Below are 115,343 nucleotides of genomic sequence, written 5' to 3' on the forward strand. Positions count from 1 at the left end.
TATAAAAGCGAATTATGAAATTAGCTCATCTAAGTAAAAGAAAGCGATTGTATCTAAAATTTTTCAATGCTGTTTCTTTTTTTAACTGACTAACAGTTTCCTTGTCCATTTTGAGTTCTCTCCTTATTCGTATTAAGGTATTGATTTTTTGTAAAAAAATCAGGTTTATTCTCATGCCGTATATCATTCTGCTAAAATCTTTGTACTTTGACTTGTTGAAATTTGTTGTCTGCGAATTGCACGTTTATTTACTGCGAAAAGCAGAACTGACATCCTTGTTCGTATTAAGGTATTGATTTTTTGTAAAAAAATCAGGTTTATTCTCATGCCGTATATCATTCTGCTAAAGTCTTTGTACTTTGACTTGTTGAAATTTGTTGTCTGCAAATTGCACGTTTATTTACTTCGAAAAGCAGAACTGACATCCTTATTCGTATTAAGGTATTGATTTTTTATAAAAAATCAGGTTTATTCTCATGCCGTATATCATTCTGCTAAAGTGTTTGTACTTTGACTTGTTGAAATTTGTTGTCTGCGAATTGCACGTTTATTTACTGCGAAAAGCAGAACTGACATCCTTGTTCGTATTAAGGTATTGATTTTTTGTAAAAAAATCAGGTTTATTCTCATGCCGTATATCATTCTGCTAAAGTCTTTGTACTTTGACTTGTTGAAATTTGTTGTCTGCAAATTGCACGTTTATTTACTTCGAAAAGCAGAACTGACATCCTTATTCGTATTAAGGTATTGATTTTTTATAAAAAATCAGGTTTATTCTCATGCCGTATATCATTCTGCTAAAGTGTTTGTACTTTGACTTGTTGAAATTTGTTGTCTGCGAATTGCACGTTTATTTACTGCGAAAAGCAGAACTGACATCCTTATTGGTAGTAAAAGACTGATCGCCTCTTATTGAGCGACTTTTTGATACAAAGACAGCATCTCGATTGCCACTTCTCGGAGTGTCATGGTGGTCATCAGGTGATCTTGTGCATGGACCATGATGATTTCCATTTCAATTTTTTCTCCGCTGGCATATTGCTGTAAGAGTTCAGTTTGTGCTTTGTGTGCTTTGACTAGTGAATCATTTGCTTCGTTCAAATGTACCTCAGCTTCTTCATAATTTCCTTCACGCATACTTTTGAAGCCTTCATGTACAAGAGTTCGAGCATCCCCACTACTCAAAATAATTTCAAATGCTGCTTCTTGTAATTTTTCTGAGTCCATTGTTTTCTCCTTTTATGATGTTTTTTCAAATTGATCAATAAATGCTTTGATAAAGTTATCAAAAGTATCACTGAAAGCTAAGGCTTTTCTGAAGCTATCATCTTCCATGATTTCTACCAACATTTGACTAACCTTGTCTATCTCGAACTTTCCTAACTTATCTGGTGACAGCAAGAAAACCAATTGAATCTTTTGATACTCTTCACTCCAGTCAATCCCCTCTGGCACTACAGCAACCGCCACATAACCTTCATTGGTCAGTGCTTCGATTGGATGAGGAACAGCCATAAATTCTGAAAATACTACCGAGCTGTAGGATTCTCTAAGCTTTAACTGGTTTAAAAAGCTTTCCTGCAAGTCATTTTGTTCAACTGCTTCAATTTTGCCAATCAATTCTTTTAGTACCGTTTCTTTTGTTAGCCTTTTATCAGCAAAATAGAACAGCTCTGATTGGAAACTTCGCTTAATTAATTCAACTTTTTCTTCCACCATTTCGACCTGCTTATTTTCCTCACAGGTATTGAAATGACCACCCTTAGTACTAGATATTTCATGATTGATCTTTTTAATGTCTTCTTCCCCTAAAAAAACACTGACATTAACAATCGGTGCGTTTAAAACAATATTTCCCAAATTAATGGATGAAATAACCAAATCAATCTGACTGAGGTCCTGCTCAGCGATCTCGTAGTAGCTGATGACCTTTTCAATCAGAATTCTGGAACCAAATTCTCGCTCTAAACGATTTTTGATCATCTGAGAACTGCCTAAGCCAGTCGCGCAAATGACTAAGACATGTGTTTTTTGATCATTGAAGTAGCGTTCAACCGCTGCTGTTATGTGGATAGCCAGATAAGCCCACTCTCCTTCGGTCATTCGATAGGAGCTAAATATCGGCATCTTGGAAAAGTAATTGACTGTCAGTTCATACAAATCTGGATATTGCGACTTGATTTCCTCCAGCAAGGGATTCTCAATACTGGAGTTGTTCTGCAGCCTTGTTAGCAATGGAATGAAGTGAATCATCAAACCATCAATTAAGATCGTATCATGTTCCAAGTCAAACGGTGTATCCTGGTCAATCGCCTTCAATGTTTCCAACAATTGCGATCGAATTTCAGCCTCTGTCGCATCCGCTTTTTGAAAAATCGTTTTAGCGGTAATTTTATTCTTCAAGTGAAGAGCAATAAAATCCGCTTCTTCAGAAGAAAACGTGAGCCCCATCGCCTGTTCGATCCTCGCTAATATTTTCAACGCGGTTTGATATTCAATCGAATCCTCGTCAAAAGCAATCGGCGCTTGGATATCCATCAAAAAACCGTTTTGAATCCGTTTGATCGCTAAGCCGATATGGAGGACTAAATTGTAAACGATGAAATCTGAAAGCTTTAATTGGGATTCCCGACATTCATCTAAAACAATAATGACAATTTCCTCGACACTGATTCCTTCTAATAAATTCGCGTACATGGAAAAGGCAAACAAATTGTCATGCAAACGATCCATAAAAAAGTAATTCATAATAAAGTGGCGGATATTCTGTTCATTCCCTACGACGAAGATCCCTTTATTACTTTTACTTTGAAGCTCGATTTGATACGGTGTGATCAGTTTTTTTATTTCAACTAGATCGTTCGATATGGTTGAGCGAGAAACGAATAGCTCATCTGCGATTGCATCAACGTAAACGGCACTTTGTTCAAAAAATAGGCGGTTTAAAATATAGTATTGTCGATCATTTGATTCCTGAATCGTCGTAATATCCTTTGAAGTAGACTGTTCCTTTACTTCATTCAGATAAAACACATCAAATTTTTTGCTATCTTCAATTTTCAACTGATAGCCATTTCCTTGCTTCGCGTCGATGGTTGCAACAGCTTCCTTTTTCAATGCATCCTCTAGCAGATGCAGATATTTTCTGGCTGTTCGATTGGAAACATCAATTCCCGAAGCAATTTCTTGGCTCGTCAAATACGTGTGCCTATGATCAAAAAGCAGTTTTAGGATTTGTGTTTCTCTTTTGCTCAACATAGCTCTCAACCTTTACTCAATATTTTCAAGAATCACTTTAGACAATTTATCGATCCCCATTGGAATTGGAACATAAGCCTGTGGCGGGATGTTGACAATCGGCTTATTAACTTTCTTCGCACTCTTTTCTAAGCTGTCAAAGTACATCTTCGTTTGCGGACTAACAAGGTATAAATCATATTCATCCTTCGCAATCGTACTTGCTCCTTGCGATTGAGACGTCGCATCTACTTGGATTTCTTCTCCTTTTCCTTGTAAGTTCTCTGTTGTTTTTTTAGCGATTACTGATGAAGACATTCCTCCGGCACAAATAATTAATGCTTTTTTCATCGTTTTTTTTCCTCCCTATTCGTTCTTATTTTTATCTCCCCTGTCACTAGGGAGCTTCTTTAGGCTAAATTCTCACCATTTGACGCAATGACTTGCTTGAACCAATCAAATGACTCTTTTTTGCTCCGTTCCAAGGTTCCATTGCCTTCGTTGTCCCGATCCACATAAATGAAGCCATAACGTTTTTTCATTTCGCCAGTTCCAGCGGAGATTAAATCAATACAGCCCCAAGGCGTGTACCCCATTAAATCAACACCATCTTCCACGACCGCTTTCTTCATTTCTTTGATATGATCGCGGAAATATTCGATTCGATAAGTGTCATGAACGCTGCCATCGGCTTCTTTTTCATCGATGGCGCCAAAACCATTTTCCACAATAAATAATGGGACATGGTAGTGGTCTGTGAACCAGTTTAATGAATAACGCAATCCTTCTGGATCGATTTGCCATCCCCAGTCTGAGATACCGATATATTCGTTTCTGACAAAATCCTCCTGCTCATGGTAATCGAAATAAACATTCTCCTCTTTATGCGTGATGGCAAAGGACATGTAGTAACTAAAGCCGATATAATCGACGGTCCCTTTTTTCAATTCTGCTAAATCTTCAGGTGTTACATCTAAATCATAACCTTTTCTATCGAAGTATGTCATCATGTAACCTGGATAAGTGCCGTGCACGTGAACATCCGTGAAGTAATAGCGTTTTTCCATCGCCTTCTGTGCCATCAGGACATCTGCTGGCTTACAGGTCGCAGGATAGATCGGACACATGGCGATCATACAGCCAATCTCAAAATCTGGATTGATTGCTTTACCGATTTGAACAGCCTTTGCACTGGCCACTAACTCGTAATGAGCGGCTTGGTACATAATTTGTTCGCGATCGTCACCTTCTTTGTAGGCAATTCCAGAGTTCGTAAATGGGAAAAATTGATCATTGTAATTGGCTTGGTTATTAATTTCATTAAAGGTCATCCAGTACTTCACTTTGTCTTTATAGCGGTTAAAACAAACCTCTGCGAACTTCACAAAGAAATCGATCAACTTGCGATTGGCAAATCCACCATACTCGGTCACTAAATGATACGGCAACTCAAAATGTGAAAGTGTCACAACAGGCTCGATCCCATATTTCAAACACTCATCAAAGAGATCATCGTAAAATTTCAGTCCTGCTTCGTTTGGTACTTCCTCGTCGCCCTTTGGAAAAATCCTCGTCCACGCAATGGAGGTGCGGAAGCATTTGAAGCCCATTTCAGCAAACAACGCGATGTCTTCTTTATAGCGATGATAAAAATCAATCCCTTCATGGTTGGGATAATACTCTCCTTCAAGAACCCCATCTGTGATCCTTCGAGAAATCCCAGGTCCGCCGACCGTCATTACATCTGCAACACTTATTCCTTTACCATCTTCTTGCCAGGCACCCTCAAGCTGATGAGCGGCTACTGCACCTCCCCACAAAAAATCTTTTGGAAATCCTGTCATACATTTACCTTCCTTTCCTTTTCTATCCTCATCATAGTCGGTAGCGTTTACATTTAGAACTTAGACTTTTGCCACAACGTTGTGGCAATTTATTGGCTGCGGCAGTTTCTATAGAAGAAAAACGGCTGATTGACGCAAAAAAACACCTAAGATAGAGAATTCTGTCTTAGGTGCTTTTATCAAATTGATTTATTTTTTATTTGTATTTTTTCTTCAAATAAATGTAGAAAGGAATTCCTAATGCTGTGATCAAGATACCGACCATTGCTAATGAGAATTGGTTGATTAAGGTCATCACTAGGATGAAGACACCACCGATAATTGCAACGATTGGAATGAATGGATACAGCGGTACTTTGTATGGACGAACCAAATCTGGTTCTGTTTTTCTTAATTTGATTACCGCGATAAATACTAATGTGTAGAAGATCCAAATAACGAATACCAGCATGTCTGTTAGCATATCGAATCCACCGACCATCATCATACCGATAGCGATCACTAATTCTAGGATACCCGCAATGTATGGCACATGGTTTTTGTTTAGTTTCACTAATTTATCAGAGAATGGCAATTGTTTTTCAAGTCCCATTGTATAAGGAAGACGCATACCAGTCATTGTGTAGCCGTTGATTGTTCCGTATACAGAAATCAAGATACCGATGGTTACTAGCTTACCACCCATGCCGCCGAATATTTTTCCAGCAACATCCATCGCCGCATTTTCGTTTCCTGCTAAAGCAGACATATCAATGGTGCGTAGGAAAGCAAATTGAACCAATAAGTAGACAACCATGATTCCTAAGATTCCGCCTGCGATAGCACGAGGCAAATCACGCGCAGGTTTTTTCAACTCACCAGCGATATTTCCGACGTGAATCCAGCCATCATAAGCGAACATTGTTGCTAATAGTCCGGCACCTAATGCTGGAGCGAATCCACCAACAGCCGGTCCCGCTTGAACTGGGAACAAGCTGACAGATACATCTCCTTGACGTAGCAAACCGAAGATTACGATCAATGCTAGGGGAACTAGCTTACAAACTAAAGTTACCGATTGGAACATTCCTCCGGCCTTTGAGCCTAAGAAATTGATTAACATGATTGACGCTGCAGCGACGATTGCGATCGGAATGATCGTTGCATCGCTCATACCGAATAAGTTCTTGAACTGAGTGGCAAAAATAATTGCTAAAGCAGCTACGTTTGCTGGGAAGTAGATAACTACTTGTGCCCAGCCAAGTAAAAAGCTCCAAAATTCTCCGTATGCGCGTTCAATATAGCGCAACATCCCACCGGTTTCGGGAATCGCTGCGGCTAATTCCGCACCTGTCAGTCCAGCACAGACACTGATTAATCCACCTAGGAACCAAGACAACATGTGTAAACTGGTTGACCCTGTTACTGCAGCAACACTGGCTGCTTTAAAGAATACCCCTGCACCAATTACAGTACCCATTACTGTCGAAAGGGCCGGGAAAAATGTCATTGTTCGTTTTAGTTCACCTTGTTGTGAACCAACGATTTCTTGTTGGTCGACTGCCATTATTTTTCCTCCTTATATCGAAGCGACTGTTTGTTCACTTCTTAACTTGAGCTTCAAATCAAATAATTGAAGTTATTACATAAAAGAAATAAAACAAAAAATTGCGCTATACCAAGTATTTAATAACTTCCTTCATTTGTTCGGACATTATTTTAACATGGAGAAAGAAAAAGGGAAACGTTATTTTAAACATTTCCTTTTTTCTTAGTCCCCCCTCATGTTCTATTAAGAAATTCCTGTCCTTTTATGAATTGACTTTATCAAAAGACACTTTTGTTTCGACACCTTCTGCCTTAAATTTCGCTGATAATCTTTCTAACATTTCATCAGTCATTTTATCTAAATCAAAGTTTGGACTGAAGTCCCACTCTTTACGTGCACAACTGTCGTCGATGGAGTTTGGCCAAGAATTCGCAATTCCTTGACGGGCTGGATCTACATCATAGTTTAATTCGAAGTCTGGAATACGACGGCGAATGGATGCGGCAATTTGTTCTGGCTCAAAGGACATCGCGGTAATATTGAATGAATTGCGGTGTTCTAAACGATTGGCATCTGCATTCATTAATTTCACGATTCCTTCGATCGCGTCATCCATGTACATCATGTCCATATAGGTACCTTTATCGATGAATGATGTGTAAGATTTGTTTTTTAATGCTTCATAATAAATATCTACTGCGTAATCTGTAGTACCGCCACCAGGTTCTACTTTGTAGGAGATCAAGCCTGGGAAACGAACGGAACGAGTGTCCACACCATATTTTGTATGATAGTAATTTTCTAATAATTCACCCGCTACTTTTGTCACCCCATACATGGTGGTAGGATGCATCACTGTATCTTGCGGTGTGTTGTCTGGTTCACAGTCTGGACCGTAGGCCGCAATAGATGATGGTGCGAAGAATTTAGTTTCAGGTCCAATTTCACGTGCCACTTCTAACGCATTCATTAACCCTGTCATATTTAAGTTCCAAGCAAATGCTGGACGTTTTTCAGCGGTTGCTGAGAGCAATGCGGCTAAATGAATGATTGTATCCACTTCATAACGTTTTGCAACATCTAAAAAGCTGTCGTAGTCTGTTACATCTAATTCTTCAAATTGACCATTTTCTACTACTGGGCTGCCTTCAACAGTACGGATATCTGTTGAGATAACATTTTTCTCCCCAAGATCGTTACGTAATCTTTCAGTTAATTCTGAACCAATTTGTCCTAATGCGCCTGTGATTAATACTTTTTTCATGGATGTGACTTCCTCTCTCTATTTGTATTAAATGTATTTTTTATTGAACGGTTTCTTTGATGATGCCTAATTCTTTACCGACTTTTTCATATACCTTGATTGCGTCATCTAGCATTTCTTTTGTATGACCTGCATTTGGCATATTCCGAACACGGCCAGTTCCCAGTGGAACAGTTGGGTAGACGATTGGTTTTACATAAACACCGTTTTCTAATAATTTTTTCGAGAATTCCTGTGCTAGTTTTTCATCCCCAACGATGACTGGTGTGATTGGTGTTTCTGATTTTCCGATGTCATAGCCGATACGTTCCAATTCTGATTTGAAATAATTGGCATTGTCCCAAAGTGTGTCCACATATTCTGGATGTTCCTCAATTAAATCGATGGCTTGGATACATGCTCCTGCAGCTCCTGGTGTTAATGAAGTAGAGAATAAGAATGGACGTGCTTGTGATTTCAACCAAGTAATCAATTGTTTCGTACCTGCGACATAACCGCCGACAACACCGATTCCTTTTGATAAAGTCCCCATTTGGAAATCAATATGGTCCTGCATGTCAAAATGTTTTACAGTACCGTGACCTTTACCCATGACACCTGTTCCATGAGCGTCATCAACATAAGTAATGACATTGTATTTTTCACAAATCTCAACAATCTCAGGGATCTTCGCTACATCGCCGTCCATTGAAAAGACGCCGTCTGTAATGTACATGACTTTGTTGTATTCGCCGCTTTCAGTCGCTGCTTTCGCTTTTGCTTCCAAATCTTCCATGTCTTGGTGGTTCACACGAATAATTTTTGCACCAGACAAACGACAGCCATCAATGATTGATGCGTGATTTAATTCATCAGATAGAATAGCATCACCTTTTTTCATAACCGCTGAAATAGCACCCATATTACAGTTGAAGCCAGATTGGAAAGCAATCGCTGCTTCGGTTCCTTTGAATTCCGCGATTTTTTCTTCTAATTTTTGGTGAATGTCTAAAGTTCCATTGATTGTCCGAACTGCTCCAGCACCTGCACCATAATGTTTCGTTGCTTCCACATCTGCTTCGATCAACTCAGGGCGAGTAGCAAATCCTAGATAGTTGTTAGAGGCAAGGTTGATCATTTTCTTACCATTAACAGTAATGATTGGACCATTGCTTCCTTCTAACACATCGATTGTGTTGAACAATCCTTTTTCTTTTAGATCTTCCAAGTTCGTTTCAAGAAATTGGTCAAGAACTTTTGAACTCATAACGATTCTCCTCCATAACGATTATTGCGCAATCAGAGTTGTTATTTTTACTCTTAGAACTTTGAACAACTCATGGTATTGTTTGCGCTTTCTTTGTTTACACTCTTAGTCTAGCCGCCTTTGATAACGTTTACAACTTTAACCCTCGACAATTCTTTGAATTATAATAAAAGTTAGAATCTTTCTAATTGATTCTATTTAATTATCGATTATTTAGTTTTTGGAGCGAGAAACTGAGACTATTTTATTTTTTTAACTATTCAAAATATAACGTGCTCTATTTCACAATGATTATTTGAAAATGATTTAAAAGAAGTTGGATTTTTATGTAAACGCTTATATAACGGTCTAATGTCCTGATTTTATTACGCGATTTTACTCACAATTTATGGGATGATTTCTAAATAAAAACAAAAAGACTGTTTTTTTACTATCTCTGCTTGTTTCTAATCGTTTACAAATAAAAGTCGTTATCATTTTCATATAAAACCGCGATTTCATAGTTTCTGATCGATTTTGGCAAAAAAAGAATGAATTTTTGCTAAAAAAAGAAAACACTCAGGAGAAAACGATTGTTTCACTTTGCCCCTAGCTTTTCTTCTTTTTGAAAAGAATATCCTGAGAGAGAATTTCGTTAGGATGTTATTTTCAAATGTTCTATCTATTGTCATCTCTTTGAAAAAAATTTTTGCGGGTAAAGTGGGAAATTTTTTTATTTTTTCGTTAAAAGTTGAATTCGTTTTTCTTCGTATTTAGCGGTATGATATTTTCAAACAGAAAAAAAGAAACCGGATACATCAGAGAGAGGATGAAGAGAACCATGAGAAAGATCGTACAGACTACCCCTTTAAGTCAACGTCAATTATTTTCAATGAAGAAGGAGACCCTTGAGGCTAAAATCATTGCCTATTACGAGCACTCACAGAATGCTGCGGACATCATACAATATGCTGTGGCGATCATGGTGAGAAATGCACTGGTTTGCGGCGATTACGCGACGATTTGCCAAGAGTTAATTCGACAATTATTTATGACAGCTGCGCCTTGTGATGCTATGCGAAAGTATTGTCTCTTATTTGAAGAATATTTTTCCAAGACTGAGTGGACGAACGTCGTTAAGCGAGTCTTTCTCAACCAACGGGAATACCAGCAGTATGCTGAAAAGGCTCGTATATATAAGAAGATTTTGGATATCCCTAACACTGGTTCTCGGAAAAATCTCGATCTCGACATCCGGCTAGTCTCTATATTTGAAGATGCGAATGGTAAAAAACATACACTGACGATACGAGATGCCGATGAAACAAAAACAAGAGCGCAAGCCGCGAGAACATTAAAAATTTTAACTACCTTAACTATCTTCAAAAAAGCAGATGGCACACGAAAATTTGTCAAGCTCGTCAAAAACAATCGTCCCGGTGAAAAAGATACTTACGACGAGGAAACTGAAATCGACGATCTGACTGAACTGGACCAAATTTTTGATGTTGAACCAGCAAAAGCTGAATCCATTGAACTCTTTGTTCCAGCCGACTTCGATCCAAACACGTTAACAGAGTCAGAACTGCTAACCGTTGTTCAAGCAGAGCATCCAGAAGTGAACAGTTTAGAAACTCTCCATTTGACCTTTTCTAAGAAGGAAACTGAAAAGTTTATATTAGCAAAACCAGCTGCGGGAGATACTATTGAAGTGCCTCCAAAAGCAACTAGCAACAGTCAGAAAACTTCTACATTAGTCAAGGATCATAATGCCGTCGAAGTCGCTAATCCGCCAGTTGAACCGACTAAGAAACCAAAATTAGTCCAGCCACGTACAAATAAGCAGGGCTATCGGTTTAATCTGATCAAAGATTGGCTAAAAAGGAATACTTAATACAGACGAAATCTCTGCTGTCAGGGTTGATTTCGTTTGGTCATTTCTACTGAGTAATAAAAAAGCTCCCTCGAATGCTAGAGAATCTCTAACATTCAAGAGAGGTAAATTCATTATACTCAGTCAATAATCAAGCAATTCAATGACTTGCTGTATTCCAATACGACAGTTTTGGCGATATCTTGGTCGATTTTTCCTTCTTCTTCTAATTGATTGATCAATTTCACGACCGTATCATTGTCTTTTCGTTCGTTCACTTGAATTTTTTGGATTAGCTTGTCCAGTTTTTTCCGGATGGTCGGATAACTGGTTGAGTAAGTCCCCGCTAACTCCTTAATTGAACCGGAAGATAAAATAAATTTTTTTACAAAATTGATTTCTTCCTCGTTTAATTCTGAGAACCAGCGAGGGATTTGTTCATTTTTCATTATAGACCTCTTTTCTTCGCTACATCATTTACGAGCGATAGTTGTTTTTTTAATTAATGTAATACTGCCGATGATTAGTGCTATACCACACCAAATCAGCAGATAATTTATCGTGTTTCCCGTCTTAGGAAGCTCCTTTTTCGTTGACTCGGTCGCGCCATTTATCGTTTGGTTTCGAACAGAGATATTCGCGAGCGCGTTCATACCTGTTTAAAAACGATTGAGCAACGCCTAGGCTCTTTGACTACGAGTCAAACAATTAAATTAAATACCGGAAACGAAATCACTTCCTTTATTCTTGATGACATTCTGTATTTTTCTTCCAATAAAGGACACGTTCTTTCTCTTCATACTAGAAACGATCAGTATCTGATCAATCAAACCACCTTGAACAATTTGGAAGAGCAGCTCTCAGAAAGTTTTTTACGCTGTCATCGCAGTTTCTTGATTCATAAAAAAGCGATTGTCTCTATTGCCAAAAATTTTTCCTCGGTTACTCTAGAAAACGGCGTAGAAATTCCTGTAGCTGTTCGAAAAAAAGGACAATTAAAATCGCTGCAATCCAAATTGCTTTATTGTTCCTAACAAAAAACCGCTGAAGGATTCTTGCGCCTTCAGCGGTTTTTCAACTTATTCTCTCTTCATTCTTTTTAGTTCCATCATTCCGATAAGCACGATGATTCCCATTCCTGTTAAAGTCAGAATTAGTGAGCCTGAGTGTTTTTCTCCAGTAGCGGGTAATTTCTTCGTACTTGTTTGGCGCTGCCCGGCAACAGGTAAAGTTCTTGCCGTTGCATATGTGGTTGTTCCCCCATCTGCAACTGGATTCCCTTGACCATTGCCCGGATTATTCCCTCCACTCACTGGCACCTCTTTCGATGCTGCTTTTACATAAACATAAGTAATGGTTTGTTCCTCTGCCTGATACGTTCCCTTCGCATTTTTTGGTGTTTCTTTAACCGTCCAGCCTTCAATGTCCTTAGCGGTTGTTTCATAGGCTTCATCGATGATGCCTGCTTTCTGTTCTGAAGGCGCTAACTCCTTGCCTGCCTCATCCACGTATTGAATCTTGATCGTACTTTTGTTTGTATAGATATAGGTAACAACTTGAGGTTCTAACGTGTATTTTCCGGCAGCTTGTCCAATCCTTTCTTTCAATCGGTACCCTTTGAATTTCTTTTCTTCGGTTTGATAAGACGAATCCACTTCGTCAGTCATTGAGAGCGGCTTCGCTAATTGTTTGCCCTCTTCAGTCAAATAATTGACAATGACGAGTGATTTTTGCTTCTTGTAAATAACCGTAATGACCTGATCTTCTTTTTTGTATCTTGCGTCACTGTCTAATCCCTTGACTTCCTTCCATTGGTAGCCAGCGATTTCTTTATTTAGTTTTTCAATAGGAAGCGGAGTACCAATCGGCTGTTTTCCAGTAAAACTTTCCGCTATCTCATCACCCGCTTCGTCTTGGTATTGAATCGTGACACTTCCTAATTCAATCGGTTCTGTAATCTTCTTATAGACATAAGTGACTTTGGTGATCCCATCAACGTACTCACCCTCTGTATTTCCTTTTACTTCACTGAATTCGTAACCATCGATCTCCTTTTGAACCGTTGTATATTTTTCCCCAACTTCAGCAATCGTCACTTCGCTATTCAGAAGCGGATGCCCTGTTTCATCCTGATATTCCACAATCAGAACACCCTTTTCAGTTCCAGAGCCCTTCTTCGCATAAATCAACGTCACTTCCTGATCTTGTGTAGTAAATGTTCCGCTGACTTGACCATCAATCCCTTTTAAAACATAGCCGTCAAAAGGTTTCACTTCCGCCGTATAAATTGTCTCTACATCCCCTGTTAATACGACATCTGCACTTAATGGATTCTGTTCTTCATCTTGATAATGAACCGTTACTTTCCCTTGAGCTGCTGGATTTTTCGTATAAACATAGATAACTTGAGTAACACCTGACGTATACTTGCCAGCTGCATTCCCCTTTATCTCCTTCAGCGTGTAGCCTTCAATATCTTTTTGGACAGTTGTATAATCACTGCCAATCTCTCCCGACGACAGCTCATCACCAGCCAACGGTTTTCCTGCCTCATCTTGATACTGTACCAGCACGATCCCTTTTTCCTTGGCAGCTTTCCCATAGATCAAGGTGATTTCCTTGGGCTCATCACTGAAGATACCCGTAATGGAATCTCCTTCCTTCACACCAGAAAAGACATAATCATCAATTTGTTTGATTTGAGCGTGGTAGGTTTCTCCCAACGCCCCCGTCAGCGTTTCATCTGGACTGATTTGAACCAGCTGCTTGTTTTCATCATAGGTCATATAATGAACGATCACCGGCTCCGATTTTTTCCAAACAGCATACAGCGTCTCATTCCCTTTTGGTATCGTAATAGATTGCCCGGCAGCTAAATCAGCATCTGGATCTTTTGCGTCCTTATCCTTTGACCACCCAGCAAATTGATACCCTTCTCGTGTTGCATGCAGATCCATACCCGCTGGGATCGTTTGAGTCAAATCCTTATAGCCTACTTGATAATAGGTCTCGGGCTGTGTTCCTTCGTAGTAAATCGTTCCTTCATATTTCGCAAGTGCCGTTCCCAAATCAAATATCCCGCCATTGCTGTCATATTTGATCCAATCAATCTCTACAGAACCAATATCTGCCTTTGCCGTTCGCGGCAAGCCACGCTGGTCTTCAGCGACATTGCGCAAATTCTCTACTTGATCATCTGCTAATTTCTCTGGCGCTATTGGTACCGTTGGCAGAATGATCGCATCGCTGGATGTCCCTGCTTTGATTTTATTGTAGTTCTCTACGAGGCCGACCGGCGCTGTGCCAAAAACATTTTCCATCGTGACTGACGTCGCTGTTCCATTATCATAGCCGAGGTTCGATTCAAGGTTTCCCGCGCCAGCCACTGTGCCATCAGCAATATTATTTTTACTTGCTGTTTTGGCTTTATTTCCAACAAATAAATTATTGGCGTATCGTCCAGCAGAAAGATTTGTAATATAGCCTGAACTGCCGATTGCTCCGCCATCGTATGCTGCTTCATTTTCAACAAAGCTATTGTTGATGTAATCAACAGCGGCTCTTCTTCCTTCAGTAATACCGCCATTTGCATAAATCTGTATCGCTCCGCCATTATTTAATGAAGTATCCTGCCCTAATGCTTTGTTTTGATAAAACGTATTATTAATGAATGTCGCAGCGCTGGCGATATTGTCATTGGTTTGAATCAGAATGGCCCCGCCATCGTCCCCAGCTACATTGCCAACAAAAGAATTGCCTTCAAATAAAATATCTGTCCCTGTAACAGTATTGAAGAAGGCAATCGCGCCACCGTCAGCAAGCTTTGCCTTGCCGCCGCCTGAAACATCTTCAACTGATTTATTGCCTTCAAAATAATTGTTCTTGAAGGTGAACTTCGCTGATGCACTTGGTTGGAAGAAGTAGATTGCTCCGCCTTCGCCGCCGACATTTCCTGTTCCCGCCTGCATGGTTTGATTGCCGATAAATTTCGAATTGTACGCCTTGAAATTCGCCGAGTAGCCTTTACAAGCAATCGCTCCGCCTGAGTAACCAGAAGCATTGTTCACATTATTAGAAAACGTACAATTTTGCAGCGTCGTATTTCCACTAGTGTAAAAGGCGCTGCCATCATCATAGCCTCGAAAATTATTGACGATCGTATTCTCTAAAATGAACTCACCTTTATACCCAGAGACTGTCAGTGCGCGGGTATTATTTCCTAACCCTTCAAAAGTAAAGTTTTTAAGCGTTAAGCTTGAAGCTGTACTACCAGTTCCTCCGGTATAAGTAAATAACTGTTTTACCGCTGTAGACTGCAAGGTCTTGCCGCCGCCATCTACTTCAACTTCATAAGCAGACTCTACTAAACCAATCGTTGCACTGATATCCGTTGGAAAACTATTGCTTAAAGTAACTCGGCGATTTTCCGGCGCATTCTTTACCGCATCCTGAAGTTCGACGATCGTATCCACCGCTACTTCGTCAGCTGCAGCACGTTCTCCAAACATAACTGATAAACAAATACCTGCAATCAAACTGGCTAAAACGATTCCTTTCTTTTTCATATGTATCCCCCTACCCCTTTTAAAAACATTTGTTATTTTTAGAAATGAAAATTACTAAAACCCAACTTTACATCAGGTAATAAACCAGTTATATCGAACTTTGCATAGATTATTTAATCCTTATTTTCTCCTTTACTGATTAATAATTTACTCAATATAATTCATTTTTTAAAGATTTTATATTAAATATTGATTATTTATAACCATTGTAATTTAAAAACTTTTTTTGTTCAATAGTTTTTAAAAAATAATTTATGTAGATTATTTTTTGCTTTATCACGCTGTTAAATACCTTTATTTATTAACAAAAGACAAAAAATATTCCGTTTCAAAAATAACAATTAATTAAAAAGGATTAAAAAAAGACTCATCCTAATGATGAGTCTCCTTTACTGCTGCTATTCAAAAATAATTAGAATCGTTTACTATTATGGTAGATCATTTCCCGCCGCAAAGTATATATCGTACCATTCTTGCTTCGTAAGAGTTACCTCTCCACCTGCGGCACTTTCTTTGATTCGCGTAGGATTCATGGTGCCTAAGATCACTTGCATATTTGCTGGATGACGCAAGATCCAAGCCGTCGCGATCGCATTTTTATTTGTATTGTATTTTTTCGCTAATTTTTCTAATAGTTCATTCAATTCTGGGAATTTGTCGTTATCAACAAAGACTCCTTCAAAGAACCCGTATTGGAATGGCGACCACGCTTGGATCGTCACACCCTTACGACGAGAGAATTCTAACACCCCGCCATCATGGTCGAAGGAACGTGTATCTGTCATATTCGTATGCATCCCGTAATCAATCATACCTGTATGCATAATCGAGAATTGCAATTGATTGATCAACAGCTTTTGATCCACATGTGCTTGCAACAGTTGGAATTGCTCTGGGTTAAAGTTTGATACACCAAAGTGACGAACTTTTCCACTTGCTTGCAGAATATCAAAGGCTTCCGCGATCTCTTCTGGTTCCATCAATGGATCTGGGCGGTGCAACAGATAACTATCTAAGTAATCGATCCCCATCCGTTCCAAAATACCATCTACAGAGTCTAATAGATGCTGTTTCGAAAAATCATAGCGTTTCTCATCGCCAGTCACGATGCCGCCTTTTGATTGAATGAAGAATTTGTCTCGAGAGATGTTGGCTTCTTTTAACGCTTCACCAAAAACCAATTCTGATTTTCCATCACCGTACATATCCGCCGAATCAATAAAATTAATACCACTTTCTAAAGCTGTCTCCAGAACTTCCGCTGCTTTTGTGGAAGTTAGCGCTGACATTCGCATGATTCCTAGTGCAATCGCTGAAGTTTCCCAATAGCTGCTGCCGATTTTTCGTTGTAACATGGTGTCCATCCTCTCTGATAAAACATTTTTTTCTTACTTATAAAAGTATAGACTATTTCCCTCATAAAAAAAATCCCTAGCACTCAGAATCTCATTCAAGAGGCTGTCGCTTGACCCGCAGTGCTTCTCTTTCGTATGCTTAGTTCCAAAGGAGGCTTCCTCTATGTACTCGATGCTGAAAAAAATTATTACCGAAAAAGATATACATCGTCAAATCTTACTCTTGGAGCAGCTTTTGAATCACCCGCAGCTGACCGCTAAAGAACTAGCAAAGAACATCGGAACCACTGAACGAACAATTTTCTCTGATTTACACCTGATTCGCCACTACCTGCCGGAGCATTGGACATTAGACTCTGATAACAGCGGGATTCGTTTGCTTTCACAGGAAAAGGCGTTGACCAATGATCTATGGGAAGCTTTTTTGCCCCATTCAGTCAGCTTGCAATTAATCAAAGAACTTTTTTTTACGAAGGAACTGAATATTCTTCGTTTTCTTGATGAAACGGGCGTCTCCTACGAAACGCTTAAGCGCCATCGAGCAAAAATCAATCGACAGCTGCAGTCCTTTAACATTAAAATTCGCCTAACCTCAACAAACGCCTATCTAATTGGCGAAGAAAGTGCTATTCGGATTTTTTATCATCGACTGCTGCTTCCCTTCACCCATAACAATTACTTCTTTGAGGATTATTCGATCCATGAAGAACATTATCTCTATTTTTTGACAAAGAGGATTACTGACGGCTTATCTGTTGAGACAGAACAGATTTTTGGCATCTGCTGGTTTTTTATCAACAGTATTCGCATCAAGGCTGGCTGCTCAATCAATGACTTCAGCTTTGAAGCCAACGATCCGCTTTTTAGTCTTTACGCACCACTACTAAAAGAGCTCTATGAAAAAGAAGGCGTCTATTTGCAAGAGGAGGAAATCTTTTTTGCCTTTTTCTGCTTTTTAGAAAGCTGGAACTACAACAATCCCTTGGGCAAGAATGTTTCAAAGGTGTTAACGCAGGAATACCCGTTGCTGCGAAAGAACGCTCAGGAAGCGGTTCAGGAAATTGCGGATGCCCTCCATTTACAAGCGTTGCTGCAAACAAACTTAGCAACAAACATCGTGCTTTTGTTGTTAAAATACGCTGAATCGCCAGTATTGTCGAAGCAATTTCAACTAGAATATCAGGAACTGCTGCTGCAAAGAAATGACCAATATGCTATTTTGGCCGAAGCCAGTACCAAGCTGTTTAAACGTTTGCCGCAATTTTCTACAATTGGAGATACTACCTATTTCGTCAACCTCTTTTCTCTTTTGGGTCAGCAAGCGATTTATACGATTCAGCCGCCTAGCAAAACCGTCTTTTTCATTTTCCAAAGCGAGCCGTCCTGGAAAGCCTTCTTGCAGCAGGAACTAGGAGACCTTTTAGGAAAACGGGTGAACCTCGTTCCGCTAGAAATTTCTCAATTGCCGGAAACGATGATGGGGGCCGGAGACCTGATTCTCTCTAATATTCCGCTAGATTCGATGCCCGTCCCTATACTCTATTTATCCACCATTCCAACTAAAAATGAGCTCAGTCAATTGACTGAACTCACTTCACATTCTTATTTATAAGTAAAACGGTTAGTCATTCTGGTAACGACTGACCGCTTTTTCTTTTCTCCGAAAAATCCCTTTGCTGATCCTCTTCTCGATTTCAACGACTAGGAACAGCAGCAATGCATTGGCTAAAATTACTAATTGCTGCGCCGGACTAAGTGCCGTTGTTCCAATTAGCTGCTGCGCCAAAGGAAGGAAGACCACACCTGCTTGGAGAATAAAGAGAATGCCTAATGAGAGAAACAAAAACTTATTCTCGAAGAACCGGCGATTGATCGCCGGATCGAACAGCTCACGACAATTGATCATGTATACTGCCTGCCCTAAAACAATGCTTTGTAAAAGAATGGTCTGCTGCAGCGCCGCTCCTTCAAAGCGCATAGATAAGAAGTAGGCTGGAATCATGATCAGCAGAGAGACATACAGAATCCGAAAGAAGCTATAGCCTGATAGTATCCCCAGCTTTGTATCTCTTGGCGGACGCGTCATCGTATCGCTACTTGCTTTTTCAAAGCCTAAAGCATAGGAGAGCGTGATTGTGGTCACCATATTCACCCACAATATTTGAATCGGTGTCAACGGTAGCGGACGGTTCATTAAGAGAGCCAATATCACGATCAACCCTTGTGCCAAAGCTGTAGGTAAAAAGAAATTAATCGTCTTTTGCAGATTATCAAAAATCCGACGCCCCTCTTTAACTGCTTTTACAATTGTATAGAAGTTATCGTCTGCTAACACCATATCAGCGGCCTGCTTGCTTACCTCGCTGCCTTTGATCCCCATCGCGATCCCAATATCTGCTTGCTTCAGAGCCGGCGCATCATTCACGCCATCGCCGGTCATCCCAACAACTTCTTCATTTTTCTGCAACGCAGTCACGATTCTCAGCTTATGATCAGGCGTCGTCCGAGCAAATACGTCCACCTGCCCAACGACTTCAGCCAATTCCTCATCTGACATTCCGTCAATGTCGGCCCCCTCTAGTAGTTTAGCCGTGTGCTTCAAGCCAATTTGTTCGCTGATCGCTTGTGCCGTTGCTTTATGATCTCCAGTAATCATTTTCACTGAGATTCCAGCCTGCTGCGCCTGAGCTACTGCACGAATCGCACTCTCTTTTGGCGGATCAATAATCCCCGCCAAGCCAGCAAAGGTTAAGCCATGTAAGGCGTCATGGGTTAATTCCGCAGAAGAAACCTTTTTATATCCGAATCCCAGAACACGCTGCCCTCTGCTAGCCAACGCTAAACCACGCTTTTCCCACTTACTTTTTTCCGTATTTTCTAACGCTGCTTTTTCTAATAATACTTCCGGTGCCCCCTTAATAAAAATCACGTACTCATCATCAACGGCATGTAGTGTTGCCATATACTTATAGCTAGAGCTGAAGGGAATCTTCCCTAACACTGGTTTTAGCTGCTGATTTTCCTCGTCTACATACTTCAATAGCGCCAGCTCTGTTGGATTGCCATGGATTTCTTCGATTTTTTGCTCATCTTTGGTTTTTAAATCCTGGCAGTTGTTCATGATTTCCTTCACTAACGTTGGTTTCTCCGTGACAACCTCCTGCACAGTCATCTCATTTTTCGTGAGCGTTCCTGTTTTATCTGAACAGATCACAGTCATCGATCCTAACGTCTCTACCGCTGGCATGCCTTTGATAATCGCATTCTCATCAGCCATCTCTTTGACACCCATGGATAAAATCATTGTTAAGACGGCTGGTAGTCCTTCAGGAATCATCGCAACAATCAACGCGATACTCGCCGAGAACATCAAGCTCCAATCCATTCCATACCTGAAACTCGTAAAGAAGAGTAAAAACACAATTAATGCTAAAATCCCTCTAAAGATTTGCTTGTTTAACTGGTGCATCTTTTTTACTAACGGTGTTGTCTGAGACTGAATCGACTGCAACGCATGATTGATTTTTCCGATTTCAGTGGCGTCTCCTGTTTCAATAACCACACCACGTGCTGAACCTGTTTGTACCAGCGTACCTGAAAAGGCCATATTTAGCTGATCCCCAGCTAGAGCCTCTTGCGCAATCGCATCAACCTTCTTTTCAACTGCCTCTGATTCACCAGTTAAGATCGATTCCTCTACCGTTAAGTCATGTACCTCGATCAAACGTAAATCTGCAGGAATCACATCGCCTGCCTTCAAGAGAACAATATCTCCTCGAACCAGCTCCTCTGAATTTACTTCAAGCGCTTGGCCTTCATTTAAAACCGTGGCTTCCTGCCCCATCATCTGCTTTAATCCGTCTAATGATTCCTCCGCTTTACGCTCTTGCCAATAGCCTACAAAGCCATTGACGATTACAACTAGGAAAATAATACTGCCTTCAACCATTTCACCTGTCACAAATTTCAATAGCGCTGCAACAATCAAAACCACCATCAATAAATCTGTAAAATGCTTGGCGATTTTACGCCACAATGGAACCTGCTCCTTTTCTTCCATCTTATTCGGTCCATTGTTTTTCAAACGTGTCTTCCGTTCTTCTTTTGTTAATCCAGCGACCTGTGAGTCTGTTTTATGTAAAACATCTTTTACTGATAATTGATACCATTTCATATGTATTCCTCCATCTCATTCATTTGATACCTTAAGTATACGGAGAAATCACAATTTTTAAGGTCGATAATTTCATGGAAGACTGAAATAATTGTGTTTTAGCAAACAAAAAAAGCGCCACTCCAAAATGAAGTGCCGCTATGCCACAATAAGACTAGTGTAAAAAGTTTTGCAGATCATCGCCGTATTCGTCGATCTTCTTCGTTGTCAAAATTGTCCCTGCAACTAAAACGCCGCCTACGATAAGTGTACTAGCAACCATAAACTTAAATAATGATTTCATGCTATTTCCCTCCTGCGTTTTTTTATTAATGAAAAACGAAACCGTTAAAACTCGCTTAACTGTCTCGACCATTTTATATATTAAACATAGCATAAGTGATTGAAAGTATCTTCTAATATGCTTAAACGCTTGGTGCAAGGTTTTTGAACAAATAAAAAATTTCTTGTCTAACATGGGTGGAATAATAATTTTCACATGGTCTATGTTTATTTGTGCTTCTAAGATCAATTTGATTAACCAGAGAACAGATAGTTGCAATTCATATGGTCATTCAGAACAATATTAATATTTTCGGTGTAATAACTACATGGTAGATATTATTCATTCTGAGCGATTATTCTTCTATAAAGTTACTTTACCAAATCAGCTAATGGTTTACCTCCCACTTCAGCTAATAAAATTAGCGTTCCAAACTTTACATTACTTCCATCTTTTGAATCCTCTAAAAATTCCAAAATACTACGAGTTATTCCAGTCTTTTTTGACAGGACATAACTTTTAAATTCAAAATCATTTTTATATTTGTCAAACCAATTCATAAAGCATCTACTTCAAAATAATGCCAGAACTAGATAAGATTATTATCTACGATATAACGTAAATTGGAGGGATTTATCATCCACGGCTCGCTTCTTGCACCTTGGCAATATCTCTTTATTTCATCCCTTTTTTTTTCATTTAAATCAGCGTAAATCTTTTTAGAAATCGCTACAGCTTGTTCTCTACCTGCATACATATCAATAAATTGCACACTTATATTATATTCACTAAATAAAGGCTCTTTAGCAAAATCATTTGCGGCAGTTGAAACATTTGTTTCAAATTTATTTAAAACAGGAATAACTTTACTCTTTATAATTTCACGTAAACATTTTAAAGTGTTTTCTAAATGAAAGTTGGTGGTTATATTCCACCAACTTTCATTTAATGGATTCAAACTAAAAAAACCAACAGCACTATTTACATTATATGATTTTCCAAATTTTTTACACCATAATCTGAACTCACATTGTATTTCAATGTTTTCGTAAGATTTATTCCATTTTGATGAAAAAAAAGTAATTTCAAAAACTAAATCCTCAACCACTTTTTTAAAAGTTTTTCGACTTTTAATAAACTTCCAATTTAGAGTTTTCTCAATTTCATCATACAAAATCTCCATTGCTTCATCAACTAGCATTGACTTCCTTACCCTTTCTATTTCCGTTCCCACCCCATTAAATTTTCCGACTGCATTGTAAATTTGACAAACATAGTATAGCATGGCTTGATGTAATGTGTATCTTTACTTCCCGTCTTTGAGAAAATATATAATAAAAAAAATCGTTCTTATTTCTATCTCCCCTTCAATACTACTCAGCAACCACATTTGTCACGACCTGATCTTTCTTATTCTCACAGATCATATAAACGATGAATCATCCACTGATCAAAAAACACGAAGAAAAAAACGCCGATTTTTAAGGACCTCATAAAAAATAGAAAAAGTCTGGGGCAAAAGAAAAACCCCACTCAATAAGAGCGGGGTATACGTTGAAACAACAACGTTTATAAGCTTATTTAGCTAATGAATCTTTTGCTTGGTCAGCTAGTGCAGTGAAAGCAGCTGCATCGTTAACTGCTAAGTCAGCTAACATTTTGCGGTTGATTTCGATACCGGCAACTTTAAGACCGTGCATTAATTTTGAGTAGCTCAAGCCGTTCATACGAGCTGCAGCGTTGATACGTGCAATCCACAATTTGCGGAAGTCGCGTTTCTTTTGACGACGATCGCGGTATGCGTAGTTGTATGAATTCATTACTTGTTCTTTAGCTGTTTTAAATAGAGTGTGTTTAGAACCGTAGTAACCTTTAGCTAGTTTTAATGTCTTTTTACGACGTTTACGAGTTACAGTTCCACCTTTAACACGTGCCATATTTAATTCCTCCTAATAAATAAATCATTGAATTTTTTAAGTTGTAAAGCGGGTTGCGCAATTATTTCATGCGTGCCAATTGTTGGCGGATACGTTTGTAATCGCCTTTTGATACCATCGACGCTTTACGTAGTTGACGACGTTGTTTTTTTGTTTTTCCGTGGAAACGGTGACTTGTGAACGCGCGGAAACGTTTCAAACCGCCTTTACCAGTGCGTTTTACGCGTTTTGCTAAACCGCGATGTGTTTTTTGTTTTGGCATGACTAAATTTCCTCCTACTTTTCATTTCGCATACTCTTTAACGAGAGTCAAAGATGCATTCTCAAAATTATTGCTAGTCTTTCTTCTCTTTCGGTGCAAGCACTAAGAACATGCTACGTCCGTCCATCTTCGCCTTTTGTTCCACTGTCGCGATATCGGCAGTTTCTTCAGCTAAGCGATCAAGAACTTTTTGACCAATATCTTTGTGGGTAATGGCACGGCCCTTGAAACGGATTGACGCTTTTACTTTGTCGCCTTTTTCCAAGAATTTACGTGCGTTACGAAGTTTTGTATTAAAATCGTTCACGTCGATTGTTGGGCTCAAACGAACTTCTTTAACGTTGATCACTTTTTGTTTCTTGCGAGCTTCACGTTCTTTTTTCTGTTGCTCGAAGCGATACTTCCCATAATCCATAATACGTGCTACAGGTGGTTTTGCACCAGGAGCGACTAGGACTACATCAAGGTTTGCTTGTTCAGCAATCTTTAAGGCTTCTACTTTCGATTTCACACCTAATTGTTCGCCGTCTTGTCCGATCAAACGTACTTCACGTGCACGAATGCCGTCGTTAACCATCATATCCTTTGCTATGGTCATTCACCTCCAAAATTTTTGAGAGAAAAAAAGCGAATAAAAAAACGAGTTCTTTACGAACCCGCACGTAGTTCGACTCATCGAAAAGATCAGTCATTAACTATCTAGCCCAGCGAGATGTTCGCGTAAGGCGAGAAGCGGGTGCTTCTGCTTTCATTTCTCAACTTTACCAGTATACAAGAGGCATCTTAAAATGTCAACCAGATAATTCCTCTTTCTGATTGTTTTCAGAAACTTTTGTTGAAATTTCTTTAATTTGTATGCTAACGTATAGAGGAAGGAAGTGATCGTATGGAGCATTCTTTTTTTAAAGAATTGATTCATTACAACAAACCCAAGGAATCCCCCTTACGCTTGATTGGCGCTGGTCTTTGCATGATTAGTATTCTTTTTACCGGCTACTTACTCCACCAACTAACAATTTCTAGTTTCGGCTCGTTAGGCATCTTCACCTTTCTCTATTATCAAAGACTCCCACTAAAACAATTGATGATCCGTTTAGCTATCGTCGGCAGCTTTTTAACTGTAGGAAACTTTCTCGGAATGCTTTCCACTCATGCTGCTTGGACGGCTCCGATCGTCGTTGCAATCGTTGGTTTTTTAGGAAGATTTTTCTTTAGATTATATGGTATCGCTAAACCCGGTCCCTTCTTTATTGTCATGGTTACGGCAATGGGAGCTAGTACAAAAATTCCGCTACATAGAATTCCCACAATGAGCAGCTTCTTGCTTCTCGGTGTTCTTTTTTCTTTAGGCTTCGCTTTCCTGCTACATCTTGTAGAAAAGGAACCCTCGCCAGCTGCTAGCGAACGTCTAAAAACAGTAAAGGAACGAATCAATGATGATCCAGCAGTAGTGATCGATAGTCTTTTATATAGCGGCTTTTTATTCTTCGCTGTTTATCTAAGTATGGGACTGCAATTGAAAAATCCTTATTGGTTGGTCGTTTCCTGCGCCTCCATTTTACAGGGAGACAATCTTCGAGCGATGGCTCATCGCAATGTCCAACGAATTTTCGGTACGATTATCGGACTGGCAATTGCAGCCTTCTTGCTGAATTTACCATTATCCGTTTTTGAAACCTTACTGATTATTACCGCCCTTTTTGTAACAGTCGAATATTTCGTGAAACGTAATTATGCCATCGCTCAGTTTTTCTCCACTCCAATGGCATTAATGCTTTCAATGCTGGCAAGACAGCAATATCTCAATTCCTTGATTCAATTTCGCTTTCTAGGAATCGTGATCGGTAGTTTATTGGGGCTGTTAGCTGGCTGGCTGATGAGCACCAGTTTGGAATTTTACAACCGTAAATTCCATTCTAATTAAATACAACCATTAAAAATCCGAGTGAGTCCACTCGGATTTTGCTATAATAAGGACAATAAAAATGAAGGAGGCTCCACTATGTATCGATTGATTGCTTGCGATCTCGATGAAACATTGTTAGATAAAAGCCGACATGTTTCAAAACGAACGCAAGAAACAATAAAAATGGCTGAAGCGCAAGGATTGGTCTTTGCACCAGCTACCGGACGCGGCTTTTATTCCATTAAACAAACGCTAGAAGAATTAGATGCGGCGAATAAGAAAAATCATTATATGATCGGTTTTAATGGCGGCGTAGTCGTAGAAAACCATGGACCAACAATCATCAAAGATTTTCCTATGCCTTTTGAGATTTTGGCTCAACTATTTGAATTTGGTTCGAACTATGATGTCGCGATCCATCTCTATACCTTCGATCAAACGTATGTCTATCACAGCAATCCGGAGGAAGACGCCTACTTAACGACAATCCCCCACGAAAAACGGCTGGATGATGAGATAAGCTTTCTAAAAGATCAAGTCTGCTACAAAGCCTTGTTCCAAAATTTAGATCGCAGCTATTTGGAACGGTTAGAGCAAGAAATGCCCAAGCCCCTCCACGATGTCTTAGAAATCAGCTATTCTTCTAATCGTTACATCGAATTCAATCCTAAAGGAGTCAGCAAAGGTGTGGCTTTACAAACACTCGCCGATCATCTGGAGATTCCTATGAAAGAAACAATCGCAATCGGTGACAACACCAATGATTTGGCCATGATCCATGCAGCAGAATTGGGCATTGCCGTAGCAAACGCGGTTCCTGCTGTAAAAGAGGCAGCTCAACATACAACCATTGCAGATCATGAGCAAAGTGTTGTAGCTGAAGTCATTGAAACATTCATCCTGTAAGATAAAAAAAGCGAAGCATCATTTGATTGCTTCGCTTTTAACGTATTCTGCGCCATAAGACCAAGATTAGCCACACTGATAACCCAAGACTGATGATTAGCGTAATAACCCACCCAATCTCAGAATGCGTAAATGGCAATGGCATATTCATCCCGAAAAAGCCCGTCACGATTGTCGGAATTGTTAGTAACAACGACCAAATCGTCAGAATTTTCATCGTATCATTCAAATTGTTGTTCAATAAATTATTATAGGTACCAGATAATTGATCCAAAATTTCACTAGACAGTTTCGTCATCTCTACTGCCTGCCTCGCCTCGATCAACGCATCATCCAGCTCTTCTTTTTCCTTATCGGTAAAACTAGAAAAAATAGATTGGACCTTTACTTGTTCCAGCAACACAGCATTTTGCTTAGTCGCTGTCACTAGATACACCAAGCCAATCTCCAAATCAGATAAAGCCAATAGGTTTTTATTCGTTGTTTTCTCCCGTAGTTTCTTATTTAGGTGGATTCGCTGACTGTCGACTTCCTCCACTAACGGAAAATAATAATCCGAAATCAAAAACAACGTATGAAACAATAAACTCGCGGTACTTTGATTCGGCTCATTCGATAAGATGTTTTCAATAATATTCTCAACATAAGAAGTCCGATCATTTACAAAAGAAAAAAAGGTATGATCCTTCAGAATAAAGGCCATCGGACTTGTCTCATAATGATTATCCTTTTTCAAAAGATTCGGCACATTAAAGATCAATAGAAGGGCTTTTTCCATCGGATCATACTCCACCCGCGCCCGTTCATTATCATCTAATGCGTACGTCAGCATTTCGTCGCTGATCGCATAGCTGGCTCGTAATTTTTTTATCTCGTGAGGCTGCGTAGCATCTACATTGATCCATGAACACATCTCTTGATTGAATGTTTGTCTGCTGTCCATCACAATCCTCCCTAACTAAATCATTGACCTTCAGTATAGCAAAAAAAATTGATTTAGTAGTTTAATACTACTTGATAATAAAAAAGAACAGAAGCGAATTAATTTCACCTCTGTACTCAACGGTTTAAATTTGTAAAATGAAAGCAAAGCTAAATTACCCCTTCACTCCGCCAGCCGTGATCCCTTCCACATAATATTTTTGCATTACCATAAACAACAATGTGATCGGAATGGCGATAATCACACAGCCCGCTGTAAAAGGCATGAACCATTGATTGATTTTATCTGGCTGAAGCATGGTGAACAAACCGATTGCTACCGTGTATTTCTGCTTTTGTTGACCCAAAATAACCTGTGCGAAAATGAAATCCATCCACGGAATCATAAACGTCATTAATGCCGTATAGACAATGATCGGTTTTGACAACGGCAATGTGATCTTAAAGAAAATATCCTTTTTTGTAGCCCCGTCAATCATAGCTGACTCGTCTAAGGAGTACGGAATCGTATCAAAAAAGCCTTTCGCGATATAAAAACCTAATGCCGCACCCGCGGAATATACGATGATCAAAGCAATCAATGTCCCATCTAGTTCCATCGCCTTTAAGATATAATACACAGCAATCATGCTCATAAAGCCAGGAAACATGTTCAAAACCAATGCTAACTTCAAGAAACGATTGCGAAACTTAAACTTGATTCGCGAAACAGAATAAGCGATTGCTACAGTGATGAACGTTGAAATAAGGCAGGTAGCGATTGCTACAATCAGTGTATTGAAAAACCACTGGGCAAAAGGATATGAGTTATTACTGAATAGCATTTTATAATTCTCCAGCGTAAAGGTTTTCGGAATAATATAGTTGACCGACATCGCTCCTTCTCCGCGAAAGCTAGTCAAAACAACCCATAAAATTGGAAATAGCCAAATGATCGAAAGAGTGATCAACAAGATGTAAACAAATGCTAGTGTTCGCGTCTTTTGCTTCTTCATCATTGCAAACCTCCTTCATAAGATTTTGAGCGAGTATATGCTAATAAACTAAAGACCGCGCTCAACACAAAGATAATGATCCCTATGACACTGGCTAAGTTATAATCACTCGCTACAACGGTCAATTTATACAGCCAAGTTACTAATAAATCAGTATCCCCGGCTTGGTAGAGAGCCGAATTATTGGGTCCACCGCCAGTTAATAGATAGATCACATTGAAATTATTGATATTTCCAATAAACTGCTGAATCAGATTAGGTGTCATGATTAGCAGAATTTGCGGAAATGTAATGGATCGAAAAATCTGAAATTTGTTTGCTCCGTCAATCTCAGCTGCTTCGATCTGCTCAGTCGGTAAATTCATAATGATCCCTGTTGCGATTAACATCGTTACCGGAATCCCTACCCACATATTGACAAAAATAATCGAAAACTTCGCCCAAGTGCCATCACTTAGGAATGGCAGCGCGTTAGAAATCAACCCCCACTTCTCTAGAAGAGCGTTTAAAGGGCCCCAATCCGCTAACAGATTACGCATGATTAACAAAGAAACAAATTGCGGTACCGCCATCGTAATGACAAAGATTGTTCGAAAAACCTTTTTCCCTCGTAATCCTTTTGTGTTAATTAGCAGTGCCAGTAAAATTCCAAAGAAAAAGTTGGTTGCCGTAGCTACAACAGCCCAGATCATTGTCCACGACAGCAACGGCATGAAAGTTCCTGCCATACGACCGGTTAATACATTGCTAAAATTTGCCAGTCCAACCCAGTCAAACAAGTGTCCAGGAGGCAAATGATTATGATCATAATTCGTAAATGCAATACCAATCATATAAACCAACGGCAAAATAGTAAAAAGCAGCACACCGATTAACGGAATGATCATTAATGTCATATGAAAGCGGCCGTTAGCCAGTGTTTTTAGATCTTCTCTAAAACTTGGGATCTTCTTATTTTCTTTATTTAACAAAAATAATTTCCGATTACTCTTCAGGCTGCACCAGTAGACATAAGCAAATACGCCACAGAAAATAATAGCTGCCAATCCATAGATCATCAATAGCATGGAGTTGTCGCCTTCTACCGACACCTTCATCTTTATCCCATCAATCGTTTGCCATTGCATCCCTTGAGTTTTCGTTCCCAACGTTACTAATCCGACAATTCCCGGAATAATCTGATAGATACACGCGATAATAAATATAATTTCAGACAACAAGAATAAAATACCTTTAAAGAATTGTTTATTTAACAGGTTGCTTAGTCCCATGATTCCGAATGATAGCTTTGTTTTGAGGTCTCCCTCCCTGAACACACGCTTCATTGAGAAATCATCACCATAACCCCCGGATATTTCCATTGACAGAACCTCCTTTTTTTGAAATAAGCTTGTTTGATACACAAAAGAATTTCGGAGCAAAAAAGGTTAATTTTTTTCGCTCCGACATCTACTCCTTACTTGTTGCCAGAGATATCCTCAACTAGTTGATCTAGCTTCGCTTGATATTGGTCTGGCTTGATTTTTCCATTGTAAGTATCACTTAAAACGGCTGCAGAGGCTGTCCAAAAATTCGTCATTTCAGGAATCTTCGGCATAACAACAGAGTAGTCCGAACCACTCATGGTAACGACCGTTTTCGCTAATTCATCATTCGCTACATAATCCGCTTGTTGAACCGTTGTATTCGATGGAATAATATTTCTCGTTTCATCTTTAAACTGAGCTTCTTGTGTCGCAGCATTAGATAGATAAGCCGCAAGTTTATAATCTGCTGCAATTTTTTTCGAATCACCATCAGCAGGAGCTTGGTTTACTGCATATAATTTCACACCTAAGAAGGCTTTTTGTTGAACTTCATTGCCCCCGATAGTAATTTTCGGATAAACTGCGATTCCTAAATTATCTTTTCCAACCGCTTCAATCGCTTTATCTTTATCCCATGGACCCGATTCAAACGCCGCAATCTTCTCGTTCTCAAATTGCGAAATATAATCGTCTCCGACATTCACAAATCCAGAATTATTCTTCTGATCTGCAATCCATTGCAAGACTGAAACACCCGCAGAATTATTCCAATCTGTCCCGTTCACGTCTTCTCCAGTATCGCCAAATAGCTTATCACCTACCGACATGAACAATGGACCAATTTTATAAGCATCGACAGCCTTTAAATTCGCACCGAAAGTCGCTTCTTTAGTAATGTTCTCATAGGTTCCGACTTGGTCTTCACTCAATAATTTTTTATTGTAATAAAGCACTTGAGATTCGATTCCGTATGGGAACGCATAGACCTTGTCTTTATACGTAGCTCCTAACAATGCTGTTTCCGATTGTTCCTCTTTAATCTCGTTTGCATATTTTTCAGGAATTTCTTGAATGACCCCAGAGTCTACTAATTGTCCTAACTGATCATGAGGCAGCGCAAAAACATCTGCCGCAGAAGAAGGATCTTTTTTAACATTTTCTTGAGCCTTCGAGTCTTCAGTTTCAACAACCTTTACATTGATATCTGGATTGTCCTTTTTAAAGTCTTCTAAAACTTTCGTATAGAATTTTTTTGAATCCGTTGTAACCCATAACGTCACATCTGTTTTATCTGATGAGCTAGCTGCTTCCTTTTCATCAGAACCTGACCCACATGCAGTCAATGTTAAAACAGCTGCTCCTAACATTGCACCTGACAATAAATACTTCTTCAATTTACTTTTCATTCCGCTTCCTCCTGCGTTAGTTGATTTTTGCTACAAAACACATTATGCAACCGATTGCTTCTTTTTGCAATAGAAAGCGCTTAAATTATTTTGTTTTTTTGAATTTATTTTTATTTTAAACAAAAAAATTGTTTTTTTAATTTCATATTATTCATTTTACAAAGACTATTATACATTGATAAAACAAGCTTTCCCATACGTATACCACTTAATCAACATTATAAAATACAAATTATTTAACTATCTAAATATAAATTACACGTTTGCAACCGATTGCATAATGTGTAATAATTGCACCACAATAACCTATTAAATCCAAAGGAGCATTAGAATGGTCGAATTAAATTTGAAACACATTAACAAGAAATATCCAAACAATAATGCCTACTCTGTCAAAAATTTTAATCTTCATATCAAAACGCATGAATTCATCGTCTTCGTTGGTCCTTCAGGTTGCGGAAAATCCACCACACTTAGAATGATCGCGGGATTGGAAGATATCACTGATGGCGATTTCGAGATCAATGGTATCAGAATGAACGATACTCCACCTAAGGATCGTGATATTGCGATGGTTTTTCAAAATTACGCCCTTTATCCTCATATGACTGTTTTCGAAAATATGGCTTTTGGATTGAAATTGCGAAAATATCCTAAAGATGACATCAAACAACGTGTAGAAGAAGCTGCGAAAATCTTAGGTTTGACAGAATTGTTAGACCGAAAGCCCGCAGACATGTCAGGCGGCCAACGGCAGCGAGTTGCTATGGGTCGTGCCATCGTCCGTGATGCAAAAGTATTTTTGATGGATGAGCCTTTATCTAATTTGGATGCAAAACTCCGCGTACAAATGCGGGCAGAAATCGCTAAAATCCATCAAAACTTAGGTTCCACGACAATCTATGTAACTCACGATCAGACGGAAGCAATGACTTTAGCAGATCGTATCGTCATTATGAATGAAGGGGTCATTCAACAGGTGGGATCTCCTCAGGAACTATATAATAGACCAGCGAACAAATTTGTTGCCGGCTTTATGGGTAGTCCAGCAATGAATTTCTTTGAAGTTACTTTTAAAAATGGGCGCATCACAAATCATAAAGGTCTGGATCTCCCTTTGCCGGAAGGACAAGTAAAAACGTTAACGGGTCAAGGATATGAGGGGAAAACAGTAACTTTTGGGATTCGACCAGAAGACATTACAGCAGAAGAGGTTGCTTTAGAAGCTTATGAGAATTCCGTTGTCTCTGCCACCGTTGTTGTCAGCGAACTGCTCGGATATGAGTCCATGCTGTACTCCACAATCGGTAACACAGAATTCATTTCTAAAGTGGATGCTCGAGATTTTCATAATCCTGGCGAACAAATCTGTCTCGCCTTCAATTTAAATAAGGCTCGCTTCTTTGATTTCGAAACGGAAGAGGCAATCTATTAGTAACGGAGGTTTACATGAACACAGCAGCAATCTATCATCGCACTGAAAGTGAATTTGCCTATTTATACACAAACGAAATAATGCATATACGTTTGCGTACCGCTCGGGCAGATTGTAAAAACGTCTCATTAGTCCACGGAGACCCCTATCAACTAGACAAACAACGCTGGTATAAAAGACCCGCAAAAATGAGAAAGACCCTATCTACTGATCTGTATGATTATTGGGAAATTGATGTTACTGCTCCTCACCGACGTCTGGGTTACGGTTTCATCGTTACAGGCTACGACGAAACCTCTGTTTTTTTCACAGAACATGGAGTTTTCCCTGTTGAGGAAATCTATTTGTTGATGGCTAATAACTATTTCCGTATGCCCTTTTTCCATGAGATCGATCGCTTCAAGACACCTCAGTGGGTAAAAGAAACCGTTTGGTACCAAATTTTTCCTGAGCGTTTCGCTAATGGTGATCCTAGTAACGATCCAGCAGATGTACTCCCTTGGGCTAGTAAGGAATTTCCTGGACGACAAGATTTCTACGGCGGAGATCTTCAAGGAGTTATTGATCACCTAGACTATTTAAGTGATCTAGGAATTAATGGCATTTATTTTTGTCCAATTTTCACTGCTCCTACCAATCACAAATACGATACAACGGATTATTTAGAAATTGATCCTGGTTTTGGCGATAAAGAGCTCTTTCGAAAATTAGTCGAAGAGTGTCATCGTCGCGGGATACGTGTCATGTTAGATGCGGTGTTTAATCACATTGGCGATACTTCTATGCAATGGCGTGATGTCCTAGAAAAAGGAGAGCAGTCTCGCTTTAAAGATTGGTTTCATATCCATTCTTTCCCCGTTCATTATACAAAAACAGACGACTTTGAAGTTGCGGAAGATATGAATTATGATACGTTCGCTTTTACACCTCATATGCCAAAATTAAATACCGCAAACAAAGAAGTTCAGGAATACATCTTAACGATTGCAAAATATTGGATCCAAGAATTTGATATCGATGCTTGGCGGTTAGATGTAGCTAATGAAGTGGATCATCATCTTTGGAAAAAATTCGCGGAGACCTGTCACGAATTAAAAGAAGATTTCTACCTACTCGGAGAAGTTTGGCACAGTTCACAACCTTGGTTGCAAGGCGATGAATTTACCGCGGTGATGAATTACGCCTTTACTGAATCTATCACGAACTATTTTTTAGAGAAAAAGATTCCGTTAGATAAATTAGTTAGCAATCTAAACGAACAGTTAACACTGTACCGCAAGCAAACAAATCAAATGATGTTAAACACGATCGACAGTCACGATACTCCTCGTTTATTAACACTTGCCGGCGGCGACAAAGACCTAATGAAACAAGTTCTAGCGTTTCTTTACTTGCAACAAGGGGTTCCTTGTCTTTACTACGGGGACGAAGTCGGCATGGATGGCGGTATGGACCCTGATTGTCGAAAATGCATGGTCTGGGATCCTAAAAAACAGGATTTGAATCTTTTTGCATTTGTAAAGGAATTGATCGCTTTTCGACGAGAAAATCAATTCATTCTTTCCGAAGGCTCGCTAGAATGGCAGAAAGTTGATCCTAATACTGGAACGTTAATCTTTGCAAGAACTATTCCAGATGAATGCATGATCGGCATTTTCAATACAGGTGATCTACCAATCGTTGAGCATTCTCTAGGCGAATCCATCATGCTACATCTATCTGATGCAGACAGCGATAGAATTACGATTGAACCGAATGGTTTTGCAATTTTAAAAAAATAGCGGAAGGCTAGATCCTTTCCTCATTTTCATAGGAGTGTGACGTTTATGAGCCACTGGTGGCAAAAAGTCGTTGTTTACCAAATCTATCCACGCAGCTTTCAAGACACAAACGGCGATGGGATCGGAGATTTGAAGGGAATTATTTCACGACTGGATTACCTGCAAAAACTTGGAATTGAGGCCATTTGGCTGAGTCCGGTTTACCAAAGTCCAAATGATGATAACGGCTATGATATTTCAAATTATCGAGCCATCATGCAAGAATTCGGCACGATGGCAGAGTTGGAGCAATTAATTCATGAAGCGAAAGAACGCGGCATTCGAATTATCTTAGATTTAGTCGTCAATCACACTAGCGATGAACACCCTTGGTTCATCGAAGCACGAAAATCCAAGGACAATCCTTACCGTGATTTTTATATCTGGCGTAACCCAGTCAATAATACTTATCCAAATGATTTGAAGAGTATCTTCAGCGGACCTGCTTGGCAATATGACGAAAAAACGAAACAATATTACCTCCATCTATTCAGCCAAAAGCAGCCCGATCTAAACTGGGAAAACGCTTCTGTTCGGCAAGCTGTATACGACATGATGAACTTTTGGATCGATAAGGGCATTGGTGGTTTCCGGATGGATGTCATTGACTTGATTGGAAAGATTCCGGATAAAAAGATCACTGGTAACGGACCTAAGCTCCATAAATACTTACAGGAAATGAATCACGCGACCTTCGGCGACAAAGAGCTTTTGACTGTTGGCGAAACATGGGGAGCGACGCCTGAAATCGCAAAACTTTATTCTGACCCTGCTCGCGAGGAATTATCTATGGTTTTCCAGTTTGAACACATTGGTTTAGATGAAGTAGCGGGACAATCTAAGTGGGTCAGCCGACCGTTACAGATTAAAGAATTGAAAACTGTTTTTTCAAAATGGCAAACTGAATTAGGTGATAACGGTTGGAATTCCCTTTTTTGGAACAATCATGATCTCCCTCGTATTGTTTCTCGTTGGGGAAATGACGAGGACTATCATGAGAAATCAGCAAAAATGCTAGCTATTTTACTCCATTGCATGAAGGGCACACCTTACATTTATCAAGGAGAAGAAATCGGCATGACCAATCATGTAGTTACTGACATTGAAGAAGTCGAGGATATTGAAAGTCGGAATATGTATTTCCAACAGCTCTCAGCAGGACAATCAAAGGAAACACTTTTAAAAGCGATTAATCAAAAAGGAAGAGATAACGCGAGAACTCCGATGCAATGGGATACGTCTCCTCAAGCTGGTTTTACAACAGGAACGCCTTGGCTCGCAGTTTCACCAAACTATTCCAAAATCAACGTTACAAAAGCTTTGCATAATCCCCAATCAATTTTTTATACCTATCAAAAATTGATTCAATTACGTAAAGAGCACCCGATTATGGTTTGGGGAGATTATCAGTTACTGCCTGACACAGCGGATGAAGTATACAGCTACCTTCGAATCTACGAAGACAAACAATGGTTGGTCGTCGCAAATTTCTCAAATACTTCTCATTCCTTTACTTTCCCAGAAGGAAACTTAGGAAAAGTGATTATTTCAAACTTAACAACAGATATTCCTCGCGAGCAAACTGTTAAGTTAGCTCCTTGGGATGCTTTTGTAGTAGAGCTAGGAGATTAATAATGAGTAAATGGTGGAAAAATGCTGTAGGATATCAAATCTATCCCCGCAGTTTCATGGATAGCAATGATGATGGAATTGGTGATCTAAAAGGAATCCAGTCAAAACTTCCCTATTTGAAAGAATTAGGGATTGATTTTATTTGGCTCAACCCTATCTACCAAAGCCCCAACATAGATAACGGCTATGACATCTCCGATTATCAAGCAATCAATCCCGAATTTGGTACACTTGAGGACTTGAAGAACTTGCTCGAAGCAGCTCATGCGCAAGGAATTCGCCTCATCATGGATTTAGTAGTAAACCACACCAGTGACCAGCATCCTTGGTTCATCGAATCAAGAAAAGACAGAGAAAATCCTTATCGAGATTATTATCTGTGGGCTGATGCAACCCCTGAAAAAATGCCTAATAATTGGCAAAGTTTTTTTGGAGGATCAACTTGGACCTATGACCAGCAAACGAAGCAAGCGTATTTCCATGTTTTCGCAAAAGAACAGCCTGATCTCAACTGGAAAAATCCAGTAGTGCGAGAAGAAATCTATCAAATGATTCGCTGGTGGCTCGATTTTGGTATCGACGGTTTTCGTTTAGATGCGATTAGTCACATTCAAAAAGAACCTTGGGATTTTAAAATTACCGATAATCCATGGGCACCTTTCATGAATGTCTCCGGTATCGAAACATATATGTCTGAATTGCGAGAAATCTTCCGCAGCTACGACATTATGACTGTCGGTGAAGCAAGCGGAGTCAATAGTAAGAAGGCTCCTTTTTGGACACATGAAGAAGACGGTTATATCGATATGATCTTTGAATTAGAACACCAAGTTCGAAGCGGAGAACCTGGTCAAGAGGTGGGCGATCTCTTAGGGTTCAAAAAAGTCTTGTCACGATGGCAAAAAGACCTGCAGCCGATAGGGTGGAATGCACTTTATATCGATAATCATGACAACCCTCGTAGTAACTCCGTTTTTGGAAACGGAACAAGTGAGTCGGCATCCGCACTAGCGACTGCCTATATGCTCTTAAGAGGAACACCCTTTATCTACCAAGGACAAGAATTAGGGATGACCAATTATCCTTTCGAATCGATCGATGAAGTGAACGCGACAGATTCATTAGCATCCTATCACGCTTGGCTTGAACAAGGATTGTCGCCTGAGGAAGCTCTACGTTTAACCACTCATTGGACTCGGGATCACTCTCGCACTCCAATGCATTGGAATAACTTCGGCGGTTTTTCTAATAGCCTGCCTTGGATGAAGGTAAATCCTAACACTGACAAAATCAATGTTGCTATGCAGCAAGCGGATCTTTTCTCTCCACTCAACTACTATAAAAAGCTGATCTCATTGAGAAAATCAATGCCTGTTTTTATTTCTGGAAGTTATCAAATTGAATTGCCAAAACACCCGACAGTCTGGGCTTATACACGCAAAACAGTATCCGATGAAGCCTATGTCATCACTAACTTGAGCGATCAGCCACAATCTGTTACTCTGCCAAACCGTTGGATAAATACACCAACTACGACATTACTGGCAAATTACCCCGACCCATCGTGGAAAAAAACAGTGACATTACGTCCTTTCGAGGCGATAGCGGTAAAAAAAGATGCTTAACCCCATTGAGTTAAGCATCTTTTGATTATTCCACTACTGCGCCTTGAACTTCTAAAATTTTTTCATCAATCAAACGAATCACTTCATCACGAGCCGCCGCATCATCTACAAAGTTCAAACGATCACCGTCGATTTGAATTTTAGGGCTCTCATTGTACTCTTCATACCATTGGTCGTACCGGCTATTTAATTCTTTATAATAATCATAGAGTGTTGGATCAAATTCTAATTGTTCGTACTCTCGTCCACGTTTTTGAATACGTTCCATCATCGTTTCAAAGGAAACTCGAATATGCACTAATAAATCAGGATGTTTTTTGTGAGCGGCGTAAGGCAGCTCTTCCATCATATTCGCTAATAATTCATCGTAGACCTTCACTTCCGTCTCAGTTGCACGACCAAGGTCGGCGTTTAAATGAAACAATAATGAGTCTTCATAGATCGAACGATCCAAAACATTGTTATCATCCTGCATCGCTTTTTTGATGCTGTCAAAACGTTTATTCAAAAAGTAAATCTGTAGTAAAAATGCATACTGTTCTGGATCAGCATAAAACAGCGGCAATACTTCATTATCATCAATGGATTCATAAAAAGCTTGACTGCCTAAATGCTCTGACAGCATCGCGGTCAAACTTGATTTCCCTGCTCCAATGGTTCCTGCTAATACGATCACGCTCATAAACCTCCAACTCATTTCATACAAAATATAGTGCGTTTTTTTCAACTTATCTAATATACCCCCAATATCTTGTGCCGTCAATTGAAATACTTCCAAAAAAAAGCATTTCCTTCTTCTAAGGAATGTTTAAAAAATCGTGGATTTTCAAAATCTTTTCAAGGGTTTCGTTTACTTGTCGGCTTTCTCTGAGTAAAATGAAAAAGAGAAATAAATAAATAGTCGTTATAAAGAAAAATCAACCCCTGTTTATTCAGGTGGAATACAAAAAAACGTATTGCTTTCACTAGAAAAATAATTGCTTTAAAATCATTAACAGACAGCAATAAACTGAAGAAATATTTTTTGGGGAATAGTTACTCTAAAACGAAATAGGGGTTTTTTTAATGAAATCGATTGGCACGGGTTATGCCAGTGGGAAAATTATATTAATGGGAGAACACTCGGTTGTCTATGGAGAACCAGCGATTGCTTTTCCCTTTTCAGGAACAGGAATCCAAGCAACGATTCGCGCGAATAAATTAGAATCGTGGATTGAATCCAGTTTCTTTCACGGACCGCTTTCAGAAGCGCCCAGCACAATGCGCAATGTTACGGTCTTACTTTGGTATTTGGTAAAGCATTTCAAAATTCCAGAACCATTTTATTTAAAAATAGAAAGTACGATTCCAGCAGAACGCGGAATGGGCTCTAGCGCAGCGGTAGCAGTTGCGATTACTCGTGCTGTCTTTGATTGGATGGAAGAACCAGCCACTCAGGAAAATGTGCTGCATTTCGTAAATCAAGCAGAAGCTGTGGCGCACGGAAATCCTAGCGGGATTGATGCGACCACTATTAGCGGTACTGAACCAATTCTTTATCAGAAAGGGATTGGTTTCCAACCCTTCCAATTGAACATGGATGCCTTTTTAGTAGTGGCCGATACCGGCATTAAGGGACAGACTCGTAAAGCGGTTAAGGACATTGCTAAACTGATGGAAATGCGTCCTTACGAAACGAATAAGCAAATGCGAACACTGGGTAAATTGACTGCCCAGGCTCAAAAAGCCATTTTACAAAATCGACCACAAATTTTAGGCGATTGTATGAATCAAGCACAAGGTCTATTGCGTTTATTAGGAACAAGCAATCGGCATTTAGATCATTTGATTGAAACGGCATTAGATAATCACGCTTTAGGCGCGAAGCTAACAGGCGGCGGTCGTGGCGGCTGCATGATTGCTTTAGCTGAAGACGAAACAAGCGGGCGACAATTGCAACAGATTCTATTGGATGCAGGCGCACGAAATACATGGATCGAAGGGTTAGGTGTCTATGCGCATGTTTAATGGAAAAGCTCGGGCTTATACGAATATTGCCTTGATAAAATATTGGGGGAAAGAAAATCAAGAGCTGATCATTCCAATGAATAACAGCTTATCACTAACATTGGATGCGTTCTATACTGAAACAAGCGTTACTTTTTCAGAAGACGTGTCCGAGGATCTCTTCTATCTAGACAATCAACTGCAGGATTCGAAAGCGACCCTAAAAGTGAGTCGCTTTCTTGATTTAGTGCGGGCTAAAGCAAACACTAACTTGGCCGCAGTTGTCAAAAGTCAAAACTTTGTCCCTACAGCAGCTGGCTTGGCTTCTTCTGCTAGTGGGTTGGCCGCTTTAGCTGGTGCAGCCAGTGCAGCGCTAAATTTGGACCTGTCACCAGAAGAATTATCCCGTTTGGCTCGTCGCGGATCAGGCTCTGCTTGTCGTAGCATTTACGGCGGGTTTGCTGAATGGCAAAAGGGCGACTCCGATGACTCTTCTTTTGCTATCAACATTCCTAGTGACGGCTTTGAAAACGAGCTTAGTATGCTCTTCATAGTGGTTAACGACGCACAAAAAGACATCTCCAGCCGCGACGGTATGCAGCGAACAGTCGAAACATCCGCTTTCTATGACGGCTGGCTACAGACTGTACCGCAAGATCTTAATAAAGCACGAAAAGCCATCGCGGATAAAGATTTTACTGCTCTTGGAGAAGTCACTGAAGCCAGTGCCTTAAAAATGCATGGAACGACTTTAGCGGCAACTCCCCCATTTACCTATTGGTCAGCAGAAAGTATGAAGGCGATGAATCTCGTTCGTCAGATCAGACAAAAAGGGCTGGCTTGTTACTTTACGATGGATGCTGGACCTAATGTCAAAATTCTAGTTGAACGTAAAAACGAAGACGCGTTGTTAAATACCTTAAAAGACCACTTTGTCCCACAACAAATCGTTGTTGCTCATGCTGGTCCTGCTATTGAAATCTTGTCAGAGGAGGAGAATTAAATGATCGAAGTGACTGCACCTGGAAAATTATACATCGCCGGTGAATATGCGGTCGTTGAACCGGGACATCCGGCAATCATCGTTGCGATCGATCAATTCATTTCCGTCTCTATTGGTCCAGCTAAAAAAAGCGGCAGCATTCAATCCGCTCAATATAGCGACATGCCGATTCGTTGGACACGACGTAAAAATGAATTAGTCTTAGATATTCGAGACAATCCGTTCCATTATATATTGGCTGCCATTCACTTTACTGAAAAATTCGCTCAAGAAAAAGGCAAGCAGCTAGCCTTCTTCGACCTAAAGGTTACCAGCGAATTAGATAATTCCAATGGACGAAAATACGGTTTAGGTTCCAGCGGCGCTGTAACCGTTGCTACTGTCAAAGCATTAAACGCGTTTTACGACTTAAACCTTTCCCAACTTGAACTATTTAAGCTGGCCACACTAGCTCACTTAAATGTCCAAGGCAACGGCTCCTGCGGCGATATTGCAGCTAGCTGTTATGGCGGCTGGCTCGCATTTTCAACCTTTGATCATGATTGGGTATTGGATAAATTAGCTACTGAAAAAATGACCACGTTGATTGAAAGTGACTGGCCAAATCTAAAGATCGAACCCTTGCAAGTTCCCGAAGATTTGCGCTTATTGATTGGCTGGACTGGCAGTCCCGCCTCAACTTCAGATTTAGTGGATCAAGTTCATCAATCCCGTGAGGAAAAGAAAAACTCTTATGAAAATTTCTTAAACGAGAGTAAAAACTGCGTAGATCTAATGATCCAAGGCTTCAAACAAAACGATATAGCTTTGATCCAAAAAATGATTCGCAAAAACCGCAGTTTATTAAACCAGCTTACTAGCCTAAGCAACGTATCCATTGAAACCGAAGAATTGAAACGCTTGAATGACCTAGCAGAAAAATATGGCGGCGCCGCAAAATCTTCTGGCGCAGGCGGTGGCGATTGCGGAATCGTGATTGTTGATAAACGTGCCGGTATCTTACCGTTGATGAGTTCGTGGGAAAAAGCGGGCATCACCCCGTTACCTTTACACGTCTACCATCTTACGGAGGATCGCCATGAATCGTAAGGATGAACATGTTTCATTAGCTAGAGCTTTTCATCAAAAACCCAAAGAAAATGATTTCGATGCAATTCGTCTCATTCATTCTTCTTTGGTCAATACACGTCCAGAAGAAATTGACTTGAGCACAGATATTTTAGGACTAAAGCTCAGTGTCCCCTTCTACATCAATGCCATGACTGGTGGCAGTGAAAAAACAAAAAAAATCAATCATGATTTAGCAATCATCGCTCGAGAAACCGGCCTAATGATGGCTACTGGTTCAGTTAGCGCAGCATTAAAGGACCCTAGTGTTGCCGATTCCTATACCGTGGTTCGCAAAGTGAATCCCAACGGCCTGATCTTAGGTAACATGGGAGCAGGAAGAACCAGCGAAGATGCAAAAAAAATCGTAAACCTGTTACAAGCAGATGGCATGCAGATTCATCTGAACGTACCACAAGAACTTGTCATGCCTGAGGGCGATCACGATTTTCATGAATGGCAAAAAAATATCGAAGAAACCATCCAGCAATTATCTGTTCCGGTAATTGTGAAGGAGGTCGGCTTCGGTATGAGCAAAGAAACCATCCAGCAGCTGCAATTGCTTGGTGCCCAAGCGGCAGATGTCTCAGGACGCGGTGGCACGAACTTTTCTCAAATTGAAAATGCTCGTCGGAAAAAACGTGAATTGGACTATTTGGATGATTGGGGTCAATCAACAGTTATCTCATTGTTAGAAGCTCAAACGATCGATGATATGACCATTTTAGCTTCTGGCGGCATTCGTGACGCGTATGATATCTTCAAAGCACTCTGCTTAGGTGCTAAGGCTGTCGGCGTTTCAGCAGCCATCTTAGATCACCTTATAAGCAATGGCATTGATGCGACAATTGAATTGATCGAAGACTGGAAGACACAGCTGCATCGTTTGTATCTAATGACGGATAAAGCTACAACAGCTGATTTGATTCATAACCCTATTATTCTAAGCGGTGCGCCAAAAGAATGGTGCCAAGCTCGAGGAATTGATTATAAAAAATTAGCGGTACGCTGCTAGCCAAAAAAGAGGATGCGATCAAATGATTGCGTCCTCTTCGTCTATAAAAATATTTTTTTGAATCATCACCTGAACTTCTTCCACTTTCCTATCAAGTAATGCTCGATAAATCTTATTATGCAAACTTGTATTATCCTGATACGCTTCCATTCGCAAGACCTGTTGACTCAAATGTAATTTTATATCAGGAAGTAGCTCATTGTACCACTTGATTAAAAAGGGATTACGACTCATAGCAATAATTTGTTGATGGAAAGTCAAATCTGCATCAATGTATTCGGAAAATTTCCCCGCTTCCAGCAACTGATTCCGTTGAAACAACACTTCTTTCAACTCCAGCATTTCCTTATCCGTTTGGTATTTTGCTGCCATGATAGATGCTTGGGTCTCAATCATAGATCGTGCCTGCAAGAGCTCCTTCGTTGAATACTCACCGATTATGCCATTTTTTATGAAAGTTCCAGAACCTTGCTTCACCTCTAAAATATTACTAAAAGCTAGAATTTTAACCGCTTCACGCAATGTGGAACGACCAACACCAAAAATCTCAGCTAATTCCTTTTCGACGGGTAGTTTATCTCCTATCATCAGCTCTTTTTGCTGAATGTAATTCTCCAGCTGTTGAATCGTTTCGTTCACCAGATTGCGATTTTTCGTCATTCTCATAGCCTCTTCCTTGAATTGTCAGTAGTAGTATCCCGCTACACAAAATAATCATACCATATAAGAAGATGTTGAAGGATTTAAAAATATCGACAAAAATCCCTAAAAGAATCGGAATCATTCCACCCACAATGTAGCCAAAAGATTGGATCATCCCTGTCCATAAACTTGCCTCTAAAGGATCCTCACTAGCCTGAAGCGGCAACAACATCGCTATAGGAAAATAACCGCCTAGACCAAAACCAACCAGAAAAATACCGACAATCAAGAGAAAAAAGACATTCATCATCAAGCAGACTATCCCCAAAACGATCATTACGCCACAAAAAATGATCCAATTTCGAATCTTTCCCCAATGGTCCATCAATACTGGAATAACAAAACTAAAAAGCATTTGCACAATCACAAACAATGTTAAGTATTGACTAGCTGTCTCACGAGAAAAACCTTTTTGAACAAGCAGTTCGACTAACCACGTGCTCATTCCATAAAACATGCCTGATTGTAAGCAAAAAAATAGAACCATCTTCCAAGCTTGCTTATTACTAAGTGGAAAACCCTTTACTTTAGCTACTGAGCTCATCATTTGGACAGACTTCTTTCCCATTATAACGAACCAAATTAATCCCGCTAAAATAGCTAACAGGCTCCAAATTCCTAACGCAAAGGGCCAAGTGTTTTTAGCTAACGAAAGACTAAACCTCGATGCCGTAGCCGACCCCACCCCCATACTGATTGAATAAATACCAATTAGCAAGCCTGTTTGTTTTGAAAAAAACTCCTTAATCAAGCTTGAAAGCAAGGGACCGATGATTGCGATTGAAAAGCCAATGACAATAGCAGAAATGACTAAACTTATATAACTTGAAAATATTCCCCGACTGGCGGTTGCTATCGCCAATAAAAAAAGACAAGCCAGAATGCTTCGATCACGACCGAATTGTTGCTGCATTCGTTTGACACCAAACGCCATCATGCCCATGCATATTACAGGAATACTTGTTAATAAACTTACTTGAAAATTGTTCAGCTGCAAGTCCTGCTTGATCATTCCAATTAATGGCGGTATGGATGAAATCCCCAATCGAAGATTCAACGCTACGATAAATACCACAAAAATCATTTTTTTATTTTTCATGATGCACTCCTTTCAAATTCATATGATGTATTTTAAAACATCATATCATTTATCGGAGAGCACATCAATTCGTCGTTCTTTATTTGTGTCATCTAATTCAAAAATCAAAAAAAGAAACCCACGAATGGATTTCTTTATCTTCTAAGAAGTCGTTGCAGCCAGTTTTTCTTCTCACCGATCCGAATATTTCCGCTGATTTTTTTTGCATCCAGCATAGATTGAAAATAGATATTGTCTTGCAGTAATAACTGATTAATAATCTGCAAGCGTCTAAAATGCTTTTTCTTGCTCGCATCGAACTCTAGCTCCTCTGGTAAATTCCCAGAAACCTCAAGACGAGCATAATCTCTTTGAACCAGTTTCATCAGTTCGTATTGCTGCGTCAAAAGTCGATTGATTTGCTTGATTTCAGGAGGTGCCACAGAAAATTTTGAATCCGAGGGAGCCAAGCGACTCAACGCGGCAACATAATCTTGCATATCTAACATAAAGATATGATTTGCTTTACTTGCCATTAACTTCTTTTCATTTGTTAAATAATCAATTAATGCACCTAAACGCGCATTTGATTCACTTAGTTCTTTTATCTCTCGCTTCAGCTTCTCCATGCCCTCGAACCCTTCTTCTTATCCTAATTCTAGTCTATCGTTTTTCACAGACTATAACAATCAAAGAGATTCATTTTTCCTAAAAAAATTGAATCTTTTAAATAAAAACAATCGAAATTATTTTTTTCTAAAAAACATGTAAATTTCCCATAACTCGCTGTTGTCTTTGGGACATCGATCGAAATAATTTTGACAGCTATCCATTTACTATTTGTTTGCCTAACAGGATAGGAAATGTTCAAAAAAAAGAACCCTCATAAAGAGGGCTCTTGCTAAGCTCTACGCTTTGTAATCGTAAGCTGTTACGATGATTTCTTTCAGCTCGCTGATTAATGGTTCTTTAGGGTTAGCTGTTGTACATTGGTCTTCGTAAGCTAACTCAGCCATACGATCCACTGTTGTATTCAATGTTTCTTGAGTCACGCCTTGCGCTTTCAAGTTCATATCAATACCACAAGTTGCTCCTAAGTTGTAAACTGCTTCGATTAATGCTTCCACTAATTCAGCTGTTGTATTGCCTTTAAGGCCTAAGAACTTCGCGATATCAGCATAATCAGCATCGGCACGGAAGTAGTCATATTTAGGGAACATCGCATGTTTTTGAGGATCTTTGGCATTGTAACGGATGATATGAGGCAATAGAATTGCGTTCGTACGTCCGTGAGGAATACCATATTCTCCACCAATTTTATGAGCGATTGAGTGACAAATTCCTAAGAATGCATTGGCGAAGGCCATACCAGCCATTGCTGATGCGTTATGCATTTTTTCACGTGCTTCTGGATCAGCTGTTTTAACAGATTTTTCAAGGTTTTCAAAAACGATCTTGATTGCTTGTAAGCTTAATCCGCGAGTGTAGTCAGATGCCATAACAGATACATAAGACTCGATCGCATGTGTCAATACGTCCATACCAGTATCAGCTGTTACTGAAGCAGGTACTGTCATAACAAATTGAGGGTCAACAATCGCTACATCCGGTGTTAACGCGTAATCTGCTAATGGGTATTTCACGTGTGTTTCACTATCTGTAATAACGGCAAATGGTGTTACTTCAGAACCAGTACCAGAAGTTGTCGGGATACATACGAACTGAGTTTTTTCAGGTTTGCCGATATTGTAAGTCCGTTTACGAATATCTAAGAATTTTTGTTTCGCGCCGAAGAATGAAGTGTCTGGGTGTTCAAAGAACATCCACATGCCTTTCGCCGCATCCATTGCTGAACCACCACCAAGAGCGATGACTGTATCTGGTTGGAACTCGTTGAACATTTCTAGCCCTTTGTAAACAGTATTTGTTGAAGGGTTCGGTTCAACATCAGAGAACACTTCGATTTTCACGTCATTTTTACGACGTCCAAGAACTTCGCGAACGATGTCAGCATACCCAAATTGAACCATACCAGGGTCACAAACTAACATAACACGTTCAACATTTTCCATTTGCGTCAAATACAATAGAGAGTTCTTTTCGAAGTAGATTTTTGATGGTAATTTAAACCATTGCATATTATTTCTCCGTTTCGCTATAGTTTTAACATTGATTAAGTTAATAGCAGATACGTTCTTAGATACAGAGTTCTTACCGTATGAACCACAACCAAGAGTCAATGATGGGATCATTTCATTGTAGATGTCACCGATACCGCCTTCAGCAGATGGTGAATTTACTAAGATACGGCAAGCTTTCATACGCAAACCGAATTTCACTTGTAAATCTTCGTCTTCAGTATGGATAACCGCTGTATGTCCTAATCCGCCTAACTCAAGCATGCCTTGGCAAAGATCAAATCCATGTTGATGATCATTTGCTTTAATCATAGCTAAAACTGGAGAAAGTTTTTCACGAGATAATGGATAATCCGCACCCACGCCGTCTAATTCCGCAATCAGGATTTTAGTTCCAGCTGGAACTTTGATTCCTGCGCGTTGCGCAATATCTTCAGCTGAATGCCCAACGATTGCAGGATTTACTGCATATTTTCCTTCGTTCATTACAGCGTCTTCTAATCTCTTCAATTCTGCTTTCTTCACTACATATACTTGATGTGCTTGGAATTCAGCTTTTACTTCTTCGTAGACTTCTTTGTCAACGATGACCGCTTGTTCAGAAGCACAAATCATTCCGTTATCAAAAGATTTAGAAACGATCAAATCATTTACCGCACGTTTAATTTTTGCAGTTTTTTCAATGTATGAAGGTACGTTACCAGCACCTACACCTAAAGCTGGTTTCCCAGTGGAATATGCTGATTTAACCATGCCAGGTCCGCCAGTCGCAAGGACGATTGCTACACCTGGGTGATTCATTAACATTGAAGTTGCGTCGATCGATGGCTTTTCGATCCATTGGATACAGTTTTCAGGAGCGCCCGCTGCGATTGCAGCATCACGAACGATACGTGCAGCTTCAGCTGAACATTTTTGAGCACTTGGATGGAATGCAAAAACGATTGGATTCCCTGTTTTCAATGCAATCATTGATTTGAAGATTGTAGTAGAAGTTGGGTTCGTGGTAGGTGTTACCCCACAAACAACACCGACAGGTCCGGCAACTTCAATTAAACCTTTTTGTTTGTCTTCACCGATTACGCCAACTGTCTTATCATGTTTGATGCTGTTCCAAATATACTCTGATGCGTACATGTTTTTGATTGCTTTATCTTCGACAATCCCACGGCCAGTTTCCTCAACCGCCATTTTTGCCAACATCATGTGTTTGTCTAGTGCAGCCATTGCCATTTCATGAACGATATGGTCAACTTTTTCTTGATCGAAATCTTCCATTTCTTTCAGAGCAACATTTGCTTTTGCCGCTAATTCATCAATCACTTGCTCAACGCTGATCGCGTCTTTTTCCTTTTCAATCGCTTTAGCCATGTGTATCCTCCTAAAAATTTTTGTGTTACTTTTCACATACACATCATACAACACAGCCGATCGTTTGTAAATAGTTTTTGTGATTTTTTTCACACCATTTCGTTTTATTAACAAACTCCCTATTTTAAAGACTTTCGTAACATTTGTTTTTATAGTAACTTTAACTAATTCTTTACTCTTTTAAAGAACTTTTTTCACAAATGCAATTTATTCGTTAATTGCTTTTTCGGATTATACGAAATTAGTGGCTACCCAAATGAATTTCCATTAAGTCTGCTTTAACTGTTCCTTTTAGCACTTAATACAAAAACTGTCCCTACCAAGAGGATGCAGCCTATAATAGAGAGAAGTTTATTATTAGACATCCCTGTTTTTGGATATTGTTTTTTAGTTGCAGTTGATGCTGATTGGCTTGATTGTTCGCGGCTGCTTTCTTTTGTTGTGTCCACCTCTTTTGAAGCATTCTTTTTCGTAGCTGCTGTCTCGCCTTCCTTGGTATTCTCTTTTGTTAAGGAGATTTGCTTATTTTTTTTAGTAAAGGTAAATGTTATCGGCTCATTATTCAATGTATATCCTTCAGGTGCTTTTATTTCTACTAATGAATAGTTACCTTTTGGCAACGGATGAATATGAAGCAGACCATTTTTATCCGTCATCAGCTTCTTACGAAGATACATCTTCTCTCCCTTCTCGTTGCTTAATTCAAATTCTGCGCCTGAGAGCTTCTCTCCTGTTGCCGAATCGATTTTAGTTAAATTGATACCGTCCTTGTTCTCTGAACTAGTGGTTGAAGTAGGGGTAGTGGACTTTTGAGCTGTCGTCTTTTCTTTTGTAGAAGGTTTTCCAATTATTATTTCAGACTGTTCCTTTCGACTCTGAAGAATAGCTGTCGCAGGAACAAAAACTTGATCACTAGAGACCTGTCCTCTTAAGGAAATTTGATTTAAGACAAGAAATTTATTGGTTTGGGTATTTTGAGTTCGAAAATTATATTGATTTCCTTCACCAGCTCCACCTGTAATTACTGTTTGATACCCTGGAGTAGAAACCTCACGAATTAAATAGCTGTGTCCATCGATTAACAATGACTTCCAGTCTTTCAAACCCTCGATCCTGTCTAAATACTTTCCCTGAGGAGACTTATTTTTATAGAAGGAAACTTTGACTACTTCCCCCTTCTTGACTATCTTTTTTTCAGTAATCCCATAAGCAACTGCTTTAACAGGTTCTGCTTGATCCACGATCACATATTCGAAATGTTGAAATTCAGGCAAGTCACCAATTCCTGTTACTTGGGCTTCTACTTGGATTGGACTCGCCTTTGAAGTTACTGAATCGATAATTGTCAATTTGTGATTTGTCAGCGAACCATTGCCTCCTAGATTAATACCATTGCCTGCTTTTACAGCTTTCACTTTAATTGTTAATGGAATATTTATCAGCTCTTTTTGACTTGCTCCTAGGTCATTAAGTCTTACAGTAAAACGATTATTTCTTAGAAAAGCCTGACCAATCGTCTCTTTGGTGACAGAATGAGTCAAATCCAATGTCGACTCCTCTATATAAGTATGGAGAAACCGTTCATCGGGTAACGTAAAAGCAAATGTATCTCCCGCTTCCACTTCTTTCATGTTTTCTGTATTAATGGTCCATAAGTAGCTCAATTGGACAATCTCGTCTACTTGAACTTTATTCGCTTCAGGAACTTGAATCCCGTTCTCTTTGGATACTTCTACCCCAAGAACCTCTACCTTGTCTGTAACATCTTTCGCCGCGCTTGTAACCACAGGAGAAAACACACTAGTTATTACCATACTCAGCCCCAATAACAAAAGAAGGACAAGGATAGATATACCATTTCTTTCTCTCATTCTTTTCCCCTCCAATATCGTTTTATTCCACTAAACAAAAGAACACGTGCGTCATAACTATTTCCTAGTACTGATTCCTCTACTGGCAAAGTACCTCTCTTTTTTTTATTTTCTCAGATTATCATCAGCAAAAGAGATGGTTTTAAAATCTTATATTCCTTATTTTTAACAGCTGATAAGTAATCTGGTTTTTGCGAGGAAACAAAAAAAAGGTGCGTATAATTACGCACCTTAACGATTATAATAGTAAGAACAATAATAAATCTTACTTATCTTCTGTTTTATCTTCAGGTTTTTCTTCCACGACAGTTTCAGTAGGCTCTGTTGTTTCTGGTTCAACAACTTCCGTTTCAACAGGGGCTGTCGCTGGACGGACACCAGACTTCACCGTTCTGATTGAAGAACGATCAAATACTAGATAAATTCCTTCACAGTCTAACGTAACTGTTTTATCGTTGTTGTTGATCTCAGAGATCACACCATGAAGTCCGCCAATAGTAACTACGCTATCTCCGACCTTCATTGCATCTAATAAACTTTGACGTTCTTGCTGTTGTTTCTTTTGAGAACGGTTCATCATAAAGAACATTCCCAGCATTAATACTAGCAAGATAATCATTGAAAAGTTTCCCATTTTAAATTTCCCCTCGCATTCTTAGTAAATCCACTTTTAACTGTAACAAAGTTTCCAGCGTTACACTAGCCTTTTTAATCAGACTTTAGAAACTTTTTGCGTTTTGCTTGTTAAAACCATATTCTTCAAAGAAGGCTTGACGAAATTCTAATAAGTTGTCATCCATAATTGCTTGACGAACTTGCTTCATCAAGTTGATCAAGAAATACAAATTGTGATAAGAAGTCAGGCGAATCCCAAAGGTTTCATCACAGTGGATCAAATGACGAATATATGCACGTGTATAATTACGACAAGTATAGCAATCACACTTTTCATCTAGAGGACGGAAATCATGAGCGTACTTCGCATTTTTAACGACTAATCGACCAGCAGACGTCATACAGGTACCATTACGTGCTATACGTGTTGGCAGCACGCAGTCAAACATGTCAACACCGCGTATGACACCATCTATTAATGAATCGGCCGCGCCAACCCCCATAAGATATCGAGGTTTGTTTTCTGGAATTAACGGTGTAGTAAATTCTAATACTCGGTTCATTTCTTCCTTTGGCTCACCAACAGAAAGCCCGCCGATAGAATAGCCAGGAAAATCCATACTTACAAGATCTTTCGCGCTTTGACGTCGTAGATCCTCAAAGCCAGCCCCTTGAATAATCCCGAATAGGCCTTGAGTCGCTGGATTCGCATGTGCTTTTAGGCCGCGTTCAGCCCAGCGAGACGTACGTTCAACAGATTTTTTGACGTAATCATAGCTTTCATCAAATGGTGGACACTCATCAAAGCTCATCATAATATCTGAGCCTAATTTATTTTGAATATCGATCGCTTTTTCTGGTGATAAGAACATCTTCGAACCATTTAAATGATTTTTAAAATGAACTCCTTCTTCGACGATATTGCGCATATCAGCCAGTGAAAAGACTTGGAAACCGCCAGAATCGGTTAAGATTGGCTGATCCCAATTCATAAATTTGTGCAGGCCGCCTGCTTCAGCGACCAAATCTTCTCCTGGACGCAGCCAAAGGTGGTAGGTATTACTTAAGATAATGCCGGCACCCATCTCCTTCAATTCTTCTGGTGACATTGTTTTTACTGTAGCAAGCGTTCCTACGGGCATAAACATAGGTGTCGGGAAAGTACCGTGAGGCGTAATAATCTCGCCCAAGCGTGCCCCTGTATGTTTTTCTTTCTTTATTAAACGATAAGAAATGGCAGGTTCAGTCATTTAATTTCCTACTTTCTTCTATATGTATGTGTTTGCAACTTGTACCATAATACTGGTTTTAAGCCGCTTTTGCAACTTCTCTTACAGCGATCCTAAGAAGAACTTAAATAGACTCAAAATCTCTTTTTGCGTATAACCTTTCCCTTACTATTAAAAAACGTCTTCGATGGAAAGAATGACCATCGAAGACGTTCGTTTCTAAATATTTTCCGGATCTACTTCTGGTGCTTTATGGAACTTGATTAGCTCGTTCACTATGATTGGTACAATTGAAAGCAAGATCGCAATCACCCAATGATTCATACTGATTGGTACAAGATAGAACAATTCTTGTGTCTGAGGAATTAGCGCAATTGCCGTTGTAATTCCTAATGCTAACCAGGCCATTTGAGCCAATGATTTATTCGTTGCTAAATCTACTTTAAAAATCGATTTACTACTACGTACATTAAATACGTGCAGGATTGATGAATAAGCTAAAACTAGAAATGCAACAGTTTGTCCAACTTCTAAACTTGGTGGCGTAAAGTAGCTGACATGTTCAACAAATGCCCCAATATAGAAACCAATCAGAGTCACAATCGTAAAGACCACTGCGTTCAAACCAATTTTTTTCCATAGGCCGCGAGCAAAGATTCCTTCATCGCGAGGAATTGGTTTTTCATCCATGATTCCAGCTTCAGCCGGTTCTCTCCCCAACGCAAATCCAGGAAGCCCATCTGCTACTACGTTTACAAACAGCAATTGTACTGCCGTAAACGGGGCGCCCCAGCCTAATAGCATGGCAATCACTACAATGAAAATTTCTGAGATATTACAGCTTAATAAAAAGTTGATTGCTTTACGAATTCCTTGGTACACAGAACGTCCGCGAGCTACTGCATCAACGATTGTTGCGAAATTGTCATCGGTCAACACCATATCGGCTGCACCTTTTGCAACATCGGTACCGGTGATTCCCATGGCACAACCAACATCACTCGCTTTTAATGCCGGAGCATCATTGACGCCATCTCCAGTCATCGCTACGACAGCGCCTGTACGTTGCCAGGATTTGACGATTCGAATTTTATCTTCTGGTGTCACACGTGCATAAACAGATAAGTCCTTTACACGTCCATCAAGCTCTTCATCACTCATTTTTTGTAATTGAGCACCAGAAATCGCTTCTTTCCGAGTTTTCATGATTCCTAATTCTTTGGCGATAGCTCCGGCAGTAACGACATGGTCCCCGGTGATCATCACTGTTTTGATCCCTGCTTTTTTGGCACGTGCAATAGCTGCTTTTGATTCTGGTCTTGGCGGATCAATCATACCGATCAAGCCCATCAAGCGCAAATCTTTTTCTAATGCTTCCGAGGTTATGTCCTTAGGTTCTTCTTCATGGATCGCATAACCTACAGCAATGACTCGTAACGCTTTTTTCCCGAAACGGTCATTAACGATCGCCGCCTGATCTACATCCCCATAATGGAATTTTGGTAGTAACACGTCGAAAGCACCTTTAGTAATAGAAATAAATTTCTTCCCGCGCTTATGTACAGTCGTCATCATTTTCCGATCAGAGTCGAAAGGAATTTCACCGATTCGCGGGTATTTTTCTTCTAGTTCAGCTTTCGTATGATAATTTTCCTCTACTGCGCGAACAATTGCTGCTTCTGTAGGATTGCCCTTAATTTCTAATTCATTGTCATCATTTTCCACAATGACATCGGTACATAAAGCCGCAATGCTCAAAACTTCCATCGCTTCTTCCGTCATACCTTCTTCAGTATCAACGACCGAATCACCATGTGTCCAGACACGACGAACACGCATTTTGTTTTGCGTCAATGTCCCAGTTTTATCAGAACAAATCACGTTTGCTGATCCTAAAGTCTCCACAGCTGGTAATCGGCGAATAATCGCATTCTTTTGCGCCATTTTTTGAACGCCATAGGCTAATGTTAATGTCACAATAACCGTCAATGTTTCCGGCACGGCCGCCACAGCTAAGGAAATCGCAGTGATAAACATATCCAACATTGGTTCGCCTTGCATCTCTCCAATGAAAAACACAAAAGCCGCAGCTGCCAAAGCGATCAAACTGATCCGTTTCCCTAATTGATTTAATCGTTTTTGCAGAGGTGTTTTTTGTGTTTCATCACTATTTAAAAGACCGGCGATTTTTCCCATCTCAGTCTTCATACCAGTTGCAGTTACGATTGCTTTACCGCGACCATTAACTACTGTCGATCCTTTGTAAAGCATATTCAAGCGATCACCTAATGCATCGTCCTCTTCGCCTTGATATTCTGGATCTTTCATCACTGGTTCACTTTCACCCGTTAATGCTGATTCCTCTACACGTAATTGTGACGCTTCTACGATTCTTGCATCCGCAGTGATCATTGAGCCAGATTCAAGTAGTAGTGTATCCCCCGGCACAAGATTCTCAGCATCAATTTCTTCTTGTTTTCCATCACGCATGACAGTCGCTGTCTGCTTATTCATATCTTGCAAAGCAGATAATGCTTTCTCCGCATTTCCTTCCTGCACGATCGCTAAAACCGAATTAATCACAACAATAGCTATAATTAGAAAACTTTCGAAATAATCACCATGATCAGTCGCTATAGCGGTATAAAGGGATATAACTGCTGCAACTAATAAAATAATCGTTGTAAAATCCGTCAAACTATGAAAAAATTTTTTAATCAAGGATTCCTTTGGCGCTTCATCAAATTTATTTTTTCCGTTATTTTTTATTTGTTCCTGTACTTTATCTTCCGTCAATCCATCAGCTAAATCAGCGTCAAATTCGCTAACTACGGTATCTATCGTCTCTTTGTAGGGTTCCATCCCATTCCTCCTTTTCGTTATAAAAAACCTGTCTATATTATTACTATAACACAGAAAAGAGTCTTAACTCAAAGCATACACCTTGTCTTTTGGTCAAAAAGTAACAAAATTAATCTTTCTAAATAACCAAGTGTAATCGCTTCCAAAAACAATTCAAATGTGCTATATTATAGATACAAGGAAGGAGGAACTTAGATCATTCGAAGGATTTCTCGATAAGAAAGTAGAAAAAAGTAAACAATAAAATTGTTAGTAATACAAGATTCACCGAAAAGTTGTCAAGAGTGTACGTGTGAAGTATTTCTTTATAAATAGTGAATGCGTATCAGAGGTTGAGTAGTACATCAAACACACAAGTAAAAAGATACGTAAGTAAGAAAAAAGTTTCTTAAAACTGAATAAAAGTGAAAACGTAGTAAAAACAAATATTTATGTTTATAGTCAAGAAATTCATGTAATACTTTGCATGTATCATAAAAAGTAATATAAAATTCGAATGAACTAATCCTTCCGATATTCTAAGAGCCAGGCAGTCGAGAGCCTGGCTTTTTTGTGTGCAAAAAAACCAGTGAAATCATCCACTGGTCTCCTTCTTATTTAACAAACATTGCATCACCAAAACTGAAAAAACGATAACGTTCTTCAATTGCATGATGATAAGCCGCCAAAGTTTTTTCTCGTCCAGCAAAAGCACTGACTAACATTACTAGTGTTGATTTCGGCAGATGGAAATTCGTCGAAAATGCTTGAACGATTTTGAATTCATAGCCAGGCGTGATAAAGATATCTGTCCAACCACTGTCGGCTTTGATTTCACCATTGAATTTCGTTCCGATTGTTTCTAGCGTACGAATAGATGTCGTCCCAACAGCAATTATTTTTCCGCCATTCGCACGAACCTCATTCAATTGAGCCGCAGCTTCTTCTGTCAAACGGTAGAATTCACTATGCATTTGATGTTCAGCAATATTATCAACGCTTACAGGGCGGAATGTACCAAGCCCAACATGCAGGGTCAAATAGACAAGCTTCACACCTTTAGCTGCAATCTTTTCCAACAATTCCGGAGTAAAGTGCAGCCCCGCAGTTGGCGCAGCTGCCGAACCATTTTCCTTCGCATATACCGTTTGATAGCGTTCAGGATCTTCTAAGCGTTCCTTGATATAAGGCGGTAAAGGCATTTCACCTAACGACTCTAAATTTTCTAAAAAGATTCCCTCATATGAAAATTCTACTATTCGTCCGCCGTGTTCCAATTCCTTCTTCACTTCTGCACGTAAGCGCCCATCACCGAAAACAATCTGAGTCCCTACTTTCGCCCGACGCGCTGGTTTGATCAATGTCTCCCATTCATCACCCTGTGTATTGTTCAATAAAAGTACTTCTAGATGACCGCCGGTTTCTGGCTTCTCTCCATATAAGCGAGCAGGCAAAACTCGAGTATCATTCATTACTAATGCATCACCAGGAGCTAACTCCTCAATAATCTCTTCAAAATGTTTATCCTCAATTTGACCAGTCTCCCGATCCAAAATCAGCAAACGTGAACTATCGCGTTTTTCTAGAGGGGTCTGGGCAATTAATTCTTCTGGTAAATCAAAATCAAAATCCTCTGTGGTTAACATAGCTTCTCCTCTTTTCCTTCGCTATTCTATCATGGGGAATTCTGATTGAAAAGCACCGTGCTGCTTTCTTCCTCAAGAACCAAAAGAAAAAATAATACAAATTTAAAAATTGATTTCTTTCATTAGTATAAAAATGTTTTTTTATTCTCCCCTTCTCTACTCCTTTGTGATGAGAAAAATGTGATGTACTAAGGGTGTAACGGTTATTTTAAAACCATAGATAACGGTTTCTAATACATTATTTTGACCAAAAACAAGCCAGTTATTTGTTTTTAATTGACCTTTGTTGCATACTAAAACTATAAGTCTGTTAACTTTTCTACATTTAAGATGCTAATTATTAAGATTACGAACTTGCATTAGCAAGTTCGTAATCTTGGTGTACAAAGCGCTAATAAGATGATTTTTATTCAGAAAGAAGGAGTGAAAAAATGATTGAGTTTGACCACGTTTCTAAAATTTACAATGGGAACAAAGTAGCCGTTGAGGACGTCAACCTCTCTTTTGAAAAAGGAGAATTCATTTGTTTGATTGGTACAAGTGGGAGCGGGAAAACGACGACTATGCGAATGATTAATCGGATGATTGATCCAACAAAAGGAACAATCACGATTAACGGAGAAGACATTCAGAAGAAAAACCCTGTTGAATTGCGTCGTCAAATCGGGTACGTCATCCAAAATATTGGACTGATGCCACACATGACGATTCGTGAAAATATTAATCTTGTTCAACGTTTGTTAAAGGTAGACAAAGAAGAGCAAAATAAAACAGCAGAAAGAATGATTGATCTAGTCGAATTACCGCGGGACATGCTGGATCGTTATCCCCATGAGCTATCTGGTGGGCAACAGCAACGGATTGGGGTTGTTCGAGCACTCGCAGCCGATCAAGACATCATTTTAATGGATGAACCTTTTGGTGCCCTCGACCCGATCACTCGCGATTCTTTACAGGACCTTGTGAAGGATTTACAAGAACGCTTAGGTAAGACCATCGTTTTCGTTACCCACGATATGGATGAAGCTTTAAAATTGGCCAATCGAATTGCGATTATGGACAACGGAAAAGTCATTCAATTTGATACACCGGAAAACATCCTGCAGCAACCCGCGAATGAATTCGTAGAGGAGCTTTTGGGTGAAGATCGATTATTACAAGCAAAACCGGATACGACAACAGTTGGCGAAATTATGATGCATACCGCCGTATCCATTACACCGGAAAAGAGCTTGCAAAATGCCATTCGTTTAATGCGCGAAAAACGTGTAGATACGTTATTGATTGTTGATGAAGACAATGTCTTAAAGGGATTTGTCGATGTCGAAACTATCGACCGTGAACGTCGACGCGGTAAAGCGACAAGTGTAGGGGATATTATTAATCCAAACGTTTTTTATGTGAAGGAAGCAGCTTTGGTTCGTGATAGTTTACAACGAATTCTAAAACGTGGCGTTAAATATGTTCCCGTCGTAGATGAAAACAAGCATCTTGTCGGCATTTTAACTAGAGTTTCCCTTGTAGACATCATTTATGATGTTCTTTGGGGTGAAGAAGAAACCTTCGGAGATGCGGCCGAAAGCATTACAAGCGAGGAGGCATAACTATGCAAGCATTCATCAATGAATATGGTGGGCAAATGCTGACAAAGAGTGCTGAACATTTATATATCTCTGCTATTGCATTAGGTCTTGGTATTTTAGTTGCTGTACCTTTAGGCATTTTATTGACTCGCCTGCCGAAAATATCAAATTTTGTTATCGGAGTTGCCAGTGTCTTACAAACCATTCCCTCACTTGCTTTGCTTGCTTTGATGATTCCCTTCTTCGGCGTAGGTAAATTCCCAGCGATCATCGCGTTGTTTATCTATTCTTTATTGCCGATTTTACGAAACACGTATATCGGAATGAAGAATGTGGACCGAAATTACCGAGATGTTGCTAAAGGCATGGGGATGACCAATTTGCAATCAATTTTCACGGTAGAATTGCCAATCGCAGTCCCAACGATCATGGCTGGTATTCGTTTAGCCGCAGTGTATGTAATTGCATGGGCAACGCTGGCTTCTTATATTGGAGCAGGCGGATTAGGGGATATGATTTTCAGTGGTTTGAATAATTTCCAACCCCCTTTGATTATCGCTGGAACCGTTCCTGTTATCTTAATGGCGTTAATTGTGGACCTCTTATTAGGTTTCTTAGAGGATCGCATGACACCCGCAGCACTAAGGAAGGAGGAGTAAAGAATGAAAAAAATAAAAGTTTTAGCTTTACTCGGACTTTCATTATTGTTTCTAAGTAGTTGTTCTTTTCCTGGATTAGCTTCCAATGATGATGAAGACACAATCGCGATTACAGGCGGGATTACTTCAGAAATGCAAATATTAGGAAGCATCACTGCTGGTATGGTTGAACATTATACGGATAAAAAGACCACTGTAATTAATAATTTAGCTACCAATATGATTAACCATCAAGCTATGTTAAAAGACGATGCTTCCATATCTTCCGCACGCTACACGGGAACAGATTTATCCTCTATCTTGCAATTGCCTGCGGAAAAAGATCCGAAAAAAGCGTTCAATATCGTACATGATGAATTTGAAAAGCGTTTTGATCAAACCTGGTTCCCATCTTACGGATTTGATAACACCTATGTCTTTTTAGTAAGAAAAGATACCGCTGAAAAATATAATCTTAAAAAGGTAAGTGATTTAAAACGAGTTTCAGGAGAATTGAAAGCTGGGGTAGACACTTCTTGGATTACACGTAAAGGAGATGGCTACGAAGGATTTAAGCAAGCCTATGGATTTGAGTTTTCTTCAATCTTACCGATGCAGGTCAGCCTTGTATATGATGCCCTCTCAGCTGGAAAGATGGACATTGTTCTCGGGTATTCAACAGATGGACGTATCGCCAGCTATGATCTCGTAATGCTGGAAGATGACTTACGCTTCTTCCCTCCTTATGACGCTGCGCCAATCGTTTCTAATAAGCTATTGAAATCTGATCCCAAAGTAAAAGATGCACTGGAACGTCTTGCAGGAACGATTTCTACTGAAGAGATGCAAAAGCTTAATTATCGCGCAGATAATGACTTAGTCGAACCACAAATCGTTGCAGAAGATTTTCTAAAAGAACATAACTATTTCGAAGGGAAGTGAGCGTAGTGGAAAATCTAAATACTTTTCAACAATTCATTCAATACTATCAAACGAATGGCAGTATTATTTTTGCCCAATTTGTACGCCACTTCTTAATCTCGATCTATGGAGTTATCTTCGCCGCGATCGTTGGAATTCCGTTGGGGATTTTCATTGCGCGCCATACGAAGTTAGCCAATTGGGTTATTCGTTTAGCCAATGTTATCCAAACAATCCCCTCATTGGCAATGATTTCCGTATTGATGATTGGAATGGGTCTTGGTGTCAACGTTGTTATCCTGACAGTATTTCTATATTCGTTACTACCAATTATCAAAAATACTTACACTGGTATGCGGCAAGTCGATAAAAATGCCTTAGACGTCGGAACCGGCATGGGCATGACAAATTGGCAGCGACTTTATATGATCGAACTGCCTCTGTCCGTTTCAGTCATTATGGCAGGAATTCGAAATGCATTAGTCGTTGCCATCGGAATCACTGCCATCGGAGTATTCGTTGGAGCGGGTGGTTTAGGCGATATTATCATTCGTGGTACGAATGCAACAGATGGGACCGCTATTATTTTGGCAGGTGCCTTACCTACTGCTTTAATGGCTATTATGACTGACTGGATTTTAGGGATGGTCGAACGGAAATTAGACCCTGCTACTAAAACAAGTAAATAAAATGAAAAATGCTGCTGTTTGAAGAGACCTTCAAACAGCAGCATTTTCTTATTTAATACTAATCTGTTCTTTTTGTGCTTTTCCTCACCATTTACTCCGTGTTATCATTTATTCAAGTTATTTGAAGAGGACTTTTATGAGAAAAAGTTTGAGGAGAAAAGATGAAGGGTTTAGTATGCAACTATTGCGGTGGAAATCACTTTAATAAAACCGCAGAGGGCTATGAATGTGATTATTGTCATGCTGTTTATGAATTTGAAGAGAAACCGAAAAAAATGAGTAGCCTTCCGCAAAAAAGGATGCCTATTACGCGGATTACTTTGCTTATCATGTTGGGTCTTCTTTTAGTTAGCGGATTTTTTCTGGTCATTACGAAAGAACAAACACCAACAAAAACAGCTTCTTACCCTAATCCCGCAGCAATTGATAAACCTGGGAAAGAAACGTATACTGCTAGTCAATTAAAAAATCCAGAAAGAAATGTACGAATTGCTGAGCTTTCTTTGAATCAAGCCGAACTGAAACTAGCTAGCGCATCCGTCAAAGAATACGGCGGAGACAAAACTGCGGACTTCGAAGAGCGTTTGAAGAAAGCCCAAGCGGAACATGAGTCACTAAAAAATAAGAGACTTAAAACGGCACCGAAAGAGGATATGATTATTGAAAATCCAGACTCTGAATTCGCTGTAACCACCTATTATCGCGAAGCAGGTTTTCTTGCAGCTTATGGCCCTAATTTTGATCAATACTCAAGTTCAGATATTATACGCATTTGGGGACAACCTGATGACATCCTCACAAATTCAGAGAAAATTCAAAAAAATCTCACCCTTGAGTTTGATGATCAAAATAACCCCGTGAGTTACGAAGCCAAAGTCCTTAGAGAACAATGGCAGCAAGGCAAACTGACTTGGCGAGAAGTACGAGCTTTTATTGCCTTCGTTCAAGATAATTCTTATGCAGGCTATACGAAGCAATTCGTTTATGAAAAACAAGGAAAACCTAATGTCTATTTCACTGATGATCAAGTAGGATATGTGACGCCGATAGTCCGCTATGTCTCCTTTACTCGATTACCGGAAAAATATCCACGCGCAGGACTAGGCAAGTATCCAGATGATTTTCCTGAAAATTATGGATCGGATGGACTTTATCATGAAAAGTAAAGAATGTATGAACTGTGGAAGTACTAAATTTCATCAAGTTGAAAATGGCTGGAAATGCGATTACTGTGGCACGCTCTATTTAAAACAAAGAAAGAAGACACCAGAAAAACCAATTCAAGAGCCGTCCAATCCCCAAAAGAAAAAGACGAAAATTCTGATTTGGTCGGTTCTTTCGACTATTTTTGTCTTAATTGGTCCGCTTAGTTTTTTGGTTACAAAAATAAATGATACTCGCACACCGACATACGAACCAATTAAACCTAATGCTGCAAATTCTGGAGAAAAAACCGAATTTCCCGGAGAATGGACATCAAGTATTTACGATTCGGTAAAAGTTGCAACAGAGAACTACGACGCCGATAACGAGAAATATTCTTTCACCGGCGGTTCCAGTTACGAAGAACTAGAAAAGCTTGTTGGCCCACCAGATACGGTGACTAGTTGGGAAAAAGAAGATTATGGAATGCCCCCAAGAGCAATGGCTACTTGGAATAAACTAAAAAATGGGGAGTATACTAGTCATTCGATCACCATTCACTACGATAAAGAGACAATGATGATCACAGACAAAGATCATTACTGAGTGATTAAAAAAATGGACGAACATCAGAAGGATGTCTCGTCCATTTTCTATTATTCTGATAATTCTTCAAATTGCGAATTATACAATGCGGCATAAAGCCCGTTTTGAGCCAATAATTCTTCGTGGCTTCCTTGTTCCTTAATATCTCCGCCTTGCATATAGAGAATCTTATCCGCATCTTTGATTGTTGACAAACGATGGGCAATAACGAAAGAGGTACGCCCCTTCATTAAGTTATTCATAGCCTCTTGGATCAATCCTTCTGTCCGTGTATCAACAGAGGATGTCGCCTCATCGAGAATTAGAATAGGTTTATCTGCTAAAATCGCGCGAGCAATCGTCAACAATTGTTTTTGCCCCTGCGAGATGTTGGAAGACTCTTCGTTTAATTCCATATTATAGCCGCCAGGTAATGTCTTGATGAAGTGATCCACGTGAGCGGCTTTTGCCGCTGCATAAACTTCTTCATCGGTAGCATCTAAACGACCGTAACGAAGGTTGTCCATAATTGTGCCTTTAAATAACCAGGTATCTTGTAAAACCATCCCGATATTTTTACGTAAATCTGCACGATTGAAGTCCTTGATGTTATGACCATCAATTTTGATTGCACCAGAATTTACATCATAAAAGCGCATCAGCAACTTAACCATTGTCGTTTTACCAGCACCAGTTGGCCCCACAATTGCGACTGTCTGACCAGGATCAACATGAGAAGTAAAGTCTTGGATAACGATCTTATCCGGTGTGTAACCGAATTGAACATGTTCAAAGTCCACCATGCCTTCTGCTTTGTCAATCTGAACTGGGTTTTCAGCCATTTGATCCTCTTCATCCTCTGCTAGGAATTCAAAGACGCGTTCAGCCGCTGCCGCCATTGATTGAAGCATGTTAGATACTTGCGCAAGCTGAGCAATTGGTTGTGTCAGGTTACGTACATATTGGATAAACGCTTGGATATCTCCGACTGTGATTGAGCCGTTGTATGCCATAACCCCACCAGCGATCGCCACACCGACATAGCCTAAGTTTCCGACAAAGTTCATAATGGGCTGCATCAATCCAGAAAGAAATTGTGATTTCCAAGCTGATTTGAACAATACATCATTTTGCTCTTTAAATTCTTTTAATGAGTTTTCTTCTTCATTGAATAAACGAACGATTGTATACCCACCGATGGTTTCTTCTACCTTCCCATTGATAACTCCAAGGTATTCCTGTTGGGTTTTGAAGTATTTTTGTGAGTTTTTCACAACAACTAAGATCAGTATTAAAGAAATTGGTACGATTAAGATCGCAATCCCTGTCATCTTCACTGAAATCGAAAGCATCATAACAATAACTCCAACAATCGTAAAGGTTGAAGTAATCAATTGAGTTAAGCTTTGGTTCAAGGATTGTCCTAAGGTATCCACATCATTTGTGATACGTGAAAGGACTTCCCCTGTCGTCCGACTTTCAAAATAGTTCATCGGCATGCGATTGATTTTTTCAGAAATTTCTTTCCGCATCCGATATGTGATTTTTTGCGAAATCGTCGACATAATCCAGCCTTGGATGATTCCGAATAAGGAAGCAACTCCATAAAGAGCTAACATGAAAAGGAGGATGCCACCGATTTTTTCAAAGTTGATATCGCCAGTTCCTTGATATTTCTTAATCAAGCCATTAAATAATTCAGTAATCGCCTTTGATAAGATTTTTGGCCCCCAAATATTAAAAATCGTTGAGGCTGCTGCAAAGATCATTACAAAAAAAACTGCGATTTTATATGCGCCAAGATAGGAAACTAATTTTTTGATTGTTCCTTTGAAGTCTTTGGCTTTTTCTACTGGCGCAGCCATTCCCCGGCCAGGTCCGCCACCATGAGGGCGATTTTGTTTTTGTTCTGCCATTCTTCTCGCTCCTCCTTAATCCGCTTCTTCTATGCCTAATTCAGCATTGCTTAATTGTGACTGAGCAATTTCTTGATAGACAGCTGATGTTTGCATCAATTCTTCATGACGTCCTTGCGCAACGACACGGCCTTCATCCAATACGATAATATTGTCTGCATGCAGGATCGTTGATATTTTTTGTGCCACAATGATTTGCGTCGCATCCTTGATATTTTCAGCTAGCGCTTTACGCAATGCAACATCTGTTTTGTTATCAAGAGCTGAGAATGAGTCATCAAAGATCAAAATTTTAGGGTTCTTCGCTAAGGCGCGGGCAATAGATAAGCGTTGCTTTTGTCCACCTGAAACGTTTGTCCCACCTTGAGAAATTGCACGATCGAAGCCTTTTTCGTTCGAGTTGATAAATTCATCAGCTTGTGTGATCGAAGCCGCTTTTTTCATTTGCTCATCAGAGATATCCGCATCGCCAAATTTGATATTTGAAGCAATGTCACCTGAGAACAATATCCCTTTTTGCGGTACAAAGCCCATGATTTCATGCAGCTTGTGCATACTCATTTCACGAATATCGATGCCATCAATGGTAATTCGTCCACCAGTCACATCAAATAGACGCGGAATCAAATTAACGATCGTTGATTTCCCTGATCCAGTCGACCCAATCAAGGCTGTTGTTTCACCAGGCTTAGCCGTGAAATTGATGTGATGTAGTACATCAGCATCAGCATCGCCATAACGGAATTGAACACCTTCAAATTTCACTTCACCTTTAAAGTCATGGTCGTCTTTTGGTTGTTCTGGATCTTTAATCGTAGGTTCTGTGTTCAAAACTTCATCCACACGACCTGCAGCCACATTGGCACGAGGCAAGATAATAGATACCATCGACAACATCATGAAGGCCATAACGATTTGCATCGTGTAGGTAATAAACGCCATCATATCTCCGACCTGTAATTGACCATTGTCCATATTATGTCCGCCGACCCAAACGATCAAGACCGAGATACCATTCATCAACAGCATCATGATCGGCATCATTAGTGACATCGCACGGTTTACAAACATTTGTGTTTTCATCAAATTCGTGTTGGCCACATCAAATCGTTCTTCTTCATACTTTTCACGAGAAAACGCGCGAATAACTGGGAGCCCAGTGATAATTTCACGAGAAACCAAGTTCACACGGTCAACCAATGTTTGCAAAGCTTTAAACTTAGGCATCGTGGTCAGTAACAGGGTCACGACTAAAACTAAGACACCCGCTACAGCTACACCAACGATCCAGCCCATGCCAGTCCCGGTTTTATATACTCTGTAAATACCACCAATTCCTAAAATCGGTGCATACAGTACGATACGCATGATCATAACGATCCCCATTTGAATCTGCTGGATATCGTTGGTATTTCGAGTAATCAATGAAGCTGGAGAGAATTTTTCCATCTCATTGTTAGAGAATTCCAATGTGCGTTCATATTGTCCAACCCGCAGGTTTTTACCCACTGTTGCGGCAACCAACGAACCAATCAGACCTACAATAATCGCTGCTACTGCTGATAGGAGTGTTAGACCGATCATTTTAGCACCTGTTTTGATCATGTAGTCGGTTTGAATTTTTTGCGTGTTGACGTTTAAGGCTTTGTATTCAGCTAGAGTCAACTGGATACCGACAGTCTTCAATGAAGCTTCACCAACATCACCTAAGCTATCCTTCGTCGCCTTACGAGCAGCGTTTACTTTGGCTGGCATCGCATCATTTTTGGCTTTAGTCGCTTCGCCAAGCTTCTGAGCTTCTGCTCCTTTTGCTTGGGCCTCAGCAGCTAAGCTTTGAGCTTCAGCGCCTTTAGCGGCAGCCGTTGCGCCATCTGTTGCCGCTGCGGCTTCTTGTCCAGCAGCTTGTGCCTGTTCACCTAAAGTTTTTGCTTCCTGTCCTAACGCCTGTGCTTTGGCAGCATCTTTTGAAATAGCTGTGTAATCATTAATGATTTCTTTTGCTTCTTTCGCGTTGCTTGAATCTTTTGAGCGAGTCGAAGCAATCATCATCATTGGCAGATCAAAGATTTTTGCTAATTTTTCTTTCGTCATGCCCTCTTGAAGATCTAGTTTATAGATAGCCACTTTTTTTCCATCAACGGTTTGAGTAGCTTCCTTATAATTGTCTTTAATCGTTTGCTTCTCTTTATCGGTCATGAAGATTTCGATTCCTTGAAGCGTTGATTTTCTAATTTTATCTGGAGTCGACTGTTCAAGTCCTCCTTGTTGAATACCGACATCAACGATATCCGATGTTAAACTTGGCAAGCTCAGATCACTAGATGCCTGTACAATTAAAAGTAAAAATACGGCGATGATCGCATACCAATACTTACCAAGATATTTAAAAATCTTCACTATTGCTCACCTTCCCCTTCCATGGATAATTTTTGCGAGTAGTCGACAAACTTTGCAGTTAATTCGAGATATTTTTTTGTGTCTTCTTCTCCCATAAGCTCAAACACTCGAACAATTTTATTTCGCATCTCCTGCTTTTCAGCTTTGGCTACTTTTTTTCCGCTTTCCGTTAAACTGACATTGATTCGCCGTCGATCATCAGGATCCATCGTTCGGCTAATCAATCCGCGCTTTTCCAAATTCCCCAGCACAGCAGCAATTCGAGCAGTAGACAGATTAAGCGTATCGGCTAAATGCTTCGGATTTGTCGGTTCACCTAAACGATCCAGCACCTTAATGACGATATTAGCGCCTTTGCTGCTCTTTTCTATTTTACTGAATGCGCCATGACGATTTTGGACCATCAGCTGCATCAGTTCACGTTCAGCATCTTCTGCGAATGTCATTAGACTCCTCCTTCTTTTGAAAAAATAATTTCAGTCCATTAATACCTAACAGTGTTAGTAATTAATGCTGTTTGATATTACCGCTAATAGCAATTAAAATCAACCCATTTTACTCAAAAAAACAGATGAATCCGTTTTATTTTTAATTTTTTTGATTTCTCTTAAGAAATATAGTTTTTAAGCATAAAAAAGCAAGGTATCCATGCAATTTGGACACCCCACTTTTGACAGTTTTCTATTTTTTCAAATGATAATTATAGGTACTGATAATGATATCATCCCGATAAGACAAGCGGAAACGTAAGCGCAACGCCGTTTGGTTATGCAAGGATCGCTTCCACGTTCGATTAGGTACAAATTCCGGAATCAAGACAGTCGTTGTATAGTTGTGCTGTTTCGCATTTTTACTTACACGATCCACATAACGGCTGACTGGATTAACAATCGAACGATACGGAGAACGAACAACTGAAAAACGAACATCCGGGAATTTTTCTCGGAATTCATGACGTATCTCCCGTTCCTTCTCTTCATTCTCTTCTAACGATACATGCATGGCAATGACATAATCACCGATTGAACGCGCATAGTTGATTGCGCCAATATTTACTTGAGTCACATTTCCAACTAGCACAATCACAGTATTTCCAGCGTATTCGTGCAATTCAACATCGTCAACTAAACGTAATTGTTCGGCAACATTTTTATAGTGCTCATGAACCTTGTAAAAACCAAAGATCAAAATCGGCATAATGATGAAGAAGGGCCAAATATCCGGTAAACGATAAACAAATAGAATCACTACGATTGCAAATGAAATCAAAGCACCGATAATGTTAGCAATAGATCTTCGAATCCAGTGATGTCCTTCTTTACGCCATTTCAAGACCATCCCAGTTTGTGATAACGTGAATGGAATGAAGACCCCTACTGAATACAATGGAATCAAGCGTTCTGTTGATCCTTGGAAAATCAACAACAGGACAATGGAACCTAAGGCCAGAGTAATAATCCCGTTTGAGTAGCCTAGACGATCGCCACGATCTTGATAGCGGTGAGGCAAAAATTTGTCCTTTGCTAAATTGTAAGCTAAGACAGGAAACGCTGAGAAGCCCGTATTTGCTGCTACCGCTAAAATCAATGCTGTAACAAATTGCAATAGATAATACATGATACCTTTACCAAAGACGGCTTCCCCCACTTGTGATAGGACGGTCACTTCCGCCGTTGGAACAATTCCAAACCAATAGTTCAAAAAAGTAATTCCCGTAAAGAAGAATCCTAAAATCAAGCCCATCATTGCTAATGTTCCTGCAGCATTCTTTGCCCGCGGTTTTTTGAAGAACGGAACGGCATTACTAATTGCTTCAACCCCTGTCAACGAGGAAGAGCCGGAAGAGAATGCCCGCAGCAAGAGCGCCATAGTAATTCCTGGAACAACTGCTCCGACTTGAGCCGTTGCATGCATAGGCGCTGTACCTGTCACAATTTTAACAAGACCAACAATAATTAAGATCGTAATCACCGCAATAAAGCTGTACACAGGAACCATCAACAGTCCCGCACTTTCACGCAGCCCACGTAAATTCATCAGCATCAATAATAAAACAATAATAACGGAAATCAATACGCGATGATGATACAGGGCTGGAATTGCAGAAGCAATTGCCTCCGCCCCCGCTGATACGGACACAGCTACGGTCAACATATAATCGACTAGAAGTGAGCCGCCGGCAATCAGACCAGCATTTTTTCCTAAATTCTCACTACTGACGACGTATGCTCCGCCGCCATGAGGATAGGCATGAATAATTTGACGATAAGATAAAATTAATGATGCTAATAAAACCAAAACGACTATTGCGATTGGCAATGAATACCAAATCGCTGCTGCTGACAAGGTAACCAGAACAACAACGATCTGTTCCGTCCCATAGGCCACAGAAGATAGCGCATCTGAGGAAAGCATTGCTAAAGCAGCAAAACGTGACAAGTTTTGATCATCGTTTTCCGAAGACTTTAGCGGCCGGCCAACCAGCAAGCGTTTAAGATAATCCACTAGACTCACTCCCTATTTCTATTAATCAGCATTCTCTTTAAAAAATGCAAACAAGCGAAATATTACTCGCACTCCTATCAAATGTCAATGATTTTTCCAACAAATTTTCATACCTTTAGTAAAACACGAAAACAGGCAAAACAACAGTAATACGCTGTTGTCTTGCCTGTACTTTTTTAATGGAAAATTTTGCTTTCATGGGCAACTTTTGTAAGTTTGGTTAAACGAGGTTGTAATACTGGATACGCCCAAGTTCCTAGGATACCAAACACAATGAAAAGAACGATCATAATAATGATATCTCCTGTCGCATTTGGCCAATAGATTCCACCAGCACTTTCACGTAGCAAGTTAACCGCATGGGTAAATGGCAACCAAGGATTGACTGCTTGGAAGAACTTCCCAGATACCTGGATCGGGTAGTTTCCCCCGCCTCCAGAGATGGATAGCACGAGAACAATAATCGCGATCCCTTTTCCGACTGTCCCAAAGAGCGCCACAAGTGTGTAAACAATCATCATGAAGGCCAGAGCGACCAATACAGCAAACAGTACGCTATAGACTGGATTTTTCACATAAACGCCTAGTAAGAACATATTTCCTAGCGTTACAATCAACGCTTGTCCAACACTTACGACTAAATAGGTTAACATCCGTGCGCCAAATTGTTCACGTTTCGTGTATTTGCCGCGATCTTTTTTATCCAAGAAGAACTCTGTTGTGGTAACACTTGAGAACAATACCGCTCCGACCCACAGACATAATGCTGTATAGAAAGGGGTGCTTGCCGACCCGTTATTCGCAATTGGATACATCGTATTGGTTTGTAAATCTACAGGAGTCGTGAAGAAGTCACTTTCCTTTTGTGCATCCAGCTTCAATAATTTCAATACTTGACCGAAGTCAATCGTCTTATCCCCTTGTTGGATCGCATTCGCCGCTTTTTGGATACCGCTGCGTAGAGTCGGCCAATCATTTTGGATTAAATCCGTCGCAAGATTTAAGGCCTGTTCAACCTCGGGCATTTTATCATTTGCGACCTTTAAGCCGCCAGTCAGATCCTTTTTCACACCTGGCCAATCATTTAGCATGAAGTCCGCAGCCATGCCTAACTTTTGTTCTACTACTGGCAATTCATTATTGTAAAGATCTGCACCTGTATTGATCCCATTAACAATGTCGTTCATATGTCCATTTAATAGCACATTTGCATCATGTACTTCCTGACCAATAGCTGGCATTTGTTTTTGGTATTTTTCTAGGAAGGTGATCGCATTGCTGACAGTGCCTTCTGTCGAATTTAATAAAGAAGCAAAATCAATTTGTTGTGCTTGATTCAAGACCCCTTGTGCAGTAGTAATTGTATTGATTAATTTATCGAGAATCGTGCTGACCGTTTGAGAGATTTGCTCAGCGTTTATGCCACTTATTACAGAAGAAACGTTATCCGCAGCATCTTGAACATCTTCCAGTAATTTCTCTATCTCTTCAACACTACCATTTCTTACTGAATTGTCTAACTTTGTTAAACGATCATTTAGAATATCCAACGCCCCACTAGTATTAGACAACGCTTGAAGTATATTAGCTAATTTTTGACTAGCGTCTGCATCACCATTTTTATCAGCTAGATTTTTCATATTTTGAATTAAATTGGATACTGAAACAATTGCGGCTTGTTGGTCTTTATTTCCTTGAATAAAGCTATTAATTACTTTACTTAAGGTCGCTCTTTCTTCAGGTGTTAAATCATTATCTGCCACTGCAGTCTTGATTGAATCCGCCAAAGAACTAGTCGTGTTCGCTACTTCCCCAATCGACTGCAGCGTCACCTGAACACTGCTTGAAATACTTGGTACCGCGGATTTCAGTTTTTCTGCGCCATCTTTTGTTGTTGCAGCAAAATCGTCCGCTTGGTTCCCAAGCTTTTGAATGTCCGGCAGGATCGTTTGAACTTGATGAATGATGTTCAATCCTTGTTTGGCCTCGTTAATGCCGTCATTCATCGTCTTTTGAATCTCAGCAAAGTCACCATCCACTTGTGCCAACTGATTGCCGGCTTGTTGAATTTCTGGAATCTTCTGCTGCAGAGTCAAGATAACACTAGCTTGCTGTTTGATCTCTGGCATCTTTTGATTTAACGTGATCAATTTTTGGCCCATTTCATCGACTTGCGGTAAATAAGCCTGCAATTCATTGGCTTTTGCCAATTTTTCCTTCAACTCAGGTAATTTGCCCTGCACCTCTACAACTTCCTGCGTGTATTTATCGATTTCACCTAAATTATCATTTGTAGTAAGAATCAAATTCTTTACCTTATTGATACTTACTAAGTTCTCATCAATGTTATAGCCGATCTCATTAAAAACCTTCAATAGTGTTGAACTAGCTGTTTTAATAAACTCTTGACTGATTTCTTGTTGGATTGATCCGGCACCCTTATCCGTAATTTTCGGTGCGATCGCATTGATTTTTTGATTCAGATAATATTCGATCTTTGGTTTTTTTATATCTCCGGAGGTGAAGCTCAATAAATCTTTCGAAAATTCTTTTGGCAGATAAATACCCGCATAGTATTTACCAGACTTTACGCCTTCGACAACTTGTTCTTTGGAGTCAACGAAGCGCCAGCCTAATTGCTTATTTTTGTGAAGATTTTTGACGACTTCATTTCCGATCTCGACATCCTTGTCTTGGAATTTCGCCCCTGTATCGGCGCTGTACACAGCGATTGGTAATTCACCGGTATTGGAATATGGATCCCATAAGGCTTTTATATTGAACCAGGCGTAAAGGGATGGAATGATGACTAACGCAGCCATCAGAAAAATGGCGATCGGATTTTTGAAAATTCGTCGCCAATCTAATTTAAAAAGACTCCATGTATGTTTGAGAGATTGTAAAACTTTCATTGATTTCACCTACTATTTTTTCTCGCTGAACCACTTTAGCACGGAATTTCGGCTAATTTCAATTCTAGTGTGGGGCTGAAATGACCTTTTTTGACATTCCTAACGATTTGTCATAATTGTATCCCTTTTCACCTATGAAAAGCTAAAGAAATGCTTAAAGACTGAGTTTCTTGGCCTTGATAAAGCGATTTAGAAGTTGATCTGTCAAGGCTTCGATTCTTTCTAAATCATTTTCCTTTGATAGGTTCAAAATCGGTGTCGCTTCCAAATCCCGTAAACGAATCGGCTGCATCTGATTCCCTTCTAAACGCAGCGTCACTTCTGGATGTGGAATCTTGTCTCCGCAAGGCCCCGCGACTAAAAACGCAAGCTGATAGCCTCCATCAATTTCACGCAAGCGATAATAGCCATCTGCCAAATCTTCTGTTCCATCAAAATTCGCTTTTATTAATAACCATTTTCGTTGATCCATTTTATTCCTCTCTTTTAATAATGATTTTTCCTGCTGATGGGTGCCCCTCTAATGCTTCATGTCCTTGAATCACACTCGATAAAGTGAAGGGCAATACTTCTGCAATCGTTAACTGAAGATTGTCCGCTAGTTCTGTTAATGCCGTCAACGCTTCAAAATCTGAATAATCCTTTGAAGGACTGTAAGAGAGATAATGCCCAGATTTTTTTTGTTCCTCTGGCAGGACGTTTAAGGCGACAAAATTCCCGCCTTCTTTCATAATTTGCATCCCTGATTCACCAGCACGCCCGCCTTTAGTTGCGTCAATTACTGTATCCGCCTGATTTTCAAAAATCACTCCAGCATCCTCTTCATCATAAGCAACAAATTGGTCCGCTCCTAGTTGGCGCACTAAGGACTCATTCCGTTTAGAAGCCGAAGCCAAAACAGTCTTTTCTTGTTTCTTTAAAAACTGGACTAGGAGTGAACCGACTGCTCCAGATGCTCCTTGTACCATCACTGTCTCCCCAATGCCATCACCTAATACGTGCGTGACTAAATTGTACGTTGTTAACCACGGAGTTACAGCACCTGCTGCCGCTTCCCACGACATTGAAGCTGGTTTCTTCACTATTTTTTTACCTGGAACAACTACTTCTTCGCCATAAGTCCCTCCAACCGCATGAACAATCACTTCATCGCCAATCTTTACATGGGCAATCTCGCTGCCAACTTCTGTCACGATTCCCGCACCATCATTGCCTAATACGTAAGGAAATTTAAGTGTTCGAAAATCACGCATCGCTCCTTGCCGCAAAGCAATATCATAAGGATTAATCGCGAAAGACAATAGCTTTACCCGAACATGGCTCGCATCCACCGCTCGAGGTTCTGCCTCGATTTCTATCAATACATCTTTGGCCGTACCGTAATCTTTTATTGCAAAACGTTTCATCTTCATCTGTCCTTTCTATTATTTATAAACCATTGACTGAAACCTTATCCCTGAAACAGTTTTTTCGTTTCCTTCAATTTGAAACCCTAACCGTTCATATATCGGAACAGCATAGGGAGAAGAATTGACTGTTACTTGTTCCGGCATTAGTTCTGAAAGCATCTCTTGAAATAATTGCTTCGCGATTCCTTGACGATGATAGGCTTCGTCAACAAACAAAAGTGCTACATGGGCAGGTAAACGGACCGCTAGTAATCCTACGATTTGCCGGGCATCTTTCCCACACCAAACCTGTACTTGATTCACCGACAACTCCATTTCTAGCTCTTCATCCAAATATGTCAAAAAATGAGCCACGCCCTCCTTTGAATAATCTGGTGCTTCAAATGTCATAAATACTTTTTTGACTAATTTTTTCGCCTCAGATAATTCCGATAGTTCCAACCTTGAAATCTCAACATTCATCCCACCGCTTCCTTTCCGGAAACCTTTATTTTTATTGTAGCGATTCTTTTACAGTTGTTCCAACAAAAAGGTGTGTCTCACCTATGCAAGACACACCTTTTCTTTAGCAACTAATCTAATTCAACTTTTCCAGTATACAATTGATAATACATTCCGCCTTCGGCTAACAGACTTTCATGATCTCCACGTTCAATGATTCGACCATGATCCATTACCATAATCACATCCGAGTTTTGAATCGTTGATAATCGATGGGCAATAACAAATACCGTGCGCCCTTCCATTAAACGATCCATTCCAGATCGAACAATGCTTTCCGTTCGAGTATCAATACTGGAGGTTGCTTCGTCCATGATCATAACTGGGGGATCTGCGATCGCGGCACGGGCAATCGCCAATAATTGACGTTGTCCCTGTGATAGACCTTCGCCATCGCCAGTGATCACCGTATCGTATTTTTCTGGCAAATGCTGGATAAAGGTATCCGCATTTGATAGCTTCGCTGCTTGATAAACCTCTTCGTCTGTCGCACTTAAATTTCCGTAACGAATATTTTCCTTAACGGTCCCTGTGAATAGATGGGTATCCTGCAAAACGATCCCTAAAGAAGAACGCAGAGAGCTTTTTTTGATTTTTTTGACATTGACACCATCGTAGCGTATTTTACCTTCTTGAATATCGTAGAATCGATTAATCAGATTCGTGATTGTCGTCTTACCAGCACCTGTCGCCCCAACAAAAGCCACCTTTTGACCAGGCTCGGCATAAAGATTAATATCATGCAGTACCAGCTGATCGTCATTGTAGCCGAAATTCACATCCTCGAATCGAACATCTCCGGTCAGACGGACATAAGAAGTCGTGCCATCTTCATGAGGATGCTTCCAAGCCCATATACCAGTCCGTTCATTGGTCTCAACTAGCTCGCCGTTCACTTCTTTGACATTAACTAACGTTACATAGCCATCATCCACTTCAGATTCTTCATCCAATAATTGAAAAATCCGATCCGCTCCTGCCAAAGCCATAATAACGAAATTGATTTGTTGTGAAATTTGACTAATAGGACCATTCAACGAACGGCTCAATTGTAAGAACGAAGCAATCATTCCGACAGTCAGAGCAGAAACACCGTAAACTGCAAAGAGGCCGCCAATTATTGCCACTAAAACATACTGAATATTCAAGAGATTCATCATAATGGGCATCAATGTATTTGCAGTAGCATTGGCTTTCGTCGCACTTTCTTGCAGCTGATCATTGATTACGTCGAATTCCTTCATTGCACTTTCTTCATGATTGAAGACCTTTACTACCTTTTGTCCGTGCATCATCTCTTCGATGTATCCATTGACTTTTCCAAGAGAGCGCTGCTGTTCACCAAAATACCTTCCGCTGCGATTGGTAATAAAACGAAGCATGACAAACATCAATGAAACCGAAACGATAACAAAACAAGTTAAAGGAATACTCAATGAAAACATCGCAATAAACACGGAAACAAATGTGACTAGCGCCATCATTAGATTCGGAATACTTTGCGAAATCATCTGACGCAATGTATCGGTATCATTGGTAAAATGACTCATGATGTCTCCATCAGCATTTGAATCAAAATAGCGTAAGGGCAACGTTTCTAGATGATTAAACATTTGATCGCGAATCTTCTTTTGCGTTCCTTCAGAAACTTTTACCATGATCAGGTTATAAGAAAGCGTCCCAATAATCCCGACAACGTAAATCAAAGCCATCGTCATAATCGCCTTCAACAGACCTGTAAAATCAGGATTGCTTTGTCCAATCAGCGGAGTGATGTAATCATCGATCACGACCTGCAAAAACAGTGAGCCCCGCACATTCGCAAAGGCACTGATCAGGATCATGAAAAAGACAATGATCAGTTGCATTTTATGCTCCTTCGCCATAATTTTCAAAAGGCGTTTGATTGTTTTCATAGGGCTGGATTTGGGCATCGTTGCTTTATTCATCATGGTCACCAAATCCTTTCTGTTGAGAATCAAAGACTTCTTGATAGATAACATTATTTGCCAGCAGCTCATCATGCGTTCCAACACCGTTGATTTTTCCATCGTCCAATACGATGATCCGATCTGCATCTTGGATGGAACTGATCCGTTGAGAAATAATGAAGGTCGTCGTCCCTGGAATCTCTTTAGCTAGACCTTCGCGAATCGCCCGATCCGTTTTCGTATCTACTGCACTCGTAGAATCGTCTAAGATTAGAATTTTGGGCTTTTTCAACAAAGCACGGGCAATCGTCAAGCGCTGCTTCTGACCGCCGGAAACATTGTTCCCGCCTTCAGAGATCATTGTGTCATATTTATTAGGAAATTCTTGAATAAATGAATCTGCCTGCGCAATCGTTGCTGCATGGATAACTTCTTCCTCTGTAGCATTTTCATCGCCCCAGCGCAGATTTTCCGTGATCGTTCCGCTGAATAAAACATTATTCTGCAGAACCATTCCCACTTGGTCACGTAATGTTTCTAAATCGTAGCTGCGAACATCATGACCGCCTACTTTGATTTGACCATGCGTAACATCGTAAAGTCGTGGAATCAACTGGACCAAACTTGATTTTGAACTCCCAGTACCGCCCACAATTCCGATGACTTCACCAGAAGCTATTTTCAAATCAATATTTTCCAATACGAGTTTATCCATATCATCTTTGTAGCTAAAGCAGACATCATTAAATTCTACTGAACCATCTGATACTTCTGTCAGAGGATTATCGCCATTTTTCAGATCACTTTCTTCCGTCAACACCTCTGTGATTCGCTCCGCAGATGTACGGGCGATCATCAACTGAACAAAGGTCATTGACATCATCATCAAGCTCATCAAGATCTGCATTGTATAATTGAACATACTGACTAACTCACCGGTGGTCAGATTCCCTTTGTCTACGATTAATTCCGCACCTAACCAAGAAAGCAGCAGCATACACGTATACACGGCTACCTGCAGGAGCGGCATATTGAAAGCAACGATTCGTTGTGCCTTCGTAAAATTATCAAAAACCATTTTTGATACACGACTGAATTTTTCTTCTTCATGGCCTTCACGGACATAAGACTTCACCACTCGTATTCCTTGCAGATTTTCATGGACCACGTTGTTCAATCGGTCATAGGTTCGGAATACCTTTTCAAACAAAGGATGGGCAAAGCGAATAATCAGACCTAGCCCCACAATCATAATCGGAACAATCACTAAATAAATCATGGATAGCTCTCGATTAATATGAAAGGTCATCACTAATGAGAAAATCAAGATTAGCGGTGAGCGTACCAAAATCCGTATCACCATTTGATAAGCATTTTGAACATTGGTAACATCTGTGGTTAAACGGGTAATCAAACTCGAACTTGAAAAACGATCAATATTCGAGAAGGAGAAACTTTGAATCCGTTCAAACAGGTTATGACGCAAATTTTTGGCAAATCCTGCTGAAGCGATAGCGGCGGTTCGCCCGCCTAATGTTCCCATAGCTAGTGCAAACAATGCACACAAAAATAATAAACCACCATAACGTAAAATCGTATTCGTATCACTTTTTTCGATGCCATGATCGATCAACCCTGCCATGATCAAGGGCATGATCACATCCATCAAAACCTCCCCCATTGTAAATAGAGGGGTCTGTAAGCTCTGCTTCTTATATTCACCGACATTTGCCAGTAATTTTTTCAGCATGTATTCACGTCCTTTCCTAACTAATTGCTTACTATAGTATAGAGATTTTTATACAAAAGTTCTAATAAATTAACCCCTTTTTCATAAAAAAGAGCCCTCTTGTTTTTAAGAGGCTCTTTCATTTCGAAACAAAACATACTTGTCCGCCTATTTTTTTAGAATCGGCCACTTTCGCTGCTGATCGAAATAACGCGCCTCATTTTGAGCCTGAGTGACCAGTTTTTCAGGATAATCCATCACCTTCAACAAGGCGATTGCGTTACGAGTGATTGCCGGTCCTTTCTTTAATAAGTAGTCAAACGTGATGCCTTGTTCTTCTGTCACAGTTTCCTCAAAATGCACATTATCACATTGATTTTTCAGGATTTCAGTCAATTCAATATCATGTGTCGCTACAAAGCTTAAGCTTGGGTAATCTGCCAACCAGGTAACAACACTAGAAGAAGCTGCGATTCGTTCAATCGTATTCGTTCCTTTTAGTATTTCATCAATAAAACAATAGCATCGTTCACCTTTTTCCACTTGATCCAGAAGCCTTTTGATTGATTTTATCTCAGCGACAAAATAACTGTCACCTGCGATAATGTCATCTTCAACAGCCATGGAAGTTAGAACGTGTCCCGCCTGTAAGATAAATTCTTCAGCAATTGCTGTATTGATCGTCTGAGAAAGAATCGCACTAATAGCAATACTTTTGACATAGGTCGATTTTCCAGAGGCATTGGATCCGGTAACTAATGTATTTCGATGCCAGTCAACAGGATTAACCACTGAATAATCAACAAGTGGATGATAAACGTCCTTCGCTTGAATTCCTCCTTCAGCAAATTCTGGCTGGCAGCTTTCTGGGAAATACGTCCGAAAATTCAGAACCGCTGCGGCAACCTCCATCTCTCCCAGCACTGTCCACAAAGCAATTGCTTCTTGACTATATTTACTCAAGCGAGTAATCACGAAATTGTAGGCAATAAAAGGAATCATAAAAGCCAAATTCAAATATTCAAATAAAATATCCGCTTCACTTGTACTCTTTACTCGAAAGGTAAAACCCCAGCGAGCAATGGATTTTAAGGGTTTTACATTTTTCATGATTTCTGTCTGACGTGGAGTTGCTAACTTACTTAATCTATTAGCCAAAGAAATCGACTGAACCAAATAGCGCATACTTTCTAATTCTGTTTCCAAGTTGGCTTTCTTTGTCATATAAAAAATAATATTGAATAAAATAGACCCCAGCAGGAAAAATATACCTATTGGTCCAATGAATAAAAGCGAAAGAAGTCCCACAAACGGCAAAGCTCCAAGTAAAACAAATAACCATAAATTCCCTAACTTTTCTTTTTGACCATTCGCAATATATTGCTTAGTAAAATTATTGTCCCGCTTTCCCAATCCAGCAAAATAATACTGAACCTTCTCTCTGATTTCAGGGTTCGCTTGATAAAACTGGATCAACTCTTCTAAATCATCGGCTTGATGAAAATTATAGTTTCTCAAGCGTTGATACAACGCCTCTGATCCAATACTAGAATAAGTCCCATTGAGCAGTTCAAAAATTTCACGCATATCCAAATCGTACCAAGTTAAATCGTCAATTTCACTATCCCATTCGTGAAATTGCTTTTCAATCTGCCAGACAGACTTCAAGCTTTCTTCTTTATCAAAACGAGTCTGACGTGGCAATTTTCCCCACTGGGTTCTAACCAAATGTCGAATCTTGAGTTGGGAAGAAATATCTAACACGACAAAAAATATCGCAACAATCAAAACAATACCTACAGCTAATAGTATGGGATTCATCATTTTCTCCTTACTTAAAACAGTTAATCTCATTGTAGCGAAAGTTCTGAGTAATGGAAACAAAAAAAGAGACTCAAAGCGAGTCTAACGAATCTCTTTTATCACAGTACCAATTGATGACAAATCACTCTCTGTCAAAAAATCATCAACGATTTTCAAATTACCATAGGAATAATTTTTGATTGGGTAGTTAGCAACTACTAGATCGTAATCTTTGAAGTTCACATCCTGCCGATAATCCAACGCCGATCCTTGATGGGCTTCGATCCAAACACGCGAATAGTAGCGACTCCTAATGAGTTCTGCAAGCAATTCTGCATGACTTTTACCAGAATCACTCATCACCAAAATCTTAACCTTTGTCGAATGGGTATCTAAAGAATGAGCCAATCCCTCCCATTCTTTAAATAAAACCGTCAGAACTGAAAAATAAAATTGACTAAACCAAGGATCACCGAGTGTGCGTTCCATCCGCAATAATAATTGATGGACGTATTTTGTGAAATGCGGGTATTGCTGTTTCGCATTTCGTGAAAAATAGGCCGCTGAGTCAAATAAAATTGACCGTGGATAAGGACAAACTTGATACGCTGCTTGTATTTGCAAAAGTTTTTGCAGGATAACTTTGCGTCTTTCATCAGACAGAGGGACTTCATAGACATGTTCCAGCTCTCCAAGAAAACTTTCTAAATACCCTAATGTATGTTGACAAGTTGGATCAAAACGCGTAATGAAACACGAACAAAACAAACTATTCGCCACCTCATAATACCACTCATCTGTCACTAAATATTCCGAGTTTTGGACTATTCGATCAGCTGCTGGTCTTAAGGTTAAAATTTTATCAACCAACGCTTGATTCAAGCTCATTTTCTCTCGCTCTGATAATTCAAAACCCTGTGACGTACGCTCGATAATGATTGCCAATAAGTAACTGCTCTCTAAAACTTCACGATCATTATAAACAATATCAAAAGAACGATTCGCACATTTGATAAACTCAATCATTCGTTGGCGTTCTAATACAAAGGGCCATTCGTTTAATCCATATTTCTCTAAAAATAATTGAACATAAAAAACACGGACCCACCGTTCGTTTTTCGCATTTACTCGAAAGGGCCTTCGTTCCAAAACGAGCCCTTTTTCTTTTAAAACCTTATCAATTTGCTTGATCATGCGATAAAAGGTCGCTTCACTAATGTACAGCTCCTTAATCCAATAATCCATATCCTCATTTGGTTGGAAGAAGATTCGTTCCAAAAAAGTAAAGGCCTCAGACTCTTCCATCAAATTTCGCGCTAGCTGTCGTGTCTTATTATGAAGTGCATCATTCAAACGAAAGCCGTTTGTACGAGAATATTCTACCCCAACATGTTCTCCCCAATGATCATTGATTGCTTCAACATCAGAGATAACCGTTTTCATTGAGCAATCTAACAGATCAGCAATCATTTCTGGATTCTGCCATCCAATCAAATCCCTTAAAACACCAATAATGGCTAGCCGCCGTTGTGTTGTATTTTTTAGTAATCTTCGCACAAAAGTCCCCCCTTAAGCCAATTGTCACTATTCTTCAAATTCAATAATCTTTTTTATTTTTTTGGATTATAACATTCTTTGGTCATTATATCATAAAATAACTCCATAAAAGCGGAAAAATATTGATATTTATTTAACTAAAATCCACATATAACAACTCCTTTTAACAATTACGTTATTTTTATTTTTTGTTAATCATTTATGCTTTATCATCTAGGCAAATAAGAAAAAGGAGTGTTTTTTATGAAATCAGCACGAAGGAAAAAAACTATTTTTTCAGCTGTTATTGTATGTCTCCTCTTATTATTTGTCCCACTTATTTTTTCTTCCATTTCAGATGCTCGATCCAATAATAAAAAGGAAGATAGCTATGAAAATCAAGTAAAGATTTATGGTGAAGACACGATCACGATCACTGCGAACCATTCCTTTCACCCAAAACAGTATTACAAAGCCGTTGATGATAACTATCAACTTATCAAACTCAACTATTCTAAAATTAATACAAGCAAACCTGGACGCCACTCACTAACCTTATCGGCAAAAAACAAACAGGATTACGATAAGCGGAAAGTCCTTATTATTGTTGAGGAAGAAAAAGTTGCTCCTTCTGAAAAAAAAGAAGATAAAACTCATACCGCTGCTGCTTCGCAAAAAGAGGCAACCATAGCCCCTGTTGAAACTCCCGATCCGCCAGAAGTAGCAGAACCTACTACTTCTTCTTCAAAAACAGAACAAACACCTGTCGAACCTCCAGTACAACAAGAACAGCTCAACAATGAACAAGAAATACAGCCTGTAGTTCCAGAGGAAACTCAAACAGAAGTTACTGCTCCACAAACACCTTCTTTACAGCCAAATCAAATTTCTTTTCACGGTCAGTTTCTTCCTTATGTAAATGCTGGGCAAGGCAGCGGCCAGGGGGTTATCAATGGTAGTGCGGTTGCTGCAACTTGGGGTGGAAACCCTACACAATCTGGTATGGATAATCAAAACACTCATTTTATTGGGCACAATCCTGGAATCTTCTCGCCATTATTAGCCCTTGGTGGAGGAGATGCCATTACTGTTACTGATAACGCAGGCAATGCAACCACTTATATAGTAAATGGATTGATTCAAGTCGATGATAGCGGCAGAGACATCGCTTCTGGAATAGATAATTGGGACCAGATTACCTCTGCTGGTGGAGGCGAACGTATTACCTTACAGACGTGTCTCAGCGATACCGTCAATCTGATCGTTTATGCGCAAGCATAAAAAGAGGCTGACACTTTGTGTGCCAGCCTACTTTTTTATTGTCCGCTCCATAATATAGCGAATAAGATGAGCTATCAGCATCGTAGAAAAAACAATCGCAGTGACTATCTTTATTCCTGTTGGAATATACCCTGGTGAAGCACCGATGCCTCTCAAATGGCCTATCGCAATTAAACACACTCCGCCTAAATTATAGGTAATTAAAAGTAGCTTATTGATTTTACGAATCCTTTCTTCCATCATCCTCTCCTCCGTTCGTACTGGACATCCCATACTGGTTTCTAAAATTCTGCGAATCCGCCAAATAATCCAAAAGGCTAGGTTTGGCCTGGCCTAAAAGCTCATCGATACTTTTTCGATAAATTTTACTAAGGGCAATCAGCTGATCATAATCTGGTGCACTTTTATTCAATTCCCATTTAGAAATGGTTTGCGGTGTAACATGCAGAAGCTCAGCAAGCTGTTTTTGGCTCATCTTTTTTCTTTGACGAAAATACCGAAGCTGTTCTCCGATATCAACCATTGCTCTCCCTCATTTCCAGTGCTTTTCTATACCTGTATTATATAATGCTAACCTCCAAGTTTACTATAAATCATTGATAGATGATTCGTTGAACCATGAAAAAAAGAACACAACGAATCGTTGTGTCCTTGTTAGCTAGCATATTTTGAGAAATTTTCCTGTAGCTTAAACGCTGGTTCCTAAGATGAGAAACAAGCCTTGTAAATCTAGCTGATTTTATGTAAGATTCGATGTCACAGCAGACATCGTCTCGATACCCACGCTGATACGTAAGGCAGCATCCACTTCTGCCATCAAGCACCGATCTAAATGACAAACCTTTTCCTTCAAACGTGATTTGTCAATCGTGCGAATCTGCTCTAATAAGATAACCGAATCTCGTTCAATTCCGGTACCGTTTGATTTGATTCCGATATGTGTTGGTAATTTAGGCTTAGCCATTTTCGCTGTGATCGCAGCGATGATGATTGTCGGGCTAAAATGATTTCCTAAATTATTTTGGATGACCAATACCGGCCGAATGCCACCTTGTTCAGAACCAATGACTGGCGATAAATCCGCGAAATAGATATCACCACGTTTAACCATAATAATCTCCTTACTCCTTTTAATGTAGGCATTTTTTACCAAAAAATGCCCCCGATGTTCTTTCCTTTAGTTTTGATAAATTCTAGGAACACGTTCTGAAAGCATGCAGCAAACCTCATAATGGATTGTCCCTAAATGATCTGCAACCTCTTGCATTGTAATCTCTTTTCCATTGTTTTGACCGATCAATGTGACTTTTGTACCAACCTTGAACTCTCGTGGCAGACGAACCATTAATTGATCCATACACACACGACCAACAATCTCACAATACTCGCCTTCTACCAATAATGAAAATCCCTGCATCTTCCGCAGCCAACCATCCGCATAGCCGATCGGAATAGTCCCAATCCATTCTTTTTTAGGTGTGTCATAGGTTTTACCGTAACCAACACCTTCACCGGCAGCCAATTCTTTTACTTGAATCAACTCAGAAACTAATTCCATTGCAGGTTTTAATGGATAGGTCTCTGGCAATTCATGACCTGATGGATTCAATCCATACATTCCAATGCCATAGCGAATCATGTTTCCCGGCATTTCTTTGTCATGCCATAAGGCCGTCGCGCTGTTGCTTGAGTGAACGTAGCGTGGCAAATGATCTAGTGCCTCAATCACCATGTTAAACCGCTCTGCTTGCTTATGCCAATAAGAAGCGTCTTTCTCATCAGCGGTAGCGAAATGAGTAAATAGACCTTCCCAAATCATATGTGGTGAATCATCAATGATTGCAGCAGCTTCCTTTACTTCTTCTGGTGTTAAGAAACCAATTCGCCCCATTCCAGAATCCGCTTTAATATGGATCTTTATTGGTTTTGTTGCCTCTTCTAAATCTTTTAAAACTTCTTGAGCCTCGATCAGCCATTCCTTTGTTGCCACGGTGATTGACAAATCATAATCGATAACCAATGATAGATAGCTTGGGAATACCACACTCAAAACTAAAATAGGCTCCGTAATCCCCGCTTCTCGCAACTCGATTGCTTCATCCAGTGTCGCCACACAAAAACCTGTAGCACCAACCGATAAAGCCGTTTGAGCAGTAGCAACCGCTCCATGACCATAGCCGTCTGCTTTCACTACAGCAAACAATTCCACGCCTTCCGGCAAACGCTCAATCTCATGTTTGATGTTCTCTCTCAATGCTTTCCTATGTATGATAGCTCTTGTAGGTCGATGATACGTTACAACCATAAACTAAGTATCCTTCTTTCTATTCTTCTAGCAATACTTGAGCGATCGCTAGGTCCTCCGTATGGGTCAAGCTGACAAAAACTTTTCCCTGATGAGGTGATTTTGTAAAGGCGGGTGCACCGTTATCATCTCGTAAAATCTCTAAATCCTGAAAACTGACTTTTCCAATGCCGGTCCCCCACGCCTTTGAAAAAGCTTCTTTACATGCATACCGTCCTGCTAGAAATTCTACCTGACGATGAGGCGAATGGCTAGCAAAAAGGGTCTGTTCCGCCGGAGTTAATATTCGTTCCACAAAATGCGGTCGGCGCTCAATGATTTTTGCGACTCGTTCAAGTTCAGTCGCATCAACCCCGATTCCTTTGATCATACTCTCAACCCTTTCAAGTAACATCTTTATTTTACCAAAGACTTCTTTAAATGCTATGATTTTTTTTTAATAATCCGCGCAAAGTCCTTTATATCAAGAAAAAAGCCATCAATCAAAAAGATTGATGGCTTTGACAGTTATGAACGAATTAATCGTTTGTGTTGGTGCGAATTACAAACCCGCGCTTTTTGTCGTTACTACGGTTTGAATTTTTGTTGTTGCTGCGTTGTTTGTTTCCGCCGTAGTTTTTGTTCTTGTTATTGTTATTGTTACGGTCGCGATCTTTGCGGTAGTTATCTTTTCCGCGTCCGCCGCCACGGTTGTTTCCTCCGCCGCGTTTACCGCCACGATTAAAGCCGCCTTTTTTATTTGAAGGCAATGGACGTTCTGGTGTAATTTTAACAGGTACAGAGTCAGCTGGGTCCTTAGCGACCGTCTTCAACAGCATTGCAGTTAATTCTTCTGGAGAATAAGCTGCTAATAACTCCTGTGCTGATTCATTGTATTTTTCTAAGCTATCAGAATTTTCTTCCATTTGGCTTTGAATTTGTTCCATCGCCGCTCCTAGTTGACCCTTGAAGGCTTCTTTCTCGGTTGGCGGACGCATTGGGTTCATCCGTTTTTTCGTTAAGTTTTCAATGACATGCAAGTAACCCATTTCGTTTGGTGTAACGAACGTCACAGACATACCACCTTTACCAGCACGACCTGTACGACCGATGCGGTGAACATAGCTTTCTGGATCTTGTGGAATATCATAGTTATACACATGAGTGACACCTGAGATATCCAATCCGCGAGCAGCAACATCCGTTGCAACTAAGATATCAAGATCTCCACGTTTAAATGAGCGCAAGACACTCATTCGTTTTTGTTGTGACAAATCGCCATGAATTCCTTCTGCTTTGTAGCCGCGCGCCTCCAAGCCACGTGCTAATTCGTCAACGCGACGTTTAGTACGTCCAAAGACAATAGCTAAATCTGGTGTTTGAACATCAAACAAACGAGTCATAATATCGAATTTTTCATAATCTTTCGCCCGAACATAATATTGATCGATTAAATCAGCGGTCATTTCTTTCGCTTTGATTTTCACGTGTTCAGGGTCTTTCATAAATTTCACGCCGATTTTTTTGATTGCATCAGGCATTGTTGCTGAGAACAACAATGTTTGGCGTTCTGCAGGGACTTTACTGATAATTTTTTCGATATCTTCTAGGAAGCCCATGTTCAACATTTCGTCTGCTTCGTCTAGAACAAGCGTTTCGACTGTTTCTAATTTTAGGGTGTGACGATTAATATGATCCAACATCCGTCCTGGTGTTCCCACGACGATATGTGGACGATCCTTCAATCCACGAATCTGACGACCAATGTCTGCACCGCCATAGACAGCTTGTACACGAATTTTTTTATCGCGGCCTAAACGATACAATTCTTCTTGTGTTTGGATAGCAAGTTCACGGGTTGGTGAAATTACTAGGCCTTGTAAAACATTCTTGGTCGTATCAATTTTGTCTAACATCGGTAGACCAAAAGCGGCTGTTTTACCAGTCCCTGTCTGTGCTTGACCAATAACATCTTTTCCGTCTAGTGCTAAAGGAATAGTTTGTTCTTGAATCGGTGTTGCTTCTTCAAAACCTGAGCGTTCGATCGCTACTAATAGTTCTGGTGATAATTTTAGTTCTTTGAATTTCAAATGATATCCTCCTAATGTCTGTTGACCTTATCATTTAGAGCGTATGGTTTGGTATCTGCGTTTGGTCTGCAACTGTCCCTTTAGTTGCCGTCCTTGGCGATACTACCGAAAAACCGCTCCGCGAAGTCAGGCGGAAGGATCATCTCTCACAAAAAGTGGTTGAGACATCGTTCAATTGAAAAATGCCCCAACCGCTTCTCAAAAATAATTGGTAAGCCAGCGATACACCGCTAGCGAATCTTTAATTTATTGGATGACTCATTCAATCATTACTTCATTTCTCGGCAATGGCTCATTTTAGCACATCATTTCATTTTCTGCAAGTTTTCACTATTGCTGCAAAGCTTCAACAACTTCGAATAAGCCCATGCCGTTGCTGCCTTTTAAAACAATGCTGTCTGTTGTTTGCAAACTTTCTTTGATCGCCTGAATCATTTGGGATTTATCACTTTTATTGAAGTACCGCACTGTCAATGATGGATACCGATCCGCCAAAGCAAGCTTTAGTCCTTTCATTTCATCCCCGTAAAGATAGATTTCTTGAAAGTCTTGGTCATTAATATGATCTACCATACTCGCGTGTAGCGAATAGGAATCCGCACCTAACTCTAACATATCCGCTAAAACAGCTAGGCGGCGGCCTTCTGTTGGTAATTTTGCAAAAGTATCCAGCACTAGTCCCATTGCTGTTGGGTTCGCATTATAAACATCACTCAAAATGTCTGCGCCATTATTCGCCTTCAACCACTGGGTGCGATTTTGAGTCACCTGTACATAGGCTAGTCCTTGAAAAATTTGCTCATTGCTAACGTCGAACCATCGACCAATTGCCATCGCAATCAACGCATTCTGCACATTATAGCTTCCTGGCAGAGGAATTTGGTACCCATTATCATCAACTGAAAAAACTGTCGCGCCTTTGTTTTCATTCAGAATCGTAGCAGATAGGTCCCCTTTTTGAATGCCAACGGTTTCGACCGTTTGAGACAATGAACTAATACGCTCTTCTAATAAAGGTTCGTCGGCAGGGACAATTAGTAGGCCGTCTGAAGCTAAACCTGTTGTAATTTCCATCTTCGCGTCTGCGATTTTTTCGCGCGAACCTAAGTTTTCTATGTGGGCCTCACCGATAATCGTGATTGCTGCAACATCCGGTTCAGCCAACTCTGATAAGATACTGATCTCACCAGCATGGTCCATGCCCATCTCCAAAATTAATTTTTCAGTTCCTTCTGGCATGTGCAGGATCGTATAAGGTAAGCCAATATCATTGTTGTAATTTCCTTGTGTTTTATATGTCCGAAACTTTTGGCTAAGGACCGATTCAGTCATATCTTTTGTTGTGGTTTTTCCGTTTGAGCCTGTAATAGCAATCACATCTGGATTTTCTTCCAATAAGTAATAGCTTGCTAGAGCTTGAAAGGCTAGTAGCGTATCCTTAACTAAAATGACAGCAATACCTTCTGGCGCTGTTTCTGGATCATTGCTCCATAGTGTTGCAGTCGCTCCATTTTCTATTGCCTTTGATACAAACTCATGGCCATCATTTGTTCCCTGCAAAGGCACAAATAAATCGCCAGCTTCAATTTTTCGTGAATCGAATTCGACACCAGTAACGGTCACCTCATTTTCCGCCAATACTTTACCTTGAACGGCCTTGCTGATGATTGTCGTTGTAAAATTCATGGTGTTCCTCCCAAATTTTTGTTTCTGACTACAGTGAAATTTTCATGTACCTGTGTATCTTCCAAATAATACTCCTTTGATACGCCAGACGTTAAAAGGAACTTGAAACATCATTCAATCGAATCATGTCTCAAGCCCTACTCGGTTGTTAAACAGAAGCGAAATTATTCAAGGGCAGCTCGCTGCTCATGACGCTTTGTACCTAATTGAATCAATTCTTCAATCAAATCGCCATACTTCAAGCCCATGTTCTCCCATAATAATGGATACATGCTAAATTCAGTAAAACCAGGCATCGTATTCAATTCATTCAAGAACAATTCGTTTTTATTCGTTAGGAAAAAGTCGATTCGGCTAAGTCCTGAACCGCCTAACATTGTATAGGCTGACTTGGCATAATCGCGAGCTTTCTGCATCACTTCTTCTGGAATATTTGCCGGGATCGCCATTTGAATCGTGTTGTCGATATATTTAGCGTTGTAATCGTAGAAAGCTTCTTCTTTTACAATTTCTCCAGGCAATGTTGTCCGCACGTCGTCGTTTCCTAAAACAGCTACTTCGATTTCACGAGCATCAATTCCCTGCTCTACCAAAGCACGAGAATCATAGCGATAGGCTTCTTGCAGTGCATTTTGCAGCTCTTCACGGTTTTCTGCTCGTGTGATTCCTACACTCGAACCCATATTAGCAGGTTTGATAAACATTGGGTACAACAAGGTCCCTTCGCATTTATCAAAGATTTGTTTTGGATTTTCTTTCCATTGGTTCTTCAAAACGGGAACATAGGGAACCTGTGGAATACCGGCTGCTTGCAGGATATATTTCGTCATAATTTTATCCATCGCACAAGCACTCGTCATCACACCTGCACCGACATACGGCATATCCAATGTTTCTAAAAAGCCTTGGATGGTTCCATCTTCTCCGTTCGGTCCATGTAAAACTGGAAAGACAATCGCATTGTCTTCCTTAATATCACCGGGAGCGATTACCTTGCCGCTGAATCCCTCAACTTCATGACCGGTTGGGTCCCAAGTTAGGCGCAGCGTTTCATCTGTTTCTGGTGCTTCCGTTAACAATGGGCCTTTAACCCATTGTCCGGTTTTATCAATATAGATAAGTTGTACTTGATAATAGTCAAAATAAACCGCAGAAATAACTGAAAAAGCCGATAAAATCGCTACATCGTGTTCTGGACTTTTCCCACCATAAAGTAAAATAATTTTCAACTGAATGTCCTCCATTACTTTCTGATCCCTAACATTTTAGCACAAAAATCAAAATCCCCAAAAAGAAATTTTACAAGTATTACAAAGCTTATCATTTAGATTACAACAAAGACTGTTGGATCAAGCTTTCCAGAACTTCTTGAAAATGTGTTCGATCCTCATTAGTAAAAGGTTTCGGTCCCTTTGTACGTTGTTTCGCTTGACGCATTTTGCCTCCAATAAAACGTTGTGTCAGGAGCGCATCAATATTCATTTGCGTATATTCCATCCCTGTTTGATGTAAAACATGTGCAGCCTTCGCCAAGGTCAATGACGCCAAACCATAATCCTGTGTCACTAAAATATCCTCTGGTTGAATAACAGAAACTATTTTAAAATCGGCGGAATCGGCACCACGATCCACATAAATGAACGTCACGAAATCTGGATACTCTTTTTTTGAATAGTGATCAATACTCGTTACGATCACAACAGGCAACCCATATTTTTGAGCGATCATAATGGTTGTCTCTTTTACTGGCGACCCATCGCCATCAATAATTAAACGCATGTTTTCCAACCCTTCTAATTTGACCCAGCCCAACTAATAGAATAATAATCGAGAGAAATTTAACTATGTCCATTGTGGCAAGGATTTCTGAGGAGTGCAAGCTGCGCAGCAGAAAAATATCCTTTATTGGTAAATTTTTCGCCTGCAATGTGACAAGCATCAACAACATTAAGATAAATTGATGCGTGATGCTCCCCTTGTTAGATGTTGAATACTTTGCAGTAAGGCGTTGCTGCGCTTCAATACTCTCTGTTTGATAGTACAAACGATTTAGCCAAGCGCTGGTTCCTTTTTGAAAAAAGGTTAGTACAAAGATGGCAACTGGAAATAAGAAGCGAATACTTAATAGTAATAAACCCGCCGCTAAACCAGCCAGTTGTACATTCAACTCATTTTTAAACGATTGACGCACCTTTCCTGCCAATACTAAGGAACTAATAACCCCTAAAAGATAGGGTAAAAATAGATACAGGCCTTGTGAAGCAGCCCCTTTATAAACCGCAACGTAAAATGCACCGAAAAGAAAAATAAAATTTCCTAACATGCCATTAAGAAATGTTAGTGCATTCTGCCAAAGCGGCAACTTCCATCGACTTTTCACTTGATTAACCACAACGACAGCCACCATAAATATTCCCGCAAACAAAATAATGGCATTGTTCAACAAAGATTCATTAAACAACAATCGACCACTTCGTAATAAAAAGAGAGCAACAAAGAATAAAATGAACCAGGTCAATTCAGAAATTGAAAAAACATGCTTCGTTAATTCTTTAAAATCCATCTCGTAATGCGGATAATGTTTCACCGTATGATAAGCACAAATAAAATAAAGGGTAACGACACTTGGCACGATAACTGATTGAATAGGAAATGCAAGTGTTGTTCCATAAAATAAGGGCGCCAGAACAATTAAAGCGATCAGATAGCGACGGCTGCTCATCGTTTGAAAGCCTTTAGATTTTTCAAAAAAATTAATACTGGCATTTGCTGGCGGCAACCAAGCCGCACTTAATCCTAAAAAGATACTGCCAAATAAATAGAAAGTAAAATGCAATGCTCCAATTAAGGTTAGAAAAGAACCAATCCCACCAACCAAAAGAGAAACCATTAATAGCGTATACTGATCAATCGACCGATATAATCCGCGAATCAGAAAAATTCCAGTCACACGAAACGTATAAAAGAAAACAAAGGGTAGAACCGTAACAGACGATTGCGGATCTACCAAGTGCATAAATAATAGATACGGAATAACAATCATCGTGTTGGCTAAAACAAAAGGGGTTGTTTGCGTAAATTGTCTTAAAAATTTTTTTATTACTTCCATTAAAATTATCCTTCCACTAATAAGAAATCAACGTTATCGCTTGTTGAAATTCTTCAATCAAATGATCCTCTTTATAAGCAGCAAAATCTTCCTGATGCTTATTCAATAAGCTGCGCATTTTCATAGGAATGAAAACTTCTGCTAAATGATTATCTAAAACAAAATTCTTTGTAATCGACCATTCATAATAATACCCTAATGGTCGACAGCTATAAATGGTGTCATGAATCTTACGATCGCCAAACCGGCGATGTGTATGTCCAAATACAACTTGTTGAACATTAGGATACTGGTCCAGCAGTTCGCCTAATGCCTTCGACCCCAAGAAAGCGTTCAATTTATTCCAAATTTGATATTTCCCACTTAAATGTACAATAAACTCTTCTTTTGGAACAAAGTGGGTTGCCAAAATAACCTGATAATTTTTTCTAGCCAAATCATCCAGTACATTGCGCAATTGGCGTAAAATCTCTTGATTCACCGTCTGATCATCTGAAAAACGTTCGATGATCCGATCGAACCAATAAATATTTTTGATTGAACGAATTTGTTTTGGATCTGTTAACTCAGAAAAGCCATAATCATACCAGCCATTAAACCCTAATAGAACCATTTTTTTGTTGAGGGGCAAATAACGGAGATTTAAAAAATGACTATCTGGATAATGCTCAATCATTTGTTCTCCTTTAACATTTCCCATCTCATGGTTTCCTAAATTAAAGGTTGTCGGAAGCTCTCGTTGACGAAAAAAATGATTGACCGCTAGTGTCTGATCCATCTTATTCGCAGTATCTCCAGCAAAATGTAAGCGTGTCACCTCTTGCTCTTTTAGTAAAGCAAAAAGTTTTGACAGTTCAGTCTCGCCAAAGTGATTAATATCTGCATGTAGGTCCGTGATCACTGCTAATTTTCCCATCATACTGCCTCCTTACCCGTCTACTTTACACAAATCCTTGTAATAATGCGAGCCAAAAGCTGAATCCGCACGTAGGATATTTCAGGTCTGTGCTATACTTATTTCAAAGAAAGAATTTAAGGGGGAGAACAGAATGGTTACTTATCAAAATCTTCAAACCGATTTATTGCAAGCGCTTGATTTACACGTGGATATTTTAAAAGAAGTCAACGATATTAAAACAGAAGAGATTCCTGCTTTTTTATTTATGATGCGCAGCTTAGGATTCATGCTTGATCGGGCAGCATTAGTTTTAGCAAGCGGCGATGATGAAGAGATGTATTACATGATGTTTCAATATTATAGTTTGTTAAAAGAACTGAAATTGAATCTGGCAATGAATTATCCTTACGCCAAACTACAGGAAGAACCTTTAATGAACACTGTTGATAAATTCCCTAATACCTATGAAAATGAAATGAAGCTATGGTGGGAAGAGAAGACAGGGTTAATCGTGGAATCAACGAAGCAAACGCTCGAATTGGAAGAACACTGATGCGAATAGCTGTATATTGTGGTGCACACCTTGGGGCCGACCCTGCCTATGCTCTTGCAGCACAAGCACTGGGACATTGGATCGTAAGGAATGGGAACGAACTTGTTTATGGAGGCAGCAAACTTGGGTTGATGGGTGTGGTCGCAGACAGCGTTTTGGACGCCGGCGGTACTGTGATTGGCATCATGCCGAAATTTCTGCAGGATCGCGAACGTGTTCACACCGGTTTATCACGTATGATCACCGTAAATGACTTAGACGAACGAAAAAAGATGATGATGCAACACGCAGATGTTTGTTTGGCTTTGCCTGGAGGCGTCGGAACATTAGAAGAAATCAGCGAGGCTTATTCTTGGGCTCGTGTTGGGGAAAATAATAGTCCCTGTATCTTTCTAGATGTAAACGAGTATTATCGTCCTCTACGTATTTTTTTCGATCAAATGGTGGAACAACACTTTTTGTCAGCGGAGGATCGTCAGCTCGTTTTATTTTCTGACTCATTAATCGAAATCGACAACTTCATACAGTGCTTTTATAAAAATACTCCACACGACTGAGCCAAGTCGTGTGGAGTATTTTAGATAGTCATTTCAGGATATAAGAAACGCAAGACATCCAAAGTTAATCGACGACTTTTTCCGATATAGGGGTATATATGCATATGCATCATTGGATTAAAGTTCGCCTCGATAATCCCATAGTCATCGTGTGTTTCATAAGGCTTGTTCTTGTCTGGGATGATCAAATCAATACCACTGATACTAGCTCCCAATACCTCCACTGCTTCGATTGCTATTTGTTTATAGCTTTCATGAATTTCATCCGTTACATCAATAGAATCTCCGCCGGTAGAAACATTGGAGTTCTCCCGCAAGAAGACTTGTTGATCTTTGTCGGGAATACTGTCAATCCGTAATCCTTGTTCCTTCAGCATCAATTGTTCTAAATCACCCAATTGAATTTTTTCTAAAGGCGACCGATGATTCATTCCACGTAAAGGATTTGCGTTCTTTTCAGCGACTAACTCTTCAATCGTACGATCCCCATCGCCTATAACATTCGCAGGAATCCTAAGTAAAACGGCCTTCACTTGGTGATCGATGACAAAGAACCGATACTCTGTTCCAGGTAAAAATTCTTCAATAATGATTTCATCGTCTTCAGCAAAAGCAAGCGCCAAACCACTATTAAAATCCGTCACCGAGGTCTCACCTTTAAAAATGGTAATCCCTAAGCCATAATTCGTAGATTTTGGTTTAATCACGAAAGCCTTTTGAGCAAATCGTGGGTATGCCTTTTTCGCTGTCTCGATCGAGCCAAAGGTTTCTCCATCTGGTACCCGGAAGCCCGCTCGAGCTAGAACCGTTTTAGTGACCGTCTTATTTGCCATCAGCAACGGTGCGATATACGTATCTTTGCTGGTCATATTTCCATTTTTTACTAATTCTTGATGTTTTCTATGCTGCAGCTTCACAAACTGATCTTGCCGATCCAATACTTCCGTCTCGATTCCTTTTTGAATAGCATCGAACAGTAAATTTTGTGTTGATAATTCCATTTCCTGGAAGCCTGCTAATTGATAAGGGTGTGCCCACGCTTGATCATAGAACTTGCGTCCCAACATGGTTGCCACTGCTGCCTGTCCTTCAGTTTCATCCAAAGCAAGAATTCTTGCTGCTAACGTCTCTTCAGGTTGCTCCAGCCATGCTTGATATTTTTTAATCAGCTCAGCACCTTCTAATTCTAGCTCGTCAACCATTTGCAGCATCTCAGCAAAAATCATTTGTCCCTCTACTAAATGTGCAGTTGGTTTCATTGGATGCTCTAAAGAGACTTCATCACTTATGCGATTTCCTTCCGCTACCCACTCATCAGCTGACATTTTTTCATCGGTCCACAACAAATACAACATGAACAAATGGATGAATTCAATCTCCTCTGCATTGATCCCCACACGATCAAAGGGATTCAAATCAATATTCCGCAACTCTACATAACGAATTCCTGTATGGAAAAGATCGGCCACCTTTTTTCCACCACGCATGCGGATGGGTGCATAGAACTCTTTTTCCTCCGATAATCGGCCTTGCGAAACATTTTCCGCTAAATCTTCACTATAACGTGTCAAGGTTTCATAGGAGACTTGTACATCTGGTTTATTTACGTAGCCATAATGACTAGTCCGAATACTTCGGACAGGTTCTTTTGGACGATCCTCACTATCAAAGTAGCGGTTTTCACTTAACGGACTCGCTCCAAATAAATAGGTCAACAGCCAGCGATAACGCAAAAAATTACGGGCTATTTTCATATATAATCGCGTTTTGAAATCTTCCATAGAAGCTTCTTCAGTTTGTGCTAAAAAGAGCTGCTTTACTAAATCTAAGCCATATTCAAAATTAAAATGAATCCCACTGACCATCTGCTTACGTTTGCCATACTCCCGCGCTAAGTAACGCCGATACAACACATCTGCATGTCGCTCCAACTTCGCGATCTGGATATCTTCCTCTTTCTCGGGAAGTACTGGTGGCATAGAAAACGGCCACATCATTTCATCTTTTGACATGCTTCGCTGTGCAACATCATGGATTGCTTCTAAATATGCTAAAACTTCATCCACTGATTCTGTCACTGGGGTGATCAGCTCTAATTGTGTTTCAGAAAAATCTGTTTGGATATAGGGATGGAAGCTCCGGTTCCCCACAGGGGCTGGATGATCCGTCTGTACAAGCTCACCATCTAAGGTGACCCGTTGACTTTCTTTTTCGATCCCATAGCGTGCTTGCAGCAAGAATGGTTTTACCTTTTCTTGTGCCATCATTTTTTTTGTATTCATTTGTCCATAGTCCTCCCAAGCTACATTATATAGAAGAATAACCAGAAACAGAACGGAAATGCTTGAAAAAGAAATAGCCTTTTAAATGAAAATATGATTAAATATTAATAACAACTAGTCTAATCAAACTACAGTTTTAGTTTGTTTTTATTAAAAGAATGGAGGCCTCGCTCATGCAAGAAAAAAATGGTTCAATGATAGATACCACTCATTTACAACAAGAAACGACCCCAAAAGAGTTCGTGATGTTAAAACCGCATCATCAACATCAGTTCCATTGCAACGAGGTTCGTCGAATAATGGATGCCAATGCTCGGCAAAGCAACGTCAGCCTGCACGTTCCGCCATATTTTCAGACTATGCAAAAGAACTGTTGAGGTTTTCTCAACAGTTCTTTTTTTATTCTTCCTTCAACAGACCTTTAAAGAGTCCGACTGCAAAATCATTTGGATCAAAGGCTTCAAGGTCATTGATTCCTTCACCTAACCCAACTAGTTTAACTGGCAGATGAAGCTCATTACGGATCGCCAACACGATACCGCCTTTCGCCGTTCCATCTAGCTTGGTTAAAACTAATCCTGTAACATCCGTAGTTTCTTTGAACTGGCGTGCTTGAACTAACGCGTTTTGACCAGTTGTTGCATCAACTACTAGCAGAACTTCATGTGGAGCTGTTGGAAACTCTCGTTTGATCACTCGTTTGATTTTTTCCAACTCGTTCATTAGATTAACTTTATTTTGCAAGCGTCCTGCTGTATCAATCAGCAAAACATCATAATTTTCTCTCTTGGCTTTATCCACCGCATCAAAAACTACTGCCGCCGGATCGCCACCTGCATTGCCGCGAACAACTTCTACTCCAGAACGCTCACCCCAAACCACTAGCTGATCAATCGCGCCAGCACGAAATGTATCTGCTGCAGCTAGTAAAACTTTTTTGCCTTCATTTTTATACTGATTAGCTAATTTTCCGATACTGGTGGTTTTCCCTGTACCGTTGACCCCAACAAATAAAATCACGCTTAATCCATCATTTTGCAGATTGAGTTTGTTGTTTTCGTTGACGCCCTCTGCCTCATAAATTTCTACCAGCTTTTCAATAATTACATTTTGGATCTGAGCTGGTTTCTTGGCATTTTTTAACTTAACCTCTTGTCTCAAGGAATCTGTCAATTTAATGGCCGTATCAAAGCCAACATCAGCACCTATCAGGGTTTCTTCTAATTCTTCAAAGAAGTCTTCATCAACTCGGCGGAAGCGAGCAAACAGTTCATTCATTCGTTCGCCGAATGATTTACGCGTCTTTTCCAACCCTTTGTCATATTTTTCCTGAACCGTCTCTTCTGCCTGAACAGGTTCTGCTGAATCCATTATCTCCGTCTCTGTTTCAGCCTCTTCGGAATCTTCTGCAGTTTCTTCAACGAGTTCCTCGATAACTTCAGCTTGTTTGTCAGACTGCTCCTCTTCAATCGTCACTAAATCATCAGATGCATCAGAATTGTCAGGTTCCTGTGGAGGTATCTCTTCCAAAGGAGTGTCTAGTGCTTCGTCAGTCGCTTTTTCCTGCGATTCTTCCTGAGCTTCTTCTTTTTGTTCTATCCCATCGTCAGCAATATCTTCACTAACGACTGTTTCTTCCTCATTGTCAGTGGCAGATTCTGAATCTAAGACTTCTTTATCTTCTACAAGCGCCTCTTGTTTTTCCGTTTCTTCTTTTTGCTCACTAGAAAAAGCCTTTTTTATTCGATCAAATAGTCCCATGAATATCCCCCCTCATTTCAATTATTCCATTAAATCATCAAATACGAATTTTTGAATAGCATGCGCAACACCATCCGCTTGATTGGTTTTCGTCACAAAATTAGCAGCCGATTTTACTCCATCTGTCGCATTTTCCATCGCGACACCCATTCCAGCATAATTGATCATCGACAGATCATTCGCTTCATCGCCTAATGCCATCATCTCACGAGCTTCGATACCAAGATGCTCACCTAAGACTGAAAGACCAAAAGCTTTTGTCACACCTTTTGGCATAAATTCTAATAAATTAGGACGCGTCTTGAAAATCTCGAAGCGCTCGTATTCTTCATTCGGAATTAAGGCGATTTTTTGATCCAAGTATGCTGCATCAATTGCCGCCACCACTTTATTGTACAACGTATCCTCATCCAATGCCTCAATCATCTTTGGAACATACGTTAATGCTTTGTTCAATGTTGGATAAATCGATGGATGATCTTTTGCTGTTTCAAATTGGAAACATAGAGCATCTGATAGAACGTCCATCGGCAGAGCAAGATTCGTCAATAACTGATGAATATGTTGTACATCAGCCAAATCCATTGCTGTCTTTCCTAAAATTTCACCTGTATTTGTTTGGATTAATCCTCCATTAAATGTAATAGAATAATCATCTGCATCCAATAAGTTTAGCTCGGCTAAATAATCCTTGATCGCAATCAGTGGACGTCCTGTACAAATCACGATTTTAACCCCTCGTGTCTTTGCTTCAGCCAACATTTTTTTATTTGTATCGGAGATTGTTTTCGCATCCGTCAACAATGTTCCGTCTAAATCAATCGCAATTAATTTTATCATTCCAACAATTCCCTTTCCTTCACTTGAAATTTTCCATCCTCTTTCACTTCTTCAAGCCGCACTGAAATAATTTTTGATACACCTGATTCTTGCATCGTCACTCCATATAGGACATCAGCGGCTTCCATTGTTCCTTTACGATGAGTAACTACAATAAACTGCGTATCATTTTGGAAAGCACTCAAGTAACGACCAAAGCGAGTAACGTTCGCCTCATCCAAAGCAGCTTCTACCTCATCCAAGACACAAAATGGTACTGGGCGAACCTGAATAATCGAAAAGAGTAGGGCAATTGCCGTCAATGCGCGTTCTCCACCAGAAAGCAACGACAGACTTTGTAATTTCTTCCCTGGGGGCTGTGCTTCTATCTCAATTCCTGTATTCAACAAGTCATCAGGATCAGTCAATACTAGCTCCGCACGACCCCCGCCGAACATATTAGGGAAGACCTCATTGAATTTTTCACGTATCGCTTGGAATGTGGTGAAGAAACGTGTTTTAACTTCATCATCCATCTCGTCCATCGTTTCAAATAGTTGCTCTTTCGCTGATAACAAGTCATCTCTTTGTGTAGTAAGAAAATCATAGCGTTCTTCAACCTGTTGATATTGCTCAATCGCATTCAGATTAACTGGACCCAATTTTTCGATGGCTTGTTTCAAGCGACTGACTTCATTTTGCGCTATCTGTTGATCAATTTCAGGGTCCGCCTGAGCTTCTGCCCCTTCGAAGGTCAAACTATACTCTTCTTGTAAATAGGTCAATGCATTATCCAATTTCAGCTCGTACCGGTTTTTTTGAACATCTGCCTGTGATTGTCTTGCAAGCAATTGTTTTTGTTCCCTATTGGCTTCAGTTAATGCACTATCAGACTGATCCACTTGTTTCTGTAAGTCCTGACGCGATTCCTTCCACAAAGTCAACTGCTCTTGCAAATGCTCTTTCGCCGTGGACAACTCTGTTAGGCGCTGATTTAAGCTTTCTTCAGTTTCCTCATGATCTGACGAATCACTAGAGAGTGCTAATATTTGGTTTTCCAGACTCATAATCTGACCCGTCAACTCATTCATCTGACTTTCAAAGCTTATAGCTTGTCGTTCTAGATACAGTAACCGCTCATCTAATACAGCGTAATCCGCTTGAAGACGACTTAATTCAGCATTGATATTTGCGCGTTTTTCTTCTAACTGATCGCTTTCTTCATTCATCTGCTGAATTTCTTGATTGATTCGTTCTTGCTGCGTCTTCAATTCAACCTGTTGAATTTCTAAAGCTTCTTTTTGTGTTTGATAGTCATTCAAAAAGCTTTCTAATTCCTTAGCTTCATACGAGAATAACGCTTGCTCTTTCTGCAAACGCGCCAACTCAGTGCTAACCTGTTCTTCATTGTTTTGTGCTTCCTGATAGGCTAACCGTGTTAGCTCCCCTTGCGTTCGCAAAGATTCAAGTGTATCTGTTTGCTCCGCTACTTTTGTTTGTAGCTCCTGAACAAATTTTTCCTTTGTCTGCAACGCTTGATTAATTTCCTCATAGCGTTTCGTCCATTCTTCCAATTCATGACCTTGGTTGAATAAGTTCCCACGATTCCCTTGCTTCGTCGCACCACCAGTCATGGAGCCGCCGGCATTCATCACATCCCCATCCAATGAGACCACTCGAACTTGATATCTTAATTGCCGAGCAAGCTGATTGGCACAGTTTAGATCTTTGGCGATTACAATAGCGCCCAAGAGATTCTCCATAACAGGTGCAACATTCTCAGGAAATGATACTAACTCACTTGCAACTCCTAAAAAGCCAGCTTCATCCTTAATTGCCTGATATTGATGAGCTCCTAAGCTTCGTGGCTTAATCGTCGTTAACGGCAAGAAAGTTCCCCGGCCGCTGCGTTGTCTCTTTAAAAAAGTAATACCTTGACGGGCATCCTTTTCATTTTCTACGATGATATGCTGTGAAGATGCACCTAAAGCTGTTTCAATCGCCAAAGTGTATTCTTTGGGTACCTGAATCAATTCTGCCACTGCACCAACAATTCCGCTTAGCTGGTCCTTGTGCTGCAAGACACTACGTACCCCTTGATAAAAGCCGCTATAATTCTCTTGAATTTCTTGCAGACTCTTTTGTCGTGCGCGCGCTTGCTGGACCTGACTCATCAAATCATACATCAGCTGCTGCTCTTTTTGCAGTTGCTGCTGCGCCGCATTTTTTTCTTCTGCTAACCGTCGATAGTTTTCCTGCTCTTCTTTCAACTGTTTCTCTAAGTCTTGACACTTAGTTTGTGCGGTTGTTTGTTGTGCTGTCAATGCTTCCAATTGCTCTTTTAACGCTTCAAAGCGACTCATGCTTTGTTGGTTCTTTGCTTTTTCTTGCGAGTATTGGCGCTCTAAATATTTCAATTCATTGCTGACATTCGCTGATTCTTGCATCAATTCTACGTAAGTGCCACGTAGATCCTCTAATAATTCTTTGGGAGATTTTTGATATTTCTCAGCTTCCGAAGTTAACTCTTGAATCTTTTCCTCTAACGCCAGTTTTTCGGCTTGCTTATCCTTCTGCTGCGCTTGAACATCCTGCAGGTTCAATTGTGCTTCTGCTTTTTTCTTGCGCTGTTCTTCTAATGTTGTTCGATATTCCGCGCTAGTTTTTTGGGTATTCTTTGAACGTTCACTCAATAGTTCCTTCTGGCCTTCTGCTTGCTTCAAGGCCTCTGACAAATGGAGTAATTGCTGCTGACCGGTTTCCAGTTGTTCATCCAAAGTTCCACGTTTTTCTCGTAGTGTGCCTAATTGCACTTCTGTTTGTTGAATAAACTGGCTTTTTTCTTCGACTATTTTGGACAATGTATCAAAATCAGTTTTAGCTGATTGCCAAGAATCTCGCGTTTGCTTAATTTTGGCTACCATCAAACTGACATCCGTAGCTGTCAATTCTTTTTTTAGCGCTAAAAACTCCTTGGCTGCTTCACTTTGAGCAGCTAAAGGAGTCAGCTGATCCTCTAATTCATAAATAATATCCTGAACGCGGCTTAGATTATCTTCTGTCTCGAAAAGCTTTTGTTCGGCTTTACGCTTTCGTTGCTTATATTTCAAGACACCTGCGGCTTCCTCGAAAATTCCGCGACGATCCTCCGGTTTGCTGGAAAAAATCGCCTCTACTTTTCCTTGAGAAATAATCGAGAAGGATTCTTTTCCTAACCCAGAGTCCATAAAAAGGTCTTGGATATCTTTTAAACGACAAGCTTTTTTATTAATGAAAAAATCGCTTTCTCCCGTTCGTCGATAACGTCTCGTCACACTGACTTCACTAAAGGCTAACGGTAAATAGTGATCCGTATTGTCCAACACTACGGTCACCTCAGCGATATTTAACTGTTTTCGCGATTCTGAACCAGCGAAGATGATATCGGGCATTTTGCCTCCCCGCAGGCTCTTTGCAGATTGTTCGCCTAAAACCCAGCGAATCGCTTCAGTAATATTACTTTTCCCGCTGCCGTTTGGTCCAATAACCGCCGTTACGCCCTTTTCAAACTCGATCTTTGTTCGATCGGCGAAGGATTTAAAACCAGCGATCTCAATTCGTTTTAAATACAAAATGTTCCTCCTATACTTTCATAAAAAGAGCTATACGAACTTGCACAGCAACGACAGTTGCTGTGCATCCCTTTTGTTAAGCAGAAATAACTGTTGACTTTACCTTTAAGATATGTCGTAGTTCTACGTCTGCCTCATCTATTTTGATACGTAAAACAACGTCTTATTTAGCTGCAATTTTTATTAATGCTTTTTCCGCTGCATCTTGTTCTGCCAATTTTTTAGATTTCCCTTGACCTGAACCAATCAATTCATCATCAGCATACACATCAATCGTAAAAATCCGCTCATGGGCTGGGCCCTCTTCATTCACTAATCGATAATCGATCGATACGTCCCCACCTTTTTGCAAAACTTCCTGCAAACGAGTCTTATGATCCATTTCTCTTGTAAAGACTCCTGCCTCAATTTTCGGAAAGACAACGGTTTGAATGAAACGTAGAGCCACATCATAGCCTTGATCTAGATACAAAGCACCTAAAAATGCCTCAAACAAGTCACACAAGAGTGCTGCACGCTCACGACCGCCAGAATTCTCTTCGCCCTTTCCTAACAGGATATAGTGATCAAAATGACATTCTTTCGCAAATTTTGATAAACTTTCTTCCCTTACAATTGCCGAACGCAGCCGAGTTAAGCGGCCTTCTGGCAAATTTGGATAATGGTGATACAAATAGTCCGATACTTGAATTTCTAAGACAGCGTCCCCTAAAAATTCTAACCGTTCATTATCTGAGATGTTCATGTTACGGTGTTCATTCACATATGATGAGTGGGTAAACGCCTGCTCTAATAAGTTCACATCGTGAAAAACGATGCCGTAGTTTTCTTTCAATTCATTGATCAACTGTGTATCCATGGGCTCATTCCTTTTTTTGAGATTTCCATCACGCTTTATTATACTGTTTTTTCTAGGATTTTTAAATCAGAAGTCATGATAGTAAGAAATTTTCAAAAAATGATCGACCTTCATCTCTCTTTTATTACACAAAAAAATACACCAGCAATTGCCGGTGTACCACTTTGTTAAGCTTGGTTGTTTTCCACAATGTAATCAACTGCAGCTCCAACTGTTTCAATTTTTTCAGCATCTTCATCAGAAATTTCTGTTCCGAATTCATCTTCTAATTCTAGAACAAATTCCATAATACTGATTGAATCTGCATTTAAGTCGTCTTTTATACTCAATTCAAGTGTTACCTTGTCTTTATCAATTTCAAAGTGATTTGAAATTATTTCAGCAACTTTGCTAAATACTTCTTCACGAGTCAACAACATTCACCTCCACTTGATCAACTAATATTCGTCTATGTTTTACCAGAAGGTCACAGTTCATTTTACTGATGTTTGTGCCCTTTGTCTACCTTTTTCGGTAAATTGTCACCCTGCTTATTCGCCCTTAGGTGTTTCAAAAAACTGGACCAATTGCCCAACCACATTCGTTTCAAGCATCGTATGAATTTGATCAATCGTATTAGCTACTGCTTCTGGACCGGTAGAACCGTGTGTTTTAATCACTGGTGCCTTCAGACCAAACAACACTGCACCGCCATGAGAAGAATAGTCCAATTTGTCTTTTAAGCCATAAAGCGTATCTTTTAACATCAGTGCTCCAAATTTCCCTTTGACACCTGCCTCATTGATACTGCCTTTAATCAAGCTCATCAGACCCATTGCTGTTCCCTCGATTGTTTTTAAAACCGCGTTTCCTGTAAAGCCATCTGTAACAACGACATCAGCGGCACCATTTAACAGCTCTCTAGCTTCCACATTGCCGATAAAGTCGATGCTCTCTTCAGCTTGCAATAGTTTAAATGCTTCTTTTGTTAATTCACTGCCTTTTGTTTCTTCAGTCCCGTTGTTTAAAAGTCCGACACGAGGGCTTTCAATACCACGAACATGTTTTGCATAGAATGAACCCAAAATCGCATATTGGTGAAGATGCTCTGCTTTGTTTTCTGCATTCGCTCCTAGGTCCAGCATGTCGAATCCGCTGTTGCTATTTAAAACAGGCAAAGTAGACATCAACCCAGGACGTTCGATTCCTTTGATCCTTCCTACTACAAATAGCCCAGCAGCTAACAACGCTCCTGTATTTCCTGCAGAAAAAATCGCATCTGCCTTCCCTTCTTTGACCGCTTGCGCTGCCAAAACCATTGAAGCATTTTTCTTGCGACGAATAGCCTTAACAGGCTCATCATCACTATTAATTTTTTCATCTGTGTGGATAATCGTAATATTCTTTTCGTTAGTTACATATTGACGAATAGCGTCTTCTTTTCCATATAATTGGAACTCGATTTCCGGGTGATTTTGTTGTGCTAACATCACACCCTCCACGATAGCTTTAGGTGCGAAATCTCCGCCCATTGCATCTACAGCAATTTTCATGAGAACACTCTCTCCTTTTTTTCAATAAATTCATATTTAATCCGTGTCCCATTTGCCTTTTATATCATCCAAAACGGTAATGGGAGTCTTTAATTTTTTCTACAGTATAGCATACTAATCGAAATATGTTTCGCCAGTTTCATCCGGTTTTAAGGTCTTTGCTAATGGTGCAAAGGCTGGCTGCTCACGCCAATTATCTACTTGCCAAATCTGATTGGCCTCGTCCCTCGCTACTTCTAATACGTTGGCATCATTTACCAGATCCGCAATTAAAAATTGCGGCAACCCGGATTGACGGAAGCCGAAAACTTCCCCAGGTCCGCGTAATTCTAAATCTTTTTCACTTAAGACAAATCCATTATTTGTTTCAGTCATGATCTTCATACGTTCCTTGCCCAGCTCATTTTTAGGACTAGCAACTAAAATACAATAAGAAGCATCTGAACCACGGCCCACACGACCACGTAATTGATGAAGCTGTGCCAAACCAAAACGATCCGCATCCATGATAAACATCACAGTCGCGTTTGGAACGTTGACTCCCACTTCAATAACGGTGGTAGAAACTAAAATTTGGCTTTGATTATCCTTGAATGCTTCCATAATCGCATCTTTTTCGGAATTCTTCATTTTTCCGTGTAATAGACTAACCTGATAAGTCGGTGCATAGTACTCCTTCAAATGCTCATAAATTTCAGTCGCATTCTTCACGTCCAACGCTTCAGACTCCTCAATTAAAGGACAAATCACATACAACTGATGACCAGCCTGCAATTCTTGTTTTGCCCAATCTAAGGTATGCTCCAATTGTTTAGGCTTAATCCAACTGGTTTTGACGGGAATTCGCCCCGCAGGCATTTGATCAATAACAGAAACATCCATCTCTCCATAGGCTGTGATCGCCAATGTCCGTGGAATCGGTGTCGCTGTCATGAATAAAACATCAGGGTGTAGCCCTTTTTCTCGCAAGACTCGCCGCTGATTTACCCCAAATCGGTGTTGTTCATCCGTGATAACTAATCCCAGATTAGCAAATTGGACATCGTCTTGAATTAAAGCGTGTGTCCCAATGACCACATCTATTTCGCCATTTTGTAAGCCTGCGAGAATCGCTCGTCGCTCTTTTGTTTTCGTTGAACCGGTCAATAGTGCTGTCGTCAGCTCCAACGGATCAAACAGTTGATTCAGACTTTCTAAGTGCTGCTGCGCCAGAATTTCCGTTGGCACCATTAAAGCTCCTTGAAACCCTGCTGTCATTGTCGCGTATAAAGCAATGGCGGCCACTACTGTTTTTCCGCTCCCAACATCTCCCTGCAGCAAACGCTGCATATGTTTTTTACTTCGTAAATCATAACAAATTTCATTGGTTACCCGTTTTTGCGCGTCTGTTAACTCAAAAGGCAGCCTTTGAGTAAATTGTTTTAATCGTTCTACATCGTAACGAATTGCGATCCCATTCTTTTCACTGCGCTCACTATTCTTTAATCCCTGCATTCTCATTTGGAATAGGAAAAACTCTTCAAAAACAACTCGCCGTTTGGCTTGTTGGCTTTCTGCCGGATTTTTAGGAAAATGCATCGCTCGCATCGCTTGCTTTCTTGGCATTAAGCGATACTTTTCCAAAAGATATTCAGGCAGGTTTTCCATCACTTGATCACCAAATTTTTCAAAAGCAGCCTTAATTAAGTCAATCAAGGTACTTTGTCGAATCGCTTTCGTCACATGATAGATGGGTGCATATTCTTCTGTTTGTTTGCCGCCTAAAATCTTCATTCCAGTTAATGACTTACGCTTCGCATCCCATTTTCCATAAACGGCTAGCTCTTCACCGACTTCAACTTTATCTTTTAAGTAAGGCTGATTAAAAAAAGAAACCATAAATACGGCGTGATCTTGCATCATCCGAAACTGAAGACGGCTTTTTTTGTAGCCAAAGCGGCTAACTACGGGTGCCGAGACAATGACACCTTTTAATGTAACCTTCTCTTGATCGTTGATCTCTAATAAATTTTTTTCTTGAATGTCTTCATAACGAAAAGGGTAATAGCTTAATAGATCTTCAATCGTTAAAATCCCTAAGTCAGCTAACGTTTGCGCACGTTTCGGCCCTACACCTGGTAATACCGAAACAGATTCTTGGATCGTCATCGTAATCCCCCTTTCGTTTTTGGCTTTCTGCTGTCTCGGAGTCAATAGCGCTATTTTTCGAAAATCACCTTATTCTCGCTCAGCATACGACTCCGCTAATTGTGTTTAAGCGAAAATTCAATTTGACAAAAACAGGAGTGAGCCAGATATTCTTGGCCCACTCCCTCCGACTTTTACTAATTTATTCTGCTGAAAGCAAGTATGGATAAACGGGTTGGTTTCCTTCGTGAATCTCAACCTCTAAATCAGGATAGCTTGCTTCAATTGCTTCGCTTATTTTTTCAGCTTCTGCTTGGGTACCTTCAACACCTACGATGATCGTGATGATTTCGATATCCTCGCTGATCATTTTATTCAAGGTATCTAAGGTCGCTTGGTATTTATCTGCTTCTGAAAGAACGATTTTCCCATCAATCATCCCTAAGTAGTCGCCTTCATGAATCTCAACACCATCAATCGCTGTGTCACGAATCGCATTCGTAATTTGACCGCTAACTACTGAATCCAGCATCTCAGTCATTGATGTTTTATTATCCTCTAGGCTTTGATCCCCATTAAATGCCAACATCGCTGTCATTCCTTGAGAAACAGTTTTACTTGGTACTACTGCAACTGGAATTTCCGCAACTTCCGCTGCTTGATCTGCCGCCATAAAGATATTTTTGTTATTCGGCAAGACAATGACTTGGTCCGCATTGACTTCTTTGATAGCCTTCAAAATATCTTCTGTACTTGGATTCATGGTCTGACCGCCGCTGATGACATAAGAGACTCCTAGACTCTTGAATAATTCTTGGACTCCTTCACCGGCTGCAATAGCAATCACTGCGTAAGGTTTATGCTCTGCTGGTGCTGCTTCAAAAGCTGCGACCTCTTCATCATGTTCTAAGATCGTTTCATGCTGTTGACGCATGTTATCCACTTTAACTTTGATCAACGCACCAAATTTTTGTCCATAATTCATGACTTCGCCAGGATGTTCCGTGTGCACGTGTACTTTAACGATCTCGTCATCATTGACCACCAACAGTGAATCGCCAATGCCATCCAAATAGTTACGGAAAGTATCGTAATCAAATTTACTATCAACGGTTGGTCCTTCCCCTAGACGAACCATAATTTCAGTACAATAGCCGAATTTGATGTCTTCTGTTGCTAGCTGTCCTTGAACACTGCGATGATGTTCCGCATTCACCATTTCATCCATTTCAGCTGGACTTGGCTCATACGTATCATCTGCTTGAAATTCGCCATTTAACGCACTCAAGAAGCCTTCATAAATGAACAATAACCCTTGTCCACCGCTATCAACTACACCAACTTCTTTTAATACTGGCAGCATGTCAGGTGTTTTATCTAACGCTTTTTTTCCATATTTAACAACAGCTGACATGACTTCAACCACATCATCTGTTTGTTTCGCTTTACGTTCACCAGCTTTTGCTGATTCGCGAGCCACAGTTAAGATCGTCCCCTCTACGGGTTTCATCACTGCTTTATAGGCAGTCTCTACACCATGCACTAATGCTTCTGCTAAATCTCGCGCATTTAATGTATCCACCTCTAAAATCTCTTTAGAAAAACCACGGAATAATTGTGACAAAATAACCCCGGAGTTTCCGCGAGCGCCCATCAATAATCCTTTTGCTAAAACATTAGCTAACTCTCCAACCTTTTCAGAAGCAGAATTGACAACGGCCGTTGCACCGCTAGTCATAGATAGATTCATATTGGTCCCAGTATCACCATCCGGTACTGGAAATACATTTAATGAATTGACATATTCTGCATTGACTTGCAGACGTTTAGCGCCAGCCTCTACCATTTCTTGGAATTGACTCGCGCTGATTTCTGTTACCTTCACTTACTTAGTCCTCCTTAAGAACGCTGCCCTTAATCAGGCAGAACACGTACACCTTGAACATAGACATTCACTGAGTTGGCTGTAACCCCAAGCATCGTTTCCAAATTATATTTCACTTTTTCTTGGACATTGCGCGACACTTCTGAGATCTTCGTGCCGTAGCTGACGATCGTATAGACGTCGACTGCGATCCCGTTCTCCTCTTGACGTACTACGACGCCGCGTGAATAGTTTTCTTTTCTTAAAATTTCTGTGATATTGTCTTTGATTTGATTTTTACTAGCCATACCGACGATACCAAACACGTCAGTAACTGCACCGCCGACAACCGTCGCGATGACGTCGTTTGAAATTTCGATCATACCAGTCTGTGTATTAATTTTCACAGCCATAGTTGTTAGCCTCCTTAAATAGGCACACTCGCCCATTTTTTCTACTATAATAGTTTATCATAGCCCTATGACAAATAAAAGAAAGTTCCATTGCGATTTGCTGATAGGGCGCTGCCTGCTTGCCGCAAATTGTACCAACTTTCTTGCATCAAAACTTTTACTAAAAAATTTTTACGCTAACAGAGTATAATTTACCTGCAAATCCATAGAATGTCAATCTTTCTAAAAAAATTCACTTGCTAATCTTGCTAATCTGTGCTATTTTATTTTAGTATGAGCCAAAGAAGCGCTCCAATATCAAGGCAAAAGGAGGAAACAACACATGGCAAAAGTTTGCTATTTTACTGGTCGGAAAACAAGAAGTGCAAATAACCGTTCTCACGCTATGAACGCTACTAAACGTACTGTAAAACCTAATTTACAAAAAGTTCGCGTATTAGTGGACGGAAAACCTAAAAAAGTTTGGGTCTCAACTCGTGCTTTGAAATCTGGAAAAGTTGAGCGCGTTTAATATTATCCAACTAAGTCAAACCGTTCAATTCTGAACGGTTTTTTTTGACAGTTTTCTATTTTACATATTTTGAATAAGAATTGCGGGTCGATCGTATCGGCTCGTTTTTTTATTTCTCATTTTGAATAGACACTTCTCCACACAAATTTCAAATCTTTGCTTGAGTTTCATAGCTCTTTCACAATATTTTGCTGCGTTTATGGTAAAATTTGGATAGTCTGTTGAAAGAAGTTTGGTGATTTTTATATGAAAAACTATCTTAAAGAAAACCGTTGGTATTTATTAGCCAGCTTTTTCCTGCCGCTCACCCTCATGGTGATCGTCTATCTAACGATTGGTATCTATCCTGGATCAAGTCGTAGTGTTTTAGCCAGTGATGCCTTCTCCCAATTTTCAAATTTTCACGCAAGTTTTCGAAATATGCTTTTAGGTAAGCAAGGCCTTTTTTATACTTGGAATGCCTCTATGGGGCTGAATTATCTGTCATTAGTTTCCTACTACCTCGGCGGATTTTTTACACCGTTGGTTATTTTCTTTCCAAATCAAATGATGCCGGATGCTCTGTATTTCTTAACTCTGATCAAAATTGGCTCCGCGGGACTAGCCTTTTGGTTTTACGCCAAGGGGAGTTTTAAATTGCCCGACTGGTCTCGTGTAGCACTGAGTGTCACCTATGCTCTGATGTCCTTTGCTATTGCGCATTCTGAAATCATCATGTGGCTGGATGCCTTTATTTATCTACCATTGATTATTTTAGGAATCAATCGTGTGATGGATTTGAAAAAGCCGACTGTACTGTTTGTCTCCTATTTAATGTTGTTTCTAACGAGCTTTTATATGGGATTTATGATTGGTGTTTTTTCAGTTCTTTACTTTATTGCACGTTTGATCACCAATTGGAAGCTGTATAAAAAAAGCATTATTCCCTATGGAGCCACTTCGTTATTAGCCGGTTTTGCTTCAATGATTGTAATTCTACCCTCAATCCTTGATTTACGGACAAATGGTGAAGAACTAACGCAAATCACTACCTTTAAAACGGAAGCGACAAGCTGGTGGGATTTTATTGCAAAAAATTTGATTGGCTCCTACGATACAACGAAATACGGTTCGATTCCATTTATATATATCGGTCTATTACCATTAGCTCTGTGTTTGTTTTTCTTTATCTGCAAAAAGATTCCTTGGAAAAATAAACTTGCTTATGGTGTGATTGGTGCAATCCTGATTGCAAGTTTTTATATTCAGCCAATGAATTTATTTTGGCATGGGATGCATGCGCCAAACATGTTCTTATTCCGTTACGCGTATTTACTTTCATTTTTAGTGATCACACTAGCGGCGTGGGGCTGGGAAAAGTTAGACCGAGAGAATATTTTGCAACTGGTAGCTTCCTGTCTGCTGCTAATCGCACTCTTTGCCATTTTCTGGGGAATGAAGGGCAAAGATTACGACTACCTTAAAAATATTTCACTTTACATCACATTAGGCTTTTTAGCGGTATATGCGTTGATCTTTACCGCCCACCATTTTAATAAGATTCCGTTCAAGGCACTCAGCATTTTACTTTTATTACTGATGTCTACAGAAGCCTTTATTAATAGTGACTTTATGGTACGTGGCGTGTTGAAAGATTGGAACTATGCTTCTCGCAGCCTCTATACTGAGCCCTATCCTTCGATCAAAGCATTAGTTGATAAAACCAAGAGTGATAACGACACGTTTTATCGAATGGAGAACCTTGACCCCGTTTCCTCTAACGATGCCTTTAATTATGGCTATAGCGGTGTCAGCATGTTCTCTTCAATTCGTAATCGACACTCTTCTGGTTATATGGATCAATTAGGATTTCGTTCAAGAGGCACAAGTCTAAACATTCGTTATCAAAATAATACATTGCTAGCTGATGCCTTCACAGGGATTAAATACAATATAGCGAAAACGAAAGACTTAAATAAATATGGATTCACGAAAACGCAAAGCGTTGGCGAGTATAATCTTTTTGAAAATAATAACGCCTTGCCATTAGCTTTTACGGCTCCAACAAGTATTGATAAATTAAAGGCCTTGCCAAATGATAACCTTGGCACGCAGACACAATTATTCAACGCATTGTCGCAAGAACAATTTCAGTATTATCAATTTCTGCCTATCACACAAATAGACACAAAAAATGCCAATGTTACTAACGCTGGCAATATTACAACAATTACTGAAAAACAAGGAAATGTAGCGAAAGATGTCACCTGGAAAGTACAGGTCCCAGCAAACACTCAAGCCTACTTAAGTCTCTATCCTTACGATTTTGCTGAGCTAGAAAGTTCGACCGCTACCGTTACAGCAAACGGACAAACACGCCAAGCGCAAATCGGAATCAGCGGACAATATTATGATTTAGGTTACTATGAAAAAGCAACAACAGTTACCTTCACCGCAAGTTTTTATGGTACAAAATCGATCAGCTTCCAAAACCCGCAAGTCTTAGCATTAGACACCGTAGCCTATCAATTAGCTGTCGATAAGATCAAAGAAAATGGTGTAGACATGCAAGTCGGCAAACATAGTGCTGAAGGAACAGTAGACACGAAAGAAGCCAAGACTTTAATTACAACGATTCCTTACGATGAAGGGTGGACTGCCAAAATCGATGGAAAAAAAGTGGAGACAAAAGCCTTCCAAAACGCCTTTGTCAGTATTCGCGTCCCAAAAGGCAAGCACAAAGTAACCTTTAGTTACCTGCCTAAAGGATTCATCGCTGGTGCATGTTCTTTTGTAATTGCTATTGGTATGTTCATTCTTTATCTAAGAGTACTTAAACCCAAAAAAATACATCGTCATTCTTAGTAAAGACCGTAAAAAAAGATCAAACAATCTGAGTCTTCAGTTGTTTGATCCTTTTTTTATTTATATTTGACTTCTGCAAGATACAATCCTTCTGGATGCGCTGTTGGTCCGGCAGCGTTCCGATCCATCGCTGAAAGAATCTCTGGAATTCCGTCTGCAGGAATACGCCCATTTCCAATCTTTAACAGAGTTCCCACCAAAATTCGGATCATCTTGTACAAAAAGCCGTTTCCACGAAAAATGAAAGTCAGTTCTGTTCCTGCTGCATTCACCTCAAGGTCTGCTTGGTAAATCGTCCGAACTTTATCTTCAATCGCTCCACCTGTCGCACAAAATGAAGTGAAATCATGAGTTCCCAATAAATCCGGCAATGCTCGGCGAACCAAATCCAAATCTAAAGGATACGGATAATACGCAGCATAGTGGCGCCGAAAAGGGCTCCGTGGCTTAGCAATTTGAACTTTAAAATGGTAGGTTTTCTCTACAACGTGATAACGTGCATGAAAATCATCAGCCACAACCTCAACTGAGGAAACCGCAATATCCTCGGGGGTTTGTGTATCCAACGCAAACCGCATACGTTCTAGCGGCCGTTCCTGCGGATAATCAAAATGAATGACTTGTCCAATCGCATGGACTCCAGCATCTGTCCGACCTGAACCAAAAATTGTTACAGGTATTCCATTGTTCATTTTCTGTAACGTTTTTTCTACTTCTTCTTGTACTGTTCGACCATTGGGTTGTCGCTGAAATCCGTTAAAATTTGTTCCATCATAGGCAATCACTGCCTTATATCTAACCATCCTAATTCTCCTTTTAAAAACAAACGAATCTTAATTTAATATCTCTTAAATTAAACATAGAGGGATATTCTTAACCGGAGTCATTATAACAGCTTTTTTATCGGGATTCCAACACACTTAAATCTGAAACATCGTACTTATTGCTGCCTGGCAATGCTTTTTTATGCTTCCAACATACGATCGCTTCTTGTAATGATCGATCCTTGTTCGCTATAAAGAAATCACGGATATAAGTATTGTATTCAAATTGCGCATCAATTTTTTCAGGCTTCTTCACTGCAATATCAGGATACATCAGAACCGCTTCACGATAAGTCTTTCCTGGGTTAGATTTCAGCCATTTTTGAAAGGCTACTTTAAAACGAAAAGACTCGCCGAGTTCTTGTTTAAAAAAGGCACGATGCTTCTCAGAAAAAATAATATTCTCTTCGATTAAACTCTCCAGTATTAATTCTTCCGTACGTGCAATTTTTGTTGGTTTCTTTTTAGGAACTAGCTTTTTCCCCGTGCGCAAAAAGTTTGCAATTCGTTGGTTCAACTCCGCTTTACTACCTGATTTTGCCAAACCATGAGCTTGACAAAAGGCTTGCAGTTCTTCTTATAAATAATAATATTCGCTAAATGTTTCTACCTTCATCCCTGCGTGTAAATCTGGTCGCTTTTCAGCCATCTTATTCCTTTATTCATCCTAACATAAAAACTACAAAATAATCTCTGTGCATTCGAACTAATTGGCGTACAAAAAAAGCTTGGATTTCTCCAAGCTTAGCTGCGTAAAAATATTAAAAGAATTGTTGCTATCCCAAAAACAACAAGGACAATCGTATCTCGTGATGCCCATTGTAATTTACGATATTTACTACGTCCTTCACCACCACGATACCCACGGGCCTCCATCGCAGTCGCCAAATCTTCCGCACGATTAAAGCTGCTAACAAACAACGGTATCAATAGAGGCACGATTGCTTTAACCTTTTGGATCAAATTGCCATCATTAAAATCAACGCCGCGAGCACGTTGCGCGTTCATTATTTTTTCCGTTTCATCCATCAATGTAGGAACAAACCGCAGAGCAATCGACAGCATCAAAGCAATCTCATGAACTGGTAAATGGAATCTTTTTAACGGATTCAACAAAGATTCAATTGCATCGGACATTGACAATGGCGGTGTCGTTAAAGTCAACAATGTTGACATAAAGATGATCAACACAAAACGGCAAAAGATAAATAGTCCGTTTTGAATCCCGTAGGAGGAAAGACTAAATACTCCCCATGACCAATACAAAGTTCCACCGCGTGTAAACAACATTTGCAATGCTACAGTAAAGATGATCAACCAAATCAAGGGTCTAACACCCTTTAAAAAGAAGTTTATATTTATTTTTGACAAAAAGACTGCGAATAATGTGAACACCCCTAAAAATACGTAGCTTTGCCAATTATTCGCTAAAAAAATAATCCCAATAAAATAGAAACTCGCAACTAATTTAGCCCGTGGATCCAGACGATGAATCAAGGAATCCCCCGGAATATAGCGGCCAAAGATCAATTTATTCATCATGAGCAGGACCTCCTGCTTGTTTAACGATCCAATCAGCCAATTCGTTTTCTGTTAATGGTAATTCACTAAAGGCAGCCCCGCGTGCTTGCATCTTTTCAGCAAAAGCACTTGCCTGAGGGACGCCTAATTGCTTTTCTTTTAGCCATGCAACATCAGCAAAGACTGACTGAGGAGTCCCATGTTTTACCACATGGCCCTTTTCTAAAACATAAACATAATCAGCAAAATTGGCAACATCATCCATTAAATGAGTGACCAAAACGATCGTCATATTTTTTTCCCGATGCAACCGCAAAAACATTTCCATCATTTCTTTACGTCCAAGCGGATCTAAGCCTGCTGTTGGCTCGTCTAAGACTAATATTTCAGGTTCCATGGCTAACACCCCTGCAATCGCAACACGTCGCATCTGCCCTCCTGAGAGCTCAAAAGGAGATCGCTCAAGATATTCTTCATCCAAGCCAACTAATTTCAAATTTTCCTTTGCTAAAACGAAAGCTTCTTCATCACTAGCACCAAAATTCTTCGGTCCAAAGGCAATATCTTTTGCCACCGTCTCTTCGAATAATTGAGCTTCCGGAAATTGAAAGACAATTCCTACTTTTTTCCGAACAGGCTTCAAATTCTTATTATCTGTAGTCGGTGTAATCATCCGATCACCAATTTTCACTTGCCCTTCAGTTGGTTTTAATAACGCATTCAAATGCTGAAGTAAAGTGGATTTTCCACTACCAGTATGTCCCACTAATGCAGTATATGACCCTTCTTTAATAGATAGATCAATATCATAAAGTGCTCGTTGTTCAAAGGGCGTATTCGGTTGATAAACGTAGCTTACTTTTTCAAAACGGATGTCCATAACCAGTCCATCATCCCTTCTTCATCTAAATAATTCAACGGCACCTTTACACCACGGGCTTTTAATGCAGCCTTTAATTTTTCAGGAAACGGCAAATCTAATCCCAACGAAACTAACTCAGGTCCTGCAGAAAAAATTTCTTCAGGGGTCCCCTCTTGATATAGTTTGCCTTCTCTCATTACTAGAATTCGATTGGCGCTGGCTGCTTCGTCAATATCATGAGTGATTGATATGACTGTTAAATCACTTTCCTCTTTAATCTTACGAATTGTCGCAATAACATCATCTCTACCCTCAGGATCTAACATGCTAGTCGCTTCATCTAAAATAATAATATCCGGTCGGAGAGCAACAACACCGGCAATAGCTACTCGTTGTTTTTGTCCACCTGATAGACGTGCAGGTTCTCGTGTTGCAAAATTTTGCATTTTTACCTTTTCCAAGGCATCCTGTACACGACTTTGCATCTCGCTTCGTTCAATTCCTTGGTTTTCCAATCCAAAGGCAACGTCATCTTCTACTGTTGCTCCAACAAACTGGTTATCAGGATTTTGAAAGACCATTCCCACCATTCGACGAATATCCCATACAGATTCCTCAGACAGTTCCATTCCTCCAACAGTCACCGTTCCCTTTTGCGGTAAATGAAGACCATTGATTGCTTTGGCTAATGTAGACTTTCCTGAACCATTATGCCCAACGATAGCGATCCATTCTCCTTTGTTAATTGAAAAACT

Annotated in this window: 95 protein-coding genes and 1 other annotated feature (1 of these 96 running past the window's edge); of the genes, 25 read left to right on the top strand and 70 right to left on the bottom strand. The window is 40.0% G+C overall.

Annotated elements, in window-relative coordinates:
* Positions 1-909 precede the first annotated feature (909 nt).
* The 7 genes from RV13_RS02625 to RV13_RS02655 form a co-directional block, all read right to left on the bottom strand.
* Complete coding sequence (locus tag RV13_RS02625; protein WP_010747037.1) at positions 910-1,227, bottom strand: PTS cellobiose transporter subunit IIA; 318 nt, start codon at positions 1,225-1,227, stop codon at positions 910-912.
* Positions 1,228-1,239: 12 nt separating this feature from the next.
* A complete protein-coding gene (locus RV13_RS02630) occupies positions 1,240-3,258 on the bottom strand; it encodes a BglG family transcription antiterminator (RefSeq protein WP_010747038.1) in 2,019 nt (672 codons plus the stop codon).
* 12 nt (positions 3,259-3,270) lie between these two features.
* Complete coding sequence (locus RV13_RS02635; protein WP_010747039.1) at positions 3,271-3,588, bottom strand: PTS cellobiose transporter subunit IIB; 318 nt, start codon at positions 3,586-3,588, stop codon at positions 3,271-3,273.
* Between the two features lie 59 nt (positions 3,589-3,647).
* Positions 3,648-5,081 (bottom strand): 6-phospho-beta-glucosidase, encoded by a 1,434-nt coding sequence (locus RV13_RS02640; RefSeq protein ID WP_010747040.1) that lies wholly within the window; start codon positions 5,079-5,081, stop codon positions 3,648-3,650.
* A gap of 196 nt (positions 5,082-5,277) precedes the next feature.
* Positions 5,278-6,627 carry an APC family permease gene (locus RV13_RS02645; RefSeq protein WP_010747041.1) on the bottom strand — a complete coding sequence of 450 codons (1,350 nt, stop codon included), beginning with the start codon at positions 6,625-6,627 and terminating at the stop codon, positions 5,278-5,280.
* Between the two features lie 244 nt (positions 6,628-6,871).
* Positions 6,872-7,873 (bottom strand): NAD-dependent epimerase/dehydratase family protein, encoded by a 1,002-nt coding sequence (locus tag RV13_RS02650; protein ID WP_010747042.1) that lies wholly within the window; start codon positions 7,871-7,873, stop codon positions 6,872-6,874.
* Between the two features lie 40 nt (positions 7,874-7,913).
* Positions 7,914-9,119 carry a glycine C-acetyltransferase gene (locus RV13_RS02655; protein WP_010747043.1) on the bottom strand — a complete coding sequence of 402 codons (1,206 nt, stop codon included), beginning with the start codon at positions 9,117-9,119 and terminating at the stop codon, positions 7,914-7,916.
* An 820-nt stretch (positions 9,120-9,939) separates the two neighbouring features.
* On the opposite strand from RV13_RS02655, the gene RV13_RS02660 reads away from it, so the two are divergent.
* Entirely contained in the window at positions 9,940-10,992 is a 1,053-nt protein-coding gene (locus tag RV13_RS02660) for a hypothetical protein (protein ID WP_010747044.1), read from the top strand.
* Positions 10,993-11,111: 119 nt separating this feature from the next.
* Here RV13_RS02660 and RV13_RS02665 read toward each other — a convergent pair whose 3' ends face one another.
* On the bottom strand, positions 11,112-11,420 hold the full coding sequence (locus tag RV13_RS02665) for a DUF2089 family protein (protein WP_010747045.1): 309 nt from the start codon (positions 11,418-11,420) through the stop codon (positions 11,112-11,114).
* A gap of 24 nt (positions 11,421-11,444) precedes the next feature.
* Positions 11,445-11,624 (bottom strand): LPXTG cell wall anchor domain-containing protein, encoded by a 180-nt coding sequence (locus RV13_RS02670; RefSeq protein ID WP_051095950.1) that lies wholly within the window; start codon positions 11,622-11,624, stop codon positions 11,445-11,447.
* Between RV13_RS02670 and RV13_RS02675 the strand changes: the two genes are divergently transcribed.
* A complete protein-coding gene (locus RV13_RS02675; protein ID WP_060789104.1) occupies positions 11,589-12,005 on the top strand; it encodes a LytR/AlgR family response regulator transcription factor in 417 nt (138 codons plus the stop codon). The two genes, RV13_RS02670 and RV13_RS02675, sit on opposite strands and share 36 nt — an antisense overlap.
* Positions 12,006-12,050: 45 nt before the next feature.
* Here RV13_RS02675 and RV13_RS02680 read toward each other — a convergent pair whose 3' ends face one another.
* Together RV13_RS02680 and RV13_RS02685 are read right to left on the bottom strand one after the other, a co-directional pair.
* Positions 12,051-15,536, bottom strand: coding sequence for a MucBP domain-containing protein (locus tag RV13_RS02680; protein WP_060789103.1), 3,486 nt, complete (start codon positions 15,534-15,536; stop codon positions 12,051-12,053).
* 428 nt (positions 15,537-15,964) lie between these two features.
* The gene (locus tag RV13_RS02685; RefSeq protein ID WP_010747048.1) at positions 15,965-16,891 is read right to left on the bottom strand and encodes an aldo/keto reductase; all 927 of its coding nucleotides are present in this window, start codon (positions 16,889-16,891) and stop codon (positions 15,965-15,967) included.
* Positions 16,892-17,054: 163 nt separating this feature from the next.
* Between RV13_RS02685 and mafR the strand changes: the two genes are divergently transcribed.
* Positions 17,055-18,503 (top strand): global transcriptional activator MafR, encoded by a 1,449-nt coding sequence (mafR, locus tag RV13_RS02690; protein WP_010747049.1) that lies wholly within the window; start codon positions 17,055-17,057, stop codon positions 18,501-18,503.
* Positions 18,504-18,512: 9 nt separating this feature from the next.
* Here mafR and RV13_RS02695 read toward each other — a convergent pair whose 3' ends face one another.
* The 7 genes from RV13_RS02695 to infC form a co-directional block, all read right to left on the bottom strand.
* Positions 18,513-21,065 carry an HAD-IC family P-type ATPase gene (locus RV13_RS02695; RefSeq protein WP_010747050.1) on the bottom strand — a complete coding sequence of 851 codons (2,553 nt, stop codon included), beginning with the start codon at positions 21,063-21,065 and terminating at the stop codon, positions 18,513-18,515.
* Positions 21,066-21,219: 154 nt separating this feature from the next.
* On the bottom strand, positions 21,220-21,348 hold the full coding sequence (locus RV13_RS21500; RefSeq protein WP_010747051.1) for a hypothetical protein: 129 nt from the start codon (positions 21,346-21,348) through the stop codon (positions 21,220-21,222).
* 350 nt (positions 21,349-21,698) lie between these two features.
* The gene (locus RV13_RS02700; RefSeq protein WP_010747052.1) at positions 21,699-21,887 is read right to left on the bottom strand and encodes a hypothetical protein; all 189 of its coding nucleotides are present in this window, start codon (positions 21,885-21,887) and stop codon (positions 21,699-21,701) included.
* 29 nt (positions 21,888-21,916) lie between these two features.
* The gene (locus RV13_RS02705; protein ID WP_010747053.1) at positions 21,917-22,528 is read right to left on the bottom strand and encodes a hypothetical protein; all 612 of its coding nucleotides are present in this window, start codon (positions 22,526-22,528) and stop codon (positions 21,917-21,919) included.
* 376 nt (positions 22,529-22,904) lie between these two features.
* Positions 22,905-23,264, bottom strand: a complete 360-nt coding sequence (gene rplT / locus RV13_RS02710; RefSeq protein WP_010747118.1) for a 50S ribosomal protein L20 — start codon at positions 23,262-23,264, stop codon at positions 22,905-22,907.
* A gap of 61 nt (positions 23,265-23,325) precedes the next feature.
* Positions 23,326-23,526 carry a 50S ribosomal protein L35 gene (rpmI, locus tag RV13_RS02715; RefSeq protein WP_010747119.1) on the bottom strand — a complete coding sequence of 67 codons (201 nt, stop codon included), beginning with the start codon at positions 23,524-23,526 and terminating at the stop codon, positions 23,326-23,328.
* A 73-nt stretch (positions 23,527-23,599) separates the two neighbouring features.
* On the bottom strand, positions 23,600-24,124 hold the full coding sequence (gene infC / locus RV13_RS02720; RefSeq protein WP_010747120.1) for a translation initiation factor IF-3: 525 nt from the start codon (positions 24,122-24,124) through the stop codon (positions 23,600-23,602).
* A 27-nt stretch (positions 24,125-24,151) separates the two neighbouring features.
* Positions 24,152-24,280, bottom strand: a sequence feature (ribosomal protein L20 leader region).
* A gap of 132 nt (positions 24,281-24,412) precedes the next feature.
* On the opposite strand from infC, the gene RV13_RS02725 reads away from it, so the two are divergent.
* Together RV13_RS02725 and RV13_RS02730 are read left to right on the top strand one after the other, a co-directional pair.
* Positions 24,413-25,450, top strand: coding sequence for an FUSC family protein (locus RV13_RS02725; protein WP_010747121.1), 1,038 nt, complete (start codon positions 24,413-24,415; stop codon positions 25,448-25,450).
* A gap of 78 nt (positions 25,451-25,528) precedes the next feature.
* Positions 25,529-26,338, top strand: coding sequence for a Cof-type HAD-IIB family hydrolase (locus tag RV13_RS02730; protein ID WP_010747122.1), 810 nt, complete (start codon positions 25,529-25,531; stop codon positions 26,336-26,338).
* Between the two features lie 37 nt (positions 26,339-26,375).
* Here RV13_RS02730 and RV13_RS02735 read toward each other — a convergent pair whose 3' ends face one another.
* From RV13_RS02735 to RV13_RS02750, 4 genes are all read right to left on the bottom strand, one after another.
* Positions 26,376-27,281 carry a magnesium transporter CorA family protein gene (locus RV13_RS02735; RefSeq protein ID WP_010747123.1) on the bottom strand — a complete coding sequence of 302 codons (906 nt, stop codon included), beginning with the start codon at positions 27,279-27,281 and terminating at the stop codon, positions 26,376-26,378.
* A gap of 154 nt (positions 27,282-27,435) precedes the next feature.
* The gene (locus tag RV13_RS02740; protein WP_010747124.1) at positions 27,436-28,275 is read right to left on the bottom strand and encodes a sugar ABC transporter permease; all 840 of its coding nucleotides are present in this window, start codon (positions 28,273-28,275) and stop codon (positions 27,436-27,438) included.
* Entirely contained in the window at positions 28,275-29,600 is a 1,326-nt protein-coding gene (locus tag RV13_RS02745; protein ID WP_035015876.1) for a carbohydrate ABC transporter permease, read from the bottom strand. Before RV13_RS02745 ends, RV13_RS02740 begins: the two co-directional genes overlap by 1 nt.
* Positions 29,601-29,731: 131 nt before the next feature.
* A complete protein-coding gene (locus RV13_RS02750; protein WP_010747126.1) occupies positions 29,732-30,988 on the bottom strand; it encodes an extracellular solute-binding protein in 1,257 nt (418 codons plus the stop codon).
* Positions 30,989-31,319: 331 nt separating this feature from the next.
* Here RV13_RS02750 and RV13_RS02755 point away from each other — a divergent pair, with 331 nt between their 5' ends.
* Genes RV13_RS02755 through RV13_RS02770 form a run of 4 tightly spaced genes read left to right on the top strand, consistent with a single transcriptional unit; the run spans position 31,320 to position 37,500 of the window.
* Complete coding sequence (locus RV13_RS02755; protein ID WP_010747127.1) at positions 31,320-32,423, top strand: ABC transporter ATP-binding protein; 1,104 nt, start codon at positions 31,320-31,322, stop codon at positions 32,421-32,423.
* A gap of 14 nt (positions 32,424-32,437) precedes the next feature.
* Positions 32,438-34,204, top strand: a complete 1,767-nt coding sequence (locus RV13_RS02760; protein WP_010747128.1) for a glycoside hydrolase family 13 protein — start codon at positions 32,438-32,440, stop codon at positions 34,202-34,204.
* 45 nt (positions 34,205-34,249) lie between these two features.
* Positions 34,250-35,875 (top strand): glycoside hydrolase family 13 protein, encoded by a 1,626-nt coding sequence (locus RV13_RS02765; RefSeq protein ID WP_010747129.1) that lies wholly within the window; start codon positions 34,250-34,252, stop codon positions 35,873-35,875.
* 2 nt (positions 35,876-35,877) lie between these two features.
* A complete protein-coding gene (locus RV13_RS02770) occupies positions 35,878-37,500 on the top strand; it encodes a glycoside hydrolase family 13 protein (RefSeq protein ID WP_010747130.1) in 1,623 nt (540 codons plus the stop codon).
* Between the two features lie 25 nt (positions 37,501-37,525).
* Here RV13_RS02770 and RV13_RS02775 read toward each other — a convergent pair whose 3' ends face one another.
* Positions 37,526-38,182, bottom strand: coding sequence for a deoxynucleoside kinase (locus tag RV13_RS02775; RefSeq protein WP_028020537.1), 657 nt, complete (start codon positions 38,180-38,182; stop codon positions 37,526-37,528).
* Positions 38,183-38,565: 383 nt separating this feature from the next.
* On the opposite strand from RV13_RS02775, the gene mvk reads away from it, so the two are divergent.
* From mvk to fni, 4 genes are read left to right on the top strand one after another with little or no spacing between them, the layout of a single operon-like run.
* A complete protein-coding gene (gene mvk / locus RV13_RS02780; RefSeq protein WP_010747132.1) occupies positions 38,566-39,507 on the top strand; it encodes a mevalonate kinase in 942 nt (313 codons plus the stop codon).
* A complete protein-coding gene (gene mvaD / locus RV13_RS02785; protein ID WP_028020538.1) occupies positions 39,500-40,489 on the top strand; it encodes a diphosphomevalonate decarboxylase in 990 nt (329 codons plus the stop codon). The genes mvk and mvaD overlap by 8 nt, the downstream gene beginning before the upstream one ends.
* Positions 40,490-41,578, top strand: a complete 1,089-nt coding sequence (locus tag RV13_RS02790; RefSeq protein ID WP_010747134.1) for a phosphomevalonate kinase — start codon at positions 40,490-40,492, stop codon at positions 41,576-41,578.
* Positions 41,568-42,611 (top strand): type 2 isopentenyl-diphosphate Delta-isomerase, encoded by a 1,044-nt coding sequence (fni, locus tag RV13_RS02795; RefSeq protein ID WP_060789102.1) that lies wholly within the window; start codon positions 41,568-41,570, stop codon positions 42,609-42,611. Before RV13_RS02790 ends, fni begins: the two co-directional genes overlap by 11 nt.
* Positions 42,612-42,629: 18 nt before the next feature.
* Here fni and RV13_RS02800 read toward each other — a convergent pair whose 3' ends face one another.
* From RV13_RS02800 to queA, 9 genes are all read right to left on the bottom strand, one after another.
* Positions 42,630-43,271 carry a FadR/GntR family transcriptional regulator gene (locus RV13_RS02800; protein WP_028020540.1) on the bottom strand — a complete coding sequence of 214 codons (642 nt, stop codon included), beginning with the start codon at positions 43,269-43,271 and terminating at the stop codon, positions 42,630-42,632.
* Entirely contained in the window at positions 43,186-44,412 is a 1,227-nt protein-coding gene (locus RV13_RS02805; RefSeq protein WP_010747137.1) for an MFS transporter, read from the bottom strand. Before RV13_RS02805 ends, RV13_RS02800 begins: the two co-directional genes overlap by 86 nt.
* A 134-nt stretch (positions 44,413-44,546) precedes the next feature.
* Positions 44,547-45,020: a hypothetical protein gene (locus RV13_RS02810; protein WP_010747138.1), complete on the bottom strand. Its 474-nt coding sequence runs from the start codon at positions 45,018-45,020 to the stop codon at positions 44,547-44,549.
* A 279-nt stretch (positions 45,021-45,299) separates the two neighbouring features.
* Entirely contained in the window at positions 45,300-47,900 is a 2,601-nt protein-coding gene (gene adhE / locus RV13_RS02820) for a bifunctional acetaldehyde-CoA/alcohol dehydrogenase (protein ID WP_010747139.1), read from the bottom strand.
* Between the two features lie 278 nt (positions 47,901-48,178).
* Positions 48,179-49,771, bottom strand: a complete 1,593-nt coding sequence (locus RV13_RS02825; RefSeq protein WP_010747140.1) for a SpaA isopeptide-forming pilin-related protein — start codon at positions 49,769-49,771, stop codon at positions 48,179-48,181.
* 265 nt (positions 49,772-50,036) lie between these two features.
* Positions 50,037-50,405: a preprotein translocase subunit YajC gene (gene yajC / locus RV13_RS02830; RefSeq protein ID WP_028020374.1), complete on the bottom strand. Its 369-nt coding sequence runs from the start codon at positions 50,403-50,405 to the stop codon at positions 50,037-50,039.
* Between the two features lie 85 nt (positions 50,406-50,490).
* The gene (tgt, locus tag RV13_RS02835) at positions 50,491-51,636 is read right to left on the bottom strand and encodes a tRNA guanosine(34) transglycosylase Tgt (protein WP_010747142.1); all 1,146 of its coding nucleotides are present in this window, start codon (positions 51,634-51,636) and stop codon (positions 50,491-50,493) included.
* 198 nt (positions 51,637-51,834) lie between these two features.
* Positions 51,835-54,477 (bottom strand): cation-translocating P-type ATPase, encoded by a 2,643-nt coding sequence (locus RV13_RS02840; RefSeq protein ID WP_028020375.1) that lies wholly within the window; start codon positions 54,475-54,477, stop codon positions 51,835-51,837.
* 593 nt (positions 54,478-55,070) lie between these two features.
* The gene (queA, locus tag RV13_RS02845) at positions 55,071-56,102 is read right to left on the bottom strand and encodes a tRNA preQ1(34) S-adenosylmethionine ribosyltransferase-isomerase QueA (RefSeq protein ID WP_010747144.1); all 1,032 of its coding nucleotides are present in this window, start codon (positions 56,100-56,102) and stop codon (positions 55,071-55,073) included.
* Between the two features lie 431 nt (positions 56,103-56,533).
* On the opposite strand from queA, the gene RV13_RS02850 reads away from it, so the two are divergent.
* The 6 genes from RV13_RS02850 to RV13_RS02875 all read left to right on the top strand — a co-directional run bounded on the left by RV13_RS02850 (position 56,534) and on the right by RV13_RS02875 (position 61,682).
* The gene (locus RV13_RS02850) at positions 56,534-57,706 is read left to right on the top strand and encodes a betaine/proline/choline family ABC transporter ATP-binding protein (RefSeq protein ID WP_010747145.1); all 1,173 of its coding nucleotides are present in this window, start codon (positions 56,534-56,536) and stop codon (positions 57,704-57,706) included.
* A gap of 2 nt (positions 57,707-57,708) precedes the next feature.
* Positions 57,709-58,344: an ABC transporter permease gene (locus tag RV13_RS02855; RefSeq protein ID WP_010747146.1), complete on the top strand. Its 636-nt coding sequence runs from the start codon at positions 57,709-57,711 to the stop codon at positions 58,342-58,344.
* 3 nt (positions 58,345-58,347) lie between these two features.
* Positions 58,348-59,265, top strand: a complete 918-nt coding sequence (locus RV13_RS02860; RefSeq protein WP_010747147.1) for an osmoprotectant ABC transporter substrate-binding protein — start codon at positions 58,348-58,350, stop codon at positions 59,263-59,265.
* Between the two features lie 5 nt (positions 59,266-59,270).
* On the top strand, positions 59,271-59,933 hold the full coding sequence (locus RV13_RS02865; RefSeq protein WP_028020376.1) for an ABC transporter permease: 663 nt from the start codon (positions 59,271-59,273) through the stop codon (positions 59,931-59,933).
* Positions 59,934-60,094: 161 nt separating this feature from the next.
* On the top strand, positions 60,095-61,099 hold the full coding sequence (locus RV13_RS02870) for a DUF4947 domain-containing protein (protein ID WP_028020377.1): 1,005 nt from the start codon (positions 60,095-60,097) through the stop codon (positions 61,097-61,099).
* Complete coding sequence (locus RV13_RS02875; RefSeq protein ID WP_035015740.1) at positions 61,089-61,682, top strand: hypothetical protein; 594 nt, start codon at positions 61,089-61,091, stop codon at positions 61,680-61,682. The genes RV13_RS02870 and RV13_RS02875 overlap by 11 nt, the downstream gene beginning before the upstream one ends.
* Positions 61,683-61,732: 50 nt before the next feature.
* Here RV13_RS02875 and RV13_RS02880 read toward each other — a convergent pair whose 3' ends face one another.
* The 12 genes from RV13_RS02880 to RV13_RS02935 all read right to left on the bottom strand — a co-directional run bounded on the left by RV13_RS02880 (position 61,733) and on the right by RV13_RS02935 (position 80,321).
* The gene (locus RV13_RS02880) at positions 61,733-63,577 is read right to left on the bottom strand and encodes an ABC transporter ATP-binding protein (protein WP_010747151.1); all 1,845 of its coding nucleotides are present in this window, start codon (positions 63,575-63,577) and stop codon (positions 61,733-61,735) included.
* Positions 63,578-63,592: 15 nt separating this feature from the next.
* Positions 63,593-65,974, bottom strand: coding sequence for an ABC transporter ATP-binding protein (locus tag RV13_RS02885; RefSeq protein WP_060789101.1), 2,382 nt, complete (start codon positions 65,972-65,974; stop codon positions 63,593-63,595).
* A complete protein-coding gene (locus tag RV13_RS02890; RefSeq protein ID WP_010747153.1) occupies positions 65,974-66,420 on the bottom strand; it encodes a MarR family winged helix-turn-helix transcriptional regulator in 447 nt (148 codons plus the stop codon). The genes RV13_RS02885 and RV13_RS02890 overlap by 1 nt, the downstream gene beginning before the upstream one ends.
* A 235-nt stretch (positions 66,421-66,655) precedes the next feature.
* Positions 66,656-68,479: an APC family permease gene (locus RV13_RS02895; protein ID WP_010747154.1), complete on the bottom strand. Its 1,824-nt coding sequence runs from the start codon at positions 68,477-68,479 to the stop codon at positions 66,656-66,658.
* A gap of 176 nt (positions 68,480-68,655) precedes the next feature.
* Complete coding sequence (locus tag RV13_RS02900) at positions 68,656-71,391, bottom strand: YhgE/Pip domain-containing protein (protein ID WP_060789100.1); 2,736 nt, start codon at positions 71,389-71,391, stop codon at positions 68,656-68,658.
* Between the two features lie 154 nt (positions 71,392-71,545).
* Positions 71,546-71,863 carry a hypothetical protein gene (locus RV13_RS02905; protein WP_010747156.1) on the bottom strand — a complete coding sequence of 106 codons (318 nt, stop codon included), beginning with the start codon at positions 71,861-71,863 and terminating at the stop codon, positions 71,546-71,548.
* A gap of 1 nt (position 71,864) precedes the next feature.
* Positions 71,865-72,797: an NADP-dependent oxidoreductase gene (locus RV13_RS02910; protein ID WP_010747157.1), complete on the bottom strand. Its 933-nt coding sequence runs from the start codon at positions 72,795-72,797 to the stop codon at positions 71,865-71,867.
* Positions 72,798-72,815: 18 nt separating this feature from the next.
* Complete coding sequence (locus tag RV13_RS02915; RefSeq protein ID WP_010747158.1) at positions 72,816-73,262, bottom strand: GNAT family N-acetyltransferase; 447 nt, start codon at positions 73,260-73,262, stop codon at positions 72,816-72,818.
* 110 nt (positions 73,263-73,372) lie between these two features.
* Complete coding sequence (locus RV13_RS02920) at positions 73,373-75,253, bottom strand: ABC transporter ATP-binding protein (protein WP_060789099.1); 1,881 nt, start codon at positions 75,251-75,253, stop codon at positions 73,373-73,375.
* Positions 75,243-76,982: an ABC transporter ATP-binding protein gene (locus RV13_RS02925; RefSeq protein ID WP_010747160.1), complete on the bottom strand. Its 1,740-nt coding sequence runs from the start codon at positions 76,980-76,982 to the stop codon at positions 75,243-75,245. Before RV13_RS02925 ends, RV13_RS02920 begins: the two co-directional genes overlap by 11 nt.
* A gap of 147 nt (positions 76,983-77,129) precedes the next feature.
* Positions 77,130-78,782, bottom strand: a complete 1,653-nt coding sequence (locus RV13_RS02930) for a MutS-related protein (RefSeq protein ID WP_010747162.1) — start codon at positions 78,780-78,782, stop codon at positions 77,130-77,132.
* A gap of 84 nt (positions 78,783-78,866) precedes the next feature.
* On the bottom strand, positions 78,867-80,321 hold the full coding sequence (locus RV13_RS02935) for an AcpB/EbpR/MafR family transcriptional regulator (RefSeq protein WP_010747163.1): 1,455 nt from the start codon (positions 80,319-80,321) through the stop codon (positions 78,867-78,869).
* A gap of 243 nt (positions 80,322-80,564) precedes the next feature.
* Here RV13_RS02935 and RV13_RS02940 point away from each other — a divergent pair, with 243 nt between their 5' ends.
* On the top strand, positions 80,565-81,581 hold the full coding sequence (locus tag RV13_RS02940) for a class F sortase (RefSeq protein ID WP_010747164.1): 1,017 nt from the start codon (positions 80,565-80,567) through the stop codon (positions 81,579-81,581).
* A gap of 27 nt (positions 81,582-81,608) precedes the next feature.
* On the opposite strand, the gene RV13_RS02945 is transcribed toward RV13_RS02940, so the two are convergent.
* From RV13_RS02945 to RV13_RS02995, 11 genes are all read right to left on the bottom strand, one after another.
* Positions 81,609-81,824 (bottom strand): hypothetical protein, encoded by a 216-nt coding sequence (locus RV13_RS02945; protein ID WP_010747165.1) that lies wholly within the window; start codon positions 81,822-81,824, stop codon positions 81,609-81,611.
* Positions 81,802-82,104 (bottom strand): helix-turn-helix domain-containing protein, encoded by a 303-nt coding sequence (locus RV13_RS02950; RefSeq protein WP_010747166.1) that lies wholly within the window; start codon positions 82,102-82,104, stop codon positions 81,802-81,804. Before RV13_RS02950 ends, RV13_RS02945 begins: the two co-directional genes overlap by 23 nt.
* Before the next feature lie 216 nt (positions 82,105-82,320).
* Positions 82,321-82,692, bottom strand: a complete 372-nt coding sequence (locus RV13_RS02955; protein WP_010747167.1) for a type II toxin-antitoxin system PemK/MazF family toxin — start codon at positions 82,690-82,692, stop codon at positions 82,321-82,323.
* A 66-nt stretch (positions 82,693-82,758) separates the two neighbouring features.
* Positions 82,759-83,886: an alanine racemase gene (alr, locus tag RV13_RS02960; protein WP_010747168.1), complete on the bottom strand. Its 1,128-nt coding sequence runs from the start codon at positions 83,884-83,886 to the stop codon at positions 82,759-82,761.
* A 19-nt stretch (positions 83,887-83,905) separates the two neighbouring features.
* Positions 83,906-84,256 carry a holo-ACP synthase gene (gene acpS, locus RV13_RS02965; protein ID WP_010747169.1) on the bottom strand — a complete coding sequence of 117 codons (351 nt, stop codon included), beginning with the start codon at positions 84,254-84,256 and terminating at the stop codon, positions 83,906-83,908.
* A gap of 148 nt (positions 84,257-84,404) precedes the next feature.
* The gene (gene cshA / locus RV13_RS02970) at positions 84,405-85,955 is read right to left on the bottom strand and encodes a degradosome RNA helicase CshA (protein ID WP_010747170.1); all 1,551 of its coding nucleotides are present in this window, start codon (positions 85,953-85,955) and stop codon (positions 84,405-84,407) included.
* 330 nt (positions 85,956-86,285) lie between these two features.
* The gene (locus tag RV13_RS02975; protein ID WP_010747171.1) at positions 86,286-87,641 is read right to left on the bottom strand and encodes a UDP-N-acetylmuramoyl-tripeptide--D-alanyl-D-alanine ligase; all 1,356 of its coding nucleotides are present in this window, start codon (positions 87,639-87,641) and stop codon (positions 86,286-86,288) included.
* A 164-nt stretch (positions 87,642-87,805) separates the two neighbouring features.
* Positions 87,806-88,870, bottom strand: coding sequence for a D-alanine--D-alanine ligase (locus tag RV13_RS02980; RefSeq protein ID WP_060789098.1), 1,065 nt, complete (start codon positions 88,868-88,870; stop codon positions 87,806-87,808).
* Positions 88,871-88,970: 100 nt separating this feature from the next.
* The gene (locus RV13_RS02985; RefSeq protein WP_010747173.1) at positions 88,971-89,420 is read right to left on the bottom strand and encodes a YaiI/YqxD family protein; all 450 of its coding nucleotides are present in this window, start codon (positions 89,418-89,420) and stop codon (positions 88,971-88,973) included.
* Entirely contained in the window at positions 89,404-90,750 is a 1,347-nt protein-coding gene (locus RV13_RS02990; RefSeq protein WP_010747174.1) for a hypothetical protein, read from the bottom strand. Before RV13_RS02990 ends, RV13_RS02985 begins: the two co-directional genes overlap by 17 nt.
* A 16-nt stretch (positions 90,751-90,766) precedes the next feature.
* On the bottom strand, positions 90,767-91,666 hold the full coding sequence (locus RV13_RS02995) for a metallophosphoesterase (protein WP_010747175.1): 900 nt from the start codon (positions 91,664-91,666) through the stop codon (positions 90,767-90,769).
* A 133-nt stretch (positions 91,667-91,799) separates the two neighbouring features.
* Between RV13_RS02995 and RV13_RS03000 the strand changes: the two genes are divergently transcribed.
* Positions 91,800-92,201 (top strand): hypothetical protein, encoded by a 402-nt coding sequence (locus tag RV13_RS03000; RefSeq protein WP_010747176.1) that lies wholly within the window; start codon positions 91,800-91,802, stop codon positions 92,199-92,201.
* On the top strand, positions 92,201-92,758 hold the full coding sequence (locus RV13_RS03005; RefSeq protein WP_010747177.1) for an LOG family protein: 558 nt from the start codon (positions 92,201-92,203) through the stop codon (positions 92,756-92,758). Before RV13_RS03000 ends, RV13_RS03005 begins: the two co-directional genes overlap by 1 nt.
* Before the next feature lie 20 nt (positions 92,759-92,778).
* Here the strand turns inward: RV13_RS03005 and gshAB are convergent, their stop codons facing one another.
* The gene (gshAB, locus tag RV13_RS03010; protein ID WP_010747178.1) at positions 92,779-95,040 is read right to left on the bottom strand and encodes a bifunctional glutamate--cysteine ligase GshA/glutathione synthetase GshB; all 2,262 of its coding nucleotides are present in this window, start codon (positions 95,038-95,040) and stop codon (positions 92,779-92,781) included.
* A gap of 173 nt (positions 95,041-95,213) precedes the next feature.
* On the opposite strand from gshAB, the gene RV13_RS03015 reads away from it, so the two are divergent.
* Complete coding sequence (locus RV13_RS03015; protein WP_010747179.1) at positions 95,214-95,417, top strand: hypothetical protein; 204 nt, start codon at positions 95,214-95,216, stop codon at positions 95,415-95,417.
* 22 nt (positions 95,418-95,439) lie between these two features.
* On the opposite strand, the gene ftsY is transcribed toward RV13_RS03015, so the two are convergent.
* From ftsY to RV13_RS03060, 9 genes are all read right to left on the bottom strand, one after another.
* Positions 95,440-96,801: a signal recognition particle-docking protein FtsY gene (gene ftsY / locus RV13_RS03020; RefSeq protein ID WP_010747180.1), complete on the bottom strand. Its 1,362-nt coding sequence runs from the start codon at positions 96,799-96,801 to the stop codon at positions 95,440-95,442.
* Between the two features lie 21 nt (positions 96,802-96,822).
* Complete coding sequence (locus tag RV13_RS03025; protein WP_010747181.1) at positions 96,823-97,641, bottom strand: Cof-type HAD-IIB family hydrolase; 819 nt, start codon at positions 97,639-97,641, stop codon at positions 96,823-96,825.
* Entirely contained in the window at positions 97,638-101,231 is a 3,594-nt protein-coding gene (smc, locus tag RV13_RS03030) for a chromosome segregation protein SMC (protein WP_010747182.1), read from the bottom strand. Before smc ends, RV13_RS03025 begins: the two co-directional genes overlap by 4 nt.
* 163 nt (positions 101,232-101,394) lie before the next feature.
* The gene (gene rnc, locus RV13_RS03035; RefSeq protein ID WP_010747183.1) at positions 101,395-102,090 is read right to left on the bottom strand and encodes a ribonuclease III; all 696 of its coding nucleotides are present in this window, start codon (positions 102,088-102,090) and stop codon (positions 101,395-101,397) included.
* Between the two features lie 167 nt (positions 102,091-102,257).
* Positions 102,258-102,503 carry an acyl carrier protein gene (acpP, locus tag RV13_RS03040; RefSeq protein ID WP_028020380.1) on the bottom strand — a complete coding sequence of 82 codons (246 nt, stop codon included), beginning with the start codon at positions 102,501-102,503 and terminating at the stop codon, positions 102,258-102,260.
* Between the two features lie 117 nt (positions 102,504-102,620).
* Entirely contained in the window at positions 102,621-103,622 is a 1,002-nt protein-coding gene (plsX, locus tag RV13_RS03045; RefSeq protein ID WP_010747185.1) for a phosphate acyltransferase PlsX, read from the bottom strand.
* Between the two features lie 114 nt (positions 103,623-103,736).
* A complete protein-coding gene (gene recG, locus RV13_RS03050) occupies positions 103,737-105,770 on the bottom strand; it encodes an ATP-dependent DNA helicase RecG (RefSeq protein ID WP_010747186.1) in 2,034 nt (677 codons plus the stop codon).
* A 181-nt stretch (positions 105,771-105,951) separates the two neighbouring features.
* Entirely contained in the window at positions 105,952-107,634 is a 1,683-nt protein-coding gene (locus RV13_RS03055; RefSeq protein ID WP_010747187.1) for a DAK2 domain-containing protein, read from the bottom strand.
* A 29-nt stretch (positions 107,635-107,663) separates the two neighbouring features.
* On the bottom strand, positions 107,664-108,026 hold the full coding sequence (locus RV13_RS03060; RefSeq protein WP_010742791.1) for an Asp23/Gls24 family envelope stress response protein: 363 nt from the start codon (positions 108,024-108,026) through the stop codon (positions 107,664-107,666).
* A 322-nt stretch (positions 108,027-108,348) separates the two neighbouring features.
* Between RV13_RS03060 and rpmB the strand changes: the two genes are divergently transcribed.
* Both rpmB and RV13_RS03070 read left to right on the top strand, forming a co-directional pair.
* Positions 108,349-108,537 carry a 50S ribosomal protein L28 gene (gene rpmB, locus RV13_RS03065; protein WP_010747188.1) on the top strand — a complete coding sequence of 63 codons (189 nt, stop codon included), beginning with the start codon at positions 108,349-108,351 and terminating at the stop codon, positions 108,535-108,537.
* Positions 108,538-108,783: 246 nt separating this feature from the next.
* Complete coding sequence (locus RV13_RS03070) at positions 108,784-111,381, top strand: YfhO family protein (protein ID WP_010747189.1); 2,598 nt, start codon at positions 108,784-108,786, stop codon at positions 111,379-111,381.
* 56 nt (positions 111,382-111,437) lie between these two features.
* On the opposite strand, the gene truA is transcribed toward RV13_RS03070, so the two are convergent.
* The 5 genes from truA to RV13_RS03095 form a co-directional block, all read right to left on the bottom strand.
* Positions 111,438-112,184 (bottom strand): tRNA pseudouridine(38-40) synthase TruA, encoded by a 747-nt coding sequence (gene truA / locus RV13_RS03075; RefSeq protein ID WP_010747190.1) that lies wholly within the window; start codon positions 112,182-112,184, stop codon positions 111,438-111,440.
* 97 nt (positions 112,185-112,281) lie between these two features.
* Entirely contained in the window at positions 112,282-112,776 is a 495-nt protein-coding gene (locus RV13_RS03080; protein ID WP_255212351.1) for a DUF6434 domain-containing protein, read from the bottom strand.
* Between the two features lie 173 nt (positions 112,777-112,949).
* The gene (locus RV13_RS03085) at positions 112,950-113,747 is read right to left on the bottom strand and encodes an energy-coupling factor transporter transmembrane component T family protein (RefSeq protein WP_010747192.1); all 798 of its coding nucleotides are present in this window, start codon (positions 113,745-113,747) and stop codon (positions 112,950-112,952) included.
* Positions 113,737-114,606, bottom strand: coding sequence for an energy-coupling factor ABC transporter ATP-binding protein (locus RV13_RS03090; RefSeq protein ID WP_028020382.1), 870 nt, complete (start codon positions 114,604-114,606; stop codon positions 113,737-113,739). The genes RV13_RS03085 and RV13_RS03090 overlap by 11 nt, the downstream gene beginning before the upstream one ends.
* Positions 114,582-115,343: the 3' portion of an energy-coupling factor ABC transporter ATP-binding protein gene (locus RV13_RS03095; RefSeq protein WP_010747194.1), read on the bottom strand. 75 nt of this gene lie beyond the right edge of the window; 762 of the gene's 837 nt are visible here — the last part of the coding sequence; its start codon lies beyond the right edge, outside the window; it ends in the stop codon at positions 114,582-114,584. The genes RV13_RS03090 and RV13_RS03095 overlap by 25 nt, the downstream gene beginning before the upstream one ends.

The organism is Enterococcus raffinosus (assembly GCF_001886185.1).
GTDB lineage: Bacteria > Bacillota > Bacilli > Lactobacillales > Enterococcaceae > Enterococcus_A > Enterococcus_A raffinosus.

Coding starts and splice junctions, on each gene's coding strand:
- RV13_RS02765 (WP_010747129.1), top strand. CDS start 34,250: ATGAGCCACTGGTGGCAAAAAGTCGTTGTTTACCAAATCTATCCACGC.
- RV13_RS02985 (WP_010747173.1), bottom strand. CDS start 89,420: ATGCGTTTAATTATTGATGGCGATGGGTCGCCAGTAAAAGAGACAACC.
- tgt (WP_010747142.1), bottom strand. CDS start 51,636: ATGACTGAACCTGCCATTTCTTATCGTTTAATAAAGAAAGAAAAACAT.
- ftsY (WP_010747180.1), bottom strand. CDS start 96,801: ATGGGACTATTTGATCGAATAAAAAAGGCTTTTTCTAGTGAGCAAAAA.
- RV13_RS02995 (WP_010747175.1), bottom strand. CDS start 91,666: ATGGGAAAATTAGCAGTGATCACGGACCTACATGCAGATATTAATCAC.
- RV13_RS02840 (WP_028020375.1), bottom strand. CDS start 54,477: ATGGAACCCTACAAAGAGACGATAGATACCGTAGTTAGCGAATTTGAC.
- RV13_RS02625 (WP_010747037.1), bottom strand. CDS start 1,227: ATGGACTCAGAAAAATTACAAGAAGCAGCATTTGAAATTATTTTGAGT.
- rplT (WP_010747118.1), bottom strand. CDS start 23,264: ATGGCACGTGTTAAAGGTGGAACTGTAACTCGTAAACGTCGTAAAAAG.
- RV13_RS02900 (WP_060789100.1), bottom strand. CDS start 71,391: ATGAAAGTTTTACAATCTCTCAAACATACATGGAGTCTTTTTAAATTA.
- RV13_RS02735 (WP_010747123.1), bottom strand. CDS start 27,281: ATGGACAGCAGACAAACATTCAATCAAGAGATGTGTTCATGGATCAAT.
- RV13_RS02750 (WP_010747126.1), bottom strand. CDS start 30,988: ATGAAAAGTAAATTGAAGAAGTATTTATTGTCAGGTGCAATGTTAGGA.
- RV13_RS02630 (WP_010747038.1), bottom strand. CDS start 3,258: ATGTTGAGCAAAAGAGAAACACAAATCCTAAAACTGCTTTTTGATCAT.
- RV13_RS02930 (WP_010747162.1), bottom strand. CDS start 78,782: ATGAATCCCATACTATTAGCTGTAGGTATTGTTTTGATTGTTGCGATA.
- mvaD (WP_028020538.1), top strand. CDS start 39,500: ATGTTTAATGGAAAAGCTCGGGCTTATACGAATATTGCCTTGATAAAA.
- RV13_RS02790 (WP_010747134.1), top strand. CDS start 40,490: ATGATCGAAGTGACTGCACCTGGAAAATTATACATCGCCGGTGAATAT.
- RV13_RS02955 (WP_010747167.1), bottom strand. CDS start 82,692: ATGGTTAAACGTGGTGATATCTATTTCGCGGATTTATCGCCAGTCATT.
- RV13_RS02685 (WP_010747048.1), bottom strand. CDS start 16,891: ATGTTACAACGAAAAATCGGCAGCAGCTATTGGGAAACTTCAGCGATT.
- RV13_RS02915 (WP_010747158.1), bottom strand. CDS start 73,262: ATGAATGTTGAGATTTCAAGGTTGGAACTATCGGAATTATCTGAGGCG.
- RV13_RS02860 (WP_010747147.1), top strand. CDS start 58,348: ATGAAAAAAATAAAAGTTTTAGCTTTACTCGGACTTTCATTATTGTTT.
- RV13_RS02875 (WP_035015740.1), top strand. CDS start 61,089: ATGAAAAGTAAAGAATGTATGAACTGTGGAAGTACTAAATTTCATCAA.
- RV13_RS02665 (WP_010747045.1), bottom strand. CDS start 11,420: ATGAAAAATGAACAAATCCCTCGCTGGTTCTCAGAATTAAACGAGGAA.
- RV13_RS03015 (WP_010747179.1), top strand. CDS start 95,214: ATGCAAGAAAAAAATGGTTCAATGATAGATACCACTCATTTACAACAA.
- truA (WP_010747190.1), bottom strand. CDS start 112,184: ATGGTTAGATATAAGGCAGTGATTGCCTATGATGGAACAAATTTTAAC.
- RV13_RS03090 (WP_028020382.1), bottom strand. CDS start 114,606: ATGGACATCCGTTTTGAAAAAGTAAGCTACGTTTATCAACCGAATACG.
- adhE (WP_010747139.1), bottom strand. CDS start 47,900: ATGGCTAAAGCGATTGAAAAGGAAAAAGACGCGATCAGCGTTGAGCAA.
- RV13_RS02770 (WP_010747130.1), top strand. CDS start 35,878: ATGAGTAAATGGTGGAAAAATGCTGTAGGATATCAAATCTATCCCCGC.
- RV13_RS02805 (WP_010747137.1), bottom strand. CDS start 44,412: ATGAAAAATAAAAAAATGATTTTTGTGGTATTTATCGTAGCGTTGAAT.
- RV13_RS02890 (WP_010747153.1), bottom strand. CDS start 66,420: ATGACATTCGCAGAAGATGCTGAACGTGAACTGATGCAGCTGATGGTC.
- RV13_RS02905 (WP_010747156.1), bottom strand. CDS start 71,863: ATGGATCAACGAAAATGGTTATTAATAAAAGCGAATTTTGATGGAACA.
- mvk (WP_010747132.1), top strand. CDS start 38,566: ATGAAATCGATTGGCACGGGTTATGCCAGTGGGAAAATTATATTAATG.
- recG (WP_010747186.1), bottom strand. CDS start 105,770: ATGACGATCCAAGAATCTGTTTCGGTATTACCAGGTGTAGGGCCGAAA.
- gshAB (WP_010747178.1), bottom strand. CDS start 95,040: ATGAATACAAAAAAAATGATGGCACAAGAAAAGGTAAAACCATTCTTG.
- RV13_RS02650 (WP_010747042.1), bottom strand. CDS start 7,873: ATGAAAAAAGTATTAATCACAGGCGCATTAGGACAAATTGGTTCAGAA.
- RV13_RS02990 (WP_010747174.1), bottom strand. CDS start 90,750: ATGGAAGTAATAAAAAAATTTTTAAGACAATTTACGCAAACAACCCCT.
- RV13_RS02850 (WP_010747145.1), top strand. CDS start 56,534: ATGATTGAGTTTGACCACGTTTCTAAAATTTACAATGGGAACAAAGTA.
- RV13_RS02910 (WP_010747157.1), bottom strand. CDS start 72,797: ATGAAACGTTTTGCAATAAAAGATTACGGTACGGCCAAAGATGTATTG.
- RV13_RS02975 (WP_010747171.1), bottom strand. CDS start 87,641: ATGAATTTTACAACGACAATCATCAGCAAGGCCGTTCAAGGTAAAGTA.
- rpmB (WP_010747188.1), top strand. CDS start 108,349: ATGGCAAAAGTTTGCTATTTTACTGGTCGGAAAACAAGAAGTGCAAAT.
- RV13_RS02655 (WP_010747043.1), bottom strand. CDS start 9,119: ATGAGTTCAAAAGTTCTTGACCAATTTCTTGAAACGAACTTGGAAGAT.
- fni (WP_060789102.1), top strand. CDS start 41,568: ATGAATCGTAAGGATGAACATGTTTCATTAGCTAGAGCTTTTCATCAA.
- queA (WP_010747144.1), bottom strand. CDS start 56,102: ATGTTAACCACAGAGGATTTTGATTTTGATTTACCAGAAGAATTAATT.
- RV13_RS03025 (WP_010747181.1), bottom strand. CDS start 97,641: ATGATAAAATTAATTGCGATTGATTTAGACGGAACATTGTTGACGGAT.
- RV13_RS02855 (WP_010747146.1), top strand. CDS start 57,709: ATGCAAGCATTCATCAATGAATATGGTGGGCAAATGCTGACAAAGAGT.
- plsX (WP_010747185.1), bottom strand. CDS start 103,622: ATGAAAATTGCTGTAGATGCAATGGGCGGAGATTTCGCACCTAAAGCT.
- RV13_RS02800 (WP_028020540.1), bottom strand. CDS start 43,271: ATGACGAAAAATCGCAATCTGGTGAACGAAACGATTCAACAGCTGGAG.
- RV13_RS02640 (WP_010747040.1), bottom strand. CDS start 5,081: ATGACAGGATTTCCAAAAGATTTTTTGTGGGGAGGTGCAGTAGCCGCT.
- RV13_RS02700 (WP_010747052.1), bottom strand. CDS start 21,887: ATGAATTGGTTTGACAAATATAAAAATGATTTTGAATTTAAAAGTTAT.
- rpmI (WP_010747119.1), bottom strand. CDS start 23,526: ATGCCAAAACAAAAAACACATCGCGGTTTAGCAAAACGCGTAAAACGC.
- RV13_RS02635 (WP_010747039.1), bottom strand. CDS start 3,588: ATGAAAAAAGCATTAATTATTTGTGCCGGAGGAATGTCTTCATCAGTA.
- yajC (WP_028020374.1), bottom strand. CDS start 50,405: ATGGGAAACTTTTCAATGATTATCTTGCTAGTATTAATGCTGGGAATG.
- RV13_RS02660 (WP_010747044.1), top strand. CDS start 9,940: ATGAGAAAGATCGTACAGACTACCCCTTTAAGTCAACGTCAATTATTT.
- acpS (WP_010747169.1), bottom strand. CDS start 84,256: ATGATCAAAGGAATCGGGGTTGATGCGACTGAACTTGAACGAGTCGCA.
- RV13_RS02705 (WP_010747053.1), bottom strand. CDS start 22,528: ATGCTAGTTGATGAAGCAATGGAGATTTTGTATGATGAAATTGAGAAA.
- RV13_RS02825 (WP_010747140.1), bottom strand. CDS start 49,771: ATGAGAGAAAGAAATGGTATATCTATCCTTGTCCTTCTTTTGTTATTG.
- alr (WP_010747168.1), bottom strand. CDS start 83,886: ATGGTTGTAACGTATCATCGACCTACAAGAGCTATCATACATAGGAAA.
- RV13_RS02695 (WP_010747050.1), bottom strand. CDS start 21,065: ATGAAATGGTATCAATTATCAGTAAAAGATGTTTTACATAAAACAGAC.
- RV13_RS03005 (WP_010747177.1), top strand. CDS start 92,201: ATGCGAATAGCTGTATATTGTGGTGCACACCTTGGGGCCGACCCTGCC.
- RV13_RS02945 (WP_010747165.1), bottom strand. CDS start 81,824: ATGATGGAAGAAAGGATTCGTAAAATCAATAAGCTACTTTTAATTACC.
- RV13_RS02920 (WP_060789099.1), bottom strand. CDS start 75,253: ATGATGAATAAAGCAACGATGCCCAAATCCAGCCCTATGAAAACAATC.
- RV13_RS02950 (WP_010747166.1), bottom strand. CDS start 82,104: ATGGTTGATATCGGAGAACAGCTTCGGTATTTTCGTCAAAGAAAAAAG.
- RV13_RS02670 (WP_051095950.1), bottom strand. CDS start 11,624: ATGAACGCGCTCGCGAATATCTCTGTTCGAAACCAAACGATAAATGGC.
- RV13_RS03085 (WP_010747192.1), bottom strand. CDS start 113,747: ATGATGAATAAATTGATCTTTGGCCGCTATATTCCGGGGGATTCCTTG.
- RV13_RS02730 (WP_010747122.1), top strand. CDS start 25,529: ATGTATCGATTGATTGCTTGCGATCTCGATGAAACATTGTTAGATAAA.
- RV13_RS02880 (WP_010747151.1), bottom strand. CDS start 63,577: ATGGCAGAACAAAAACAAAATCGCCCTCATGGTGGCGGACCTGGCCGG.
- RV13_RS02680 (WP_060789103.1), bottom strand. CDS start 15,536: ATGAAAAAGAAAGGAATCGTTTTAGCCAGTTTGATTGCAGGTATTTGT.
- infC (WP_010747120.1), bottom strand. CDS start 24,124: ATGACCATAGCAAAGGATATGATGGTTAACGACGGCATTCGTGCACGT.
- RV13_RS03070 (WP_010747189.1), top strand. CDS start 108,784: ATGAAAAACTATCTTAAAGAAAACCGTTGGTATTTATTAGCCAGCTTT.
- RV13_RS02745 (WP_035015876.1), bottom strand. CDS start 29,600: ATGAAGCGTGTGTTCAGGGAGGGAGACCTCAAAACAAAGCTATCATTC.
- RV13_RS02810 (WP_010747138.1), bottom strand. CDS start 45,020: ATGGAGAAGCTGAAGCGAGAGATAAAAGAACTAAGTGAATCAAATGCG.
- RV13_RS02645 (WP_010747041.1), bottom strand. CDS start 6,627: ATGGCAGTCGACCAACAAGAAATCGTTGGTTCACAACAAGGTGAACTA.
- RV13_RS03000 (WP_010747176.1), top strand. CDS start 91,800: ATGGTTACTTATCAAAATCTTCAAACCGATTTATTGCAAGCGCTTGAT.
- RV13_RS02755 (WP_010747127.1), top strand. CDS start 31,320: ATGGTCGAATTAAATTTGAAACACATTAACAAGAAATATCCAAACAAT.
- RV13_RS21500 (WP_010747051.1), bottom strand. CDS start 21,348: ATGAAATCATTATTTAAGTTTATGGTTGCTAGTACACTTATCGTAGGC.
- RV13_RS02725 (WP_010747121.1), top strand. CDS start 24,413: ATGGAGCATTCTTTTTTTAAAGAATTGATTCATTACAACAAACCCAAG.
- RV13_RS02940 (WP_010747164.1), top strand. CDS start 80,565: ATGAAATCAGCACGAAGGAAAAAAACTATTTTTTCAGCTGTTATTGTA.
- mafR (WP_010747049.1), top strand. CDS start 17,055: ATGTACTCGATGCTGAAAAAAATTATTACCGAAAAAGATATACATCGT.
- RV13_RS02775 (WP_028020537.1), bottom strand. CDS start 38,182: ATGAGCGTGATCGTATTAGCAGGAACCATTGGAGCAGGGAAATCAAGT.
- RV13_RS03060 (WP_010742791.1), bottom strand. CDS start 108,026: ATGGCTGTGAAAATTAATACACAGACTGGTATGATCGAAATTTCAAAC.
- RV13_RS02740 (WP_010747124.1), bottom strand. CDS start 28,275: ATGAAGAAGCAAAAGACGCGAACACTAGCATTTGTTTACATCTTGTTG.
- RV13_RS02760 (WP_010747128.1), top strand. CDS start 32,438: ATGAACACAGCAGCAATCTATCATCGCACTGAAAGTGAATTTGCCTAT.
- rnc (WP_010747183.1), bottom strand. CDS start 102,090: ATGGATACACAGTTGATCAATGAATTGAAAGAAAACTACGGCATCGTT.
- RV13_RS02870 (WP_028020377.1), top strand. CDS start 60,095: ATGAAGGGTTTAGTATGCAACTATTGCGGTGGAAATCACTTTAATAAA.
- RV13_RS02925 (WP_010747160.1), bottom strand. CDS start 76,982: ATGCTGAAAAAATTACTGGCAAATGTCGGTGAATATAAGAAGCAGAGC.